The 114310-nt window shown below is 59.4% G+C and carries 105 protein-coding genes, 2 tRNA genes and 2 pseudogenes (2 of these 109 cut by a window edge); 47 read left to right on the top strand and 62 right to left on the bottom strand.

Going from position 1 to position 114310, the window contains the following annotated elements; all coding sequences use genetic code 11:
* The 5 genes from trpD to RBH10_RS14405 all read left to right on the top strand — a co-directional run.
* On the top strand, nucleotides 1-216 hold the 3' end of the coding sequence (gene trpD, locus RBH10_RS14425) for an anthranilate phosphoribosyltransferase (protein ID WP_281036749.1). 819 nt of this gene lie to the left of the window's left edge; 216 of the gene's 1035 nt are visible here — the last part of the coding sequence; its start codon lies off the left edge, out of view; it ends in the stop codon at nucleotides 214-216.
* Between the two features lie 19 nt (nucleotides 217-235).
* A complete protein-coding gene (gene trpC / locus RBH10_RS14420) occupies nucleotides 236-1051 on the top strand; it encodes an indole-3-glycerol phosphate synthase TrpC (RefSeq protein WP_045023924.1) in 816 nt (271 codons plus the stop codon).
* Between the two features lie 7 nt (nucleotides 1052-1058).
* On the top strand, nucleotides 1059-1550 hold the full coding sequence (gene moaC, locus RBH10_RS14415; protein WP_281036750.1) for a cyclic pyranopterin monophosphate synthase MoaC: 492 nt from the start codon (nucleotides 1059-1061) through the stop codon (nucleotides 1548-1550).
* Nucleotides 1551-2768: a gephyrin-like molybdotransferase Glp gene (gene glp / locus RBH10_RS14410; protein ID WP_281036751.1), complete on the top strand. Its 1218-nt coding sequence runs from the start codon at nucleotides 1551-1553 to the stop codon at nucleotides 2766-2768.
* Between the two features lie 501 nt (nucleotides 2769-3269).
* Entirely contained in the window at nucleotides 3270-4340 is a 1071-nt protein-coding gene (locus RBH10_RS14405; protein ID WP_045023921.1) for a GGDEF domain-containing protein, read from the top strand.
* A 224-nt stretch (nucleotides 4341-4564) separates the two neighbouring features.
* Here RBH10_RS14405 and RBH10_RS14400 read toward each other — a convergent pair.
* From RBH10_RS14400 to RBH10_RS14390, 3 genes and pseudogenes are all read right to left on the bottom strand, one after another.
* A pseudogene (locus RBH10_RS14400) lies at nucleotides 4565-5174 on the bottom strand (pyridoxamine 5'-phosphate oxidase family protein).
* Between the two features lie 52 nt (nucleotides 5175-5226).
* Nucleotides 5227-7038, bottom strand: coding sequence for a monovalent cation:proton antiporter-2 (CPA2) family protein (locus RBH10_RS14395; protein WP_045023919.1), 1812 nt, complete (start codon nucleotides 7036-7038; stop codon nucleotides 5227-5229).
* A gap of 210 nt (nucleotides 7039-7248) precedes the next feature.
* Nucleotides 7249-7617, bottom strand: coding sequence for a DUF971 domain-containing protein (locus tag RBH10_RS14390; protein WP_281036753.1), 369 nt, complete (start codon nucleotides 7615-7617; stop codon nucleotides 7249-7251).
* A 131-nt stretch (nucleotides 7618-7748) separates the two neighbouring features.
* Here RBH10_RS14390 and moaA point away from each other — a divergent pair, with 131 nt between their 5' ends.
* The 5 genes from moaA (at nucleotide 7749) to mobB (ending at nucleotide 12255) form a co-directional block, all read left to right on the top strand.
* Nucleotides 7749-8798 carry a GTP 3',8-cyclase MoaA gene (moaA, locus tag RBH10_RS14385; protein ID WP_281036754.1) on the top strand — a complete coding sequence of 350 codons (1050 nt, stop codon included), beginning with the start codon at nucleotides 7749-7751 and terminating at the stop codon, nucleotides 8796-8798.
* 152 nt (nucleotides 8799-8950) lie between these two features.
* The gene (locus RBH10_RS14380; RefSeq protein ID WP_281036755.1) at nucleotides 8951-9919 is read left to right on the top strand and encodes a DMT family transporter; all 969 of its coding nucleotides are present in this window, start codon (nucleotides 8951-8953) and stop codon (nucleotides 9917-9919) included.
* A 1-nt stretch (nucleotide 9920) separates the two neighbouring features.
* Nucleotides 9921-11120, top strand: a complete 1200-nt coding sequence (locus RBH10_RS14375) for a multidrug effflux MFS transporter (protein ID WP_281036756.1) — start codon at nucleotides 9921-9923, stop codon at nucleotides 11118-11120.
* Nucleotides 11117-11743, top strand: a complete 627-nt coding sequence (mobA, locus tag RBH10_RS14370) for a molybdenum cofactor guanylyltransferase MobA (RefSeq protein ID WP_281036757.1) — start codon at nucleotides 11117-11119, stop codon at nucleotides 11741-11743. Before RBH10_RS14375 ends, mobA begins: the two co-directional genes overlap by 4 nt.
* A complete protein-coding gene (mobB, locus tag RBH10_RS14365) occupies nucleotides 11740-12255 on the top strand; it encodes a molybdopterin-guanine dinucleotide biosynthesis protein B (RefSeq protein ID WP_281036758.1) in 516 nt (171 codons plus the stop codon). Before mobA ends, mobB begins: the two co-directional genes overlap by 4 nt.
* Before the next feature lie 189 nt (nucleotides 12256-12444).
* On the opposite strand, the gene RBH10_RS14360 is transcribed toward mobB, so the two are convergent.
* The 13 genes from RBH10_RS14360 to RBH10_RS14300 form a co-directional block, all read right to left on the bottom strand.
* Nucleotides 12445-14010: a LysM peptidoglycan-binding domain-containing M23 family metallopeptidase gene (locus RBH10_RS14360; protein WP_281036759.1), complete on the bottom strand. Its 1566-nt coding sequence runs from the start codon at nucleotides 14008-14010 to the stop codon at nucleotides 12445-12447.
* 344 nt (nucleotides 14011-14354) lie between these two features.
* The gene (locus RBH10_RS14355) at nucleotides 14355-14996 is read right to left on the bottom strand and encodes a protein-L-isoaspartate(D-aspartate) O-methyltransferase (RefSeq protein ID WP_082066043.1); all 642 of its coding nucleotides are present in this window, start codon (nucleotides 14994-14996) and stop codon (nucleotides 14355-14357) included.
* Nucleotides 14989-15774 (bottom strand): 5'/3'-nucleotidase SurE, encoded by a 786-nt coding sequence (surE, locus tag RBH10_RS14350; protein ID WP_306180670.1) that lies wholly within the window; start codon nucleotides 15772-15774, stop codon nucleotides 14989-14991. Before surE ends, RBH10_RS14355 begins: the two co-directional genes overlap by 8 nt.
* Before the next feature lie 213 nt (nucleotides 15775-15987).
* On the bottom strand, nucleotides 15988-17271 hold the full coding sequence (gene serS / locus RBH10_RS14345; RefSeq protein WP_281036760.1) for a serine--tRNA ligase: 1284 nt from the start codon (nucleotides 17269-17271) through the stop codon (nucleotides 15988-15990).
* 104 nt (nucleotides 17272-17375) lie between these two features.
* Nucleotides 17376-18179: a twin-arginine translocase subunit TatC gene (gene tatC, locus RBH10_RS14340; protein WP_045023898.1), complete on the bottom strand. Its 804-nt coding sequence runs from the start codon at nucleotides 18177-18179 to the stop codon at nucleotides 17376-17378.
* Nucleotides 18176-18976, bottom strand: a complete 801-nt coding sequence (gene tatB / locus RBH10_RS14335; RefSeq protein WP_281036761.1) for a Sec-independent protein translocase protein TatB — start codon at nucleotides 18974-18976, stop codon at nucleotides 18176-18178. The genes tatC and tatB overlap by 4 nt, the downstream gene beginning before the upstream one ends.
* Nucleotides 18977-19030: 54 nt before the next feature.
* Nucleotides 19031-19240, bottom strand: a complete 210-nt coding sequence (locus tag RBH10_RS14330) for a twin-arginine translocase TatA/TatE family subunit (RefSeq protein WP_045023893.1) — start codon at nucleotides 19238-19240, stop codon at nucleotides 19031-19033.
* 130 nt (nucleotides 19241-19370) lie between these two features.
* Nucleotides 19371-20117: an SMC-Scp complex subunit ScpB gene (gene scpB / locus RBH10_RS14325; protein ID WP_045023928.1), complete on the bottom strand. Its 747-nt coding sequence runs from the start codon at nucleotides 20115-20117 to the stop codon at nucleotides 19371-19373.
* Complete coding sequence (locus RBH10_RS14320; protein ID WP_281036762.1) at nucleotides 20107-20955, bottom strand: ScpA family protein; 849 nt, start codon at nucleotides 20953-20955, stop codon at nucleotides 20107-20109. The genes scpB and RBH10_RS14320 overlap by 11 nt, the downstream gene beginning before the upstream one ends.
* A 58-nt stretch (nucleotides 20956-21013) precedes the next feature.
* Nucleotides 21014-22030 carry a beta-N-acetylhexosaminidase gene (nagZ, locus tag RBH10_RS14315; protein ID WP_306180667.1) on the bottom strand — a complete coding sequence of 339 codons (1017 nt, stop codon included), beginning with the start codon at nucleotides 22028-22030 and terminating at the stop codon, nucleotides 21014-21016.
* A gap of 237 nt (nucleotides 22031-22267) precedes the next feature.
* The gene (locus RBH10_RS14310) at nucleotides 22268-25270 is read right to left on the bottom strand and encodes an SPOR domain-containing protein (RefSeq protein WP_281036764.1); all 3003 of its coding nucleotides are present in this window, start codon (nucleotides 25268-25270) and stop codon (nucleotides 22268-22270) included.
* Nucleotides 25271-25336: 66 nt separating this feature from the next.
* Complete coding sequence (argS, locus tag RBH10_RS14305; protein ID WP_281036765.1) at nucleotides 25337-27094, bottom strand: arginine--tRNA ligase; 1758 nt, start codon at nucleotides 27092-27094, stop codon at nucleotides 25337-25339.
* Between the two features lie 76 nt (nucleotides 27095-27170).
* On the bottom strand, nucleotides 27171-28388 hold the full coding sequence (locus RBH10_RS14300; protein ID WP_281036766.1) for a deoxyguanosinetriphosphate triphosphohydrolase: 1218 nt from the start codon (nucleotides 28386-28388) through the stop codon (nucleotides 27171-27173).
* A 210-nt stretch (nucleotides 28389-28598) separates the two neighbouring features.
* Between RBH10_RS14300 and erpA the strand changes: the two genes are divergently transcribed.
* Nucleotides 28599-28931, top strand: a complete 333-nt coding sequence (erpA, locus tag RBH10_RS14295; protein ID WP_281036767.1) for an iron-sulfur cluster insertion protein ErpA — start codon at nucleotides 28599-28601, stop codon at nucleotides 28929-28931.
* 97 nt (nucleotides 28932-29028) lie between these two features.
* A complete protein-coding gene (xth, locus tag RBH10_RS14290; protein ID WP_306180666.1) occupies nucleotides 29029-29829 on the top strand; it encodes an exodeoxyribonuclease III in 801 nt (266 codons plus the stop codon).
* Between the two features lie 155 nt (nucleotides 29830-29984).
* Here the strand turns inward: xth and exoR are convergent, their stop codons facing one another.
* The 8 genes and pseudogenes from exoR to RBH10_RS14250 form a co-directional block, all read right to left on the bottom strand.
* Nucleotides 29985-30779: an exopolysaccharide production regulator ExoR gene (exoR, locus tag RBH10_RS14285; protein WP_045023877.1), complete on the bottom strand. Its 795-nt coding sequence runs from the start codon at nucleotides 30777-30779 to the stop codon at nucleotides 29985-29987.
* A 565-nt stretch (nucleotides 30780-31344) separates the two neighbouring features.
* The gene (locus RBH10_RS14280; RefSeq protein WP_045023875.1) at nucleotides 31345-32628 is read right to left on the bottom strand and encodes an outer membrane protein transport protein; all 1284 of its coding nucleotides are present in this window, start codon (nucleotides 32626-32628) and stop codon (nucleotides 31345-31347) included.
* A 452-nt stretch (nucleotides 32629-33080) separates the two neighbouring features.
* Nucleotides 33081-35923: pseudogene (locus tag RBH10_RS14275) on the bottom strand (valine--tRNA ligase).
* A 195-nt stretch (nucleotides 35924-36118) separates the two neighbouring features.
* On the bottom strand, nucleotides 36119-37087 hold the full coding sequence (popZ, locus tag RBH10_RS14270; RefSeq protein ID WP_281036770.1) for a cell division protein PopZ: 969 nt from the start codon (nucleotides 37085-37087) through the stop codon (nucleotides 36119-36121).
* Nucleotides 37088-37501: 414 nt separating this feature from the next.
* Nucleotides 37502-38173, bottom strand: coding sequence for a protein-L-isoaspartate O-methyltransferase (locus RBH10_RS14265; RefSeq protein WP_281036771.1), 672 nt, complete (start codon nucleotides 38171-38173; stop codon nucleotides 37502-37504).
* 328 nt (nucleotides 38174-38501) lie between these two features.
* Nucleotides 38502-38642: a hypothetical protein gene (locus tag RBH10_RS14260; RefSeq protein ID WP_281036772.1), complete on the bottom strand. Its 141-nt coding sequence runs from the start codon at nucleotides 38640-38642 to the stop codon at nucleotides 38502-38504.
* Between the two features lie 466 nt (nucleotides 38643-39108).
* Nucleotides 39109-39182, bottom strand: a tRNA-Cys gene (locus tag RBH10_RS14255).
* A gap of 240 nt (nucleotides 39183-39422) precedes the next feature.
* A complete protein-coding gene (locus RBH10_RS14250) occupies nucleotides 39423-39575 on the bottom strand; it encodes a DUF3309 family protein (protein WP_071242736.1) in 153 nt (50 codons plus the stop codon).
* Nucleotides 39576-40330: 755 nt separating this feature from the next.
* On the opposite strand from RBH10_RS14250, the gene RBH10_RS14245 reads away from it, so the two are divergent.
* Together RBH10_RS14245 and RBH10_RS14240 are read left to right on the top strand one after the other, a co-directional pair.
* On the top strand, nucleotides 40331-40624 hold the full coding sequence (locus RBH10_RS14245; protein ID WP_281036773.1) for a hypothetical protein: 294 nt from the start codon (nucleotides 40331-40333) through the stop codon (nucleotides 40622-40624).
* Between the two features lie 83 nt (nucleotides 40625-40707).
* Nucleotides 40708-40953 carry a DUF982 domain-containing protein gene (locus tag RBH10_RS14240; protein ID WP_003515635.1) on the top strand — a complete coding sequence of 82 codons (246 nt, stop codon included), beginning with the start codon at nucleotides 40708-40710 and terminating at the stop codon, nucleotides 40951-40953.
* Between the two features lie 506 nt (nucleotides 40954-41459).
* Here RBH10_RS14240 and wrbA read toward each other — a convergent pair.
* Nucleotides 41460-42059 (bottom strand): NAD(P)H:quinone oxidoreductase type IV, encoded by a 600-nt coding sequence (wrbA, locus tag RBH10_RS14235; protein ID WP_045017442.1) that lies wholly within the window; start codon nucleotides 42057-42059, stop codon nucleotides 41460-41462.
* 277 nt (nucleotides 42060-42336) lie between these two features.
* Here wrbA and RBH10_RS14230 point away from each other — a divergent pair, with 277 nt between their 5' ends.
* The 5 genes from RBH10_RS14230 (at nucleotide 42337) to RBH10_RS14210 (ending at nucleotide 50674) form a co-directional block, all read left to right on the top strand.
* Entirely contained in the window at nucleotides 42337-43128 is a 792-nt protein-coding gene (locus RBH10_RS14230; RefSeq protein WP_281036774.1) for a competence/damage-inducible protein A, read from the top strand.
* An 89-nt stretch (nucleotides 43129-43217) separates the two neighbouring features.
* Complete coding sequence (locus RBH10_RS14225) at nucleotides 43218-44063, top strand: universal stress protein (RefSeq protein ID WP_045017350.1); 846 nt, start codon at nucleotides 43218-43220, stop codon at nucleotides 44061-44063.
* Between the two features lie 113 nt (nucleotides 44064-44176).
* Nucleotides 44177-44674, top strand: a complete 498-nt coding sequence (gene gpt, locus RBH10_RS14220) for a xanthine phosphoribosyltransferase (RefSeq protein ID WP_045017440.1) — start codon at nucleotides 44177-44179, stop codon at nucleotides 44672-44674.
* 678 nt (nucleotides 44675-45352) lie between these two features.
* Nucleotides 45353-49171: a vitamin B12-dependent ribonucleotide reductase gene (locus tag RBH10_RS14215; RefSeq protein WP_281036775.1), complete on the top strand. Its 3819-nt coding sequence runs from the start codon at nucleotides 45353-45355 to the stop codon at nucleotides 49169-49171.
* Nucleotides 49172-49423: 252 nt separating this feature from the next.
* Entirely contained in the window at nucleotides 49424-50674 is a 1251-nt protein-coding gene (locus RBH10_RS14210; RefSeq protein WP_281036776.1) for a nucleotidyltransferase, read from the top strand.
* A 334-nt stretch (nucleotides 50675-51008) separates the two neighbouring features.
* On the opposite strand, the gene RBH10_RS14205 is transcribed toward RBH10_RS14210, so the two are convergent.
* Complete coding sequence (locus RBH10_RS14205; protein ID WP_281036777.1) at nucleotides 51009-52334, bottom strand: Nramp family divalent metal transporter; 1326 nt, start codon at nucleotides 52332-52334, stop codon at nucleotides 51009-51011.
* A gap of 397 nt (nucleotides 52335-52731) precedes the next feature.
* On the opposite strand from RBH10_RS14205, the gene RBH10_RS14200 reads away from it, so the two are divergent.
* Nucleotides 52732-52959, top strand: coding sequence for a hypothetical protein (locus tag RBH10_RS14200; protein WP_281036778.1), 228 nt, complete (start codon nucleotides 52732-52734; stop codon nucleotides 52957-52959).
* A gap of 26 nt (nucleotides 52960-52985) precedes the next feature.
* Here the strand turns inward: RBH10_RS14200 and RBH10_RS14195 are convergent, their stop codons facing one another.
* The gene (locus tag RBH10_RS14195) at nucleotides 52986-54719 is read right to left on the bottom strand and encodes an ABC transporter ATP-binding protein (RefSeq protein ID WP_281036779.1); all 1734 of its coding nucleotides are present in this window, start codon (nucleotides 54717-54719) and stop codon (nucleotides 52986-52988) included.
* Nucleotides 54720-54948: 229 nt separating this feature from the next.
* Between RBH10_RS14195 and RBH10_RS14190 the strand changes: the two genes are divergently transcribed.
* Nucleotides 54949-56181: an AI-2E family transporter gene (locus RBH10_RS14190; protein WP_281036780.1), complete on the top strand. Its 1233-nt coding sequence runs from the start codon at nucleotides 54949-54951 to the stop codon at nucleotides 56179-56181.
* A gap of 199 nt (nucleotides 56182-56380) precedes the next feature.
* On the opposite strand, the gene RBH10_RS14185 is transcribed toward RBH10_RS14190, so the two are convergent.
* Complete coding sequence (locus RBH10_RS14185) at nucleotides 56381-56836, bottom strand: GNAT family N-acetyltransferase (protein WP_281036781.1); 456 nt, start codon at nucleotides 56834-56836, stop codon at nucleotides 56381-56383.
* A gap of 104 nt (nucleotides 56837-56940) precedes the next feature.
* Between RBH10_RS14185 and RBH10_RS14180 the strand changes: the two genes are divergently transcribed.
* A complete protein-coding gene (locus tag RBH10_RS14180; RefSeq protein WP_281036782.1) occupies nucleotides 56941-57372 on the top strand; it encodes a hypothetical protein in 432 nt (143 codons plus the stop codon).
* A gap of 3 nt (nucleotides 57373-57375) precedes the next feature.
* On the opposite strand, the gene RBH10_RS14175 is transcribed toward RBH10_RS14180, so the two are convergent.
* The 3 genes from RBH10_RS14175 to RBH10_RS14165 all read right to left on the bottom strand — a co-directional run bounded on the left by RBH10_RS14175 (nucleotide 57376) and on the right by RBH10_RS14165 (nucleotide 59847).
* A complete protein-coding gene (locus RBH10_RS14175) occupies nucleotides 57376-58530 on the bottom strand; it encodes a DUF2336 domain-containing protein (RefSeq protein ID WP_281036783.1) in 1155 nt (384 codons plus the stop codon).
* Between the two features lie 112 nt (nucleotides 58531-58642).
* Complete coding sequence (locus tag RBH10_RS14170) at nucleotides 58643-59254, bottom strand: flavin reductase family protein (protein ID WP_281036784.1); 612 nt, start codon at nucleotides 59252-59254, stop codon at nucleotides 58643-58645.
* Nucleotides 59254-59847 (bottom strand): nitroreductase, encoded by a 594-nt coding sequence (locus tag RBH10_RS14165; RefSeq protein ID WP_281036785.1) that lies wholly within the window; start codon nucleotides 59845-59847, stop codon nucleotides 59254-59256. Before RBH10_RS14165 ends, RBH10_RS14170 begins: the two co-directional genes overlap by 1 nt.
* Before the next feature lie 110 nt (nucleotides 59848-59957).
* Between RBH10_RS14165 and RBH10_RS14160 the strand changes: the two genes are divergently transcribed.
* Nucleotides 59958-60938, top strand: a complete 981-nt coding sequence (locus tag RBH10_RS14160) for a hypothetical protein (protein ID WP_281036786.1) — start codon at nucleotides 59958-59960, stop codon at nucleotides 60936-60938.
* Between the two features lie 207 nt (nucleotides 60939-61145).
* Here the strand turns inward: RBH10_RS14160 and thrS are convergent, their stop codons facing one another.
* The 4 genes from thrS to RBH10_RS14140 form a co-directional block, all read right to left on the bottom strand.
* On the bottom strand, nucleotides 61146-63149 hold the full coding sequence (thrS, locus tag RBH10_RS14155; RefSeq protein WP_281036787.1) for a threonine--tRNA ligase: 2004 nt from the start codon (nucleotides 63147-63149) through the stop codon (nucleotides 61146-61148).
* A 131-nt stretch (nucleotides 63150-63280) separates the two neighbouring features.
* Nucleotides 63281-63802: a DUF1697 domain-containing protein gene (locus RBH10_RS14150; protein WP_281036788.1), complete on the bottom strand. Its 522-nt coding sequence runs from the start codon at nucleotides 63800-63802 to the stop codon at nucleotides 63281-63283.
* Complete coding sequence (gene yidD, locus RBH10_RS14145) at nucleotides 63799-64158, bottom strand: membrane protein insertion efficiency factor YidD (RefSeq protein ID WP_281036789.1); 360 nt, start codon at nucleotides 64156-64158, stop codon at nucleotides 63799-63801. Before yidD ends, RBH10_RS14150 begins: the two co-directional genes overlap by 4 nt.
* Nucleotides 64159-64161: 3 nt before the next feature.
* Entirely contained in the window at nucleotides 64162-64611 is a 450-nt protein-coding gene (locus RBH10_RS14140; protein ID WP_045017438.1) for an iron-sulfur cluster assembly scaffold protein, read from the bottom strand.
* Between the two features lie 285 nt (nucleotides 64612-64896).
* Here RBH10_RS14140 and folE point away from each other — a divergent pair, with 285 nt between their 5' ends.
* The 4 genes from folE to RBH10_RS14120 all read left to right on the top strand — a co-directional run bounded on the left by folE (nucleotide 64897) and on the right by RBH10_RS14120 (nucleotide 67433).
* A complete protein-coding gene (folE, locus tag RBH10_RS14135; protein WP_045017325.1) occupies nucleotides 64897-65523 on the top strand; it encodes a GTP cyclohydrolase I FolE in 627 nt (208 codons plus the stop codon).
* 28 nt (nucleotides 65524-65551) lie between these two features.
* Entirely contained in the window at nucleotides 65552-66004 is a 453-nt protein-coding gene (gene hisI / locus RBH10_RS14130) for a phosphoribosyl-AMP cyclohydrolase (protein WP_281036790.1), read from the top strand.
* A 97-nt stretch (nucleotides 66005-66101) separates the two neighbouring features.
* A complete protein-coding gene (locus RBH10_RS14125; RefSeq protein WP_045017322.1) occupies nucleotides 66102-67028 on the top strand; it encodes a patatin-like phospholipase family protein in 927 nt (308 codons plus the stop codon).
* A 75-nt stretch (nucleotides 67029-67103) separates the two neighbouring features.
* Nucleotides 67104-67433, top strand: a complete 330-nt coding sequence (locus RBH10_RS14120) for a hypothetical protein (RefSeq protein ID WP_281036791.1) — start codon at nucleotides 67104-67106, stop codon at nucleotides 67431-67433.
* A gap of 51 nt (nucleotides 67434-67484) precedes the next feature.
* On the opposite strand, the gene RBH10_RS14115 is transcribed toward RBH10_RS14120, so the two are convergent.
* Together RBH10_RS14115 and RBH10_RS14110 are read right to left on the bottom strand one after the other, a co-directional pair.
* Nucleotides 67485-67919 carry a CBS domain-containing protein gene (locus tag RBH10_RS14115; protein ID WP_045017319.1) on the bottom strand — a complete coding sequence of 145 codons (435 nt, stop codon included), beginning with the start codon at nucleotides 67917-67919 and terminating at the stop codon, nucleotides 67485-67487.
* 154 nt (nucleotides 67920-68073) lie between these two features.
* The gene (locus tag RBH10_RS14110) at nucleotides 68074-68847 is read right to left on the bottom strand and encodes a rhomboid family intramembrane serine protease (RefSeq protein WP_045017318.1); all 774 of its coding nucleotides are present in this window, start codon (nucleotides 68845-68847) and stop codon (nucleotides 68074-68076) included.
* Nucleotides 68848-69205: 358 nt separating this feature from the next.
* Here RBH10_RS14110 and RBH10_RS14105 point away from each other — a divergent pair, with 358 nt between their 5' ends.
* The 3 genes from RBH10_RS14105 to RBH10_RS14095 all read left to right on the top strand — a co-directional run bounded on the left by RBH10_RS14105 (nucleotide 69206) and on the right by RBH10_RS14095 (nucleotide 71893).
* On the top strand, nucleotides 69206-69763 hold the full coding sequence (locus tag RBH10_RS14105; protein ID WP_281036792.1) for a PAS domain-containing protein: 558 nt from the start codon (nucleotides 69206-69208) through the stop codon (nucleotides 69761-69763).
* A gap of 183 nt (nucleotides 69764-69946) precedes the next feature.
* Entirely contained in the window at nucleotides 69947-70564 is a 618-nt protein-coding gene (locus tag RBH10_RS14100; RefSeq protein ID WP_045017314.1) for a PilZ domain-containing protein, read from the top strand.
* Nucleotides 70565-71284: 720 nt separating this feature from the next.
* Complete coding sequence (locus tag RBH10_RS14095; RefSeq protein WP_045017312.1) at nucleotides 71285-71893, top strand: transglutaminase-like cysteine peptidase; 609 nt, start codon at nucleotides 71285-71287, stop codon at nucleotides 71891-71893.
* Nucleotides 71894-71987: 94 nt separating this feature from the next.
* Here the strand turns inward: RBH10_RS14095 and RBH10_RS14090 are convergent, their stop codons facing one another.
* Together RBH10_RS14090 and RBH10_RS14085 are read right to left on the bottom strand one after the other, a co-directional pair.
* A complete protein-coding gene (locus tag RBH10_RS14090; RefSeq protein ID WP_281036793.1) occupies nucleotides 71988-72425 on the bottom strand; it encodes a DUF1489 family protein in 438 nt (145 codons plus the stop codon).
* A 65-nt stretch (nucleotides 72426-72490) separates the two neighbouring features.
* Nucleotides 72491-73894: an L-serine ammonia-lyase gene (locus RBH10_RS14085; protein ID WP_281036794.1), complete on the bottom strand. Its 1404-nt coding sequence runs from the start codon at nucleotides 73892-73894 to the stop codon at nucleotides 72491-72493.
* Nucleotides 73895-74549: 655 nt separating this feature from the next.
* Between RBH10_RS14085 and RBH10_RS14080 the strand changes: the two genes are divergently transcribed.
* Nucleotides 74550-74900 carry a hypothetical protein gene (locus RBH10_RS14080; RefSeq protein ID WP_281036795.1) on the top strand — a complete coding sequence of 117 codons (351 nt, stop codon included), beginning with the start codon at nucleotides 74550-74552 and terminating at the stop codon, nucleotides 74898-74900.
* 1 nt (nucleotide 74901) lies between these two features.
* Here the strand turns inward: RBH10_RS14080 and RBH10_RS14075 are convergent, their stop codons facing one another.
* Entirely contained in the window at nucleotides 74902-75669 is a 768-nt protein-coding gene (locus RBH10_RS14075; protein ID WP_372339787.1) for a phosphodiester glycosidase family protein, read from the bottom strand.
* A 120-nt stretch (nucleotides 75670-75789) separates the two neighbouring features.
* Nucleotides 75790-75951 (bottom strand): entericidin A/B family lipoprotein, encoded by a 162-nt coding sequence (locus RBH10_RS14070; RefSeq protein WP_045017305.1) that lies wholly within the window; start codon nucleotides 75949-75951, stop codon nucleotides 75790-75792.
* A gap of 192 nt (nucleotides 75952-76143) precedes the next feature.
* Here RBH10_RS14070 and RBH10_RS14065 point away from each other — a divergent pair, with 192 nt between their 5' ends.
* Both RBH10_RS14065 and RBH10_RS14060 read left to right on the top strand, forming a co-directional pair.
* Complete coding sequence (locus RBH10_RS14065) at nucleotides 76144-76920, top strand: formyl transferase (protein ID WP_281037378.1); 777 nt, start codon at nucleotides 76144-76146, stop codon at nucleotides 76918-76920.
* A gap of 101 nt (nucleotides 76921-77021) precedes the next feature.
* The gene (locus RBH10_RS14060) at nucleotides 77022-77942 is read left to right on the top strand and encodes a methylenetetrahydrofolate reductase (RefSeq protein ID WP_281036796.1); all 921 of its coding nucleotides are present in this window, start codon (nucleotides 77022-77024) and stop codon (nucleotides 77940-77942) included.
* Between the two features lie 66 nt (nucleotides 77943-78008).
* Here the strand turns inward: RBH10_RS14060 and RBH10_RS14055 are convergent, their stop codons facing one another.
* Entirely contained in the window at nucleotides 78009-78947 is a 939-nt protein-coding gene (locus tag RBH10_RS14055) for a LysR family transcriptional regulator (protein WP_281036797.1), read from the bottom strand.
* Between the two features lie 239 nt (nucleotides 78948-79186).
* Between RBH10_RS14055 and RBH10_RS14050 the strand changes: the two genes are divergently transcribed.
* Together RBH10_RS14050 and RBH10_RS24890 are read left to right on the top strand one after the other, a co-directional pair.
* Nucleotides 79187-79405, top strand: coding sequence for a hypothetical protein (locus RBH10_RS14050; RefSeq protein WP_281036798.1), 219 nt, complete (start codon nucleotides 79187-79189; stop codon nucleotides 79403-79405).
* 271 nt (nucleotides 79406-79676) lie between these two features.
* On the top strand, nucleotides 79677-80714 hold the full coding sequence (locus tag RBH10_RS24890; protein WP_045017299.1) for a GlxA family transcriptional regulator: 1038 nt from the start codon (nucleotides 79677-79679) through the stop codon (nucleotides 80712-80714).
* Between the two features lie 190 nt (nucleotides 80715-80904).
* On the opposite strand, the gene RBH10_RS14035 is transcribed toward RBH10_RS24890, so the two are convergent.
* Entirely contained in the window at nucleotides 80905-82380 is a 1476-nt protein-coding gene (locus RBH10_RS14035; protein ID WP_281036799.1) for an NAD(P)H-hydrate dehydratase, read from the bottom strand.
* Nucleotides 82377-82649: a hypothetical protein gene (locus tag RBH10_RS14030; protein ID WP_281036800.1), complete on the bottom strand. Its 273-nt coding sequence runs from the start codon at nucleotides 82647-82649 to the stop codon at nucleotides 82377-82379. The genes RBH10_RS14035 and RBH10_RS14030 overlap by 4 nt, the downstream gene beginning before the upstream one ends.
* A gap of 89 nt (nucleotides 82650-82738) precedes the next feature.
* Here RBH10_RS14030 and RBH10_RS14025 point away from each other — a divergent pair, with 89 nt between their 5' ends.
* The 4 genes from RBH10_RS14025 (at nucleotide 82739) to hspQ (ending at nucleotide 86001) form a co-directional block, all read left to right on the top strand.
* Nucleotides 82739-83077 (top strand): P-II family nitrogen regulator, encoded by a 339-nt coding sequence (locus RBH10_RS14025; RefSeq protein ID WP_003508042.1) that lies wholly within the window; start codon nucleotides 82739-82741, stop codon nucleotides 83075-83077.
* Nucleotides 83078-83151: 74 nt separating this feature from the next.
* Nucleotides 83152-84561, top strand: coding sequence for a type I glutamate--ammonia ligase (glnA, locus tag RBH10_RS14020; RefSeq protein ID WP_003495537.1), 1410 nt, complete (start codon nucleotides 83152-83154; stop codon nucleotides 84559-84561).
* Nucleotides 84562-84660: 99 nt separating this feature from the next.
* On the top strand, nucleotides 84661-85581 hold the full coding sequence (locus tag RBH10_RS14015; protein WP_281036801.1) for a DMT family transporter: 921 nt from the start codon (nucleotides 84661-84663) through the stop codon (nucleotides 85579-85581).
* A 90-nt stretch (nucleotides 85582-85671) separates the two neighbouring features.
* Nucleotides 85672-86001: a heat shock protein HspQ gene (gene hspQ / locus RBH10_RS14010; RefSeq protein WP_045017293.1), complete on the top strand. Its 330-nt coding sequence runs from the start codon at nucleotides 85672-85674 to the stop codon at nucleotides 85999-86001.
* Between the two features lie 95 nt (nucleotides 86002-86096).
* Here hspQ and RBH10_RS14005 read toward each other — a convergent pair whose 3' ends face one another.
* Nucleotides 86097-86750, bottom strand: coding sequence for an invasion associated locus B family protein (locus RBH10_RS14005; RefSeq protein ID WP_045017292.1), 654 nt, complete (start codon nucleotides 86748-86750; stop codon nucleotides 86097-86099).
* 307 nt (nucleotides 86751-87057) lie between these two features.
* Here RBH10_RS14005 and RBH10_RS14000 point away from each other — a divergent pair, with 307 nt between their 5' ends.
* Genes RBH10_RS14000 through RBH10_RS13990 form a run of 3 tightly spaced genes read left to right on the top strand, consistent with a single transcriptional unit; the run spans nucleotide 87058 to nucleotide 90606 of the window.
* Complete coding sequence (locus RBH10_RS14000) at nucleotides 87058-88905, top strand: extracellular solute-binding protein (RefSeq protein WP_281036802.1); 1848 nt, start codon at nucleotides 87058-87060, stop codon at nucleotides 88903-88905.
* A 39-nt stretch (nucleotides 88906-88944) separates the two neighbouring features.
* On the top strand, nucleotides 88945-89613 hold the full coding sequence (locus tag RBH10_RS13995) for a DsbA family oxidoreductase (RefSeq protein ID WP_281036803.1): 669 nt from the start codon (nucleotides 88945-88947) through the stop codon (nucleotides 89611-89613).
* Between the two features lie 51 nt (nucleotides 89614-89664).
* Nucleotides 89665-90606 (top strand): DMT family transporter, encoded by a 942-nt coding sequence (locus RBH10_RS13990; RefSeq protein ID WP_281036804.1) that lies wholly within the window; start codon nucleotides 89665-89667, stop codon nucleotides 90604-90606.
* A gap of 47 nt (nucleotides 90607-90653) precedes the next feature.
* Here the strand turns inward: RBH10_RS13990 and RBH10_RS13985 are convergent, their stop codons facing one another.
* The 3 genes from RBH10_RS13985 to RBH10_RS13975 all read right to left on the bottom strand — a co-directional run bounded on the left by RBH10_RS13985 (nucleotide 90654) and on the right by RBH10_RS13975 (nucleotide 95259).
* A complete protein-coding gene (locus tag RBH10_RS13985; RefSeq protein WP_281036805.1) occupies nucleotides 90654-90992 on the bottom strand; it encodes a hypothetical protein in 339 nt (112 codons plus the stop codon).
* A 454-nt stretch (nucleotides 90993-91446) separates the two neighbouring features.
* Nucleotides 91447-94944, bottom strand: coding sequence for a transcription-repair coupling factor (gene mfd, locus RBH10_RS13980; protein ID WP_306180658.1), 3498 nt, complete (start codon nucleotides 94942-94944; stop codon nucleotides 91447-91449).
* Between the two features lie 3 nt (nucleotides 94945-94947).
* On the bottom strand, nucleotides 94948-95259 hold the full coding sequence (locus tag RBH10_RS13975) for a succinate dehydrogenase assembly factor 2 (RefSeq protein ID WP_045017280.1): 312 nt from the start codon (nucleotides 95257-95259) through the stop codon (nucleotides 94948-94950).
* A 189-nt stretch (nucleotides 95260-95448) separates the two neighbouring features.
* Here RBH10_RS13975 and recG point away from each other — a divergent pair, with 189 nt between their 5' ends.
* Genes recG through RBH10_RS13960 form a run of 3 tightly spaced genes read left to right on the top strand, consistent with a single transcriptional unit; the run spans nucleotide 95449 to nucleotide 98056 of the window.
* Entirely contained in the window at nucleotides 95449-97554 is a 2106-nt protein-coding gene (recG, locus tag RBH10_RS13970) for an ATP-dependent DNA helicase RecG (RefSeq protein WP_281036807.1), read from the top strand.
* Between the two features lie 14 nt (nucleotides 97555-97568).
* Nucleotides 97569-97841 carry a hypothetical protein gene (locus tag RBH10_RS13965; RefSeq protein ID WP_281036808.1) on the top strand — a complete coding sequence of 91 codons (273 nt, stop codon included), beginning with the start codon at nucleotides 97569-97571 and terminating at the stop codon, nucleotides 97839-97841.
* 44 nt (nucleotides 97842-97885) lie between these two features.
* Complete coding sequence (locus tag RBH10_RS13960) at nucleotides 97886-98056, top strand: hypothetical protein (protein ID WP_281036809.1); 171 nt, start codon at nucleotides 97886-97888, stop codon at nucleotides 98054-98056.
* A gap of 158 nt (nucleotides 98057-98214) precedes the next feature.
* Here RBH10_RS13960 and RBH10_RS13955 read toward each other — a convergent pair whose 3' ends face one another.
* The 10 genes from RBH10_RS13955 to pcsA form a co-directional block, all read right to left on the bottom strand.
* Entirely contained in the window at nucleotides 98215-98883 is a 669-nt protein-coding gene (locus RBH10_RS13955) for a DUF502 domain-containing protein (RefSeq protein WP_281036810.1), read from the bottom strand.
* 13 nt (nucleotides 98884-98896) lie between these two features.
* Nucleotides 98897-99400 (bottom strand): GNAT family N-acetyltransferase, encoded by a 504-nt coding sequence (locus RBH10_RS13950; RefSeq protein WP_281036811.1) that lies wholly within the window; start codon nucleotides 99398-99400, stop codon nucleotides 98897-98899.
* Nucleotides 99397-101223 (bottom strand): glutamine--fructose-6-phosphate transaminase (isomerizing), encoded by a 1827-nt coding sequence (gene glmS, locus RBH10_RS13945; protein ID WP_306180657.1) that lies wholly within the window; start codon nucleotides 101221-101223, stop codon nucleotides 99397-99399. The genes RBH10_RS13950 and glmS overlap by 4 nt, the downstream gene beginning before the upstream one ends.
* A 204-nt stretch (nucleotides 101224-101427) precedes the next feature.
* Nucleotides 101428-102789, bottom strand: a complete 1362-nt coding sequence (gene glmU / locus RBH10_RS13940) for a bifunctional UDP-N-acetylglucosamine diphosphorylase/glucosamine-1-phosphate N-acetyltransferase GlmU (protein WP_281036813.1) — start codon at nucleotides 102787-102789, stop codon at nucleotides 101428-101430.
* 183 nt (nucleotides 102790-102972) lie between these two features.
* Complete coding sequence (locus RBH10_RS13935) at nucleotides 102973-103710, bottom strand: FadR/GntR family transcriptional regulator (protein ID WP_045017265.1); 738 nt, start codon at nucleotides 103708-103710, stop codon at nucleotides 102973-102975.
* A 233-nt stretch (nucleotides 103711-103943) separates the two neighbouring features.
* On the bottom strand, nucleotides 103944-105017 hold the full coding sequence (locus RBH10_RS13930) for a BMP family ABC transporter substrate-binding protein (RefSeq protein ID WP_281036814.1): 1074 nt from the start codon (nucleotides 105015-105017) through the stop codon (nucleotides 103944-103946).
* A gap of 36 nt (nucleotides 105018-105053) precedes the next feature.
* Nucleotides 105054-105974 (bottom strand): ABC transporter permease, encoded by a 921-nt coding sequence (locus RBH10_RS13925; RefSeq protein WP_281036815.1) that lies wholly within the window; start codon nucleotides 105972-105974, stop codon nucleotides 105054-105056.
* Nucleotides 105974-107065 (bottom strand): ABC transporter permease, encoded by a 1092-nt coding sequence (locus tag RBH10_RS13920; protein WP_281036816.1) that lies wholly within the window; start codon nucleotides 107063-107065, stop codon nucleotides 105974-105976. Before RBH10_RS13920 ends, RBH10_RS13925 begins: the two co-directional genes overlap by 1 nt.
* A complete protein-coding gene (locus RBH10_RS13915; RefSeq protein WP_281037379.1) occupies nucleotides 107055-108611 on the bottom strand; it encodes an ABC transporter ATP-binding protein in 1557 nt (518 codons plus the stop codon). The genes RBH10_RS13920 and RBH10_RS13915 overlap by 11 nt, the downstream gene beginning before the upstream one ends.
* A gap of 212 nt (nucleotides 108612-108823) precedes the next feature.
* Nucleotides 108824-109549: a phosphatidylcholine synthase gene (gene pcsA / locus RBH10_RS13910; RefSeq protein ID WP_281036817.1), complete on the bottom strand. Its 726-nt coding sequence runs from the start codon at nucleotides 109547-109549 to the stop codon at nucleotides 108824-108826.
* Nucleotides 109550-109759: 210 nt separating this feature from the next.
* Between pcsA and RBH10_RS13905 the strand changes: the two genes are divergently transcribed.
* Nucleotides 109760-110968 carry a UbiH/UbiF family hydroxylase gene (locus RBH10_RS13905; RefSeq protein WP_281036818.1) on the top strand — a complete coding sequence of 403 codons (1209 nt, stop codon included), beginning with the start codon at nucleotides 109760-109762 and terminating at the stop codon, nucleotides 110966-110968.
* Here the strand turns inward: RBH10_RS13905 and RBH10_RS13900 are convergent.
* Together RBH10_RS13900 and RBH10_RS13895 are read right to left on the bottom strand one after the other, a co-directional pair.
* Nucleotides 110952-111890: an AEC family transporter gene (locus RBH10_RS13900; RefSeq protein WP_281036819.1), complete on the bottom strand. Its 939-nt coding sequence runs from the start codon at nucleotides 111888-111890 to the stop codon at nucleotides 110952-110954. The two genes, RBH10_RS13905 and RBH10_RS13900, sit on opposite strands and share 17 nt — an antisense overlap.
* Before the next feature lie 34 nt (nucleotides 111891-111924).
* The gene (locus RBH10_RS13895) at nucleotides 111925-112671 is read right to left on the bottom strand and encodes a cytochrome c biogenesis CcdA family protein (RefSeq protein WP_306180656.1); all 747 of its coding nucleotides are present in this window, start codon (nucleotides 112669-112671) and stop codon (nucleotides 111925-111927) included.
* A 284-nt stretch (nucleotides 112672-112955) separates the two neighbouring features.
* On the opposite strand from RBH10_RS13895, the gene RBH10_RS13890 reads away from it, so the two are divergent.
* Nucleotides 112956-113031: transfer RNA gene (locus tag RBH10_RS13890), tRNA-Lys, on the top strand.
* Between the two features lie 196 nt (nucleotides 113032-113227).
* On the opposite strand, the gene RBH10_RS13885 is transcribed toward RBH10_RS13890, so the two are convergent.
* Nucleotides 113228-113971: a glycosyltransferase family 25 protein gene (locus tag RBH10_RS13885; protein ID WP_281036820.1), complete on the bottom strand. Its 744-nt coding sequence runs from the start codon at nucleotides 113969-113971 to the stop codon at nucleotides 113228-113230.
* A gap of 142 nt (nucleotides 113972-114113) precedes the next feature.
* Nucleotides 114114-114310, bottom strand: the 3' end of a protein-coding gene (locus RBH10_RS13880; RefSeq protein ID WP_281036821.1) for a YcbK family protein. The gene runs 1048 nt beyond the window's last position; 197 of the gene's 1245 nt are visible here — the last part of the coding sequence; its start codon lies off the right edge, out of view — the gene reads right to left on this strand; the stop codon is at nucleotides 114114-114116.

Genomic DNA, 114310 nt, shown 5'->3' with positions numbered 1-114310 from the left:
GCACTTCGCGAGGTTCTGTCCGGCAAACGCAACGCCTATCGCGACGTATCGCTGTGCAATGCGGCAGCAGCGCTTGTCATTGCCGGCAAGACCGAAACGATTGGCGAAGCGATGACGATCGTCAGCGAAGCGCTCGACAGCGGCAGCGCCGCAGCAGCGCTTGACCGTCTGGTCGCCGTTTCCAACGAAGCAGACGCCGAACGGGCCGACCATTAAAAGGAATGAGAGCGAAACCATGAGCGACATTCTGAAAAAGATCGAGATCTACAAGCGTGAGGAAATCGCCGCCGCCAAGGCCAGGGTTTCGCTTGCCGATCTCAAGGCGATGGCCGCCGGCCAGACTGCCCCACGCGGTTTTTATAAAGCGCTGCGGACGAAACAGGCCGAAGGCAAGTTCGGGCTGATCGCCGAAATCAAGAAAGCCAGCCCCTCCAAGGGTCTGATCCGCCCGGATTTCGATCCGCCGGCACTGGCCGCCGCTTATGAAGCCGGCGGTGCCGCATGCCTTTCGGTGCTGACGGACACGCCGAGCTTTCAGGGTGCGCCGGAATTCCTGACCGCTGCCCGCAATGCCTGTGCGTTACCGGCGCTGCGCAAGGATTTCATGTTCGACACCTACCAGGTGCATGAAGCCCGCGCCTGGGGCGCGGACTGCATCCTCCTCATCATGGCATCCCTTTCCGACGACGAGGCGAAGCGCCTTGAGGACGAGGCTTTCGCACTCGGCATGGACGTACTGGTCGAGGTGCATGACGCCGAGGAAACCGAACGGGCGCTGAAGCTCGCCTCGCCGCTTCTCGGCATCAACAATCGTAACCTGCGCACCTTCGAAGTCAGCCTCGAAACCAGCGAGAAGCTGGCAGGCCTCGTGCCGGCCGACAGGCTGCTGGTCGGCGAAAGCGGCATCTTCACCTATGAGGATTGCCAGCGCCTCGAAAAGAGCGGCATCGGCACCTTCCTCGTCGGTGAAAGCCTGATGCGCAAGGACGACGTGACGGCGGCCACCAAGGCCCTGCTGACCGGCAAGACCGGCGTTCTGGCTGCGGAATAAGCGCCCGATGAGCGATGAAGCGAAGCTCACCCACATAGACGCTGCCGGTGAGGCACATATGGTCGATGTCGGCGACAAGGTCGAGACCGTCCGTGTCGCCGTTGCCGAAGGTTTCGTGAAGATGAAACCGGAAACCCTGGCGCTCATCCGTGATGGCAACGCCAAGAAGGGCGACGTCATCGGCACGGCACGGCTGGCGGGCATCATGGCGGCCAAGCAGACCGCCAGCCTCATTCCGCTCTGCCACCCGCTGATGCTGACCAAGGTTTCGGTGGACATTACCGAAGACCCCTCCCTGCCCGGCCTACGCGTCGAGGCCATGGTGAAACTGTCAGGCAAGACCGGCGTGGAGATGGAGGCTTTGACAGCCGTGTCCATCGCCTGCCTGACGATCTACGACATGGCCAAGGCCGCCGACAAGGCGATGGAAATCGTCAACATCCGCCTCCTCGAAAAGAGCGGCGGCAAATCCGGCGATTTCCGGCGACAGGAGACGTGAATGAAGCCGCTGCTGCCCGTGGATGAGGCCATAACGCGCCTTCTGGAGGCGGCGGTTCCGGTGGCCGACAGTGAGGCCCTGCCGCTTGCCGCCTGCGACGGCCGCGTTCTGGCGGCTGATCTCGCAGCGCGTCTGACCCAGCCGCCCTTCGATGCCTCGGCCATGGACGGCTATGCGCTGCGCAGCACCGATGCGCCGGAAATCGGTTCGGTCCTCACAGTCATCGGCCAGGCTGCCGCAGGCCATGCATTCCCCGGCACGGTGGGGCAAGGCGAGGCCGTGCGCATCTTCACCGGCGCGCCGGTGCCGGCAGGCGCGGATACCGTTCTCATTCAGGAAGATGCTGAAGTGCTGGAGGCCGGAAAAATCCGCACCGCCTTCGAAGTCACCGCAGGGCGACACATTCGTCCGCGCGGGCAGGATTTTGCCGAGGGTGAAATGGTTCTGAAGTCCGGGCGCGAACTCGGCTTTACCGACCTCACCGTCGCCGCAGCGATGAACCACGCCACGCTCACCGTTTACCGCAGGCCGCTCATTGCCATTCTCGCGACAGGCGATGAATTGCTGCCGCCGGGAAGCACGCCCCTGCCCGCCCAGATCATCGCGTCGAATACCTTCGGTATCGCCGCCCTTGCGCGTGAGGCCGGCGCCGACATTCTCGATCTCGGCATCATTCCAGACAATGACGTCTTGATCCGCGCTGCCATCGGCAAGGCCGTCGCAGCAAAGGCGGATGTGCTGGTGACGCTTGGCGGCGCGTCGGTCGGCGACCACGATCTCGTGCAGGCGGCATTGAAGGCCGAAGGCATGCAGCTAGATTTCTGGCGAATCGCCATGCGCCCGGGAAAACCGCTGATGGTCGGTGCCATCGATACCATGCAGGTTCTGGGTCTGCCGGGAAACCCGGTCGCAAGCCTCGTCTGCGGCCTGCTGTTCCTCGAGCCGCTGATCCATAGAATCGCACGCCGCACCCCGCTGCACCGCGCTGCCACCGCCCGGACCGCCACGCCGCTGAAGGCAAACGACCACCGGCAGGATTATCTTCGCGCCCGTTTCCGCACCGACGAAAACGGCGCTCTGGTGGCGGAGGCCTATGCCAAACAGGATTCATCCATGATGAATATACTGGCCCATTCCGACTGTCTGATCGTGCGGCCGCCGCATGCGCCGGCAATGGAGGCCGGGACGGAATGCCCGGTGATACGGCTCAGAGCCTGACGCGAGAAACGCCGCAACGGCCATAAAACAACGTATCGTTTCAAATACTTGCAACATATCCACCTCAGGTAGTCGCAAAATTGAGACAGACCGCATTCCACTGCGTTGAGCCGGCGTAATAAAAACTGTAACGTTACTGTATCTTGGCTTGCGCGAAGAATTTCGTCGCCAATAGGCGATGTCTTTGCAAATGGAAAACGCCCCTCCCTGCCAATTCCCCAACTATCACCATACGTTGTTGTGCCAAAATAAATCACCCGAATCTCTTTATCGGGATTGACAGAATAAATGTGATACTGGCACCAAGACGAACAGTAGAGATCAAAAAAATCCGGAACTCTTCAAAAATGAGAATTACTTATAATTATCAACTAAATAAGATAAAAATCACAGAAAATGAGATTTCCGGGAACAAAAATTAGTTTCCTATAAATTAAGCTTTCCAAAACGGGCCACATAATAATAATCATAGTCGATAAGCAGACTCACTGGAGTTTCTTGATGAACACGGCATCCACGCCCAAAACCACGGGACCCGACATTGCCGGGCAGATTGCCTACGCCATGCGGAGCATGGGTGTGTCGCCGATCCCGCGCAATTACAGCCTGTTCTATGAGGCCTATATCGGCTCGAACCCGGCATTGACGAAGGATCTCGCGGCGCTGGGAAACCGGGTCACGCAGGAGGATCTGGACGAACTGTCCGTGCGCCACGGCGAAGGTAGCCCCACCGCATCAATCGACGACGCGCACGAGAAGCTGCGCCGTGAACTGGAAGCGCTGCTCGGAACGCTGAGGCGCGAACAGTCTTCCATCGAGAACTACAACAGGATTCTCGGTGAAACGCGCCAGCGCATCGACGATAAGACCGCCTCGAGCACCAATATACTGAGAAATGCGGTCGCGTTGCTGGCCGAGGCCACCGGCTCGAAGATCATCGATGGCGAAAGGGCGTTCAACGACGTCAACCGCCATGCCGAAGAAATGCATCAGGTGCGTCTGGAGCTGGACGAATACAAGCGCATCGCCAATACCGATTCGCTGACCCGTCTTTCCAACCGGCGCGCTTTCGACGACAGGCTGGCTTCCGTCTATAACAGCTCCATCGGCCTGCAATATACGACGCTCGTGCTGCTCGATATCGACCATTTCAAGCGCATCAACGATACGTTTGGGCATCCGGTTGGCGACAAGATACTCGCCACCGTCGCCTCCGTCATCCGCGCCAATGTCCGCAAGGACGGCTTCGTCGCCAGAAGCGGCGGCGAGGAATTCGCCATCATTCTTGATGGTAACACGCCGGAAGAGGTGATGGTGACCTGCGAGCGCATCCGCCTGTCGCTGGAAAGCACGCCGTTCCGCAATTCACGATCGGGTGCCGATTACGGCACGGTGACGATCTCGATCGGCTTCGCCTCGGCCTCGCAGGCGAACAATCCGGGCGAACTTTACGGCCATGCCGATATGGCGCTCTACCACGCCAAGGAAACCGGCCGGAACCGCTCCGTCTTTTACGAGGACGGCATGCAGAAGAACTATATCGGTAAGAACTGGCTGATTTATCGGACGTGAGAAGGACGGAAAGTCCAAGAATTTCTTCGCCGTCATGCCGGACTTGATCCGGCATCCAGCCACGGCGCGTTTGCGCCGTAAGAAGTGCCTTAAGCGATCAAGGACTTGATCGCACTGGACCCCGGATCAAGTCCGGGGTGACGGTGTGCGGATGCTGCGCTTTCGCCAAACACAAAGGGCTGCAATGTTTTTCGACAGTCTTATGACCACCTAGCCGCCGCCCCTCACCACATCGTCTTCGCCGCCCGTCCCGCCCATTCCCGATCATAGGTTTCCTGATCGAACTCCGCCTTTGCGGCTTTCAGCAGGCTACCGGGTGTAGGCAGCGACGCGGGTTCGACGAAATTGTCGGGGTTCCACAGTTCCGAGCGCATCAGCGCCCTGGCGCACTGGAAATAGACCTCGTCAATCTCGACCACGATGACGGTGCGCGGATGTTTGCCGTCCATTTCGAAGCTCTGCAGCAGATCGGCGGCAACCGAAACAACTGCGCGGCCATTGACGCGCATCGTCGTATTCGAGCCAGGGATCAGGAACATCAGCGCCACACGCGGGTCGCGCACGATGTTCAGAAGCAGAATCGACGCGGTTGTTGCCGCGCCAGTCGGGCAGCAACAGGGTTTTGTCGTCGGCCACCCGCACCACGCCGCCCTTGTCGCCGCGTGGTGAACAATCCATGCCCTCCGGCCCGACCGTCGCCAGTGCCAGAAACGGCGAAGCCTCGATCATCAGCCTGTATTCAGCCGTCAGCGTGGCCGTCACCTTGGCCATAGACGCTTCGCTGGTGCCGTCATAGATGGCCTTCAATTCCTCAACCGTGCGAATGATCGTCATGTCAGCTCCTATCCCTTGAACTCACCGTGGCCGCGCCGAAAAATAGCGCGCCCTATTCCTCCACCGCTTCCGCCTTTTCCCGCTCGGCCCGCTCGCGCGCGGTTCGCGCGGCAACGAGGTCGGCCGGCTGGGCATTGCCGCGGATGAGCGAACGGCCCGCATAGATGCCGCCGACGACTTCCATGGCAAAACGTTCCTCGTCGCGGTCGCGGAATTCCTCCACCAGCCGGGCGGCGTCTTCCCGCTCCTCGCCCATGGCGCTTAGCACTTCCTCGCTGAAATTGAGGGCCGATTCCAGCGTCTCGCGAATCTGGTAATCCACGCCTGCCTTGAGAAGATCGATGGCATGGCCGCGATCGAAAGCACGGGCGAGAACCGGAACCAGCGGGAACTCATGCTTGACGATCTCCGCGATCCGCACGGCGGCCTGTTTGTCATCAACGCAGATCAGCACTGCGCGCGCCGTGCTGGCACCGGCGGCATGCAGGATTTCCGCCCGCGAACCGTCGCCATAATAGACCTTGAAGCCGAACTCTGCCGCATCGCGCACGAACTCCGCGTCCTTGTCGATGAGGGATAGCGTATAACCCCGCGCCAGAAGCGGCTGGCTGACGATCTGGCCGAAACGCCCGAAACCGATCAGCAGAATGCTGCCTTCGACATTCTCAGGCACGTCGAGATCATCGGTATTGGGAACCGCCGCCGGCACCAGCCGGTCGTGCAGGATGACCATCAGCGGCGTCAGCACCATGGAGATGATGATCGTCGCGGTCAGGATTGCATTGGCTTCGCGATCCAGAATGCCGGCGCTGACGGCGGCCGAATAAAGCACGAAGGCGAATTCGCCGCCTTGCGCCATCAGCACCGCCCGTTCCAGGCTCTCGCGCCGCGTGGTGCCGAGCGCCCGCGCCACTCCGTAGATCAGAAAGGCCTTGAGCAGCATGTAGCCCGCAACGCTGACGACCACGAGCTGCCAGTTGGAAGCGATGACGGCAAGGTCGATCGCCATGCCGACGCCAAGGAAGAACAGGCCGAGCAGAATGCCACGGAACGGCTCGATATCCGCTTCGAGCTGATGGCGGAAAGACGATTCGGACAGCAGCACACCGGCGAGAAACGCGCCCATGGCCATGGAAAGGCCGCTGACCTGCATCAGAAGCGCCGAACCGAGCACCACGAGCAGTGCCGCCGCCGTCATCACTTCGCGTGCGCCGGAAGCCGCCAGCAGGCGGAAGAACGGGTTCAAAAGATAACGCCCGGCAAGGATGAGCGCGCCGACGGCAGCAAGCGCGATACCGACGGAAACCCAGCGCTGCGAGGACGTTACGTGTTCACCGCCCGCACCAAGGAAGGCAACGAGCGCCAGAAGCGGCACGATGGCCAGATCCTCGAACAGCAGGATGGCGATGATGCGCTGGCCCTTCAGGCTGGACATGCTGTTGCGTTCCTGCAGCATCTGCATGACGATCGCCGTCGAGGTCAGCACGAAGCCGGTGCCGGCAACGAAGGACGGAATGAGCGGAAAGCCCATGCTCACGCCCACCATCGTCAGACCCGCCATACAGACCATCACCTGAAGCGCACCGAGCCCGAAAATATCCTGTCGCATCGACCACAGCCGCGACGGCTGCATCTCAAGGCCGATGATGAACAGGAACATCACCACGCCGAGTTCAGCGATATGGATGATGGCCTGCGGATCGGAGAAGAAACCGAAGCCATACGGCCCGATCACAAGGCCGGCGGCAAGATAACCCAGCACCGAACCGAGGCCGATGCGCTTGAAGATCGGCGCAGCCACCACGCCGGCCGCCAAAAGCACGACCACCTGGGCCAGATCATTTCCGTTCGCTTCGACAGCCACGCGCCACCCCGTTGAAATTGATTAGGACGAGGGTGTTCCCTCGCCAGATTGCCGGAAAACCCGCCCCCGCATACCACGTCATCCTCGGGCTTGACCCGAGGATCCACAGCCACAGATCGATGGATCCTCGGGTCAAGCCCGAGGATAACTGCGGAGAGGTTTCAACGCCCTTGTCGTCATTCTCATGAGGGTGTCTCCCTCCATGTTTTTCTAGCGGGATAGCGGCTCCCTGCTCAAGCCCTTTTCGGCGAGCTGCCGTTCATAATCGGCAAACAGTGCGTCGCCGGTCTCGCCCAGTTCCCGCAGATATTTCCAGGTGAAGATACCGCTGTCATGGCCGTCATCGAAGACGATGCGCACGGCATAATTGCCGGTCGTCACCATGGAGCGGATCGTGACGTTGCGCTTGCCGGGAACGGTGACCTTCTGGCCCGGCCCGTGGCCCTGCACTTCCGCCGAGGGCGAAAGCACGCGCAGCATCTCGGCTGCGAGCCGGAAAACACTTCCGTCATCGAAGGAAACGGTCAGTTGCCGCCGGTCTTTCGACACAAGCAGTTCAGTCGGCCAGGCATCACTCATTTTTCACTTCCGCAAGCTCGTCATATGCGTCAGAATTACGGACTTGCCTCACGATAGGCAAGCCACTACATCACCAGGAAAGCACATGCCCGGCATGTTTGCCCGGCGCATCGCGCAGTGAGGACGGAGACGTGAACAGTTTCCCCGGATCGCTCGAAAGAGCGCAGTCCCTGACGGAAAACAAAGCACCGATGGTGGACCCCTTCGGCCGGTCCATTACCTATCTGCGCGTTTCGGTGACAGACCGCTGCGATTTCCGCTGTACCTACTGCATGTCCGAACACATGACCTTCCTGCCGAAGAAGGACCTTCTGACGCTGGAAGAACTCGACCGGCTCTGTTCCGTCTTCATTCAAAGGGGCGTGCGCAAGCTGAGGCTGACCGGCGGCGAGCCGCTGGTACGCAAGAACATCATGATGCTGGTGAGGAACCTCGGCCGCCACATTGAAACCGGCGCGCTCACCGAGCTGACGCTGACCACCAACGGTTCTCAGCTTGCCAAATTCGCCGCCGAACTTGCCGATTGCGGCGTGCGACGCATCAACGTCTCGCTCGATACGCTGGGCCCGCAGAAATTCCGCGAGATCACCCGCTGGGGCGATCTCGACCGTGTCATGGAAGGGCTGGATGCCGCGCAGGCCGCCGGCATCAAGGTCAAGCTCAACGCCGTGGCGCTGAAGGATTTTAACGAGGCGGAAATCCCTGAGCTCATGCGTTTCGCCCATGGCCGCGGCATGGACCTGACGGTGATCGAAACCATGCCGATGGGCGAGATCGAGGAAGACCGGACGGATAGATACCTGCCGCTTTCCAAGCTGCGCGCCGATCTGGAACAAAACTTCACGCTCATCGACAGCGATTACCAGACCGGCGGCCCCGCCCGTTACGTGACGGTCAAGGAAACCGGCGGCAGGCTCGGTTTCATCACGCCGATGACCCATAATTTCTGCGAAAGCTGCAACCGGGTCCGCCTCACCTGCACCGGCACGCTGTATATGTGTCTTGGTCAGGACGATGCGGCCGATCTGCGCACGGCGCTGCGTGCCTCCGACAGCGACGCCTATCTCTCCGGCGCGATAGACGAGGCCATTCTGCGCAAGCCGAAAGGGCACGATTTCATCATCGACCGGACCCATAAACGCCCTGCCGTCGCCCGCCATATGAGCGTGACCGGTGGCTGAGCCTGTTTCTCGTCCACCCACCCATATAAACGGTTGAAATGCCGGCTTGGCCGTGTCAGGTCTCTTGGCATGGAGGAATGCGCGGTCCCGCCCGGCGGGCGGCCCCGGGAGGTAATCGGGGTTAGGCTGCGCATGGTCTGGGACAGTATGGAATGGCATTGACGGACAATACGCGCGGCGCCCTGTTGATGGCGCTCGCCATGGCAAGCTTTACGGCCAACGACGCCCTGACGAAATCCGTCACCCCCTACATCAATACCGGCCAGATCATGTTCGTGCGCGGCATCATGACGGTGGTGCTGATCTATATCGCCGCACGGCATTTCGGCGCGCTGAGGCCGCTGAAAACCCTCATGCGGCCAATCATCATCCTGCGCTGTCTCTGCGAAGTGACAGCCGCCGTTCTCTATCTGACGGCGCTCGGCCTCATCGAATTTTCCAACGCATCGGCCATATTGCAGTCCCTGCCGCTGATCGTGACGCTGGGGGCGGCACTCTTCCTGCGCGAGCCCGTCGGCTGGCGGCGCTGGGCGGCGATCATCACCGGCTTCATCGGTGTGCTCGTCATCATCAGGCCCGGCCCGGAAGGCTTCACGTCAGGCGCGCTTCTGGTCGTCGCTTCACTTGCGGTCACCGCCGCGCGCGATCTTCTGACCCGCAAGATGTATGCGGATGTTCCCTCGCTTGCCGTCACCGTCGTCACCGCCTCCGTCAACATGGCGGTGGGTGGCCTGCTGATCCAGCCTTTCGGCGGCTGGCAGCCGATGAACTTCATGATCCTGTCGCATCTGGCCGGTTCGGCCGTTCTGGTGCTGGTGGGTTATCAGGCGATCATTCTGGCGATGCGAACCGGCGAAATCTCCTTCGTCGCGCCGTTCCGCTACACCAGCCTGCTCTGGGGTTTCATGATCGGCGCGTTCTTCTTCAATGAAAAGATCGACAGCTTCACGATCATTGGCGCCATGATCGTCATCGGTTCGGGCCTCTACACCTTCTACCGCGAAAGCCTGCGCAGGCGCTCGCAGATGGCCCAACGCTCGGCCGCGACACCGACAGCCGCAACCACGGTGCGGCCGGCTTCCCTTACGAAAACTGCCGTTACGGAAGAAGCGGGAGAATGACATGAACAGCGCCCGTTTTCTCGACCGGACCACACCGCCCCACATCATCACGCTCGTCGTCATCGCCGGCGTCGCAGCGCTCTGCATGAACCTGTTCCTGCCCTCGCTTACGGCCATGGCGCTCTATTTCGAGACCGATTACGCCGTGATGCAATTTGCCGTTTCGGGTTATCTCGCCGCCACCGCCTGTCTGCAGCTGCTCATCGGTCCCCTATCCGATCTCTTCGGACGCCGGCCCGTCATGCTCGCCAGTATCGCGATCATGATCGTTGCCACCCTCGTCTGCATGCTTGCGCCCAACATCACCGTCTTCATGATCGGGCGCGTGGCACAGGCGGCGGTCGTTTCCGGCTTCGTGCTGGCGCGTGCCATCGTGCGTGACATGGTGCCGATGGAACAGGCCGCTTCGATGATCGGTTATGTCACCATGGGCATGTCGGTGGTGCCGATGGTTGGCCCGACGGTCGGTGGCCTGCTCAACGATGTCTCCGGCTGGCAGTCGAGCTTTGCGCTTCTCGCCCTGCTCGGCGTCGGCATTCTGGTGCTCGCCTGGTTCGATCTCGGCGAGACCAATCACAACAGATCGGCGAGCTTTTCGCAGCAGTTCCACGCCTGGCCGGAGCTTCTGCGCTCGCCGCTCTTCTGGGGATATGCGCTGACCTCGACCTTCTCGTCGGGCATGTTCTTTTCGTTTCTCGGCGGCGCGCCTTTCGTCGGCAGCGTGCTTTATGGCCTTGCCCCGGCCATGCTCGGCCTGCAATTCTTCTTCATGGCCAGCGGCTACATGCTCGGCAACTTCGTCTCCGGCCGTTATGCCAGCCAGATCGGCATCACCCGCATGATGTTGTCGGGCAATGTCATCGCCATTGCCGGCATCGTGATTGCCATCGCGCTGATCTCCATGGGAGCGGAAAGCCCCTACGCGTTTTTCGTGCCGCTTGCCCTCATCGGCGTTGGAAACGGTGTTACGCTGCCAAGCGCCAATGCCGGCATGGTCAGCGTCCAGCCGCATCTGGCAGGCTCCGCCTCCGGTCTCGGCGGCGCGATGACCATCGGCGGCGGCGCTGCACTTTCGGTGCTCGCCTCCTCGGTGCTGTCCAAGGAGGACGGAACCTGGCCGCTTCTCCTCGTGATGCTGGCGACCGGCCTTGTCGCCTTCCTCACCACCTATATCGTAAGGCTGCAGGAAAAGCGGCAATGACGGCCTCTTTTGAAATACCCGGTCTGGTCCTCGCAGGCGGTCTGTCACGGCGCATGGGCACCAACAAGGCGATGGTGATGCTGGGCGACGAGCCGCTGCTTTCCCATGTCGTCCGCCGCATCGCGCCGCAGGTATCGGATGTCAGCATAAACGCCGCTAACGGCTGGGCCGAAAGCTTCGGCCTGCCGCTACTGCCCGATACGTTGAACGGCCATGCCGGGCCGCTCGCAGGCGTTCTCGCCGGCATGCGGCATTTCCAGCATCGCAAGGCCATGGGCAGCCATTTCCTGACAGTGCCCGCCGACAGCCCGTTTTTCCCCGACAACCTCGTCGCCCGGCTTTGCGAACACATCTCCGACGATGCGATCGTCATCGCCGCCTCCAGCGGTCAGCTTCACCCGGTTTTCGCGCTATGGCCCGTGTCACTAGCCGACGACCTTGAGGATTGGCTGAAGAACGATGCGAACCGGCGCATCCGCGCCTATCTTGCCCGCCATGTCACGGTCGGCATCGCCTTCCCGCCATTGGACACGGCAAAGGGCAGCCTCGATCCGTTCTTCAACATCAACACACCGGACGAACTCGCGCTGGCCCGCAGCTATCTGGAGAGCATGGAACCATGACGGGGCAAAAGGTCTTCGGCATTGCCGGCTGGAAAAACTCGGGCAAAACAGGCCTTGCGGTCCGCATCGTCACCGAACTGACGGCGCGCGGCTACCGCGTCTCCACCATCAAGCATGCCCATCATGATTTCGATATCGACAAGGTCGGCGCCGACAGCTGGCGTCACCGGCAGGCTGGCGCACATGAGGTCACCATCGTCTCAGGCACGCGTTTTGCCATCATGCATGAATTGCGCGGTGAGCCGGAACCGTCCTTCGAGGAAATCCTCGCCCGCCTTGCCCCTTGCGATCTCGTGCTGATCGAGGGTTACAAATACGAGCCGGTTCCGAAGATCGAGGCACGGCGGCTGGAAGCAGCGAAAACCGAGCCCCTTGCCGGAAGCGACCCGCATATCATCGCGATTGCTGCTGACCACGAGGTAACGGACACCACCCTTCCCGTCTTCGATCTCGACGATACCGCCACCATTGCCGACTTCATCGAAAAGACGGTTGGACTGGTAAAGCCGTAACTTTTGTTTCGGCCATATCCCCGCCACCGTCATCCTCGGGCTTGACCCGAGGATCCACAACCCGACCGCACCATGGATCCTCGGGTCGAGCCCGAGGATGACGTCGAATGTGTGAGGACGTTTGGCCTACCCCAAAAATGAAAAAGCCGGGCGTTCGGCCCGGCTTCATCATTCCTTGAGACGCAATACCTATTCAAGGAAACCGGATGGGTTCACCGGCGTCGCATCCTTGCGAACTTCGAAGTGAACCTGAGGACGTTTGGCGCTGCCGGTCATGCCTGACGTGGCGATGGTCTGGCCGCGCTGAACCTTCTGGCCGCGCTGCACGTCAAGATTGGCGGCGTTGCCGTAAACGGTGACCTTGCCGTCGTCGTGGCGAACCAGCACCGTGTTGCCGAGCTGCTTCAGGCCGTTGCCTGCATAGATGACCACACCGTTTTCGGCGGCCTTGATCGGCGTGCCCTCGGGAACGGAGATGTTGATGCCATCGTTGCGGCTGCCTTCGACGTTGTCGCCGAAATTGTTGATGACCGCACCGCGAACCGGCCAGCGATATTTGCCGATGCCCGTGGATTCCGGAGCAAGGGAGGCCATATCGGACTTCTTCTCGATATCGCCGACGCTTGCCGTGGCGGCGGGAGCGGACGGTACCGTGGCAGCTGCCGATGGAGCCTTGTAGGGTTCCGGCTTGGCTGATGCGGTTTCCACTGCCTTCGCCGCTTCCTTGGCGGGAACGGAAGCCGTCTTGATGGCGTCGGTCGAAGCGCCCGGCATGGTGAGCGTCTGACCGACACGGATGCTGCCGTTGGAAATGCCGTTCGCGGCCTTCAGCGCAGCAACCGACACGCCGTTTTCGCGGGCGATCTTTGCAAGGCTGTCGCCCTGCTGAACCTTGTAACCACCGGTTGGCGGCAAAGGCTTGCCACCGGGCGGGGTGAGCTTGCCGGTCTCGGCCGAAACCTTGTCACGGGCAGCACCCTGCGAGGGCAGCACGGCCACCTTCTGGTCGGGACCGCGCAGCGGGTTCGGCTCGTCACCGTTGCGGTTGAGCGCAATGTCACCGGCCGCAGCCTTGGCGGCATTGCGGACCTGACCGAATTTCGGAATGAGGATCGACTGACCAGCCTGCGCGGAAGCCGCGGTCTTCAGACCGTTAACCCGCAGCAGTTCCTTTTCGGGAACGCCGTAGCGGTTGGAGATCGTCGCAAGGCTTTCACCCGGACGCAGCGTTACCGAAGAAGCGCCATCCGTATGCCAGCCGTTCTTGTCGGAGCGGACGGTTGCGGTGGTGAGATTGTCGGCAACGGGAGCGGCTGCCTGCTGCGCAGGTGCTGCGAGAGACGGAGCGGCCTGTCGTTGTGCGGACGGGAAAGGTTGAGCCATGGCTTCGTTGCGCGTCGCCGGGTCGCGGCTTGCCACCGCTGTCGGGGCCGACAGCTCGGAGCGCTGCACCGGAGAGGCCGAAGCCGAGCGGGCCGTGGAAGGCTGGACGCCGCCGCCATAACCGCCGGAAGACGGATAGGAATTGCCGGCCATGTTCTGGTTGGCGTAACCGCCCTGCGGTGCCGCAGAGGCATAACCACCGTTCATGTCGCCCTGCGGGACCGGGGCCTGCGCATAAGCACCGCCGCCCTGACGGGCTGGAATTGACGCCGTGGTCATTCGATCCGGTCCACTGGAAAAGAGGCCGCTGAACCGCGTTGCATCCGAGCTACAGCCCGTTGCGACGCTTGCCAGCAATGCCGCTGCGAACATTTTTGCGACTGATTTTCCGATTTTAGACGAATGTCTCATACGCATAACTCGATCTACACTGACGCCAACCCGCCGCATCGAGGTCGATCCGGCACAAATTTCATTTCTTGCAAGGCCCTTTTCCCGATCGGGAAAAACCATGCGTCGATGTTTATGATTAAAGCGCGTTAGTGTTACCACGCCGTTAAAACGTTAAGCCGCCCGGCGCTTTTTTGACACTTCGATAACCATGACGAAAACGGAATGCGTCATGATGGAACAATATTACGATGGAAAATCAGTTGGTTGTGATAATTTAGAATATTCTAAGACGAAAATTAATCGCCTTCGAAATTTTCATTTTGTCACAAATGACGCGCAATATGGCTGCCAAGCGGCAGATAGGGCGTCTCGAACAGCTCTTCCTTCTCGAAGCGGCTGCCGGTCTTGGAGAAGCGGGTCATCACGCAACGGCCATCCTCAAGGATGATCGGCGCGATCATCATGCCGCCGGAGACGATCTGCTCGGCAAAAAAACGGGGCATGGTGGTAAAGGCGGCGGTGGAAACGATGCGGTCGAAGGTGCCCTCGCCCACAAGCCCGTTGCTGCCATCCGCCTGGCGGATGACGACATTGCGGATGGAAAGATCGTCCAGACAGTTCTGCGCCTGCTGCACCAGCGTCTTGTATCGCTCCAGCGAAAAGACGCGCTCCACCCGGCGCGCGATGATCGCCGTCATGAAACCGCTGCCAGTACCGATTTCCAGCACGCGCTGGCCGGGTTTCAGTTGCAGGCGGGCAAGGATTTTCACCGCCATGTCAGCGCCTTCCATGAAGGCGCCGCAGTCGATCGGGATCGTGCGGCTGGAATAGGCGTCGGCGGCGAATTGCGGCGGCACGAATTTGGAGCGCGGCGTCTGTTCGACCGCCGTCAAAAGGTCGAGGTCGGAAATCCCCTCGCCCCGCAAGCGGAGAACGAGAGCGGCAAAACCTTCCTTTTCAACCATGGCGGATTTCAATCGGCGACTCCGAATCAAGTGCTTGCGCAACCCGATCCTTGACCGTGTAGTCCGTCAGGTCAAGCTTTAGCGGCGTGACCGAAATCTTGCCATGCTTCAAAGCGTGGATATCCGTGCCCTCGCGGAAGGTGCCGAGACGTTCGCCAAAGCGCAGCCAATAGTAGGGAAGACCGCGGCCATCCTGGCGTTCTTCCACCGTCAGGCCGAAATCGAGCTTGCCCTGTCCGGTGACAGATACGCCCTGCACATCCTTCGGCGCGCAATTGGGGAAATTGAGATTGAGGAAGGTGCCATCAGGCAGATCCACATTCATCAGCTTGCGCAGAAGATCCGGCGCATAGGTCTCTGCAACCTCCCACGGCACGACGCGGCCTTCGCCATGGCTGAACGCCTGGCTGAGCGCGAAGGAACGCACGCCTTGCAGCGTGCCTTCGATGGCACCGGCAATCGTGCCGGAATAGGTAACGTCGTCAGCCATATTGGCGCCGGCATTCACGCCTGACAGCACGAGATCCGGCTTTTCCGGCAGAACTTCGCGAATGCCCATGATGACGCAATCGGTCGGTGTGCCGCGCAGCGCGAAATGCTTGTCGGAAACCTTGCGCAGCCGCAGCGGTTCAGAGAGCGTCAGGGAATGGGCAAGCCCACTCTGGTCGGTCTCCGGCGCGACAATCCAGACATCATCGGACAGCGTGCGAGCGATACGCTCCAGCACCGCCAGCCCTTCGGCGTGGATACCGTCGTCATTGGTCAGCAAAATCCGCATGTTTCTCTCTCCGCTTTTCATATCTTCCGCGACGGAGCATCCTCCCCACCGGCAGTGAGGTGTGCAGTTCTCTCAACGTCATCCTCGGGCCTGTCCCGAGGATCTAATCACGTCTAAATCAATCGACAGGTTGCAGATCCTCGGGACAGGCCCGAGGATGACGTCGGCGCAATTGGAAGATTCTCCTTCCAATAGCACGACGCTGCCGCTCCCTCAGGCCGCCTTCTCGATCCGTGTCAGACCGCCCATATAGGGCAGCAGCACGTCTGGAATTGTGACCGAGCCGTCCTCGTTCAGATAATTTTCCATAACGGCGATCAGGCAGCGGCCGACAGCCGTGCCGGATCCGTTCAGCGTGTGCACGAACTTCGTGGCCTTGTCGTCCTTGCCGCGATAACGCGCATTCATGCGCCGCCCCTGGAAATCGCCGCAGACGGAGCAGGACGAGATTTCGCGATAGGTGTTCTGTCCCGGCAGCCACACTTCCAGATCGTAGGTCTTGCGCGCGCCAAAGCCCATATCGCCGGTGCACAGCGTCATGGTGCGAAAATGCAGGCCAAGACGCTTGAGCACTTCTTCGGCGCAGGCCGTCATGCGCTCGTGCTCGGCAACAGCACTTTCCGCATCGGTGATGGAGACAAGCTCGCATTTCCAGAACTGGTGCTGGCGCAGCATGCCGCGCGTATCGCGGCCGGCAGAGCCCGCTTCCGAACGGAAGGACGGGGTGAGTGCGGTGAAGCGCAGCGGCAGCTTTTCCTGCTCGAGAATTTCGCCAGACACGAGGTTGGTCAGCGTCACTTCCGCCGTCGGGATCAGCCAGCGGCCATCGGTGGTCTTGAACAGATCCTCGGAAAACTTCGGCAGCTGGCCGGTACCGAACATCGCCTCGTCGCGCACCATCAACGGCGAGGATACTTCCGTATAGCCATGCTCGCTGGTGTGCAGGTCGATCATGAACTGGCCGAGCGCCCGCTCCAGCCGTGCCAGCTGGCTGGTCAGCACGGTAAAGCGCGAGCCCGAAAGCTTGGCCGCCCGCTCGAAATCCATGTAACCGAGCGCTTCGCCAATCTCGAAGTGCTCCTTGGCCTCATGGTTCCAGCCGGGCTTCTGGCCAACCACGCGGGCCACCACATTGTCGTGTTCGTCCTTGCCATCGGGCACATCGTCGAAGGGCATGTTCGGCAGGCGCGACAGGGCGTCGTTCAGCTCGGCGGTGACCTGACGGTCCTCCTCCTCGGCGCGCGGCATGTTTTCCTTGATGTCGGCGACTTCGGCCTTGAGCTTTTCCGCAAGCTCCATGTTCTTCTGCGCCATGGCGGCGCCGATTTCCTTGGAAGCGGCATTGCGGCGCGACTGCATGTCCTGCAGGGACTGGATGACGGAACGGCGCTTTTCATCGAGAGCGATCAGGCCGCCAGCGGTAGGCTCAACGCCGCGTCTTGCAAGAGCCGCATCAAAGGCTTCGGGGTTTTCGCGTATCCATTTAATGTCGTGCATCGTCGTTCCAGACTGTTGTTGGTCGCTGGCGTTTTATCAGCAAAACGCCGGGCGAAAGGCCCGGCGCGAGGAGATTTTATGAGCGGGAAGACCGTGGCGAACCGTCAGGTCTCTTCCAGCTCCGTGCTTTTGGATTCCGCCGCACGTTTCCTCTCCACGAGTCGAGCCATGTAGATGGAAATCTCGTAGAGAATGATCGCAGGCAGCGCAAGACCGATCTGGGACATGGGGTCTGGCGGCGTCAGCACGGCCGCGACCACGAAGGCCATGACGATGGCGAACTTGCGCTTTTCACGCAGCCAGTCGCTGGTCAGAATCCCGACGCGCGCCAGAAGCGTGGTGACGACAGGCAACTGAAATACCAGGCCGAAGGACAGAACCAGCGTCATGATGAGGCTGAGATATTCCGACACCTTCGGCATCAGGGAAATTGCCACTTCGCCGTCTACCGGCAATTGCTGCATGGCGAGGAAGAACCACATGACCATGGGCGTGAAGAAGAAATAGACGAGTGCCGCACCGATGAGGAAAAGGATCGGCGAAGCGATCAGGAACGGCAGGAAGGCTGCGCGCTCGTTCTTGTAGAGGCCGGGCGCCACGAATTTATAGAGCTGCGAGGCGATCACCGGGAAGGAGATCACCATGGCGCCGAACATCGCAACCTTGATCTGCGTGAAGAAGAATTCCTGCGGCGCCGTGTAGATCAGCGACGATTTCGCGACATCCAGACCGGCCCAGATCACCGCCCACTTATAGGGGATCACGAGCAGGTTGAAGAGATGCTTGGCAACGGCGAAACAGGCGATGAAGGCGACGAAGAACGCGCCGAGCGACCACATCAGCCGCGTGCGCAACTCCATGAGGTGCTCGATAAGCGGCTGCGGCTTATCCTCGATATCCCCGCTCATGCTTCATCCTTTTTAGGCTTCACAGCCTTTGTTTTTGCCGTTTTGGCCGGCTTGGCATCCGCCACCGCGACAGCCTTGTCCGCTACCGTTTTCTTCACGGCGGGCTTTCTGGCGGCAGCCTTTACGGGCGGCTGCGAAACGGCGGGTACGCTGATTTCGGGAGAGGCCGCGGCTTCCGGCGTCGCGGTCGCCTTGGCGCGGCTGGCGCGTTTCGGCTTGGCGGCAACCGCTTCGGCCTCAACCACGGAAGCATCGGGGGACGCAACGGATTTAGCCGGGGCTTTTGCCGTTGATTTTGCAGGAGCCTCTACAGATGCCTGATCCCCGGCCACCTTTTTAGCCCGCACGCGCTTCGGCTTTTCAACAGCCGCAACGGTAGAGGCGACGGCAGGCGCCGTATCCGGAAGCTTCATCTCCGGCTCCGGCACGCTGACCAGCGGCGCAACAGGCTCGCTTGTCGCGGGTGCGGCGGTAGACGACATCGCATCGGGAGCGGCTGTCGCCTTCTGCAGGTCGGACTTGATCTCGTTGCCGAGCTGGCGAAGCGGGTTCATCGCATCGCGCAGCGAATTGGTCGGGTTGAGATTGCGGACATCGGAGATCGTCTGCCGCACATCGTCCATGTCGGCCTCTTTCAAGGCCTCATCGAACTGGGTGCGGAAGTCCCCCGCCATCTTGCGAAGGCCGGCCATCGTTTTACCGAAGGCGCGGATCATGGGCGGCAAGTCCTTTGGCCCAACGACCACGATCAACACGACCGCGATCACCAGAAGCTCGCTCCAACCGATATCAAACATCAAAACGCTCCCGAGACCCTAGCGCCAGTCTCAAAACAGGCAGGCTCAAGCCGCTTACTTGATCTCGTCAGCCTTGTGGTCGACAGTCTTCGCGTTGACATCGGCCGGCGGCGGCGTTGTCTGGTCTTCGTCAGACATGCCCTTCTTGAAGCTCTTGATGCCCTTGGCGACATCGCCCATCAGTTCCGGGATCTTTCCGCGTCCAAAGAGAACGAGAACGATCACCAGCACGATCAGCCAATGCCACACACTAAAAGAACCCATAACTGAAACTCCTGAATTTCGCTTTCAGACGATGTAAGACGTTTGAAAGGCTTTTTCAAACAACAAATTGCCGGTTCGACAGGGTGTACGCATAAAGTTTTCGTGCCTTGTCGCCCGCGTGATGGCGATATCAATCGTCGCCATCGCCGCCGCCCGGCGCAAGCAGGCCCAGCTCTTCCAGATCAAGCTGCGTGATCGGGTCTTCGTCCTCGCGCAACTCGTCGCTCATCATCGGCAAAGGCACGCCGAAATTGGACGGAATACGGCCCGAAAGCAGGCCTGCACCCTTCAGTTCCTCAAGGCCCGGCAAATCCCGCAGCTCCTCAAGGCCGAAATGATCGAGAAATTCTACCGTGGTGCCGATCGTCACCGGCCTGCCGGGCGTACGCCTGCGGCCCCTGAAACGCACCCAGCCCGCTTCCATCAGCACATCGAGTGTACCGCGCGAGGTTTGCACGCCACGGATTTCCTCGATTTCGGCGCGTGTCACCGGTTGATGATAGGCTATAATCGCCAGAACTTCCAGCGCCGCGCGCGAAAGCTTCTTCGGCTCTTTTTCCTCCGAGCGGATGACAAAGGAAAGATCGCCCGCCGTGCGGAACGCCCATTGCCCGCCCACCTGCACCAGATTGACGCCACGCTCGCCATAGGCGGCCTTCAGCCTCATAAGGATGGCAACGACATCCATGCCGCGTGGTAGGCGCTCGGCAATGAAACCCACGGAAACCGGTTCGGCGGAGGCAAACACCAGCGCCTCGGCAATCCGCTCGGCTTCCTTCAGCTGGCGCTCGGAAAATACCGTGGGTTCGGCCCCCACCACATCCGCTGCCCCATCTGCCACAAGGGTCGCCTCGCCGGTCTCGTCGTCATGCGTCATCATTGGTCCTTTCGGCGTCCGGCGTGCGGTCGTCTCTCTCGCTCCTGCGCATATAGATGGGCTGGAAGGCACCCTCCTGGCGGATTTGCAGCGATCCGTCACGCACCAGCTCCAGCGAAGCGGCAAAGGCACTGGCAATCGCCGTCACCCGCATGGCGGGATCGGGCACATATTGCAGCAGGTAATGGTCGAGAACCGTCCATTCGCCGACATCGCCGAGCAGACTGATCAGAAGTTCCCGCGCCTCCACCAGCGACCAGACCTGCCGTTTTTCAATCGTGACCTGGGTGATGGCCTGCCTTTGTCGCAGATTGGCATAGGCGCTCAGGAGATCATAGAGGTTCGCTTCATAGGCGGAGCGGTTGATATGCGGAATATGCTCCGGCGCACCGCGGGCAAAAACATCACGGCCGAGCTGGGCGCGGTTGACGAGCCTTTCGGCCGCCTCGCGCATCGCTTCCAGTCGCTTCAGCCGGAAGGCCAGCGTCGCAGCCATTTCCTCGCCGGACGGGCCGTCATCCTTCGCCTGCTGCGGAATAAGCAGCTTGGATTTGAGGAAGGCAAGCCAGGCCGCCATGACAAGATAATCGGCCGCAAGCTCGATGCGCACGCGTCGCGCGCTTTCCACGAATTGGAGATATTGCTCGGCCAGCGCCAGCACCGAAATACGCGATAGATCGACCTTCTGGGTACGGGCAAGGTGCAGGAGAAGATCGAGCGGGCCTTCGAAACCCGCGACATCGATGACCAGCCCGGCCTCGCCCGTCAGCCGCTCCGGCGTCACATCCTGCCAGAGCTTGTCCATCGGTGTTGAATTGCGGGGCTTGTCTGCGGCCATTGTTCCATCCGCCGGGCGTCCGGCCTGTCGTCCCGAGTACCGGGCCGCCGCCCGATTGTCAGGAAACGGCCCACATGGCGTTGAATTCGGCTCTCAATTCCGCCTCGTCGGAGGCATCGGCCACGGGGAAACCCGCTTCCACGGCCCGCACCCGCTCCAGCGAACGGCCGGAAAGAACGGGAACCTCTTTCACGACCTCACGCATTTCACCCATCACGCCGTTGCAATGCAAGACTATATCGCAGCCACCAGCAACAATATTCGCCGCACGCTCGCCAAGCGTGCCCTTCAGCGCATTCATGGAACTGTCGTCGGACATCAGCAAGCCATCAAAGCCGATCCGGCCGCGAATGATCTCCTCGATCACCTTCGGTGAGGTGGTTGCCGGCCGTTCCCGGTCGACGGCGTTGAAGACCAGATGCGCGCTCATCGCCATCAATTCGCGATTGAGCGCACGGAACGGCACGAAATCATGGGCGTCGAGTTCGTCGAGCGGTACGTCGACCACCGGCAATTCATGGTGCAGATCCACCATGCCGCGACCGTGGCCGGGCATGTGTTTCATGACAGGCAACATGCCGCCCGCCTTCAGGCCATCGGCCGCCGCCTGCCCCATCTCGGCCACCATCGTCGGCGTGTAGCCATAGGCACGGTTGCCGATAACGTTGCTTGCGCCTTCCACCGGCACGTCGAGCACCGGCAGACAATCGACGTTGATACCGAGTTTCATAAGATCAAAGGCATGCAGGCGCGACATCAGCCAGGCGGCGCGCAGACCGGCACCGCGATCGCGCTCGTAGATTTCGCCGAGAATGCGGGCATTCGGATAGGCTTGCAGGATCGGCGGCTTGATGCGCTGTACGCGCCCGCCTTCCTGATCGATCAGAACCGGGGCTTCGGGCCGCCCGATGGCGTCGCGCATGGAGGCGACGAGATCGGTAATCTGCTGCGCATCGCCGATATTGCGCCCGAACAGGATGAAACCCCAGGGGCGCTCGTCGCGGTAAAGGGCAATCTCGTCAGCGGAAAGCGTCAAGCCACCGCATCCGAGGATCATAGCTTTGCAATCGGTCATGATGTCACGCTCACAGGGAAAATAAGGGGAAAGGGTAAGGAGACTGCGCCATCGGGACTGCGAAAATTGTCCGATAACCTCTCCGCGTCGTCCACGGGCCTGACCCGAGGATCCATCGCTCCGGGTTGTGGATCCTCGGGTCAAGCCCGAGGATGACGGCGGAGTGTGATGGAAGGTCCGAATACTTCAAGGGCTGCCTTCGCGGCAGCCCCGTTTTCTATGCCAATCCGGCCGCTATTAGCGCGCCACCAGGCAGCTGCCGCCCGCTGCGCGGAACTTTTCGCACAGCGCCACGGCTTCGTTCTTGTCGCCTGCCGGGATGCGAACGCGGTAGAACGTGCCCTTGCCGGCGATTTCGGCGGCCTTGATGTCGACGCCCCGACCAGAAATGACCGAACCGAACTTGGCAGTCATGCTCTGATAGGACTTTTGGGCCTCCGCCTGGCTCGGCAGGGACGCGATCTGGATGTAATAACCACCCGACGAAGGCGTGCTCGTTGCAGCCGGTGTGGCGGCAGCCGTCTGCTGCTGTGCCGCCTGTGGCTGGGCCGGAGTTGTTGCGGCAGGACGGACATTGCCCTGATTGGTCACCGTCGCCACGACATTGGAAGGCTGCGAGGACGGACGCGCCGAAGGAAGCGGTGCCGCCGTCTGCGAGGCTGGCTTGGACGCGGCAGCAGGCGTGTTGGCCTGCGGCTGCGCGGCCTGTTCCGGCGCGACCGGAACACGCGAAGCGGCGATGACGGCGGGAGCGCCCTCACCCGGCTTGGCGGTCTGGGGTGCTGCAAGCTCCGCAACCTTGCCGGCCTTCGGTGGCTGGGCAGCCGGTGCGTCAACTTCCTGCGCAACCAGCGTACCGTCAGGCTTGACGATCATGGTGCGGACCTTGCGCGGCGAAACGCCAGTTGCACCGGCACCTTCGTTCTGCGCGGCCTTTTCTTCCGGCGAAAGCAGGCGCGGATCTTCGGTCTCACCGACAGGCGTGCCGGTGGCTTCCATATCCGCGTCGTTTTCACCTTCCAGCGGCAGCTGTTCGGGGATCAGCGTGCGCTGAACCACATCAACCGGCTTTTCGTTGCTGGAGATCAGCGCCGGCTGCTTCGGATCGGCAGCACTGCCACCGGCCACGCGGTCATAAACCGCCTTGTCCTGATTAGGCACGACGCGGCCGCCCGGATTTTCCGGAACGACCTTCATCGGATCGTTATCGGCAGATATGATGACCGGCGCACCGTTGGAACCCGTGCCGGACGAACCGCCCGAGATCAGCGCGTAAACGCCACTACCAACAAGCACCAGACCGATTGCGGCGGCAACCGGCATGATCCAGCGGCGACCACCGCGTTCATCCTCGTCGCGATAGGCGGCCTGATGATCGACATAGGTATTCTCGGCATCGCGCGGCGCATTGCCACGCGAAGCTGCAGCCTCCTGCATGGAGCGGCGGAAATCCTCTTCCAGCGCCCGCTCGAACTCGTCGGCTTCCTCCGGCCCCTGGGCTTGAGGACGCGGCTGCGGGGCAGTTGCCCGGTTTTCCGCGTGTTTGTGACGATCCAGACCACCGGCAACCGCAGGCGCAAACAGCGTCGCTAGTTCGGTGTCGATATCGAGATCTTCTTCGTGACGGCGGGCAACAGGCTTGGGTTCGAAAACGCCAACCGGCAATTCCGGCACGTCCATCTCGATGATGGTTTCGGGATGTTCTTCCGTCTCGCCGATCTGCGAGGGATCGAAAGGCAGGCTTTCCAGCGTTTGCGGCACGACCGGCTGCGGCGCGGCAACCGCCGGGCGCGGCTGAACCGGAGCGGCAGCAACAGAAACGGTCGCCGGGCGCGGTTGAGGCGCAGGCTGCTCCCGCACCGGCTGGGGTGCGACGGCGGCAACGACTGCCGGGGCAACCGGCTGCTGGCGAACAGGCTGCGGCGCAGGTGCCGGTGTTACCTCGGCTGCGGCGATTTCGGAGAGGTCCAGATCAAGATCGAGATCGTCAAGCGCAAGCTCGAAATCATCGTCGTTGAAGCCCGCGAAATCGCCAAAGTCCGGCTCCTGGGCGGGCGGTGCCGTTACTACCGGCGCGGCCTTCACAGGGGCGACAACCGGCGCAGCAGCAACCAGAGGCGGCTCCACTCTTGCGGCCTGTACGGCAGGTGCATCCTGAACAACCGGCTCTTCGCCGCGTACGGGAATGGAATATTTCGCAACGCCGTAGATCAGCTCGTCCATCGGCGAGAGATTTGTTGCAGCCGGCGTTTCAGCGACCGAAGGCGTGAAAGTCTCGGCGACGGAAGGCGCAAAGGTCGGCGCGGTCTCTTCCGCCTGAACGAAGACAGGTTCAGGAGCAGGTTCGATCTGCGGCTCGATACGGGCTGCGGGCAGCGCTTCGGACCGTGGTTCGATCCGCTTCGGATCACCCGCTGCAACATCGCGGCGCGCCCCGAAATTGGCAAGCGGCAGACGCAGGCTGGAAAACTCCAGCGAAGAGCGGCCACCCTGCGAAGGCGGACGCACGGAAACCGGTGCTGGCGCTTCCTCGGCAACCGCAATCTCTACCTCATCGGCGAGATCAAAAGTCTGCGGTTCTGTCGCATAGCTGTGATCTGAATGCGCAACATTGCTCGAAACATCGGCCGGAAGCTCGGGCATGGCGTGCCATTCGGGCTGGACCGGCTCTGCGGCCTGCGGTGCTTCCCATGCGGCCTGCTGGTAAACCACCGGCTCGGCAGGGCGCGACTGGCGCGAATGCACGTCGAAAACCTCGGCCACCGCACCGGCATCGTCGCGGAAATCCGCGCGAATGTCCTGCGTCGACGTCTCGACGTAATTGTGGATATAGGCGTGATCAACCTCAGGAAGCGGCTCTTCCCTCACCTCTGGTGCTGGTGTTGGCGCGGGTTCGGCCGCAGGCGCAAGCTCAGGCTCGCGGCGGGCGAAAACCGATTCGACGCGCTGCATGAAATCGCTGGGGTGGATGCCCGCACGGACATCGTTTGCCGGGTCAAGAACGACCGGATCGGCGTGCGGCGCATCGTAAACCTCGAACTCCCGAAGCAACTCGTCTTCGAGGTTGAATTCGGGTTCGCGGCGGGTTGCCGGAGAGGCAGCGCGTGGCGCAGCTTCGGAACCCGCATGCGAAGGACGATCTTCGAAACCGACGATACGCGCCAGTTCTGCCAGAGGATCGTTGTCAGCGAACTCTTCAGACCGGGCACCCCGGTTATACGCGACATTTTTTTCGACCATTACGTGTTCCACCATCTACGCATTGCAGCTCTTGCCAGCGTATTGTGAGCAAATAATGGTGATATGTTATCGCATCTCGTCAGGCGCGTCCGCTCCTAAAAGCGTAAGGCCGGACTTCAAAACATTCGCGACAGCATTCACCAGCCCGAGTCTGGCAATGCTCAATTCTCGGTTTTTATCGTTAATAAAACGTAATTCCGGTTGGTCTTTACCTTTGTTCCAGTGTCCATGGAAGGAACTGGCGAGATCGTAGAGGTAAAAAGCAAGCCGGTGCGGCTCGTGCGAAAGAGCTGCGGATTCGATCAGACGTGGGTATTCGGCGAGCTTTGCAACCAGCTGCAACTCGTTGATATCGCTAATCAAAGCAACGGAGGACGACATATCGTCCTGCGAGAGTGCAAGACCCGGAAACGCTTCCTGCGCCTGCCGGAAGATCGACATGCAACGGGCATGCGCATATTGCACGTAAAAGACCGGATTATCTTTCGATTGTTCGGTCACTTTGGCAAAATCGAAGTCCAGCGGCTCGGAATTCTTGCGATAGAGCATCATGAATCGCACGGGATCGCGACCCACTTCGTCCACGACATCGCGCAGCGTGACGAAGTCGCCGGAACGTTTCGACATCTTCACCGGCTCGCCATCGCGGTAAAGCTTGACCAGCTGGCACAGAAGTACCGTCAGCTTCGACTTGCCTTCCGAGACGGCACGCGCAACCGCTTCCAGCCGCTTCACGTAACCGCCGTGGTCAGCACCGAGCACGTAGATCATCTCGGAGAAACCGCGATCATACTTGTTCTTGAAATAAGCGACGTCGGCGGCGAAATAGGTGTAGGAACCGTCCGATTTCATCAGCGCACGGTCCATGTCATCGCCGACTTCGGTCGAACGGAACAGCGTCTGTTCGCGATCTTCCCAGTCTTCCGGCAACTCGCCCTTCGGCGGCGGCAGGGTGCCCTTGTAAACGTGGCCCTTGAAGGTGAGATCGTTGATGGCCGAGAGAATCGGGCCGCCATTGCCCTCATGCAGCGTGCGCTCCGAGAAGAACACGTCATGCTTGACGTTCAGCGTCTCCAGATCCTCACGGATCATCACCATCATCGCGGCAATCGCCTTGTCCTTGACGATAGGCAGCCACTTTTCCTCGGGCATGGCGCGCAGCTTGATGCCGTATTCATCCGCCAGCGCCTGGCCGACGGGAACGAGATAATCGCCGGGGTAGAAGCCCGACGGAATTGCGCCGATGTCTTCGCCAAGCGCTTCGCGGTAACGCAGGAAAACAGAACGCGCCAACACGTCGATCTGCGAGCCGGCATCGTTGATGTAATATTCCTTGGTCACGCCATAACCGGCAAAGGCGAGCAGGTTCGCCAGCGTGTCACCCACGACCGCACCACGGCAATGGCCGACATGCATCGGGCCGGTGGGGTTGGCAGAGACATATTCGACGTTGATCTTCTGGCCCGTACCGATCTTCGAGCGACCGAAATCGATGCCCTGCCCGATCATGTCAGCAAGAAGACGCTGCCAGTAACCGACCGAGACCTTGAGATTGATGAAGCCGGGACCGGCGACATTAACGCTATCGACATCGCCATCCGCCTGAAGGGCTGGCACGATGAGTTCGGCCAGCGCCCGGGGATTGGTGCCAAGCGGCTTGGCCAGCACCATCGCCGCATTGGTTGCGACATCGCCATGGCTCAGATCGCGCGGGGATTCGACCGTAATTCGACTGAAATCGACCTTTTCGCGGTTCTCTTTCACGAGATCGAGGGTCTCGAGCGCGTTTTTGATCCTGGTATCGAAATCAGCAAAAATGTTCATCGTTCCAACCTGCGCGAAGGGCTTCTGTTCATGTCCGGCCATCATAACCGGGTCGGCTTCGCGATTGCCCGCTGCCCTATCGCAAATCGGGGGTGTGGTCAAACAGCCGCTGGTGGGCGCGCAGTGCATAACTATCGGTCATACCCGCCAGATAATCGCCCACATGCCGGGCTTTTGCGGCCTCGCTCATGCCGGAAATGCTGTCCACCCAGTAGTGGCTCTGCATCTCAGCCGGCGTCTCCATATAACGGTGGAAAAGGTCGGTAACGATCTGCGTGGCACCTGCGCGGATGCGCATGATTTCCGGGTGGCGGTAGATATGACCGAACAGGAGCTTCTTGATCTGCCGGTCGGTTTCGGCCATTTCCGGCGAGAAAGTCGCTACGGTAAAATCAGCGCCGCGAATATCGGCGGCACTTTTCGGCTTCAGCCGGGCAAGATTGTGCTGAGCGACACCGATTACATCTTCGACCATGTGGGTGATCTGGCGGCGCATGATTTCATTGGCGAAGCGCTCCTTGTCGAGCACGGGATATTTCGCCCGTACCTCTGCCATCAGCTTGCTGAGGAACGGCACCTCCTCCAGCATGTCGAAGGTAAGATAACCGGCGCGCAACCCGTCATCGATATCGTGAGTATTATAGGCGATGTCGTCGGCAATCGCCGCCATCTGCGCCTCGAGGCTGGCATAGCTGCCGATTTCCAGATCCTGCAACTCGCAATATTCGATGATGGGTAGCGGAACCGGCCCCTTGATCCCCTCGCCCTTGGCATTGACCAGCGGGCCATTGTGCTTGACCAGCCCCTCCAGCGTCTCCCATGTCAGGTTGATGCCGTCATATTCGGCATAGCGGCGCTCCAGCTTGGTGACGATACGCAATGACTGGGCATTATGATCGAAGCCGCCATAGGGCAGCAGCACCGCATCCAGCGCGTCCTCGCCGGTATGGCCGAACGGCGTGTGGCCGAAATCATGCACCAGCGCCACGCCCTCGGCCAGATCCTCGTCGAGCTTCAGCGCCCGCGCGAGCGCGCGGGCAATCTGCGCCACTTCGATCGTGTGGGTAAGGCGGGTACGGTAATGGTCTCCGTCAGGGCTGATGAAAACCTGCGTCTTGTGTTTAAGCCGGCGAAACGCCGTGGTGTGGACGATGCGGTCCCGGTCGCGCTGGAACTCCGAACGGGTCAGGCTTCCCTCTTCGGCAAAAAGACGCCCGCGCGTGGTCCATGGATCCGAGGCGAAAACCGCCCTCTCGCCGCTTCCGAAACCCAATGCGCGCTGGTCTATAATCATGCATCCACCTGTACTGTTGGCCGGGACTTCCTTTAGCCTTGGCCATTGACCTTTTCATCCACCCTTCATACCTATCGCAAAGGTCGGCGCAAAGCATCATCGCGGCAAAGGCCGTTGCGGACATCGCTATAGACCGTTTATTTGACTGGTTTATAATGGCGTCGACAAATCTATTGCTCTCCGGTTCTTGACCCCGGCACGAGGAACGACATGGAAAACAGCGACATTACACTTTCAGAAGCCGCAGCGAAGCGAATCGCCCAGATCGTCGCAGCGGATGCAGGCAAGCAGGCGCTACGCGTTTCGGTAGAAGGCGGCGGCTGCTCGGGCTTCTCCTACAAGTTCGATCTGGCGGACGACGCTGCCGATGACGACATCGTGATTGCACGCGGCGACGCCAAGGTGCTGATCGACAGCATGTCGGTCATCTACATGGCAGGCTCCGAAATCGACTTTGTCGATAACCTGCTCGGCCAGTCCTTCCAGATCAAGAACCCGAATGCGGTGGCAAGCTGCGGCTGCGGCACCAGCTTTTCGGTCTGACATCATTCTTTCCACCACATCCTCACCAGCCGTTTCCAAAAACGGTGGCAATCGCTTTTTCATCGGGTAAAAGTACCCTCACAAAAGGGAAACTCCGATGAAGATTGCCACCTGGAACATCAACGGCGTCAAGGCGCGTATCGAAAACCTCTGCCAGTGGCTGAAGGATTCGTCGCCTGACATCGTCTGCCTTCAGGAAATCAAATCGGTCGACGAGGGTTTTCCCCGCCTTGAGCTGGAAGCGCTCGGTTATCATGTCGAGACTCACGGCCAGAAGGGCTTCAACGGCGTTGCCCTGCTGTCGAAGATGAAGCCTGACGAAATCAATCGTGGCCTGCCGGGTGACGACACCGACGAACAGGCGCGTTTCATCGAGGGCGTATTTTCCGTCGATGGCGGCGCGATCCGGGTCTGCTCGCTTTATCTGCCGAACGGCAATCCGCCTGACGATCCGGTCAAATACCCCTACAAGCTCGCCTGGATGGAACGGCTGCGCCGCTTTGCCGAGGATCGACTCGCGCTTGAGGAGCCGCTTATTCTGGCGGGTGACTACAACGTCATCCCCGAACCCTTCGATTGCCACGACCCACGCGTGTGGGAAGGTGACGCTTTGTTCCTGCCAAAGACGCGCTCGGCGTTCCGCAAGCTGGAGAGGGATCTCGGCTTTACCGATGCCGCACGCGCGACGACGGATGAAGCCGGACTTTATTCCTTCTGGGATTATCAGGCCGGCGCTTGGCCAAAGAACAACGGCATCCGCATCGATCACCTGATGCTGTCGGCGGAAGCGGCCGACCGGCTGAAATCGGTCAGCATCGAAAAACATGTGCGGGCATGGGAAAAACCGTCCGACCACGTACCGGTCTGCGGTTATTTCGATTTCACGCCGGTTGGCTGACCGGCTCTCGCCGGGCGACTTAGAGCATTTCCAGTAACAGTGCCTAGCGGTTTTACGTCCGGAAAATGCTTGGAAATAAAGAATTAGAGCACGTCAAACGATTCCGTTTAAACGGGACGTGCTCCAAGTCGCCTCGACCACAACAGACATTATTGTCAGTTCGGATCGTCGATCTGCATGTTCTGCGCCATCGCGATGGCCGCGCGGCGGTCGTTTTCGCCCGAGAGCGAAAAAGCCTGTTCCTGAAGGGTCTGGATCCAGGTGCAATCCACCGCCGTGCATTTGTCGAGCGCAGCCGTCATGAAGGCGAGCCCCTGCGTCGTCTGGCCTTCCTGGAAAAGCAGATTGCCGAAAATCGACATGGCGCCGGCATGGCCGTGCTTGCGCGCCTGATTGAGCCACTTCTTGGCCTGCTGCACATCCGCGCGGCCTCCCTCACCCGCAAGGATCATTTCCGCCAGCCGGAACTGCGCTTCAGCCACGCCAAAAGTGGAAGCCACCTGAAAATAAAGCTGCCGGGCCTGCGAGAGGTCCATCTTCACCGGGCTGCCCGGAATGCCGTGACGGTAATAATCGGCGAGCGAAAGAAGCGCGTTGACGAAGAAGCCTGTATCCTCGGAACCCGGCTCGACACCCTGGCTGGCGATTTCGCTGTAAATCTTGAAGGCTTCGAAGTCGTTCTTGGCAACACCGTCGCCGAAGGCATACATGTTGGCAAGCGCCCAGCGCGAGCCGGTGTGGCCCTTTTCGGCCGCATAACGATAGGCCTCGACGGCTTCGCCCTTATTGCCGTTCTTGTAGGCCTTGAAGCCGAACTTGAACAGATCGAAGGGGCCGGATTCCTTGGTAACGCCTGCGTTAATGTCAAAAGCCAGCACTGGCATTGCGAGTGACGCAAGCAACAGGCTCATGAAGAGCGGCTTTAGGACATGGGCTTCACATTTCAGCATTTAGGCGAACTTCTCTCACTCTTCCCGGCATATAGCCAATACTTGCGGAATACTGCAAAGCTGAACCCCGCCGGGTCGCGATTTTTCGAACACACTGCGTCTTTCCGGCAGCACTTTCCAGCGCACTGCCGGTGGTCTCTTGCGGTCATTGCCCAAGTTTTTCGGTGAAACAGATATAGGCATAATTTCCGGCAATATAACGGCGTTTCACCGCCTGCCGGTCAGCGTCAAACAAGAAAGTCGGGTCAAATTCCCGTATTACTTGCTTAAACCCTGAATCCAAACCCGTTTTCACTTTTCACAACCCCGCAGGCCCACATCAAACGCCTGCATGTTCTTCCATCCCCGCGTCCATAAACATCAGCCAAGCACCTTGTTTGTGGCGGGAAATGGACAGATCTGCCTACATTCCAACGCGACCTCACGCTTGCAGAAAAGTGTTGCCAAATCGTCACAAAACTCTCGGCCTAGAAAATTTTATCGAGCAGGAATCATAGTCGCGAATAAAAAAAGGCCCGGTTGGTAAACCGGACCTTTCTTGACTTAGCTAATATTGAGAATGGCCTCAGAACTTGACCTTGACGCCCGTCGAGATCGCAGCCACGAGATCGTTGCCGAAACGGTAGCCCGCCTCGTCGCCGCAGGTTGCCGTGCCAACGGAGCTGCAACGGCCGCCGTTGATCGAAGATTCACCCGAGGTGAGCAAGCCGAGCGCGCCGGCAATCTTGAACTCGATATTTTGATTGGGCGAATAGACGATCTGGGTGCCAAGCATCCAGGTATCGGTCTGCGTGCCGATAACCGTCGATGTGCCACGATCCCATGTCAGGCTGACAGCGCCGCTCCACTGATCGTTGAACTTGTGGCCGACACCGCCGGAAATCGTCCAGCCGTCACGATAATAAAGATCGAGTGTCGTGAGCGAAGTTACACCCGCAATACAGGTGGGAACACCGACCTGGCAGAAAGGCACAACCTGAATCTGGCTCCAGTCCGTCCATTTCACGGAACCGAAGGCAAGCCAGTTCGGAGCGATACCGGACTGCACTTTAAGTTCCACGCTGTCCGGCATGGAAACCGAACCGTAAACGGGCGTGACTTTACCGCCGTAAGCGACGAGAGCCGGGCTGCCGGCGGCAGGAAGGCTTCTGAGATCGACCGTGCCGTTCAGATCGTGATCGACGGCACTGTTATAAACGAGGCTCGTGCGGAAAGCGATTTCCGGGATCTCGTAAGCGACACCCGCACGCCAGCCCCAGCCGTCGCCTTCCATTTCCAGCCTGCCAACACCGGAATAAAGGGAAGGATAAGCGGGACCAAGTGCTGTCGGGGAAACGACCTGACGGTTTTTGTAACCGCTAAGCTCCTGATAGAAACCGCCGCCGATGATCGAGAAATCGCCCTTGCCGAGATCGAACTTCACCCGGCAGGTGGTCGCATAGTTGTGCGACTTGACCTTGGTTTCGATATTGTAGCTCGATCCCTGCCAGATGCCGGGATTAAGATCCGCACCCCATGGCTGCGAATAATCGAACATGCAGTCGCCGAAATCGCCGATGGCCGCTTTGGCGCCAACGCGTGTCGACCAATAGCTTTCCGAGTCGTCAGCGGTGGTTGACCAGGACGCCGGCAACGGGCCACCGCTTTTTATCGGATTGTCCCGCGCATTATCAACCTTGCGCTGCGGCGCAACGAATGTAGCGGAACTATCGAGAACATAGTCAGATGGATCGAACAGCAGGTCGATGTTGTAACCGCCGCGCTCAAGGCCGCCCGCCAGTGAAGGCGTGACCGCCGCAATGCTGGCTACGAAACATACCGCGCCGCGAAAAAATGCAGTTTTTGCCATCTCTCTCCCCAATCAAGGCAATTTGATCATTGATAGAGTGAAATGCTTTGCGGCAAATGACAATCTGTCGCAGCACGACGCGCTTGCCACCAGATGGCCATTTTTTTACGTAAGTTTTTTGTGTTTGCCTTCTTACATAATCATTTTAGGCTATTATTCTAATCCAAACGGAAAAACCGATAAAAAACGAAACAAACTCCCAACTCGAACCGGAAATGTCGCCAAATAACCACAGCTGGACGTTTCCGAAGAAAACCGCTTATCAGGCCGTTTTTATTGGTTTTTTTTCGTCTCCCTCGGCGGATCTGTCCGGTTCATCACTGAAATAATCCCGCTGTCATGCAGCGCATGATTCGCCGTTGCAACGCAGCAATAAACAGCGACAGACCTGACAAAGCGCAAAACGCCCCGTTTCTCACGGGGCGTTCTGATCTCACATGGAACCGGGAAACTTATCCCGCTTCGCTGACCCGCTGCAGGGCGGTTCGAAGGCTTGCCAGCTGAACCTCCAGTTCCGCCTTGCGCTCGCGCTCGGCCGCCACAACCTCAGGATCGGCATTGGCCACGAATTTTTCGTTCGACAGCTTCTTGTCGATGCGCTCCATTTCCGCATCCACCTTGCCGATCGCCTTTTCGAGGCGGGCATTTTCGGCCGAAAGATCGATGAGCTTGCCGAGCGGCAGGCACACGGTCGCCTCACCGACGATGATCTGTGCGGAGCCCTTCGGCGCTACATCGGCGGCGCGGATTTCGTCGGCGCGCGCCAGACGCTGGATGGCAGCGGCATGGCGGTCGAGCCGCGCTTCGGTGGAGGTGTTGGCACCAACGACCACCAGCGAGGCGATGGCACCCGGCGGCACGTTCATCTCGGCGCGCGTCGAGCGGATGCCCGTGACGAGATCGATCAGCCAGTTGATTTCCGCAGCCGACGCATCGTCGCGGAATTCCGGCGTCGGCCAGTCGGTGTGGCACAGCAGATCGTCACGCTCCACGCCCTCACCGACCGTATGCGCCCACAGCTCTTCCGTCATGAACGGCATGAACGGATGCAGCAGCTTGTAGATCTCGTCCAGAACATAGGCCGCGCAGGCCTGCGATTCCGCCTTCGCCGCCTCATCCTCGCCGCTGAAGACGGGCTTGAGCAGCTCCAGATACCAGTCGCAGAACTGGTTCCAGACGAAGCGGTAGAGCGTGCCCGCCGCATCGTTGAAACGGAAGTTCTCGATAGCCGCCGTCGCATCCCGCGTCGTGTTGGCAAGTTCGGTCAGGATCCAGCGGTTGATCGTCAGCGACGCGGTTTCCGGCAGGAAATGCGGATCGCGCTTCACACCGTTCATTTCGGCAAAACGCGTGGCGTTCCAGAGCTTCGTACCGAAGTTGCGATAACCGGCGATACGCGCCGGATCGAGCTTCACGTCACGGCCCTGCGCCGCCATGATGGCAAGCGTGAAGCGCAGCGCATCCGCACCGTATTCGTCGATCAGTTCCAGCGGGTCGATGACGTTGCCCTTGGACTTCGACATCTTCTGGCCGTTCTTGTCGCGAACCAGCGCATGGATGTAGACGGTGCTGAACGGCTCGACCGGATTGCCGGCGTCGTCCTTCATGAAATGCAGACCCATCTGCATCATGCGGACAACCCAGAACGGGATGATATCGAAACCGGTGACGAGGACGTTGGTCGGATAATACCGCGCCAGTTCCGGCGTCTTTTCCGGCCAGCCGAGCGTCGAGAACGGCCAGAGCGCCGACGAGAACCAGGTATCGAGAACGTCTTCGTCGCGCGTCAGGATTTCGCCCGGCTTGAAATTCTCCAGCTTCTCCTCGACCCAGGCCTTCCACGGACCTTCATGGGCAATGTAATGCTGGATAGCGGCCTGAAGCGCCTCTTCCTCGGTCTTTTCGACAAAGACCTGCCCATCCGGGCCATACCATGCCGGAATCTGGTGTCCCCACCACAATTGCCGCGAGATACACCAGGGCTGGATGTTTTCCATCCACTGGAAGTAAGTGTTTTCCCAGTTCTTCGGCACGAAATTGGTGCGGCCTTCGCGAACCGAGGCAATTGCCGGCTGGGCCAGCGTCTTGTTGTCCACCCACCACTGATCGGTGAGCCGCGGCTCGATCGGCACGCCGCCACGGTCTCCATGCGGCACTACGTGCTTGTGCGGCTCGATCTTGTCGAGCAGGCCGGCTTCCTCGAAGATTTCGACGATGACCTTGCGGGCGAAGAAGCGATCCTGCCCTTCCAGACGATCCCATGCGCCGTGCAGCGCTGCCGGGTGATTGAGACCCTCGAGGAAATCCTCATTCTCCTTGATGGAGATCGTGCCATCGATATTCATGACGTTGATGGCACGCAGGCCGCAACGCTTGCCGACTTCGAAATCGTTGAAGTCATGCGCGGGCGTGATCTTGACCGCACCCGTTCCGGCCGTCGGATCGGCGTAGTCGTCGGCAACGATCGGGATCTTGCGGCCAACGATCGGCAGGATGACGTGCTTGCCGATGATACCCTTGTAGCGCTCGTCTTCCGGGTTCACCGCAACGCCGGTATCACCGAGCATGGTTTCAGGCCGTGTCGTGGCGACGACGATATAATCGCGCGTTTCAAATTCGGTGGGCGTACCGTCGACATCGAAGGCGACGGGATACTCATAGGTCACACCCTTTTCCAGCGGATAACGGAAGTGCCAGAGGTTGCCCTTTACTTCCAGCTGTTCGACTTCCATGTCGGAAATCGCAGTCTGCAGCTTCGGGTCCCAGTTGACGAGGCGCTTGGCCTTGTAGATCAGGTTCTGCTTGTAAAGGGTAACGAAGACCTCGAGAACGGCCTCGGACAGCCCTTCATCCATGGTGAAGCGCTCACGCGACCAGTCACAGGACGCGCCAAGACGTTTCAGCTGGTTGAAGATCAGACCGCCGGATTCGGCTTTCCATTCCCAGACCTTCTCCACGAAAGCCTCACGGCCCATCTCGCGACGACCCGGAAGCTGCTGTTCCATCAGCTTGCGCTCCACGACCATCTGCGTGGCGATGCCCGCATGGTCCATGCCCGGCTGCCACAGCACGTCCTTGCCGCGCATGCGCTCAAAGCGGACCAATATGTCTTGAAGCGTGTTGTTGAGCGCATGGCCCATATGCAGGGAGCCCGTCACATTCGGCGGCGGGATGACGATGGTGAAGCTTTCCGCGCCCGGCTTGGCGTTGGCGCCGGCACGAAAAGCGTTCGCCTCGTCCCAGGCTTTGGCGATCTTCGGTTCGACGGATGCGGATCGTAGGTCTTTTCGAGCATTTCCTGACCTGAATTTTAGAGTTCTTGTGTGGATTTTTTTAAATAAGGATGGATGGTCGAGAGTCAACAGAAACCGACCCTTCAGCGACTATGACCCCATAGCGCCTTCATCTTCAACAAAAAAGCCGCCCCGGTGCCGGAGCGGCCTCTGTTTCATCGCATCCTGCACAACGCAGGATGCAGCCGGACCAAGACCTAGCGGCGCGAGCCGCGCGCCACGCGTTCGATTTCCTCACGCACGAGACGTTCCACCAGGGTCGGCAAATTGTCTTCCAGCCAGTCCTGCAGCATCGGACGCAGCATTTCGGCGGCCATATCCTCGACAGAGCGCCGCTCGACGCCATCGAAGATTTCCGCAAGCTCGCTGAAGGAACGGGCGATCTGCGCACCGGCGGCAGCGGAAATAAGATTGAGCGACAAACCGCCCTCCTCTTCCGCCTTCGGTTCAGTCAGATCGAATTTGGGTGCCTCGAAGACAGGTTCCTGCACTGCGACTTCGTAGCGTTCCTCGGCGACCGGCGTTTCGATGGCGCCGCGCAGCGTAAGCTGATCGAAGCGGCTGTCGGCAAAGGCCGCGCTTTCAACGGCAGCAGCAGCGGCGCGGTCCTCGGCAACGAAGGGCGCCGGCTGTTCGACGACACTTGCGGCGGCAGCAGCCAGCAGCGGCCGCACATCCGTCGGGCGCTGCGGCGCGGCGCGTTCAACCTGCTGTGCGGCCGAAGGCTGCGCTACACTTGGGGAATGAGCGGCGGGGGCTGCTTGCGCGGACTCACGCTGAGCCTGCGCGGCAAATGCCTGCGGCCCCATGGCGGCGTTGCGGTCGGCAGCGGCGCGGACGCGCGCGGCGACATCGGCCAGCGACATGCTCTTCTCGGCAGAGATTTCCTGCTGTTCAGGCGTCAGCTTTTCGGAAGCGGCGGAAAAATCCTGCGCCGGCCGTGCGCCAAACGCCTGATTTGCTGCGGGGGGAACGCGTGCCGGCGGGCTGGTGGCCTCCGTCACGAAGGACGCTTCGCCTGCGCCATCGTCTTCATCGTCATAGACCGGCGGCAACTGCCCGGAAAACGCGCCAGTAGGCCCGGTCTCGTTGCTTTCGATGATCCGGCGTATGGACGCCAGAATTTCTTCCATGGACGGTTCACGCGCTACGCTTGGCTGAGCCATATCAATCCCCGGTTTCCACTCTCGAGCGCCCGGCCGCATCACCTCGGATGCCGGAAAGAGCGCTTTGCACCTGTTCAATTCCTACATCGCGTTTGCGACAACCGCACCCGATCGCCGCCCCGATGCTCTGAAACATGTCAGGTCAAAACCGCCGAGCGTCTTTGCCATCCCTGTCGCAGGCTCATGCGGGGCAGAAATACGCACACCCCGAATCACCCTTAGTCTAGGGCAGCATAGTCCGGAACTAAATCACTGATTCGACAAGTTTCGCGGTGATGCACAGCTTTGTGAAAACGGCCTCTTCTGGGCAACGCGACGGATGGCGCAGGGCCCTCGACGGGCCATCCGCAAAAAACAAACGCCGGAGCGGAAAATCCGCCCCGGCGTCAAAAACACGGTGATCGTTTTAAGGGATCAGAAAACGAATTCGACCGCCTTGGCAAAACCAGGCAAAGGCTTGATCGAAGCGTTGAAAGAGGTCACAGCCGATGTGCTGTTACCATCGCGGCGATAGACGGTGGCCTTTGCGGCATTACCGTAACCAACGACGACAACCAGACGTCCGCCGTCGCGCAGCTGATCGGTCAGTGCCGCCGGCACTTCCTCGGCCGAACCGTTGACGAAAACGAGGTCATAGGGCGCTTCGCCCGCATAACCCTTTTCGAGATCGCCGGTGACGACAGCGACGTTGTCATATCCGAGCGAGACCAGCGTCTCGGTTGCCTCGGCCGCCAGCGTCTCGTCACATTCGAGCGAAACCACCGAACCGGCGAGCTGCGAGAGGATGGCAGCCGCATAACCGGCACCGCCGCCCACTTCCAGCACCACGTCTTCCTTGGTCACCGCCGCAAGCTGCAAAAGCTTCGCCAGCGGCGAGGCCTTCATGACATAACGGGCCGGACGGCCGTCGCGGGCGGGACAGATCTGCAAATCCTCGTCCACATAGGCAATCTGCCGCACGCCTGCCGGCACGAAAGCTTCGCGCGGCACGCTCAAAAACGCCTTCAGCACCGAATGCGACGTCACGTCGGTCGTGCGCAACTGGCTGTCGACCATATTGGCGCGTGCGGTTTCGAAATCCATCATATCGTTATCGCCTCAATTTCGCGGATGCCGGTCGGGAAGCCTCGGCTCCAAAAGCCCAAAACGGCACGGGTCTCCCCTTACCTTTAAACAATCTCATAATTGCCCAAGCCTGCGCTTTCAAGCGTGGTGAACGGCAAGTGCTGGAAAAAGCGAAATGGCAGGGATTTTTTAGAACAACAAGAACGTGAATGACCGCAATAAGGCGCGCCATGGTCAAGACGACAGGTTCTGTTGGTGAGATTTTTGGAGGCTTCGCCCGGAAGCTCGAAAAATCGGCTTTTATATCGGCCGACAAATCTGACGCGACAAGGGTGTGTTCAGCGGGCGCTTATGGTCCGCTGGTTTCCTTGTCCTTCTTCGCTTGATCGTGATGCCACTTGATGGCGAAGAACATGCCCGTGCCCAACACGAGAACCTTGAGCGGAAAGACCACTATAGGGAACCAATCGACCCAATCCCAATCCATCATTTTGAATATTTCCAGGCTGTTACTTGACACTATCGATCGTAACGAGCGCTACCCCAAAACTGCTGCTTCAACAACTTCAATCGATGCCCTCACGCAGGGTCTTTTTGACGCAGCCCCAACCGGCCGCCGGCGTTCATTCCGGTATTCTCGCCAATCGAAAAGCTTGCTCTCTCCGGCGAAAACCGTATCTGCATCTCGCTCGAAATGGTATGATGTTGTCTGCTCGAAACCCTGATCCGACAAGGACAACCGCCAATTCGCGGGCATGCCTTTGAACAGGCGCGATGTCGCAAATCTTGAAGTTCTCGAGGGATCGGAAGAAGGATGTTGCGTTTGCCGCAAACGAGCGCCTGAATGGGCTGCGCCACTCCGGCCGGAAATCTTGCGGAACGGTTCAGGCCCAGATTGCCACACTCATATAATAATGAAGGTATTTCAAATACTTGCTCCCGGTGAAGAAGCTTATTGGAGGCCTCGCCCGGAATTGAACCGGGGTACAAGGATTTGCAGTCCTCTGCGTCACCACTCCGCCACGAGGCCTCACACGCTCATCAATTCGAGCGATGGCGGGCATTTAGAACGAATCCATTATGGGCGCAAGAGGGTTCGTTCCGAATGTGCTGTTTTTTCCGGCTGGTTGGACGCGGCGCAATTGCCCATCCTCTAAGCCATTCGGATTCCGTCATTTTTTGTATCTCACTCATATTTCAGAAGAAACAATGCCCGCATTCGGCGCTTTTGCGCCGGTGCGGGCATCACGGCAGCTCAAATACCGATCGGTCAGATGCGACCAAGCAGGAACAGGACGAGGACGATGACCAGAACCAGGCCGAGACCGCCCGAGGGGCCATAGCCGTAATTGTGGTAACCCCAGCTTGGCAGCGCGCCGATCAGGAACAGAATGAGCAGGATAACGAGGATAGTGCCGAGCATGTTGAGCCCTCCGGTAATAATATGCGTCCCGCCTGTTTTAATGACGGAACGCGCAGAAGGTTCCCGTTTCCTCTGCACGCGGTGGCATGGGGAGGAAAAGCCATCTCCTTCTGATTCAACGGGTTAAACATCGTTTGCGGACAGGAGGCGGGTCGCACTCGCCTCTGGTGGCAAAAAAACGACGCTTTATTTGCCGGATAATTATATTGCCGCGTCGGACCGATGGCGGCGTCCGGGTGCGACCCACTCTGAGGACTTCCCCCATGGTCGACCATAGTAGCGATTTATTCGAGGTGATTTCTCGGTCTATGTATATAGGCGGTCGTTCGTCATACTAAATCAAGTCACCCGTTCCCTGAAACTGGCGGGGGACTGGGAGACCTGGTATCACTGGCAGTGCGCCAGGTCTCACCTGTTGCCTTCTCCCCCGGCAATTTCTCCGTGGCAGGCGCACCGTTCCTCACACAGGCACACGGACATTTTACCCGCGACGCTGCAAGCCGCGCTTGCCTTGCCTCTTTCTCTTCGGTTAGACCCCGAACCGGGAGGGAGAAACGAGAATCATATGTCTGGTTTTGCGAACCTCATCCCGCTTTTCATCTTCGGCCTCGTCGTCTACGCTTTCTTTCGCTGGGTCGCGCGCGACACTCAAAATCCGAGGCGCAAATAATCGGGGCGAATACTTCTGTCCTCTTTGCCTGCCGGGAACCGTTGCGCCTCCATATCGTTTTCGTAGACGCACTTCGGAGGACAGGATGAAAACGCTCGTATCATCGGCCACTATCACGCTCACCCTTATGCTTGCCGGATGCACGGCCGTCGCCGTCGGCCCGGCTCCTTATGTCGAACCAATCCCCGGCAGCATCATCTATAATGGCCAACCGCGTACCAAGCTGACGAAATCGCCGATCGGCAGCACCTTTACGCATGACTTCCGCATCGACGGCAGCACACGGGCGGTGGAAACCTACCGCATCGCGCCCGACCGCTCGCTGCAACTCATCGACCGGCGCATCATTCGCGAGTGGCTGTTCGGGCGCGACGACTGACCGCACCGCAACCGGAGCTAACGGGATTGCGCATCCTGCCAGCTTGGTTTAGAGCCGGGCACGACAACCAATACGGATAAGCGATGAACACGCGCTGGCAAAAACCCGTCCTGATCGCGTTCGAAACGCCGGGCGACTATACGAGCATCGAGACCACGCAGGCGGCGTCCTGGGCCATGATCGAGGATTGGCCGATAGAGGATGGCGATGCGCTGGACGCGGCGCTGCTGGTCTGTGCCGCCGTCGATGCCGGCAGGAAAAAGCCGGAAGATGCGCGCAAGGCCTTCATCGCCGCCGCAATCGAGGCTGGCCTCGACATCAAGGCCTGATGACATAAGGCCATCGGCCGGAAAATGCGCCCTGTCGCGCGAAAACGTCAAGACAACGGGTTCGAAGGGTTAAAACAGATGGAAGCTTCCGCAAACATGAAAAAAGCCCTGTTCATTTTCCTGCTCTCCTGCCTCGCCATCGGCCTACTCGGCCACCTCGTGGTCGCCTTCGTCGTCACCGGCTGAAACGCCAACATCCCCTCCGTCATAAGGCGGAGAGGTGCGCATTAAAATTTCCTAAATTTTACTATTCTGTTATGGAACCGCGATAAGCTCTGTCCGTTCTCTTTTCGCCCAACATGAGGAGGATTGGAATGCGTGACGGATTGAACGGTTTTCTCGAAATTTCGATGCTCGGCTTCGTGATCGCAAGCTGCTTTTTCATGGTCAACCCGCCGATCTGACCAGCCTTAAAAATCCTCTCCACACCGGTCCGGCACCTCAAAATGCCGGCGTAAAGAAAATGCGGCCTTTTGGGCCGCATTTCTTTTTCAATCAACCTTGGCTCAAGCGGAAAGCTTGGCGGCCAGCTTGGCGACATGCGCGCCCTGATAGCGTGCAGCTTCCAGTTCGATAGCGGAAGGCTGGCGCGATCCGTCACCATCGGTGATGGTGGAGGCGCCATAGGGCGAGCCGCCCTTGATTTCATCAACACCCATCTGGCCCTGGAAGGCATAGGGCAGACCGACAACGGCCATGCCGTGGTGCAGGAAGGTGGGAATGAAACCGAGGATGGTCGATTCCTGACCGCCATGCTGCGTGGCCGACGAGGTGAAAGCCGAGCCGACCTTGCCGACCAGCTTGCCGCCGAACCACAGACCGCCGGTCTGGTCCCAGAAATTGCGCATCTGCGAGGCGACCGTGCCGAAACGCGTGCCGGCGCCGACGATGATGGCGTCGTAGTCAGCCAGTTCGTCAACGGTTGCGATCGGCGCTGCCTGATCCATCTTGAAATGCGAGGACTTGGCGACTTCTTCCGGCACCAGTTCCGGAACGCGCTTGACGACGACTTCCGCGCCCGTCGACTTCACGCCTTCCGCGACGGCGTAAGCCATCGTCTCGATGTGACCGTAAGAAGAATAATAGAGTACCAAAACTTTCGTCATTCTCTTTGTTTCCTTTGTTGGAACTGTTTCCGGCGTGCCGGCTAGAAGCTTCTTCAAAAACTCGATGATCATCGGCGTTGACCCGTCAAATGTGTGTGATGGGAAGGTAACCGAGAGGCCGGCCCCACGCCAGCGGCCTATCCGCATACGCACTGTTCGCAATCAGTGAACGAAAAGCTGGAACGTCAACCATTTACAAAAAGACATTTTTCCAAAACCGCTTTGCATTCACCGGGCGGGGGACTAACGTCGGTCAAAACAGCTGACGAGTACCTCCATGTCCAATCCCTCCCCCACCGCCTCCATCGTTACCGCCGCCATGCTCGCCATCGGCGACGAATTGCTGTCGGGGCGCACCAAGGACAAGAATATCGGGCATCTCGCCGATGTGCTCACCATGTCCGGAATAGACCTGAAGGAAGTGCGCATCGTTGCCGATGAGGAGGATGCGATCGTCGAGGCGCTGAACGCGCTGCGCGCCCGTTATGATTATGTGTTCACTTCCGGCGGCATCGGCCCCACCCATGACGATATTACCGCGGATGCGGTCTCGGCGGCATTCGGCCTGCCCTGCGAGCACGATGCCGAGGCGTTGCGCATTCTGGGCGACATGTATCGTGTGCGTGAGATGGAATTCACCGAAGCCCGCAAGCGCATGGCCCGCATGCCAAGAGGCGCCACGCACATCGTCAATCCCGTTTCCGTTGCCCCCGGCTTCGTCATCGGCAATGTCTATGTCATGGCCGGCGTTCCGCAGGTGTTTCAGGCGATGCTCGACAATGTCATGCCGACGCTGCGCACCGGCGCGAAGGTCATGTCGCAGGCGGTGCGCTCGCCCTATGGCGAAGGCGACATCGGCACGCCGCTGACCGCCATCCAGAGGGCGCATCCCGAAACCAGCATCGGTTCCTACCCAAAATATGACGGGCAGCGTTTTTCAACTGAGATCGTCGTGCGTGCCCGTGACGCCACCGTCCTGAAAGCGGCCGCGGATGCGGTGGCGACGATGATCGAAACCATCGGCCAGGAAAAAAGACTGGCGGCCAGCAAAGGCGATGCAACCGCCTGAGGTGGAAACGGGTTGACCAAGATCAAGGTGGCCCCCGGCAAAGGGAGCCACCCTCCCCACAGAAACGACGTGTCACTGAGGAGCGAAAAATGGGTTACAAAACGATACTGGCAGTGATCGACAATGTGGCGAACACGCAAAAGCTCGGCGATTTCGTGGTAAGCCTTGCCGACCAGTTTTCCTCGCATGTCATTGGCCTGCATATGGAAACGCTGGCCGCCGTTCCGCTGGTCGCCCCGATGGAAATTCCCGACCCCGCCACCGTCCAGGTGCTTCAGGACGTGGCGCACAAGGAAACCACTGATGTTGGAAACCTTTTCGAACACACGCTGTCTGCCAACGGCATCTCGCATGAGTGGCGCAGCTTCGTAACCTCGGTGGGTTACGCCTCGTCATCGGCGATCGACAGCGCGCGCTGCACCGATCTCATCGTCGCCCGCCAGAGCAATTCCTCCGCACTTTCCGACAGCCGCTCGGATATCGACGGTTTTCTCTATGAAAGCGGCCGCCCCGTTCTCCTCGTCCCGCACGTGCTGACGGTTGCCAAACCGATCAAACGTGTGCTGATCGCCTGGAACGGCTCTCGCGAGGCGACGCGCGCCACCTTTGACGCCCTGCCTTTCCTGATTGCGGCCGACAGCGTCGAAATCTTCTCCTTCGATCAGGCAGAGAGCGAAACGCAATCCTCCGGCCTTGCCGGCGCAGAACTCGCCGCAACGCTTGCCCGCCATGGCGTCAACGTAACGGTCACATCGCAGGAAAAGATCGCCGGCGTTTCGCCGCAGGCGGCAATCGAAAACCGGCTGTCCGACCACAGCATCGACCTTCTTGTCATGGGTGCCTATGGCCATTCCCGCTGGTGGGAACTGTTGTTCGGCGGCGTGACGCGTACCCTGCTCGATTCCATGACGGCAATGACGCTGCTGTCGCGCTAAAGACCTGCAAAGGTGGATGAAACCGCAAGATCCTGCGCGGAAAGCTTGCCTTTTTGCAGGTCTTGCGGCTATTAGCCAAAGCCATCGACAATTTTGACCAGATGGTAGACGACATGTCCCTTCCCGATAAAGCCTTTCCCGTATCCTGGGATCAGTTTCACCGCGATGCCCGCGCGCTTGCATGGCGTCTTGCCGGTCTCGACAAAGAGTTCCGGGCGATCGTCTGTATCACCCGCGGCGGCCTCGTTCCGGCGGCGATCATTTCCCGCGAACTGAACATCCGCATGATCGATACGGTCTGCATCGCCACCCGCCACGATTACGTCAACCAGGGCGACACCGTTCTCCTGAAGGGCGTGGCGCCGGAGCTGATGGCTGATAGCGGCGAAGGCGTGCTCGTCGTCGACGATCTGACCGACACCGGCAAGACGGCGCTGGAAGTGCGCGAAATGTTGCCGAAGGCGCATTTCGCCTGCGTTTACGCCAAGCCGAAGGGCGTTCCGACCATCGACACCTTCGTCACCGAGGTCAGCCAGGACACCTGGATCTATTTTCCGTGGGACATGGGCTTCACCTATCAGGAGCCGATCGCCAAGGGATCGCGCGGCTGATTGCTCGCCGCCGCCAAAAAACAAGCCTGAAAAGCCGTCCCTTAGGGGCGGCTTTTTTGTGTGGAATCGCTTTTTTGACAACGGCAAAAAAACACGGAAAAACCGCAGTGTCGCCTTTATGCCTCACCCCGGAAATGCTGGGTTTTTGCTTTCCGTTGCGGAAACCAGCCTCGCACAAGCTTCAAAGTTCCGCGCCAAGTCACTGATTTTTTTGAACGCTTTTGCTATCCCCGTTTTCCACAGGCACTGCACACAATATCTTGTGGTTAAAAAACGGTTTCAATCTATGTCTTGACGAATCTATGCCGCGGGAGGAAAGTGACAGTTATGTTGCGGCGGCAACGGACCGGAAAGTAACGAGGCCGGTTCCTTTCAATCTCAGTTCGCAAGTCCAGAAGGGGCGTCCCGACCATCAGGGGGCGGTTCGCCGTTGGATTTTGCGTGCCTTGCGGATACCGCCAAAAACATGACGCGGGGACTGGCGGCAGGAAGCTGTTGATACTATATTTAGTATTCCACACTATGCTTGCAGCCGAATAAGCCACGAGATACAGGGATCACATCCAAGGATGAACATCCCTTACAGAACGGCAACAACCGGCTGCGCGCAAAGTTCGCACGGCTGGACCGGATTTTTGCGCCCTTCACCGGGCGCCCAATGGACGAGGACAGGAAACCATGCGCATTGAACGCCGCTTCACGAAGCCCGGCCAATCGCCTTATGCGGAAATCGACTTCCGCAAGGCCGTCAGTGAAATCAAGAACCCGGATGGTTCCATCGTGTTCCGTCTGGCGGATATCGACGTTCCCGCGCAGTTCAGCCAGGTTGCGACCGACGTTCTGGCGCAGAAATATTTCCGCAAGGCCGGCGTGCCGAAGGTGCTTAAGAAGGTTGAGGAAAACGACGTTCCTTCCTTCCTGTGGCGTTCGGTTGCCGATGAGAAGGCCCTGAAAGAGCTGCCGGAAGCCGAGCGTTACGGCTCTGAAACTGATGCGCGTCAGGTTTTCGACCGTCTGGCCGGCACCTGGGCCTACTGGGGCTGGAAGGGCAAATATTTCTCCACCGAGGAAGATGCCCTCGCCTTCCGCGACGAGCTTGCCTACATGCTCGCCACCCAGCGCGTTGCCCCCAACAGCCCGCAATGGTTCAACACCGGCCTGCACTGGGCATACGGCATTGACGGCCCCGGTCAGGGCCACTTCTATGTCGACCCCTTCACCGGCAAGCTGACCAAGTCCAAATCCGCTTACGAACATCCGCAGCCGCATGCCTGCTTCATCCAGTCCGTCGAAGACGATCTGGTCAATGAAGGCGGCATCATGGACCTGTGGGTGCGTGAAGCACGCCTGTTCAAATACGGCTCCGGCACCGGCTCCAACTTCTCCTACCTGCGCGGCGAAGGCGAAAAGCTTTCCGGCGGCGGCAAGTCCTCCGGCCTGATGAGCTTCCTCAAGATCGGTGACCGCGCAGCCGGCGCCATCAAGTCCGGCGGCACGACTCGTCGGGCAGCGAAGATGGTCGTCGTTGACGCCGACCACCCAGATATCGAAGCCTATATCGACTGGAAGGTGAACGAGGAGCAGAAGGTTGCCGCGCTCGTCACCGGCTCCAAGATCGTTGCCAAGCACCTCAAGGCGATCATGAAGGCCTGCGTCAATTGCGAGGCCGATAACGGCGATTGCTTCGACCCGGCCAAGAACCCTGCCTTGAAGCGCGAAATCCGCGCTGCCAAGAAGGACATGGTGCCGGAAAACTACGTCAAGCGCGTCATCCAGTTCGCCGAGCAGGGTTACAAGGACATCCAGTTCAAGACCTACGACACGGATTGGGATTCCGAAGCCTATCTTACGGTATCGGGCCAGAACTCCAACAACTCCGTCTCGCTGAAGGATGATTTCCTGCGCGCCGTCGAGAACGACGGCGACTGGAACCTGACCGCCCGCAAGGACGGCAAGGTCATGAAGACGCTGAAGGCCCGCGACCTCTGGGAAAAGATTTCCCACGCCGCCTGGGCATCGGCCGATCCGGGCCTGCACTTCAACACCACCATGAACGACTGGCACACCTCGCCGGCCGAAGGCCCGATCCGCGCTTCGAACCCGTGCTCGGAATACATGTTCCTCGACGACACGGCCTGCAACCTTGCCTCGCTGAACCTGCTGCAGTTCAAGGATCAGGCAACGAAGCGCATCGACATCGCCGATTACGAACATGCCGTGCGCCTATGGACCGTCGTTCTCGAAGTGTCCGTCATGATGGCGCAGTTCCCCTCGCGCCAGATTGCCGAACGCTCCTACGAATACCGCACGCTCGGCCTCGGCTACGCCAATATCGGCGGCCTCTTGATGTCGTCGGGCATTCCCTATGACAGCGACGAAGGCCGCGCCATTGCCGGTGCGCTGACCGCCATCATGACCGGCGTTTCCTACGCCACCTCGGCTGAAATGGCTGGCGAGCTTGGCCCCTTCCCGGGCTTTGCGCCGAACCGCGACAACATGCTGCGCGTCATCCGCAACCATCGCCGTGCCGCCCATGGCCTTTCCTATGGTTATGAAGGCCTGTCGGTGAACCCGGTTGCCCTCATCCATTCCGATTGCACGGATCAGGACCTTATCGCCCACGCCACCGCCGCCTGGGACAAGGCGCTGGAGCTTGGCGAAAAGCACGGCTACCGCAACGCCCAGACCACCGTTATCGCGCCGACAGGCACGATCGGCCTCGTGATGGATTGCGACACGACCGGCATTGAACCCGACTTCGCACTGGTGAAGTTCAAGAAGCTCGCCGGCGGCGGTTACTTCAAGATCATCAACCGCGCCGTCCCGGATGCGCTGCGTTCACTCGGTTACTCCGAAAGCCAGATCGCCGAGATCGAAGCCTATGCGGTCGGCCACGGCAATCTCAATCAGGCGCCTGCCATCAACCCCTCCTCGCTGAAGGCCAAGGGCTTCACCGATGAGAAGATCGAGGCTGTCAACGCCGCGCTGAAAAGCGCCTTCGACATCAAGTTCGTCTTCAACCAGTGGACGCTCGGCGCTGATTTCCTCAAGGGCACCCTGAAGGTTTCCGACGAGCAGCTTTCCGACATCAGCTTCAACCTTCTCGACCATCTCGGTTTTGCGAAGAAGGACATCGAAGCGGCAAACGTGCATGTCTGCGGTGCGATGACGCTGGAAGGCGCTCCGTTCCTCAAGAACGAACACCTGCCGGTATTCGATTGCGCCAATCCCTGCGGCAAGATCGGCAAGCGTTATCTCTCGGTCGAATCCCACATCCGCATGATGGCGGCGGCACAGCCGTTCATCTCGGGCGCGATCTCCAAGACGATCAACATGCCGAACGATGCGACGGTTGAAGATTGCGGCGCAGCCTACATGCTGTCCTGGAAGCTGGCGCTAAAGGCCAACGCCCTTTACCGCGATGGTTCCAAGCTTTCCCAGCCGCTCAACGCTTCGCTGGTGGAAGACGAGGATGAAGAAGATCTGGTCGAAGAACTGATCCAGCAGCCGCTCGCCCAACAGGCCGTGACGATCACCGAAAAGATCGTCGAACGCGTCATCGAGCGGGTCTCGCGCGAGCGTGAAAAGCTGCCGAACCGCCGTCAGGGTTACACCCAGAAGGCAACGGTCGGCGGCCACAAGGTCTATCTGCGCACCGGTGAATTCGGCGATGGCCGCATCGGCGAAATCTTCATCGACATGCACAAGGAAGGTGCCGCCTTCCGTGCGATGATGAACAACTTCGCCATCGCCATTTCGCTCGGCCTGCAATATGGCGTGCCGCTGGAAGAATATGTGGAGGCCTTCACCTTCACCAAGTTCGAACCGGCCGGCATGGTGCAGGGCAACGACGCGATCAAGAACGCCACGTCGATCCTCGACTACGTGTTCCGTGAACTCGCCGTCTCCTATCTCGGCCGTCACGACCTCGCCCATGTCGATACGTCGGATTTCTCCAATACGGCACTCGGCAAGGGTATCCAGGAAGGCAAGACCAATCTGCTCTCCACCGGCTGGACACGCGGTTACAAGCCGACGCTGGTTTCCAGCAACGAAGGCGAACGCGCCGGTTCCGAGCCGAAGGGTTCGGCAACCGCAGCCCCCGCCCGCGCCTCGGCCAACGTCACCTCGTTTGCAGGCTCCGCCGCCCGCAAGCTGGAACCGACAGTCGCGATTTCCACCTCGGAAATCGTCTCCTTCAAGCGCGATTATGAAGAGCGCGCCAAGGAACTGGCGGAAGAGATTGCCGAAGAGGTAATCGACGACGTGGTTCAGGAAGCCAAGCAGACGGCCACCGCCCTCTTCTCCGACAAGGCCGCCGCCGACGCGGCATCGGCCAAGGCGGAAGCCAAGAAGAAGGAAAACGAACGCCGCATGCGCTCGATCGCACAGGGCTATACCGGCAACATGTGCTCGGAATGCCAGAACTTCACGATGGTGCGCAACGGCACCTGCGAGAAGTGCGATACTTGCGGTGCGACGAGTGGTTGCTCTTGAGAGCGCCATCCGAAGAGGAGTGGATGACCCCCACTGAAAAGTCATAAAGTGGGGGTCTGGAGTCAGAAAAGTACCAACTGCTGAGTCATAAAACGACAGCAGAATTTCAGATTTCACTCCACAACATTCAAAACAATAGGTTTTCCAGACACTTAGTTGTCTGGAAAATACACTACAGAACAAACAGTGAAACAAACGCTAGAGTTGGAACCAGGCTACCAAATTCACGCGTAACCATGAGGTCTCCCAGTCATGAACATGCATGTGAATTCCATTGAAGCATTCCTCGAAGCACTCCGGCAGGAACTCGAGGTTCCGGATCACCGCTACGAGCAGGCTGAGCGGAGTTACACCTCGCTTGGCGATTGGCTGCATCGGGCGTCGAGTACGGTTCGACAGTATGACCCCCAGGTCTATTGCCAAGGCTCTTTCCGTCTCGGGACCGCGATCCGCCCCCACACTGAAGCGGAAGAGTACGATGTAGACTCCGTTGTTGAACTGCGCTTGCTGACAAAACGCGATAAGACGCAGCACGAACTCAAGGTCATGCTCGGAGCCGAGATAAAGGCGTACCACGATGCCATGGGCATGCTGAAACCAGTTCGCGAGGGTAATCGCTGCTGGATCCTTGATTATGCCGAAGGTGCCCAGTTCCACATGGACATCGTTCCCGCGGTTCCGAATCCGAACGAGCAAATAAGCCTTCTGAATTCGATGTATCTCGATAGCCGGTGGGCATCTACGGCGATCTCGATCACGGACAGACGGGAGCCGAACTACAGGATTCTGACCGATGGCTGGCCGCGATCGAACCCGAAAGGCTATGCCAACTGGTTCGCGTCGAGGCAGGCTGAAGTATTCGAGCGCCGTCAGCGTGTAGCTCTCGACTCCCTCAGGAAGCAGGGGCTCGTAACAGCGAGCGTAGAGCGCCTTCCCGCGTTCAAGGTGAAAACTCCCCTGCAGTCGGCAATCATGATCCTTAAGAGACATCGCGACAATATGTTCGCGCGCGAACTAGATATGCGTCCGATCTCCGTGATCATCACCACGCTTGCGGCGCACGCCTACAACAACCAGGACACCATTACCGGAGCACTCTTCGCCGCTCTGAACGACATGGACAAGTTCATCGTTCAGCAACGCGGCATGTGGATCGTAGCCAACCCCACCGACGCCTTGGAGAACTTTGCCGACAAATGGAACCGCGATCCGAAGAAGAAGGCTGCGTTCGATGCTTGGTTACGCCAGGCAAGAACCGATTTCTACGCCGCAGCACAAGCTGGCACGTTCAAGGACATGGCCGACGCGCTCAACCCTCGCATGGGTTACGCGCTGTCGATGCGGGCAATGGATAGGCTTACCGGCGGTTCTCGTCTGTTGCGGGCCGCCACCGGAGCATCGGCGGCGGCTGCAGGCACGGTTGCGGCACTTCGCCATAATTTACACTCCAGAGTCGAAAAACTCGAAAACGCATCTTGTACTTATGAACATACCGTATGCTAAATCATAAAAAATAAACCATTACAACTAGTTAGCGTACAATGATAAGAGCTCGGAAATAGAATATTTTATGATTATATTTATTCGATACTAAATATTTAAAACCACAAATTGTGTTACCGGTCAACTCTTTGAATGTTCTCCGATTTCACCACCAAGGAAAACAAATATAATTTTAGAATTTCTGCGAATTGAATTCGGAATAAATCTCTGGCTGGCTGCATAGTGTGAATAATTGTTCTATTTTTGTTCCGAATACAACGCATCAGAGGCGCCGGACGCTTATGATCATGTACAGCGACCGTGCTTTAAAGAAGCGCGACCGCTCTTCTTTTCCTCACCCCACAAAGTCAAACAGCAATTTCACGTTCAGCGCGGCGATGACGATGGCGATAAACCATGCGAAGGCCGAGAGCCATCGCGGGGCGCACAGTTCGCCCATCTTGGCGCGGTCGGCGGTGAACATGACAAGCGGGAAGACGGCGAAGGACAGTTGCAGGCTTAAGACCACCTGCGTCAGGATCAGCAGTTGAGCCGTACCGCTGTCGCCGAAGGCGATGGTGACGCCCGCCGCCGGGATGATGGCGATGCCGCGGGTGATGAGGCGGCGCAGCCAGGGAGCAAGCCGCATCTTCAGGAAACCCTCCATCACGATCTGCCCCGCAAGCGTTGCCGTGACGGTGGAGTTGATGCCGCAGCACAAAAGCGCTACCCCGAACAGCGTCGGCGCAATGGCGAGACCGAGCAGCGGCGCGAGCAGGCTATGCGCTTCGCCCAGTTCGGCAACATTCGTCTGGCCCGTCCGGTTGAAGGTCGCCGCTGCGAGGATGAGGATCGCGGCGTTGATGACCAGAGCAAACGTCAGGGCGATGGTTGAATCGAGCGTCGCAAATTTGAGCGCCTCGCGTTTTTCGGCCAGCGTCTCGCCGATGGCGCGCGTCTGCACGATGCCGGAATGCAGATAGAGATTATGCGGCATCACCGTCGCACCCAGAATGCCGAGCGCCAGATAGAGCATTTCAGGATTGGTGACGATCTCCGTCGTCGGTGCAAAACCACGGATCACCTGGTTCCAATCAGGGTCTGCCAGCGCCAGCTGAATGGCAAAACAAACGGCGATCACGCCAAGAAGCGTGATAACCAGCGCTTCCACCCAGCGGAAGCCGAGCCTTTGCAGATAAAGGATCAGGAACACGTCCAGCGCGGTGATGAGGACGCCGAGTTCGAGCGGAATGCCGAAAATAAGGTTGAGGCCGATCGCCGTGCCGATAACCTCGGCGATATCTGTCGCGATGATTGCAATTTCGGCCAGCAGCCACAGCGCCATCGCCACGGGCTTCGGATAGGCATCACGGCAGGCCTGCGCCAGATCGCGGCCGGAAGCAATCGCCAGACGGGCACAGAGCGCCTGTAGAACAACAGCCATGATGTTCGATATCAGCGCGACCGTCAGCAGCGTGTACCCAAACTTGGAGCCGCCGGCGAGCGACGTCGCCCAGTTGCCCGGATCCATATAACCGACCGCGACGAGATATCCGGGTCCGAAAAACGCCATCGCCCGGCGAAACGTGCCGGCATTCGGGCTTATCTTGATCGAGCTGTGAACGTCGGACAGCGAGAGATCGTCGCCATTCCGCCGCCATCCAAAGACAGGCTTGTCCATTCTCTAAACTTTCAGCATGGGAGGTCGAGTTGATGCAATTGCAAATCATTCGCATAAAGGATGCGGACTGGCAAGCGGAGTCTCATGGCTGGATGGCGGCACCAGATGCCGCAGGAGAGCGTTCGGTTTGAATGCAACCCCGGCACAACACGTCATGATTTGGTGGCGTGAGACCCTCCCTCGTCATTCCGGCTCAAGGCCGGAATGACGGAAGCTGAAGGAGGCGGACAGCGGACAAGGCAGAGACTGCCGCACCCGGACCTGTAGGCAACGGGATCCCGCAGCCAATCAACCGCCCCCTCACGGCCTTGTCATCGCCCCTGCCCCATCATTGCGGAACAGCCCTGCGCATGCCTGCGTTTATCTTTCACGAAGCAACGATATTCCGGGGAAGCTCATGCGACACGGCAATAAATTCAGCCTGGCGAACCAGCCGAGCCGATGGCCGAAATATATCATGGCGCAGCGAAGGCCACGCGACTGGTTGATGACGATCAGCGGCATCGTTCTGCTATTCATCGTCGCCGCTGCGGTCGCCATGGGTTATCTCGTCACCAGCCATCCCGGCAAACCCGAGCCGAACAGCGGCATCATAGAGGAAAAAGCAGCGGAGAACTGGCTTTAAAGCGACGGCGCAAAACGCGCTGTCGTTTAACTCAGGCCCGGAAGATGCCCACTGAACTGCGCCTCGTGCAGGCGGCTGTAATGGCCCTTGGCGGCCAGAAGCTCAGCATGGGCGCCGGTTTCGGCAATGCCGGTCTGGTCCACCACCACGATACGCGAGGCATCACGGATCGTCGCCAGCCGGTGGGCGATGACGAGCGTGGTGCGGCCCCTGGCAAGCTCGGTCAGCGATTGCTGAATGGCCCTTTCGGTTTCCGTGTCCAGCGCCGAGGTCGCCTCATCGAGAATGAGGATCGGCGGGTTCTTGAGGAACATGCGGGCAATGGCAAGCCGCTGCTTTTGGCCGCCGGAAAGCTTCACGCCGCGCTCGCCGATCACGGTGTCTAGCCCCAGAGGCATCGCCTCGATGACGCCATCCAGCCGCGCACGCCGCGCCGCATCCATGATCTCCGTATCTGACGCGCCAAGCCGGCCATATTCGATATTCTCACGGATCGTGCCGCCGAACAGGAACACATCCTGCTGCACGATGCCGATCTGGTTACGCAGCGAAGCGAGCTTCATCTTGCGGATATCGATGCCGTCAATGGTGATGCAGCCACTGGTAACGTCGTAAAAACGCGGCAGCAGCGAGCAGAGCGTCGTCTTGCCCGCCCCCGAAGGTCCGACAAAGGCCACCGTCTCGCCAGCGCTGATCTTCAGGTCGATATTCTCGAGAACCCGTTTGCCCTCGGCATAACCGAAACCAACATGGCGATATTCGATATCGCCGCGAAGCAATGGCGCTTCCACCGCATCCGGCGCGTCGATGATATCGGGCGCGGTGTCCAAAAGCTCAGTGAAGCGGCGGAAACCGGCAATGCCCTTCGGATAGGTCTCGATGACCGAATTGATCTTTTCCACCGGGCGGAAAAACACGCCGACCAGAAGCAGGAAGCCGACAAAACCGCCCTCCGTCAGGCCGCCATGCAGCACAAACCAGGCGCCGCAGATCATCACGATCATCTGTGTCAGCCGCATGCTCATGTAGCTGAGCGAAGTGCTGGCCGCCATGATCTTGTAGGCATCCAGCTTCGTGCGGCGGTATTTCTGGTTGTCCTTCTCGAACAGCGCGCGCTCATGGTCCTCGTTGGCGAAAGCCTGCACTACCCGCATGCCGCCGACATTTTCCTCGATACGGGCGTTGAAATCACCGACACGACCGTAGAGTGCGCGAAAGTTCTGCGTCATGCGACCGCCGTAACGGCTCGTCACCCAGGCGGTGACAGGCACAACGGCGGCGGTGACGAGCGCCAGCGGCACATTGACCGAAAGCATCAAAAGGAATGCGCCGATGAAGGTCATGATGGCGATGAACAGGTCCTCGGGGCCGTGATGGGCCACCTCGCCGATCTCTTCCAGATCCTTCGTCAGCCGCCCGACCAGATGGCCGGTCTTCTGGTTGTCGAAATAACGGAAGGAAAGCTTCTGCAGATGGTCAAAGGCCAGACGCCGCATGTCGGTCTCGATATTGATGCCGAGCATATGTCCCCAGTAGGTGACGGTCGCCATCAACCCGGTATTCAGCACATAGATAACGAGTAGGCCGACGGACGCGGCAAGGATGATGCCCCACTCACCGCCCGGCAACAGCACGTCGACAAAGGCCTTCACCGCCATCGGGAAGCCGAGTTCGAGCACGCCCGACAGAACCGCGCAGGAAAAATCGAGAATGAACAGACCGCGATAGGGGCGGTAATAGGCGAAGAAACGGCGCAGCATGGCATGACCTGGAGATCGGACGCGGCAACCTTACGCCGCAATAAAAACGGAGTTCAATTGTCATATTTCAATGCGCGCGCCAAGACCGATGTTCTATTTTTACCAAAATCGTTCAATAGGCTAAGCAATAAACACACAACGGTAATGTGATCCGGTTATATTGCACTTATATGTATCGGTGTGACAGAGTGAATGCACCCTTCGGGGAGAATGCGAGAAAGAGCCTGCCGTGAGTAATATTGACAGCCGTAAGCCCAATGGCGAACCGAGATGGCTCGGTCCCGCCAGCCCGACGCGGATCGCCCTGATCCCGCCCATATCGGCTGCGCGCTGGCTGCTCGTTCTCGTTGCACTGGCAGGTATCTATTTTTTCCACGGCTTTCTGGTTCCGGTTCTCGCGGCCCTCGTCATCGGTTTCGCCAGCTGGCCGGTCTATACGCGGCTGCTGCGGCAGGTGGGCGGCAACACCACGCTTGGCGCCACCATCGCCATCATCCTCATCATCGCCTTCCTCGTCGTACCGATCTTCATTGCCGCCTCCTATACGGCGAGCGAAATCCGCGAATGGTTCGGCTGGGCCGTGCATGTCAACAAAACCGGCGCGCCCGTACCGGACTGGATCGCGGCGCTGCCCGGCGTCGGTGCCTGGCTTGGCGAACAATGGGTGAAATATATCGGCACACCGGGTGCCATCGGCGAAGTGATCCAGCTCGTCAGCGGCGCCAATATCGGCAATATCTACCGGGCGATCCTCGCCGCCGGCAACGGCGCGTTCCACCTGGTGCTGACCCTGCTGTTCATGCTGATCGCGCTGTTCTTCGTCTATCGCAACGGTGCCGCCTTCACTCACCAGGTCGATCTTGTGGGCGAACGCATCCTGCCGACGCGCTGGGAGCGCATCTCCCGCGTTGTGCCCGCCACCATCAGCTCCACCGTGACAGGCATGACGCTGATCGCCATCGGCGAAGGCATCATCCTCGGCATCGCCTACTGGATTGCCGGCGTCCCCTCGCCCGTCACGCTGGGTGTGCTCACCGGCGTCATGGCGCTCATTCCCGGCGGCGCGCCGCTCTCCTTTACCCTCGTGTCGATCTATCTGGTCGCCAGCGGCTCTCCGGCGTACGGGCTGGCGCTGTTCATCTGGGGCTCGGTCGAACTTTTCATCGTCGACAAGACCATCCGCCCGAAACTCGTCGGCGGCCCGATCAAGCTGCCCTTCCTGCCGACCTTTTTCGGCCTCGTCGGCGGCGTCAAGACCATGGGCTTCCTCGGCCTGTTCATCGGCCCGGTGCTGATGGCGCTTCTGGTCGCAATCTGGCGCGAATGGGTGCGCGAAGTGGAAATCTCCACGGGCGCCAGCGTCGATGTTCCGCCCTCGCCTTCCAAAGACCTGCTCGTTGATGTCGTCGCGGACGACGACGATGACAACGAAACGACCGCGTTTCGAAAAGCGGCGTTTTGATTATTGAAGCCTGCGGGTCAGGCTCGCTTTAATGCGGCTTGGGTTGGCGATACGGTCTGAAACCTCGCCTTCGTCATGCTCGGGCCTGTCCCTGGTATCTGCAACCGATTGATTTTGGGATACGTGGCTGGATCCTCGGCACAAGGCCGAGGATGACGTGCAGTGTGCGGCAAGGCTTGCCAGCAAACTCCCGCCTGCCCTAAAGCGCCTTCTCCATGAACAGGCTGAGCGGATCGGGCCTGTAGGGCGCGAAAGCCTCGATCTCGACAAAACCCGCCTTGCGATAAAGGCCGATCGCTTCCGGCTGGCTGATGCCGGTTTCAAGCCGGATAGCATTAAGCCCAAGCTCGACGCCGCGCGCGACAAGCGTATCCATGATCAGCTTGCCGATCCGCAACCCCCTCGCCTCGGGATCAACAAACATGCGCTTGATTTCCGCCGTGCCGTCACCTGCCTCCACCAGCGCGCCGCAGCCGACAACGCGACCGTCATGTCGTGCTACGAAGAAGGAGACATTGTCCTTCTCCAGCTGGCTGATATCAACCAGATGATTGCTCTCGGCGGGATAAAGCGATGCCATATAGGCGTTCGACAGATCGATGAGACGCAGAACCGCTTCCTGCCGGGGTGTTTCAAGCTTGATTTCGGGAGCCAATGCGATGCCTGCTTTCTTTCAAAAAATGCGTATTTCGTCGTAATGTCACTGCAATCCAGATAGATGAATTTCTAGAGCATAATTCCCGACAGAGGCAACACACCATGAAAACAGCCCTCGTTCTCATGACCTTTCTAGGCTGTGACGACACCGCCACCGATTGCCATTACCTCGCCACATCGCAGCAGCGCTGGACGAGCATCGAGCTGTGCGATGCCGTGTCGGAAAAAGAGCTGGAACGGTATGCCAATGCCTCCTACCCGGTCGTGGTGGCTGTGTGCCAAACGCCGGGTGAGCCGACACCACAAACGGCAGGCAATATGCCCGCTACGCCACCCTCCGCCGCACCGACTGACACGACGCCGCAGGCAAGCGAACAGGTGTCACAAAAGGAAGAAGAGAGCCTGACCCGACAGGCGATCAGCCGCGTCAGCCGTATCCTGCCTTCCACCGAGGGCGTGAAGCACCTGCTCGGAACGCCGGTCAGAATGGTCGAAAACAGCTATTCCTGGATTGCCAAACGCTTCGAGAAATAAATCTCAGGCGGCCTCGACCGTCAGCGCCTGCGCATAATGCCGCGCCTTCTGCCGTTCCTCGGCAATGGTCAGCTTGCGCACGGCGTGCAGCAGCTCGAACAGCGTTTCAGAACCGTCGACGTTGCGGAAATGCGCCAGCAGTTCGGCCGAGACGGAGGCTGAGGCCTGCGACAGATGCGAGCGGGCGGCGCGGCGCCACATCAGCGTCGCCTCCATGAAGACGTCAACGACATCACCCAGAAGACCGACGGACTGGAACAGCGCTTTCAGCGCATGCGGTCGTCCGGTCGCCAGAATGGCGCGCACCTTGCGGTCGTCCAGCCCTGAGAGATTGACCATCGCCGCCGTGAAAAACTCCAGCCGGCCCGAACAGACGGCATGAATGAGGAGCGCCGGCGTCAGTTCCAGCCTTTGCCGCAGATGCTCCACCAGCGCCGGCAATTCGGGCGCAGAAACGTTGGCGGCGATGAGGATGGTGGCGGAATCTTCCGCTTCACGAAAAATACTGTCGGCGCGGTTTCGCGCAATCAGCGCGTGAACCAGCGCCGAACCCGCCAGGGCCTCGCTGACACGCGCCATCAGGAGATGACGGGCATCGGCAGGCAGCACCTCGCGGCAAAGCAAGAGATCGCGGATATCGGCGTCCGAGCCATGGCGTTCGGCAATGCGCCGCAAGGAAAACGGCGTGATGAAGGCCTCGTCGTTCTCAAGGAGGATGATCGTTTCCGGCAAATCGCCAACTTCAGCAAGTGCTGCGCAGACACCGCGCGGCAGGCCCGGCCTTGCGGCGATGAGGGCACGGGTGAGGCTTTCGCCGCGCCCGGCAAGATCAACCAGATCGGCTTCGCAGAGAACCGGCGAACGGGCGATCACGGTGCAGGCGATTTCCGGCTGGTCTTCGGCAAGCGAAACGAGAATGGCGCGCGGGGCTTCAGCGGCATCCGCCAGCGCCTCGGCAAGCGCCAGCCGCACACGCGGCGAAGGATCGTCAAGAAGATAGGTCATCGCCATATAGGCGGCATCGCGGTTTTCCCGCGCCATGTCGGAATGCAGATAGGCACGGCCGAGAGCATTGGCAGCCTTCGCCCGCTCGGTCGATCCAGCCTTTTCAGACCAGCGAAGAAATGCCTGTACGATCACCTGAGCCTCGAAACACATTCGCAACAATGGATGACGGCATCATTGCCGCCACCATGTATAAAACTCTAGGCGCAAATGGTTTACGTTTGGTTCACCATAAAATTTAACCGTTGCCGGCGAAGAACTATATTTACGGCGCAGTAGAAGGACGCTGCAACTGGAAGACATCGCTACCGCCGTCGCAGTAGTCCATATAACCCATGCGCGCCACCGGACGTGCAAGCCCCATGTCGATGCGCCCATCACGAATGATCGCTTCGTCAATATGGATCGCCATGACCTGCCCGATCACCATCCATGAATCCGCCGGCTTGCCGTCGATATCCATGAGTTGCTGTATCTGGGTCACGCGGCATTCCAGAACGGCCAGTGCCTCGCCCACGTAAGGCGCATCCACCACGCGCCCGTCAACGGGGGTAAGACCGGCAAGCCGGAATTCGTCGACATCATAGTCAACCGCAGCGGAAGACGCATTCATCCGGTCGATCAGGTGGCGGCTGACGAGGTTGGCGGTAAAGACGCCGGTCTCCTCGACATTGCGCAGGCTGTCTTTACGTCCGCTGGAGGAAAACATCACCAACTTCGGCCGGTCCGAAATCGCGTTGAAGAACGAATAGGGCGACAGGTTGAGAGAACCGTCCCTGCCCTTCGAGCCGATCCACCCGATCGGCCGCGGCGCGACGATGGCCTTGAACGGATCATGCGGCAGGCCGTGCTGGTTGGTGTCGGTGGTGTAGAACATCAGTTTTCCCCGACCCCATTGCCCACCCAGGTCACCACATCGGCAAGCTCCGGCCGCGGCCGCTCGACCAGCGGGAATGTCGTGGAACCGATATGGATAAATCCGGCAACCTTCTCTTCCGCGGCAACACCCAGTTCCGACAGGAAGGTGGTATCGAAAGCAAGCCATTCCGTCAGCCAGTTTGCCGCAAAACCATTGGCATTGGCGGCGAAGATGAGATTGAGGCAGACGGCGCCGGCGGACATGACCTGTTCCCATTCCGGGATTTTGAAATGCGGCTTGGCGGTGCTGATAACGGCAATGACAACAGGCGCGCGGGTGAAGCGGGTGCGCTCCACATCCTGCTGCTGCAGGTCCAGTTCCGGGTTTTTCTCGAGCGCGATCCGAAGCGCCGTCTCACTGAGACGCACGCGATCTTCGCCGCGATAAACGACGAAACGCCAGGGCGCCAGCTTGCCATGGTCAGGCACGCGCACGGCAAGGCGCAGGATTTCCTCGATTTCCGCTTTCGAAGGACCCGGCTCACCAAGTTGCAAAGCGGGGGTGGAACGGCGAACATTGAGATAGTCGAGGAGCTTGATGTCACTTGTCATGATCAAAAATCTTCCATTGTGCTGTCATCGCGAAATTATGGGCCTTGAAATAGCCACGGCATTGGTTTTGAAGTGGTCCGGGAAAATCAAGAAGTCAATCGGTATCGAAAATGTCGGCAATCAAATTCGCGGCACGTCTGGCCATAGCGTTCGCCGCGATCGGCGTTTTATCACAAGCGGCTTTTTCGCAGGACGCTTTCAAGGACTTCAAGCAGCTGGGCGGCACGCCGAAAATGCCGAAACTCAACGCTTTTACTGCCCCTTCCGCCCCCAACGCCCCGACGAGCACCGCCCGTGATATCGCCATGGAAGCGAAGCTTACCAGCGAAGGTGAAGCGGTGAAGGAAGGTCTTTCCTGGCGCGTCTTCAGCCCTATTCCCGGCGCTGACGGCAAATTGCCGATGCTGGCAAGCTCCGAGGGCGGCTCGGCACATTTCAATCTGGTACCCGGCGAATATTTCGTCAACGTCGCCTTCGGCCGCGCGGGCGTTACCAAGAAACTCAATGTTCCAAGTTCCGGCAATGTCCAGAAACAGGTTCTGATTCTCGATGCCGGCGGTTTCGTGCTGAATGCGATTGCGGGGTCCGACAAACAAATCTCCGGCAACCAGCTCAAATTTTCCGTCTATTCGTCCGACGCCCGACCGGATGGCGAGCGTGGCCTTGTCATGGCCGACATCAAACCGAACACCGTCGTCCGCCTCAACGCCGGCACCTATCATGTGGTTTCGGAATACGGCAACGTCAATGCGGTGGTGCGCGCCGACATTCAGGTGGAAGCCGGCAAGCTGACCGAAGCGACCCTTCAGCATCAGGCGGCGCAGATCACCCTGAAGCTCGTCTCCGAACAGGGCGGTGAAGCCATTGCCGATACGGCCTGGTCGGTGCTGAACGGCGGCGGCGACGTGGTGAACGAAAGCGTCAGCGCGTTTTCGACCATGGTTCTGGCGGAAGGCGAATATACCGCCATCGCCCGCAACAAGGACAAGGTCTACCAGCGCAACTTCAAGGTCACGTCCGGTAGGGACTCCGATGTGGAAGTGTTGATGAAGGATCAGGCGCCGGAAGATATGACTGGCGATTTCGAGTAGGCGGGGCCGCACATTCATCGCGTGTTCGGAGGCGAGGTTGTGCAGAAGGCCATCGCACTCCACGTCATCCTCGGGCTTGACCCGAGGATCCATTCCCGCCGCCGCCAGACCGTGGATCCTCGGGTCAAGCCCGAGGATGACTGCGGAGTGGTTGACGACTTCCTCAACCCATAACAAAACGGCCCCCGAAGGGGCCGTCGTCTCTAATCATGCAACCTGCTTCTTCGCCGCAAGCTTGCGCTTCACGTCCGGCGGCGTCGCCTCGTCCACGAGGCTTGTAATCGCGTCTTCGAGCGACATCGGCGTCTGGTTCTGGGAACCGAGACGGCGGATGTTGACGGTGCGCTCTTCCGCTTCCTTGCGGCCGCAGACAATGATGACCGGAACCTTGGTCACCGAATGCTCGCGGACCTTGTAGTTGATCTTCTCGTTGCGGAAGTCGGTCTCGACCGCCATGCCTGCCTCGCGCAGCGCTTCGGCAACCTCGCGGCCGTAATCGTCCGCATCCGAGGTAATCGTGGCAACGACGACCTGAAGCGGCGCAAACCACAGCGGCATGTGACCGGCGAAGTTCTCGATCAGGATACCGAGGAAGCGCTCCATCGAGCCGCAGATGGCGCGATGGATCATCACCGGCTGCGTCTTTTCGGAGTTCTGGTCGATATAGAAGGCGCCGAAACGTTCCGGCAGGTTGAAGTCCACCTGCGTCGTGCCACACTGCCATTCACGGCCAATGGCGTCCTTTAGCGTATATTCGAACTTCGGCCCGTAGAAAGCGCCCTCGCCCGGCATAATGCCGGTCTTGATGCGGCCGCCGGACTGTTCCTCGATGGTCTTCAGAACCTCCAGCATCACGCTTTCGGCGCGGTCCCATAGATCGTCGGAACCGACGCGCTTGTCCGGGCGTGTCGAAAGCTTGACGACGATCTCGCTGAAGCCAAAATCCTCATAGACGGAGAGGATCAGGTCGTTGATGCGCAGGCATTCCGCCGCCATCTGCTCTTCCGTGCAGAAGACATGCGCATCATCCTGCGTGAAGCCGCGAACGCGCATCAGGCCATGCAGAGCACCGGAGGCTTCATAGCGATGGACATTGCCGAATTCCGCAAGGCGCACGGGCATTTCTCGGTAAGACTTCAAGCCATGCTTGAAGATCTGGACGTGACCCGGGCAGTTCATCGGCTTCAGGGCAAAGACGCGCTGGTCGGCATCCTCGTCATCGGGATGGGTGAAAGCATGGGCGGATTTCACCGCGAACATGTTTTCCTGATACCAGCCCCAGTGACCGGAGGTTTCCCACAGCGACTTATCCAGCACCTGCGGCGCGTTGACTTCCTGATAGGTATTGGCGAGACGCCGGCGCATATAGGCCGTCAGCGTCTGGAACATGCGCCAGCCCTTGCCGTGCCAGAATACGACGCCCGGACCCTCTTCCTGGAAGTGGAACAGGTCCATTTCCCGGCCAAGACGACGGTGGTCGCGCTTTTCGGCTTCGGCCAGAACGTGCAGATAATTGTCCAGCTCTTCCTGCGTCGCCCAGGCGGTGCCGTAGATGCGTGACAGCATCGCATTGTTGCTGTCGCCACGCCAATAGGCGCCGGCCACCTTCATCAGCTTGAAAGCGGTACCGATCTGCCCCGTAGACGCCATATGCGGACCACGGCAAAGATCGAACCAGTCACCCTGATAATAGATCTTCAGGTCCTGACCTTCGGGAATGGCATCAACCAGCTCGACCTTGTAGTTCTCGCCCTTGGCGGCAAAAACTTCCTTGGCCTTTTCGCGCGACCAGACCTCGCGAGTAAACGGCTTGTTGCGCTGAATGATTTCCTTCATGCGCTTTTCGATCTTCGGCAGATCTTCCGGCGTAAAAGGTTCGTTCTTGGCAAAATCGTAATAGAAGCCGTTCTCGATAATCGGGCCGATCGTCACCTGCGTGCCGGGCCACAGTTCCTGCACGGCCTCTGCCATGACGTGGGCGGCGTCGTGGCGGATGAGTTCCAGCGCACGGCTGTCCTCACGCGTGACGATCTCTATCTTGCCATCGGTGATTGCCTCGGACAAATCGCGCAGAGTGCCATCAAGCCCAATGGCGACAGCCTTCTTCGCAAGCGATTTGGAGATGGATTCGGCGACCTCGCGGCCGGTCGTGCCGGCGGGATAGCTGCGTACGGAACCATCGGGGAATGTTAGGGAAACGGTTTGTGACATCGTCAACTTCTCCTGATCCAGTCCCGCCAACGAATGCGGGTGGTGTTGGAATAAAATGAACGCCCTCTTTGCAAGATGGGCAGGCAGGCTGATAAAGAATTTTCCCGTTCCAGTCAAAGGTGAACGGCAGCTCAGCGCAGCATTTCGGCAATTCCGTTGACGGTATTGGCGTTGCGGGTCGTGCCGATACCGAGCCTTTTCGTGGTCAGCACGGAGAGAAGCCGGCTTTCGCTCGGCTTGCCGCAAAAGTCGATCCACAAGTCACCACCGACGATGGCGATCTTTTCCTTTTGTCGATACTTCTCCAGAAATCCGAGGCCGTCATTGCCGAGCGGCTCGCGCATTACCCGGATGCAGACATCCGGTGGATTACCGTTCGGAAACGGGTTGGTGGCGGTCAGGGCCAACCAATCGGGGGCCGAACGAACGAGAATATCGACATGTTTGTTGAACCGTTTCTCAAAGGCGCGCTCCAGCATGTCCTCGATTTCGCTGACCGCAGCGCTCTCCGCACGAAAGACCAGATTTCCGGTTGCGACCAGCGTCCGGCATTCGCCGAAACCCAGTTCCTGCGCCATTTCGCGCAGATCGGCCATGATGAGCCGCCTGCCTGGGCCAAGCACGATACTGTGCAGCAGAGCTACATGGATCATCGGTGCAGCGTCCAGTAACGCCAGGGCGTCCACCAGTGCCTGTTGGCGGCCAGCGTTTCCGGCACAGGGTCAAGCCCGCTGGTGCCACCCGGCCCGCAGCGCGCAACACGAAACAGCGTCATCCAGCCACCCGGCCAAAGCCCGTGGCGCGCGATCGCCTCATAGCCATATTCGGAACAGGTGGGGATATGGCGGCAGGAATTCCCGACAAAGCCCGACAGGGTCAGCTGATAGAGCCGGATGAAGCCGACGCCGAAAAGACGGCCTGGCGTCTTGGCAAAGGTACCACCCCAGTTGCGGGATCGCCTGACCTTTTCCGCCGTCGCCTGATGTCCGCAATCCGGTTCGCCGCACATCGCCTAACCCGCAGCGTTCAGAGCCGGCGACCGGTCTTCGATCTGGTCGAGCGCGTCGACGACCGCTTCGAAAGTCAGCATGGTCGAGGCGTGGCGGGCCTTGAAATCCCGCACGGGCGAAAGCACCCGCATATCCTCAAAACGGCCCGTAGGCCCCTCACCGCCCTGTTTGAGCATGGCGAGCATGTCTTCCCGCGCCTGTCGGATTTCACCGCTGGAGGCGCCAATGATATGATGCGCCATGATGGAGGCCGACGCCTGCCCCAGCGCGCAGGCGCGCACCTCGTGTGAAAAAGCCGTGACGATACCGCCTTCGACTTTCAGATAGACCTTGAGTTTGGAGCCGCACAGCCGCGAGTGTTTTTCAGCGCTGGCATCGGCATCATCAAGCACGCCGGTCAGCGGAATGTTTCCGGCAAATTCCAGAATTCGGTTGTTGTAGATATCGTCCATCGTCAGGTATCCGGCGCGTTTAAGAATGCCCAAAAACGGGACAGGTCAATTTTTTCAAACACAGTGTTTGTCGCAGTCAAGCTTTCCTGCCCTTCATTCTCATTATATGCTAACGAGCTTTCTGGACATCAAGCCGGTATGAAATTAACGGCTCCGATACCGAAATATCAGCACTGGCCTTGCCAAAATGCTGTAAAACAACCAGATAGCAGCAACGGCGGGCAAAGTCCCCGCTACGAAAAACAAAGTTCAGGTGCGGCCTTGACCCGCATCGGGAGAGACGGAATGGATGCGATCGTGAAGAATTTCCCCGGCGCTGGCGCAAAACCCGAAGTGGCCGAGGCTCGCCCAAGCCAGGCGGAAGCGGAAGAAGCGGTACGCGTTCTTCTGCGCTGGGCAGGAGAAAATCCCGCCCGCGAAGGACTTCTGGATACGCCCAAGCGCGTCGCCAAGGCCTATCGCGAGCTGTTCGCCGGTTATGAGCTGAACGTTCAGGACGTGCTCGGCACAACCTTCGAGGAAGTCGGCGGTTATGACGATGTGGTGCTGGTGCGCGACATCCCCTTCTTCTCCCATTGCGAACACCACATGGTGCCAATCGTCGGCAAGGCGCATGTCGCTTATCTTCCGGCTGGCCGCGTGCTCGGCCTGTCGAAGATTGCCCGCGTTGTCGAAATCTTCGGCCGCCGCCTGCAGACGCAGGAAAACATGACCGCGCAGATCGCAAGATCGATCGAGGAAACGCTGAAGCCGCGCGGTGTGGCCGTCATGATCGACGCCGAACATATGTGCATGTCCATGCGCGGCGTAAACAAGCAGGGGTCCACGACCCTCACCACCAGCTTCACCGGTACGTTCAAGAACGATCCGGCCGAGCAGGTGCGCTTCATGACCATGGTGCGGAACCGCTAACGGTTCCGCTTTTCCTCCGGGGTTAGCAATGTCCACATCGTTTCCGTCCGCGCCTGCGGACAAGGAAGTGCTCGAAAACGCAGGTCTATTCTCGCCGAAATTTGATGCCCACGGCCTTGTCACCGCCGTGGTCACCGATGCGCGCGACGGCGAATTGCTGATGGTTGCCCATATGAATGCGGAAGCCCTGTCGCTGACGCTGGAAACCGGCATTGCGCACTATTACAGCCGTTCGCGCGACAAGATCTGGAAGAAGGGCGAAACCTCCGGCAACCTGCAGACGGTGAAGGAATTCCGCACCGATTGCGATCAGGACGCCGTGTGGCTGAAGGTGTCCGTCGCCGGCCATGATGCGACCTGCCATACCGGCCGCCGCTCCTGCTTCTATCGCACGGTTGAACTGGCCGATGGCAATGCCGTGACCAAGATCACCGACGATACCCGCCATTTCGATCCGGCGAGCACCTATTCGGGCACCTGAACGGCGACCTTCCATAGACTGCACCAATTTGCTACCAATAGGTCTGGATTCGGGGAGGACAGGCCGGATCTGAGGAACTGGCAGGGAGTGTACGGTCATGTTGGGCTGGGGAAGCAATCGTCACAATCCTCTTGCGGCTGGAAACCCCGAAAACATCGTCAACGAAATCGTTGATACGCGCCGGATCGCGCTGGCGCTCGGCGGCGGAGCTGCGCGCGGCTGGGCCCATATCGGTGTCCTGAGGGCGCTCGACGAGGCCGGGGTGAAGATCGGCATGATCGCCGGAACCTCGATCGGCGCACTGGTCGGCGGTTGTTATCTGGCCGGCAAGCTCGATGAGCTGGAGGAATTCGCCCGTTCGCTGACAATGCGTCGCATTGCCGGCCTGCTCGATCTGACGATCGGCGGCGGCGGTCTCTTCGGCGGCATGCGGCTGACCAAGCGCATGCAGGAACATCTGGAAGGCTTGCGCGTCGAAAACCTCGAACATCCTTTCATCGCCGTCGCCACGGAATTGCGCACCGGCCATGAGGTCTGGATCCATCAGGGCGACCTCGTTACCGCGCTGCGCTCATCCTATGCGCTGCCGGGTATTTTCGAACCCGTGCAATGCAACGGCCGCACCCTGATCGACGGCGCGCTCGTCAACCCCGTGCCGGTTTCGGTCTGCCGGGCCTATGAGCAGGCGCTCGTTGTCGCCGTCAATCTCAATTACGATCTGTTCGGCCGCTCCGCCGTGGTCAAACACGCCTCTTCGCCGCCCAATGGCGCCGCGCCATCGCTGGAAAGCCCGCCACGCCCCGGCCTGCCGGGCGTCATGGTGCAGGCCTTCAACATCATTCAGGACAGGATTTCGCGCTCGCGCCTGGCGGGCGATCCGCCGGACCTCATGCTGCACCCTCGCATCAACGATATCGGCCTGTCGGAATTCCATCGCGCCAGCGAAGCCATCGACAGGGGATACGAGGAAACGCGCGCCCGCATTCCCGAACTGGAACGCATGCAACAGGCATTCCGGCGCTAACGCGCCGCTCCAGAAACGTCTCCAAAGCCCCGAAACGGATCAATGAAACGCCCAGCTTTGGTGAGAGGTGAGATCATGTATTGGTATATCTCAATCCTGCCTCCAACCGCCGAAAATACGCTGTACGACACAAATCGATTGATCGGGTTTCTGGAAGAACAGCCTGAACTCAAACGGACAGGCCCCGTCACTTTTGGGTCGACGGACCGTCAGCCTTGGATCGACATCACCATTGTGAAAGGTGCCGCCGATGGCAACTGGTCAAGCGACGGCACATTCATTTCACAGTTCAACCGGGTGGAAATTGTCTGCTCTGATTATGAGCGGCAAGACTTTTACGTAGAAATATCCGCTAAAATAGCCGATTTTCTTCAATGGCAACCTGTGACGCAGAGCGATGCGTGAGGCCCGGCTGAGACTGAGCCTTTTCCAGCTATCTAACGCCGGGACACAAGATCATCCAGCAATATAGGCCTTGATATGCTCGGCCTCTGCCTCGATCTCGCCGATCCGCGCCTTCACCACGTCACCGATGGAGATGATGCCGGCAAGGCGGCCGTTTTCCTCGACCGGGATATGGCGGAAACGTCCGCCCGTCATGATTTCCATCAACTCGTCGGTAGTGGAGTTCTGATGACAGCGGATGACGTTCTTGGTCATGGCCACCGAGACGGATTGCTGGAGGGAAGCAGCACCCTGACCCGCAATGACCTTCACCAGATCGCGTTCCGTGAAAATGCCGAGAACAACGCCATCGGCATCGGTCACGACGATGGAACCGATCTTGTGCGCGTGCAGCGTGCCCGCCGCCTCGCCAATGCTTACGCCCGGACCCACAGTCACGACATCCCGGCCCTTTCGGTCGAGAATATCCTTTACGAATGTTGCCATGCTTTCCTCCTCCTGTCAGCAATCCGCAGCGCGACGAAGCCTCCTCGCGGTTGCAAATCATGCAACATGGTGCGCTGAGGCCTGCTTGAATGCAATCCCGGATGGGACGCACGCAAGCAAATTTGCGCCACGGCCGACAAGGAACGTGATCGCTCTAGAGCGGGTGTTCCGCACTACCATCGGAAAGGCTCTCGCGGATCGGGCGGTCGAACAGGCCGAAGAAAAGGAAGCCGAGCACAAAGCCGAAAACATGCGCATCCCAGGCGATTTCACCGCCGACATCGCCGAACAGCGGCACGCCGACTGCAATCAACACATTGCCGAACAGCCACATCAGCGTGAAGATCAGCACGGTCCTGTTTGAAAGCGCCGCCAGAATGCTCTGCCTCGGCATCAGGTGACCGAAAGAGGCGCTGTAACCGCCACGTGAGGGAAAAGCGAAACGGCACGCGGCCCCCATCAGCGCCGAAACGACGCCGGATGCCCCGATCAGAACCGTGGCATCGCCCCAGTTCAGCGCCGCGTGGCCAAAGGCCGAAACGGCGGCGGATATGCACCATAACAGCACGAAGCGAAGCGTTCCGATCCGGCGCAGAACCGGTGCGCCGAAGGCCATCAGCCACAATCCGTTAAAAAGAATATGCTCGATGCCGCCGTGCAGAAAAGAATATGTCACCGGCGTCCAGAGCCATTCCAGCCCCTGCTGGGAAAAAGGCACCGCATAACGCAGCGGAATGAAGCCGAAGGTGAAGATGAACCAGCCGTTGCCATCCCCCGACAGAAGGTAGGCGGGAACCACAAAGGCAATGAGCAGCGCCGCCAATATGCCGACCAGAAGTGGCGGCAGGTTGAAGACGGGATTGTGTGCGTCCTCTTTCAGTTCCGAAGTTTCCGAAACCGGCGGCTGTTCGCCGTCCCCATTGGACATGATTCCATCCCTGTCTTTGTGGAAATTTGCGTCCCCCGAGCAATATAGGAAGCCCGGACGAAAAAAAAGCCGTCCTGCCTTTTGGGCGGCTGACGCGAAAACCGCAACCGGTTCCAGCGCCGGCACCCAGGGGCAGTCCGGCTTGCGCTCCCGCCGTGAAATCACGGGGGAAAGCATCAATTGTGCTGACGGGAGCCTGTCCCAGACATTGCCGCACCGATGCCATGACCTTGGTCGCAGCGCAATCTCAACCATTTGTTAACCTTAACAAAATCGGTTGGCACGAAATTCGCTACACCACAAGGAACAGACGTTCGGATGGACATGATGTCCCGAAAACGAACATGGAGAAGATGCTATGAAGAGCATGGCCGGACTGGACATATATGCCTATTGGGACGCGTTGCGCGGCAAGAAGCCCGCGCCCCGCCGCGAAGACATCGATCCCGCAAAGCTGAAACACCATCTCGGCGACCTGTTCATCCTCGTCGACAAGGGAGAGAGAACGCCGTTCTTCCGCCTTGCCGGCACGCGCCTCTGCGACCTGTTCGGCCGGGAACTGCGGGACCATCCGTTTTCGGATCTGTGGCCGGCGGCAAACGCCACCTTCCCCTGCCGCGTCGCCCGCGGCATCCTGCAACATCAATTGCCCGTGGTGTTCGATCTCGAAGCAGAGGATGATCATGGCGCCACACCGCTGGCATTCGAAATGCTACTGCTGCCGCTAAGTTCGGATAGTGACACCGCCCCGAGGCTGCTCGGAGCGCTGTTGCCGGAACGGCCACGTCACGAATTCGCAGCACCCGTCAATTACCTCCTGATGAAGAGCAGCCGCCTGCTGCGCATGGACATCACACCGACGGATTATTCGGCAAATGCCGGAGCCGCTGTCATGCCGCACGCGGTCACTCGCTGACAGGCCACCCAGTCCAGCAAAATGACGATGGATGGCGCGCAGCCATCCCGGAATTTCGCACGAAATACGTCAAAGCTGTAACGATTTTGTCGATCCAAAAAATTGTAAGGGTTAAACAATACAGTCTGTTAACCCGGGTGGCGTAGAGATTTCCCATCATCATCCGTTACAATTGCGCTGTTCATGTTTTCATCTCGTTCGGTCAACACTGCCCAAATCATGCGTCCAGTTGAAGAGGTCCACTTCGACGATCCCGTCCGTGTGTCCTTCACCGGCCGCCTGATGTTGCCCGACCATCAGGAATATGATTGCACCGCGACCGAGATGACCGCCGAAAAAGCGCTATTCACCTGCTCGGGCATTGCGCGCAACGGCGATCGCGTCATTGCCTATCTCCAGCATATCGGCCGCATCGAAGGCGCTGTGACAGCGCTTACCGCATCGGGCTTCGTCATTGCCATCAATGCACCGGAGCGCAAGCGGGAAAAGCTTGCAGCCCAGCTCGCATGGATTGCCAAGCGCCAGCTGCTCGGCCTGCCGGAAGACCGCCGCCACGACCGCCTGACGCCGCGCAACACGCGGGCACATCTGGTGTTGGAAGACGGCGTGCTTCTCGCCTGCCGGCTGATCGACCTTTCCTTGTCGGGTGCAGCCATCGAGATCGAAAACCGGCCTCCACTCGGAACCAGGGTCCAGCTCGGCAAGAACATGAGCGGCAAGATCGTGCGCCACTTCATGGAAGGCGTCGCCGTCGAATTCGACCGGGTCCAGTCGCCCGATGCCCTGATCGAATTTCTCTAGATCATTCCAATAATATAGCGAGCGGTGCGGCGTTTTCGGCGTTCGCCAGCGCTTGTCACGGCTATTGTTTCCGTCATTCCGGCGTTGAGCCGGAATCCAGCCAGCCCGTGCCATTGGGTTGAAAAGACTTTTGCCGCCACCGCCGCACACGCCAACGAGATTCCTGCTCAAGGCCGGAGTGACGGCAGGAAAGAGCTTTCTCCAATCCCATCACCGACAATCTTGAGTTCTGCGCCGCATGCATTCGGTTAAAACCGAATGCCGTGCCACCCGGTCGAGGCGGCCGGATTGCTCCATTTCGTGTTACTTCCGCGCAAAACCGCACGGGAAAAGCCGGTTCCAGACATTTTTTCCAAGAAAAATGCAGTTTTTTTGAAGTTTTTTCCGCCGCGTTTTTATGGTGTTCCGACTTGAAACACCCATCCCAAAACGGGAAATCCTCGTGGCCACCCTGCTTCGCCAGAGGATTGTAGGCGGCGGCAGCAACCTGCCCACGCAGAAAATCACTTTCAATACAGCGGCATAGATGACTACCGAAAACCTAACGGCAAGATAGGTAAAATTGTAATCAAATTCGATTCAAACAATCATAAAAACCAGTTCAAATACAGTTCAAAATTGCCGCTAATTTGCTGAAATATAAGCTTAAATTGACACGTGCATCTTTCCGCGGGGTCAAAATATACCTGCGAATGTCTCCTCAACACGGGGAGACAAGCAATGAACAAAAACAACCGTTTCGGTTTCTTTCTGATCGCATTCATCGTCAGCGCCATCGCCCATCAGGCCAGCGCGTCGCCATCCGCAGCCATGCGTGTGATCGGCAAGGCCAACCCGCCGATTGGCCACTATGAGTTCTGCCAGACCTATCAGAGCGAATGCCAACCGACTTCGCTGGATAACGGCCCGATGAAGCTGACCGAAGAGCGCTGGAAGACGATGCTGGACGTCAACTACACCGTCAACACGACGATCACGCCGATGACCGACATGGAAATCTACGGCGTTGAAGAACGCTGGGCCTATCCCACCACGGTTGGCGATTGTGAAGACTTCGTGCTGTTGAAGCGCAAGATGCTGATGAACAAGGGCTTCTCCGCCACCAACCTCCTGATCACGGTTGTTTTGCAGCCGAACGGCGAAGGCCATGCGGTTCTGACCGTTCGCACCGATCGCGGCGATTTCGTCCTCGACAACATGCGCAACAAGGTCATGAACTGGTCGGAGACCGAATATACCTACCTGAAGCGCCAGGACACCACCAATCCCGGCCGCTGGGTGAAAATTCAGGATGGCCGCGCCACCACTGCGGTCGGCGGCATCAACTGAAGCCAGCCAACCAAGCGAAATACCGTCTCCCCAAATGAAAAAGCCGGCTCCGCAGGGAAGCCGGCTTTTTCATTTTCATCAAATCCGTTGACGGTCAGAGCAGACCAAGCTCGGCCAGTTCCCGCTTGAGGTCAGAAGGCATCTCCTCGCCGCCGAAATCGCCGCCACCGAGATCGCGCGGAGCTTCGTTGTCCTTGAGGTAACGCCAGCCCTGAAACGGCCGTTTCGGCGCAGGCGAGGTCTCGATCACCTCAGGGCCGAGAATGAGATCGCAGCGGGAAATACCGTCTTCTCCCTTGAAGGAGCGGACATCGAGAAGTTTCTGCCGCGCCTGCACCTGCCCCTTGATGACCCAATAGAGCGAACCGCCTTCCAGCAATTCTTCAACTCGTTTGGGAAGCATCCGGGTGGTGTGCACGCTGTGCGGCTCAAGGCCGGCGGCCATTGCGGTCAGCGAGCGCTGGGCGACCCAGTCTCTCAAATCCTGGAGTGAATCTGCACCGACGCAAAGTTTTATAAGATGTAGAGGCATATGCTTATCAATGCCTTTTTGCGGCGGGCGTCAAGCATGTGGACCATGCCTGCCGCCCTGCCCGCTCAGCATTCCACAACGTTGACGGCAAGACCGCCGGTGGAGGTTTCCTTGTATTTCTCGCTCATGTCGTTGCCGGTCTGGCGCATGGTTTCGATACAGGCGTCGAGCGGCACGAAATGCTGGCCGTCGCCCTTCAGCGCCAGCGAGGCCGCCGTCACCGCTTTCACGGCACCCAGCGCATTGCGTTCGATGCAGGGCACCTGCACCAGACCGGCGATCGGATCGCAGGTCATGCCAAGATGATGCTCGAGCGCGATTTCGGCGGCGTTTTCAATCTGCTCGGGCGATCCGCCCATGACGGCGGCAAGGCCTGCTGCCGCCATCGCAGCAGCGGACCCAACCTCGCCCTGACAGCCGACCTCAGCACCCGAAATGGAGGCATTGTGCTTGATGATGCCGCCGATGGCAGCAGCCGTCAGCAGGAAATCACGCACGTCGTCAACGGTCGCCTCCTCGTGGAAATGCCGGAAATACCTGACCGTTGCCGGAACGACGCCTGCCGCACCATTGGTCGGCGCGGTAACGACGCGCCCACCGGCGGCGTTTTCCTCGTTCACGGCCATGGCGTAGACGCTGAGCCAGTCATTCGCCATGACAGGGTTCAGCCGGTTGCTGCGCCACTCCTCATTCAGCTTCTCATAGATGGAACGGGCACGGCGGCGCACCTTCAGGCCACCCGGCATGATGCCGTCCACCTTTAACCCCCGCTCGATGCAGCCGTTCATCGCTTCCCAGATCTGGTCGAGCCGCTCGTTCAGTTCGTCGCGGGAGATCACCGTTTCTTCGTTGGCGCGTTTCATCTGGGCAATGGTGCGGCCGGAGCGGCCCGCCATCTCAAGCATTTCCCGCGCCGTGGCGAAAGGATAAGGCACGCGCGGACCGTTATCGATGGTCTTGCCGCGCTGCTTGATCGCCTCCAGTTCCGTATCGGTGACAACGAAACCGCCGCCGACGGAATAATAGATGCGCTTGAGGAGCAGCCTGCCCTGATTGTCGAAGGCGGAGAAGGTCATGCCGTTGGCATGGCCCGGCAACGGGTTCTTCTTGTCGAAGACCAGATCTTCGGCCGGACGGAACTCATAGGAAGGATGGCCGGGCGGCGACACGGTGCCAGCCTTTTCAACCTTTTCAATGATGGGGTCCATGGCATCGGGATCGACAAGGTCCGGCCGCTCGCCCGTCAGGCCGAGAATAACCGCACGCCCGGTGCCATGGCCGATGCCGGTGAAAGCGAGAGACCCGTGCAGGCTGACCTTCAGGCGCGACACGGAAGCACCCGCCGGACGCGGCCATTCATCGGAGAGGATCAGCGCGAGAAAGCGGTTCGCCGCCGTCATCGGCCCCATCGTATGGGAGCTCGAAGGACCGATACCGATCTTGAAGACGTCGAAAACCGAAAGAAACATGAGGTTTACCCTGAATAATGATGGATTCCGTCGCCATCATATCCAAAGCCGGGACGGATCGCCACAAAAGAGCGTCAGCGGTTTGCGCAGCTGCGACATATGGGTCGCAGAAACGAAAACAGCACGGTTTCCAAAGGAAAACCGCGCCGTTTCAAAACCCGTCAATTCAGGAGAAGTGCTTATGGGCTGCCAAAAATGTACGTCAATGCGAGAAATGCGGCAAAGCCTGCAAGTGCGCGTATGGTGACGCCCCAGCAGGATTTCTGAGCGGTTTCTTCCATGATTACTCCAGCTATTCACTCTCCGGGCGATCTTCAAGACCCGGCCCGTGGAGGAAGCATTTATTAAAATCCGGGAGAGAACGCAAATGCAAAAAGCGGCTAAATGAAGGCGTTTTTGACGGGCTGCCATTCGCCAAATGCATAGGTGCGTGAAAAAACAAGGCGTTAGAACGGGGCTTCCCGATTGCCGTTTTTGCCGCTCGCCGCAATTTGAACTAAAGTGTAACCGGTTTATGAAGGTTTCGCACAAACGCCTGTTGAAAACCGCCCTGCCCAGCACGTCAGGGTCGAATTTCCGCGCCCGGACTGTTGCGCCTTGAAAGCCTGTCGCCTCTGCCTTATCGACAGAGAACGGCAACGGGGTTCGTCATTACATGCAGCAGGCATCATCCTTTCCCGATCGCGAGACGGTCGCATCGAAACTGGCTTCGCTTACAAGCGAGGACAAGGCATGGGTGCTGCTTTTGATGGAAAACGTGTCGCAGGATGAAAACCTGCTGGCCGGCCTCAATCTCTATCTCGACCAGCAGGCCAATGCCCCTTTCCTCAACAGCCTGAAACTGGAAGCGGCCGGCGAATGGCTCGGCAGCAACGCCCCTGCCCGCCTGCAGATCCGCATCACTGAAACGGCCAAGGCCAGCCAGCATCCCGCCTATCTTGCCTTCCGCAAGGGGCTGACGGCGTCGGCAGGTCTCGAAAAAGCCTACCCCAGGGCGCCGATCTGACCTAGTCCGGCACCCTGTCGACAACGGCGATGATCGGCCCCATGGGAAACAGCGAGTCCCGCCTGTTCATCGCGGGAATGTCGACGCTGGAAATCGTGCCGTCGAGATAAAGCGCATTGGGCGCATCCAGCACATCCCTGAACAGCGTAGCGAAATCGTAGAAGCGCACGGTGTTTTCCGAAATGGCAAAATGCACCACGCCGTCGCGGGAAACGCCGACGCCGTTGCGGCGCTTCAGGCTGTCGCTGTCGGGCAAAAATCGCGGATGCAGCTTTCCGTCGATCACCAGCATCGGCCCGGACTGGGTGGCGAAATCCGGTTTCAACCCGGCAGAGAGATAGGCCTGCGTTTCCAACACGCCGGCCGTTGCCCCCGTCAGATAAAACACGCCATTCGGCAGCAGATGAAAATTGCCCCAGCCGCCACCCGTGCTGATCTGCGAACGTTCGACGCCGTTTTCAATAAACAGGCCAACGGGCGAATAGTCGGAATGGTACATGCCGCCATTCATGGCGAAGACGCTGAACATGTGCTGCCGCCACAGCGCGGAAGACAAATCGGAAAAGGAGCGATATCCCTGACCAGAGACATGATCGCGGTCGTAAATCCGGATCGTGCTTTTTGCCGGATCGAAACTGCAGACGGTATAACGCCCGCCCGCATGCTCCATGGTTTTGCAGAAATCCGCCTGTCCACCCGCCTCAGCCGAAAACGGCAACAGCAATGGCAGCAGCAATCTCACCAGTCTTTTCATCGACAGCCCGTTCATGCCTTCTCGCTCGCATAGATGGTGCGATTCTTACAACATGAACTTTGACGGTGAAATCAGGTCAAAGAAAAGGCATCACCCCTTCATTCAGGGTGACGCCAGACCTTGGAGGGGAGATATTTAGCGACGCGCAGCGCGGTCTACGCTGCGACCTGCGTCTTGCGTTGCGTTGACTGCATTTGCCGTATCCCGGCCAACACCGCGAATGGTGTTGCCGCAGGAACTCAAGGTCACGACGGTCAGCAAGGCCACGAAAACGGTCGAAAGAATGCGTGTGATCATTTGAAACAACTCCCCTATGACTTGCCGTCCAAAGGCAAGCGCCGATGTGATATGCGTCACAATAACGTGAGCCTAAAAAATCGGTTCCATCGGCGTTTCAAAAAATCCCGTCGGTGAAAATTAACATGGTTTTGAAGTTCGCAAGGGAAACTCGGGCGCAGGGATCATGATTGGGAAAATCGTGTGGGTGACATGACTGAGATAAACAATCGGCTACTGGTAATGACGGCGGGCGGCCTGAACCCGAATGTCATGATCAATGCGCTGGCCGCCCGGTTTCCGGATATCCATGTCTTTGTCGAGCAACCGGAAAGCAAATCGGCGGTCCTGAAGCGACGGGCGCGGCGGCTCGGCTGGATTGCGGCCGCAGGCCAGATGGCAACGATGGTCGCCTCGCGGCTCGGCAAACGCTTCACGGTTCGCAGAACCAATGAGATCATCGCCGAACATGGCCTCTCTCCCGATCTGGATCACGCCGTTCCCATCACGCAGGTTGCCTCGTTGAACGATGAGGAATGCCATGCGGCGGCAAACCGGCTGCAGCCGGCGGCGATCTTCACCATTTCCTGCCGCCTGCTGACACCGGCGACACTTCAGGCCCTGCAATGCCCGGTCATCAATTTCCACGCCGGCATCAATCCCGCCTATCGCGGCCAGATGGGCGGTTATTGGGCGCTGGTGGAAAAGGATCGCGGCAATTTCGGCGCAACCGTGCATCTGGTCGACAGGGGCGTGGATACCGGCGCCACCCTTTACGAAAAGCGGCTGAAACCCTCGCCTTCCGATACGATTGCCACCTACCCGCTGCTTTTAACCGCAGCCTCGGTCGATATTGCGGTCAGCGCCATCGAGGACGCCCTTTCCGGCAGCCTAGCGCCGCAACCGCCTTTGCCCGGAAAATCCGTGCTGCGGTTTCCGCCGGCGATCTGGACATGGTTGTGGAACGGCCTGACCAAACGCGTCTGGTGAGAGGAAAGCGGTAATCCCGCGCCGAATATGAAGCCAAGCTTCGTCGCAGATGCAGGGCTGTCTTGCCGCAACAGGCAAAGACTTGGGCAAAAAACCGGTGCATGATAAGAAAAAGGACCAAATACAAATTGCCCGATATCTCTACCTCTCCCGCCATTGCCGCCTCCATTGAAGCCTCGCCCGCGCAGGTGCTCGGTCCGGCAAGCCTCGCCGGTCTCTTCCCGCAGGGTGTGCGTGTCTATCTGACCGATACGGGACAGGCCTCGCAGGAGAGGCTCGTTGATGCCGCCAAACACCTTCGCGATCTCGGCTACACGCCGGTGCCGCATCTTGCGGCGCGGCGCATATCCTCCCGCACGGAATTTGAGGAACAGGTAAAGCGGTTGGCAGGCGAAGCGGACGTATCGGATGTGCTGGTGGTTGGCGGCGGCGTTGCCAAGCCGGCCGGTCCCTTCGCATCCAGCATGGATATGCTGTCGACCGGCATTTTCGATCGCTGCGGTATAAATCACATCGCAATCGCCGGCCACCCCGAAGGTAGCCCCGATTTCAGCGAGGAGACGGCAATCGCCGCCTTGAAGCTGAAACGCGATTTTGCGCAAAGAAGCGATGCGGCAATGCGCGTCGTCACCCAGTTCGGCTTCGACCCCGCCCGCTTCATCACCTGGGCGGAAGGGCTTGCAGCCTCCGGTATCGATCTGCCGGTGCATATCGGCGTTTCCGGCCCGGCCAGGATCACGACGCTGCTGAAATATGCAGCACTCTGCGGCGTCGGCAACTCCATCGCCTATCTGAAGAAGAATGCACTCTCCCTGACGACGCTGGCCAAGGGCCATTCACCGGAAAGCGTTGTCAGACCGATCGAACGGCACTGGCAGGTAAATCCGGCAGGGCCGATCCGGCAGATCCACGTTTTCCCCTTTGGCGGATTGCAGAACTCGGCCGACTGGCTGGTTGGTCGTGGAAGCTGGCAGACAAACGAGACCGACTGTTCGGCAACGCTGGGCACGGTAGCGGTCTAAGACCCACCTTTGCCTGTGGCGCGACGGACGCTCGCCGTCGCGCATTCCCGTTATTGACGCGTTATCTCAGGCCGCCTTGGCGACTTCGACAAAGGCATTGCGGATGCTTTCGGCGACCGCAAGGATCGGGCGCGAGGGTCTTTCAGCCGTGATCAACCGAATATCGAAGGCGCCGAGTTCCGGCAGGCCTTCCTTGTCGCCGAGAATAACCATGTCGTTCTGCACATAGGAGCGTGGCAGGGGTGCGATGGCAAGGTCGGCAGCAATCGCCGCGCGCTGCGCCATGGTATGACCGCTGAGATAGGCCACCCGGAAATTGCGCCCGCGCTTTTCAAGCGAGTTGATCGCTTCCGAACGCCAGATGCAGCCCTCTTCCCAGATCGATATGGGCAGCGGATCGCGCAGATAGGCTGTGCCGCATTTCGCACCCGCCCAGACGAGACGTTCGCGCATCAGCACCTCGCCCGTATCCCTCAGCGGATGCGACGCACAGTTGACCAGCGCCAGATCAAGCCGCCGTTCGTCCATGCGCTTGTAGAGATTGGAACTGGAATCGATCGTGACATCGATCATGATGCCGGGGAAAACCTCGGCAAAACGCTTGAGAATACCCGGCAGCAAACCACGCTCGCCAATATCCTCCGGCGCACCGAGGCGAACGACGCCGGAAAGTTCGGGCATGACGAAACGCGATACGGCCTCGTTTGAAAGCGCGATCATCCGGCGCGCATAGGTCAGAAGCGTTTCACCATGCGCCGTCAACGTCACCGAGCGGGCATCGCGCAGGAACAGGGTCGTCTTCAACTGTTCCTCGAGTTTCTTGATCTGCATGGAAACGGCTGACGGCGTTCTGAACACCACCTCAGCTGCGGTAGAGAAATTTCCCGTTTCCGCAATCGCGACGAAGGTTCTCAATATGTCGTTATCCAGCAACGGCAAAGGTTGGCGGAAAGTCACGGTCATGGCACGCACCTTCAAATATTTTGATTTATAGATGGATATCATTTCGTTTGATTGATTGTCAACAAGCGCGCACCATCCGGGACATCGAATGACAGGGCGATCAGGGCCTCGTCGGAGTGAAGCGCCGGCCCCTCGTGGGCAAGCAGGAAGCCCGGCAGGCAGCGAAAGTAAGTCATTCCTAAAATTGATGAATGATATGAAATTCATTCTCTTGTTTGATGCGATATGTAAGCGCATACCGAAGTCGCAAACAGGATCGTGGTTCAGGAAAGGATCAAGACATGACCATGATACATTATCTTCCGACAGCGAACCGCTCGTCGCTCCGTCCCTCCTCCGGCAGCTGGCTCAACCGCCTGTCCGGCCAGATTTCCGCTCTCCACACCTCATGGCAGCGCGCAAGGATGCTCCGCGCGCTGGAAGCATTGCCACCTGAAACATTGAAGGACATCGGATGGCCGACGACAGACAGCAACCGTACGCGCTTCATCCACAAATGATGCCCGGCCCATGGCTCGCAACCGTTTCAAGACTTGCGAGCCATCCCCGCCGATCCACAAACGCCCCGGCATAGGCGTAAAATGACCTGCCTGTTTTACATGCGACAAAACGCCTTTTTAAAAGGCTTGTCGCAAATTTTGCATATTTCAAAAGCTATTTTTTGACAGCCCCGATTCCACGGCGTATTTTTCGTTAAAGATGTCGCAAGCAGGACATCCAGAAGACCGATTCCAAGGGAGGAATTGCGTATTCGCAACGGAGCACGGGCAAATGAGCAAAAACTCCCAGAAGAAACGCTCAATCGTCTTTTTTCTCATTCCGCAATTTACCATGCTGCCATTCGCCGCAGCTGTAGAAACGCTTCGCATCGCCAACCGCATGCTGGGCTATCAGGCTTACGAATGGCGCATCTCCTCGCTCGATGGCCAGAAGGTCATGTCATCAAGCGGCATCTGTCTTGAGGTCGACACCTGTCTTGCCGATGAGCGCCGATATGTCAGCGGTGAAAACCGTGCTGAAATGGCGATCATCTGTTCGGGCATCGATGTCGACCAGCACATCAACAAGTCAGTCAATGCCTGGCTGCGCGAGGCCTATAATCGCGGCATCGCCATCGGCAGCCTCTGTACCGCCGCACATATCCTTGCGCAGGCCGGTCTGCTTAACGGCAAACGTTGCGCAATCCACTGGGAGAACCTGCCGGGTTTTTCCGAAGCCTTTCCGCAGGTGGAAGTTTATGCCGATCTCTTCGAGGTCGACAGCAACATCTACACCTGCGCCGGCGGCACCGCCTCGCTCGACATGATGCTGAGCCTGATCGGTCAGGATTTCGGTGAAAACCTTGTCAACCGCGTCTGCGAGCAGCAACTGACGGACCGGGTCCGCAGCCCTAATGACCGCCAGCGCCTGCCGCTGCGCGCCCGCCTCGGCGTCCAGAACAGCAAGGTCCTGTCGATCATCGAATTGATGGAAGGTAACCTCGCCGAGCCGTTGTCGCTGCTCGACATTGCCGATGCTGCCGATCTGTCGCGCCGGCAGGTGGAGCGCCTGTTCAGGCAGGAAATGGGCCGCTCACCCGCCCGCTATTATCTTGAAATCCGCCTCGACCGCGCCCGCCACCTGCTCGTGCAATCGGCCATGCCGGTGGTCGAGGTCGCCGTCGCCTGCGGTTTCGTCTCCGCCTCGCATTTCTCCAAGTGTTATCGGGAAATCTACAATCGCACCCCGCAACAGGAACGCGCGGAACGCAAACTTCTGATCAGCGCGTCGCGAATGGCGATGGCGAGCCAGGGCAAAGCCGCGCACTGAAAACGCGGCTTTGAAACGTCTCAGGCGCTTTAGAGGCCGCAACACCTCCTCCGTCATGCCGGACTTGATCCGGCATCCAGCCACGACGGGTCTGCGCCGTGAGACGAGTCTTACGCGATCAAAGACTTGATCGCACTGGACCCCGGATCAAGTCCGGGGTGACGGCGTGCGGATACACACCACCCCAAATTCACGAAAACGGCCGCACCGCATGGGCAAGATCCTCCGCCGTCATGCCCGCACCTGCCCTGCTGCCGGCCTCGCCATGCAGCCAGACGCCGGCGGCGGCCGCCTCGAAGGCGGGTGCGCCCTGGGCAAGCAGCGCGCCGATGATACCGGCCAGCACATCACCCGATCCAGCAGTCGCAAGGCTCGCAGGCGCGTTGCTGTTGACCAGCGCCCGGCCGTCCGGCGCGGCGATCACCGTGTCCGCGCCCTTGTAGACCAGCACTGCGCCGCTGCGCACTGAAGCAACCTGCGCCTTCTCGATCTTGCTCAGCGCCGCATCAGCGGCGAGATCGGGAAACAGTCGCGCAAACTCGCCCTCATGTGGCGTCAGCACGAATTTCCCCGTGCCTGACGTCAGCCGGTCGAACAGGGTGTCCGGGCGATCCTTAAAAGCGGTAATGGCATCGGCATCCAGCACAACGGCCCTGTCGCCGAGCAAGGACACAAATTGCCGCGCCTTTTCGAGATCGCCAAAACCGGGGCCGAGAACGAAAGTGCCGTGGCGCCTGTCGTCCAGCCAGCGCTGCAGGTCGTCGGCATTATCAAGAGCCGTACTCATCACCGCCGTCAGCGTCACCGAAAGCACGTCGAGCGCTTCTTTCGGGGCAGCGACGGTGACGATGCCCGCGCCCGCCTTCAGCGCCGAAAGCGCCGTCATGCGGCTTGCCCCTGTCGCATGCGGCGGGCCGGAAAAGACGGTCAGGTGCCCGCGTCGGAATTTATGCGTTTCCATGTCCGAACGCGGCAAGGCATCACGCCAGACGAGCGGGTCGTTTTCCGCAACCGACCCCGCATGAGCGGCTAGAATGCGGGAGGGAATGCCGATATCGAAAACCTCAAGCGCCCCGCACAGTTCCCGCCCCGGTATCAGCAGATGGCCGGGTTTGCGTGCCATGAACGTCACCGTCCGCTCCGCCTTGAACGACGCGCCGAGAGGCACGCCCCTTCGGCCGCAGAGACCGGACGGCAGATCAACGGCGAGCACCGGCACATCAGCCTGCTTCACCGCATCGATCACCCGGTGAAGCTCCGCAGGAATATCGCGGGATAATCCGGCCCCGAAAACCGCGTCTATCACCACATCGCCGGCCATGGCCGTGTAATCGCCAAGCGGCAGGGGCGTCACTCCGCTTCGCTCGAAAGCCGTCCGTGCATCGCCCTTGAGCGCCGTGACATCGCCAAGATGGTGAACCTTAACAGCCGCCCCGCTTTGCAACAGCACACGCGCCGCCACGTAACCATCACCGCCATTATTGCCACCGCCGCAGAGCACGACGAAACGCAGCGCTTCCGGATAGTGGCGGAGGACCGAGGCGGCGACCGCCTGCCCCGCCCGCTCCATCAGATCATAAAGGGGAATGCCGGATTGGCCGGCTGCCGCATCGATGCGGGCCATCGCAACAGGGTCGATCAGAAGGAGATGCAATAGGGATTTCATGGCGCGATCATCCCTTCAAAACGCCGGAAAGGCAATCGATACAAAAATAAGCAAATAGCGACGGCGAAATAATAATCAAATGCATAAAATATAAACAAACCAACAAAGCGGCGCCCGCGCATTCTCAAACATTCAAAACAACTAAAATAAGGAAAACCGACAGAATTGATGACGGATTTTTTGGATTTTGGCGAGAAATTGGCTGGAAATCCACAAAAAGCGAACGCATTTTGTGTCGGAAAGCCGGGCAAGCGAAGTTTTTTCTTCAAGCCCGCTTCCGATCTGGCACAATACGTGCATTCTTGTGGCAGAGCGGGAATTACCTGCTTTAACGGGAGAAGCGGAGAGATATTTTCTCATGAAAAAGATCGAAGCGATCATTAAGCCTTTCAAGCTCGACGAAGTGAAGGAAGCCCTTCAGGAAGTCGGACTTCAGGGAATCACGGTCACGGAAGCAAAAGGCTTTGGTCGTCAGAAGGGCCACACGGAACTCTACCGCGGAGCAGAGTACGTCGTGGACTTTTTGCCGAAAGTGAAAGTCGAAGTCGTACTGGCGGACGAAAATGCGGAAGCCGTCATCGAGGCAATCCGCAATGCGGCGCAGACCGGACGTATCGGCGACGGAAAGATTTTCGTTTCCAATATCGAGGAAGTCATCCGCATCCGTACCGGTGAAACAGGCGTGGACGCCATATAATCGGAACCAGGTCCTGAGCCGGGGAGGCTCAGGTTTTTCACCTCGTCACCACCACACTCAAGGAAAACGTTTAAATGACGACCGCAAACGATATCTTGAAGCAGATCAAAGATAACGACATCAAGTTCGTGGACCTGCGCTTTACCGATCCCAAGGGCAAGCTGCAGCATGTCACCATGGATGTTGTCTGCGTTGACGAAGACATGTTCGCCGATGGCGTCATGTTCGACGGCTCCTCGATCGCCGGCTGGAAGGCCATCAACGAGTCCGACATGGTGCTGATGCCCGATCCGGCAACTGCCCATACCGATCCGTTCTTCGCCCAGTCCACCCTCGTCATCCTCTGCGACATTCTCGACCCGGTTTCCGGCGAAGCCTATAACCGCGACCCGCGCGGCACCGCCAAGAAGGCCGAAGCCTACCTCAAGGCCTCCGGTATCGGCGACACGGTTTTCGTCGGCCCCGAGCCTGAATTCTTCGTCTTCGACGACGTGAAGTACAAGGCAGACCCCTACAACACCGGCTTCAAGCTGGACTCGTCGGAACTGCCGTCCAACGACGACACGGATTATGAAACCGGCAACCTCGGCCACCGTCCGCGCGTCAAGGGTGGTTACTTCCCGGTTCCCCCGATCGACAGCCTGCAGGACATGCGCTCCGAAATGCTGACGGTCCTGTCCGAAATGGGCGTCGTCGTCGAAAAGCACCACCACGAAGTGGCTGCCGCACAGCACGAACTGGGCGTGAAGTTCGACACGCTGGTTTCCAGCGCCGACAAGATGCAGATCTACAAGTACGTTGTGCACCAGGTCGCCAACGCCTATGGCAAGACGGCAACCTTCATGCCGAAGCCGATCTTCGGCGACAACGGCTCGGGCATGCACGTTCACCAGTCGATCTGGAAGGGCGGCAAGCCGACCTTTGCTGGCGACGAATATGCGGGCCTCTCCGAGAACTGCCTGTATTACATCGGCGGCATCATCAAGCACGCCAAGGCCATCAACGCCTTCACCAACCCTACCACCAACTCCTACAAGCGTCTGGTGCCGGGTTATGAAGCGCCGGTTCTGCTGGCCTATTCGGCCCGCAACCGTTCCGCATCGTGCCGCATTCCCTTCGGCTCCAACCCGAAGGCAAAGCGCGTCGAAGTCCGCTTCCCGGACCCGACCCAGAACCCCTATCTCGGTTTTGCAGCGATGCTGATGGCCGGCCTCGACGGCATCAAGAACAAGATCCACCCCGGCAAGCCGATGGACAAGGACCTTTACGACCTTCCTGCAAAGGAACTGAAGAAGATCCCGACCGTCTGCGGCTCGCTGCGCGAAGCGCTGGAAAGCCTCGACAAGGATCGCAAGTTCCTGACCGCCGGCGGCGTGTTCGACGACGACCAGATCGACTCGTTCATCGAGCTGAAGATGCAGGAAGTCATGCGTTTCGAAATGACCCCGCATCCCGTCGAATTCGACATGTACTACTCGGCCTGATCGGCATTCGGGACGCCTTTCGAGGCGTCCCTTCCCGCCCGGCGGTTTTCCCCAGGAAAGCCGCCGTTTTCTTTTGATGCCCAGCCATAATCACGGACAATGTCGATCAAGCCAGCCTCTCAGCAAACGCGCCTCACGGACTGGCTCATCTTTCTGGCGGTACCGTTCTTTTTCTCCAGCAACGTCATTTTCGGCCGCGGCGTCGTCGGCGAAGTCTCGCCCTTCATCGCCGCCTTCATCCGCTGGATGGGATCGACCCTCATCATCATCCCCTTCATGATCGCGGATTGGCGCAACTGCCTTGCTTTCGTGCGCCGGAAAACGCTGCTCTGGCTCGTTCTCGGCATTCTCGGCATGGGCATCTGCGGCGGTGTGGTCTATTGGGGCCTCACCATGACGACGGCCGCCAACGGCACGCTGATCTACACGACGTCGTCACTGTTCATCATCCTGTTCCAGCGCATCTTTCAGGGCCGCCCCATCCGAAAGCTCGAAGTGCTGGGCATGGTCATCGCTTTTGCGGGCGTGGCGGCGATTGTGCTCAAGGGCGACATTTCCGCTCTCTGGCAGCTGAAATTCAACATCGGCGATTTCGCCATTCTGACGGCGGCGATCGCCTTTGCGATCTATTCGGTGCTGCTACGCGATCCGACAGCGCGGCAGATGGCCTCCCTCAGCCTTTTCGGCCTGATCGCCTTCTCCGGCGCGCTGGTGCTGTTGCCGCCAGCCGCGCTGGAACTGGCACATGGCGGCCTGCTGCCTGCCACCCCGATGGCCTGGGCGAAGATCGGCGGCATCATCCTGTTCGCCTCGCTGCTCGCCTTTTATTGCTTCACCCATACGGTGCGCGTTTTCGGCCCCGCCACGGCCGGCATCACGCTTTACATGATGCCGCCGGTCTCGATCGTCATGGCCACGCTTTTCCTCGGTGAGACCTTTGAAACCTATCACGCCATCGGCATCGTGCTGGTTACGGGCGGTGTCGTCATCGCCACGGCGCCGATCGGCCGCAAGGCCTAGAGCGCCAAACGGCAGAATGGGCCAGATACCGCTAGCCCTTGATATTTCCCGTTCCGCACCCAACTATTAGTGGGAAAGGAAGTTCATGCCATGAAACAAAGAGACGCAAAATTCACGCTTGGCGAGATCGTCCGCCACAAGGTGTTTCCGTTCCGCGGTGTGGTCATCGACGTGGACCCGGAATATGCCAATACCGAGGAGTGGTGGAACGCCATCCCTGCGGAAATCAGGCCGGATCGCGACCAGCCCTTCTATCATCTTCTGGCCGAAAACGAGGAGACGGAATACGTCGCCTATGTTTCCGAACAGAACCTCGTTCACGATGAAAGCGAGACGCCGCTCCGAAACCCGAATATCGGCCGCCTGTTCGACAAGGCACCGAACGGGGACTGGCGTCCGAAGATATCGATGGCCCACTAAACAGCGGTCACGAGGATTACCCTCGCCTATCCCGAGACATAAAAAAAACCGGTCTGTTGCCAGACCGGTTTTTTGTTTTTGATGTAATGCGGCGATCAGGGCTTCGGCGCGCTCTTGGCGGCGTCCTGAGCGGCTTCCAGCTTCTTGCGAGCTTCTTCCGCCTTCTTCTGCATGCCTTCCTGCAGGCTGCGCTGGCTTTCGGCGAGCTGCGACTGGGAGATAGCCGCACCGTCATAAGCACCCGTGAAACCGGAGAGCGCGATCTTGATGGGGTTCGGCGCGCGACGGAAGTTGATCGAGGTGAAGACGATCTCGTTGCCCTTCTTCAGCGACGCAATCATGGCGTCCGTCAGCGGAACTTCGGCCGTGCACTTGTCGGGAAGGCAAACGGCGTAATCGAGCTTCTGGCCCTTGCCGCCGTCGATCTGCATCATCACACCCGGAGGGATGAGACGTGCGGTCGGAACGGAAACCTGGAGCAGCTTGCGGTTGACCTTGCCTTCGACGGTGATGAGGCCAACGGCAGTGATCATCTGGCCATTCTGGGCAAGAACCACGTTCTGCACGACGCAGACATCGTTGTCTTCCTGCTTGGAGCAGGTCTTGAACCAGCCGAGCGGCGGAGCGCCAGCGCCCTGATTGGCGGGAGCATCCTGTGCCTGCGAGATGGCCGGAGCGGAAACCGCGCCCAGGGAAAGAACGAGAGCGGACAGAGCTGTCCGGGTGAATGTGTTTGCCTTTTGCATCATAAGAGTTCCGTCTCCTGAATGTCTGCCAGAACAGAACCGCGGGTCCTGCTCGCCGATGGCGGTATCCTTCTGCCCGTTCAACTGTCGTTTAAATGAGGCAAATGCGTGACCCGTCTCTTCCGGCCACCCTGTTACATGCCGTTCGCGGCGATATCCAGCACTTCTTTAACTTTTTCTTGAGCGAACCCAAGATTTCCCGCCCTCGCATGGGTCCCGCCATGGGCTTGTGCTACATATTTGCCAGAATCACGACGGAAAAGCCGTTCACGACGATAAATTGGACGGGCAGTTGAGACAGGATAGTGACATGCGTAACCTTGCGGCCCTCATACCCGCATTGTTTCTTTGGGGATCGGCCCTGCTTTCCCCGGAAATCGCCGTGGCGCAGCCGCTTCACGCCATTTCCATGCACGGCACGCCGGCGCTTCCGGCCGACTTCCGGCATTTTCCCTATGTCAATCCGGACGTGAAGAAAGGCGGTCGCATCTCCTACGGCGTCGTCGGCACCTTTGATAGCCTCAACCCCTTCGTTCTCAAGGGAATGCGCACCACCGCGCGCGGCGTCTGGGACCCGGAATTCGGCAATCTTCTCTACGAACCGCTGATGCAGCGTTCGAGCGACGAGCCTTTCAGCCTTTACGGCCTGCTTGCCGAAACGGTGGAGTGGGATGAGGAACGCACCTTCACCCAGTTCAACATCAATCCAAAGGCCAAATGGTCGGACGGCGAACCGGTGACGCCCGACGACGTGATCTTCACCTTCAATCTCCTGAAAGAAAAAGGCCGCCCGCCCTTCAACAGCCGTCTCGATGGCGTGGCGAAGATGGAAAAAATCGGCGATCACGGCGTCCGTTTCACCTTCAACGACAGGGCGAACCGCGAAACGCCGCTCATTCTCGCCTCCTCCACCCCGATTTTGCCGAAACACGCGATCGATCCGGAAAAATTCGAGCAGGCGGGCCTCGGCGCGGTCGTTGGCTCGGGTCCATACCGAATCAAGACGTTGCGTCCGGGCGAGCGAATCATCTGGGAGCGGAACCCGGATTATTGGGGCAAGGATATCCCGAGCAAGGTCGGCTTCGAGAATTACGACGAGATCAGCGTCACCTATTTCCTCCAGGTCACCACCATGTTCGAGGCCTTCAAGAAGGGCGATATCGACATCTACCCCGAAGGCGACGCCATCAACGGCACCTCCGATACCTCCCATTGGGGACAGGCCTACAACTTCCCCGCCGTCCATCGCGGCGATATCGTCAAGGACGTTTTCCAGCCGCGCCTGCCATCGGGCATGTTCGGGCTGGTGTTCAACACCCGCCGCGCGGTCTTTGCCGACGAAAAGGTGCGCGAAGGCTTGTCCTATGCACTCGATTTCGAGTGGATGAACAAGAACATTCTCGGCGGCGCCTTCAAGCGCACGCAGAGCTACTGGCAGAATTCCGCGCTCGGCGCCTATGGTAATGCCGCAGATGAGCGCGAACTCGCTCTGCTTGGCGATGCTGCCAAGACCATGCCGCCGGAACTATTGGCGGGAACCTATGCCCTGCCGACCACCGACGGCACCGGCGCGGACCGCAAGGTTCTGAAACTGGCCGTCGATAAGCTGAAAGAGGCCGGGTACAGCATCAAGAATGGCAAAATGTCCGATGCCAACGGCCGCCAGCTCGCATTCGAGATCATGACGCAGAACCCAGCGCAGGAACGCATAGCGCTTGCCTATCAGCGGTCGCTGAACCTGATCGGCGTCGCCATGGGCATCCGCTCGGTTGACGACGGCCAATATCAGGCCCGCTCCAACAGCTTCGATTACGACATGATCATCCGCTCGCTGCCTTCCTCGCTCTCGCCGGGGGCCGAGCAGCTTAATCGCTGGAGTTCGCTGTCGCGGGATGCGCAGGGCAGCTTCAACTATGCGGGTGCTGCCAGCCCCGACATAGACCGCATGATCGAGGCCCTGTTGCAGGCCCGCTCGACGGAAGATTTTCAGGCGGCTGTGCGCGGTTATGACCGCCTGCTGGTTGCCGGGCACTATGTCATTCCGCTCTACTACATCGGCGCGCAATGGATAGCGCGCTGGAAATATATCGACCGCCCGGATATGACCCCGATATCAGGCAATCAGAAACAGACCTGGTGGGATGCGCGGGCGCAATAACCCGCCCCTGCCCGGTCCAAGACAACGGAAGATAAAGCCATGGAACGCATCGTTATCGACGTCGTATCGGATATGGTCTGCCCCTGGTGCTATCTGGGCAAAGCAAGGCTCGATCTTGCCATTGCCGAGGTGCAGGACGAAATCAGCGTTGACGTGAACTGGCGGCCTTACCGCCTCAATCCGGACTACCCGCCGGAAGGTGTCGACCAGAAGGCTGCTCTCGAAGAAAAGCTCGGCAAGGAGCGCCTCGAACAGGCGCACGCCACTTTGGTGCAGCTCGGCAAGGAAGTCGGCATCCACTACGATTTTGATGCGATCAAGATCGGTCCGAACACGCTCGACGCGCACCGCCTGTCGCTCTGGGCGCATTCCGAAGGCCGCGACGTTCAGGAAAAGATCGTCACCGGCCTGTTCAAGGCGAATTTCGAGGAAGGCCGCAATATCGGCGATCATGCCGTGCTGATCGATATTGCCGAAAAGGCTGGCATGGACGCCAAGGTGGTGGCACGGCTTCTGGCATCGGATGCGGACAAGGACACGGTCATCGCCGAAATTGATGCAGCGCAGCAAATGGGCGTTTCCGGTGTGCCGTTTTTCATCGTCGACCAGAAATACGCCATCAGCGGTGCGCAAACGCCTGACGTATTAATTGCTGCACTGCGGGATATTGCAAAAATGAAGGCGGACGAGCATAAGTCGATGAACTGACGGTCGAACCACCGACAGCTGCCCTAACCGAAAAACTGTTGGTGTTTTCCCGTGTCCGACCAGACCCTGAAAGGCATTCTGCTTGCCTTCGCCGCCTTCGCTGCCTACGCATGGAGCGACGCAAGCGTTAAACTCATAGAAGGCCAGATTTCGCCGATCGAATCGGCCTTCTTCGGCGCCATGTTCGGGCTTGTCGCCCTGCCCCTCATCCGCAAGCGCAACGACCGCTGGATGGACATCGTCAAGACGACGAACCGCCCGCTCTGGCTCATCCGCTTTTTTGCCTCCGGCATCGGGGCGGTCGGCAGCGTCACCGCCTTCACCCATCTTTCCATGGCAGAGGCCTTCGCGCTGATCTTCCTGCTGCCTTCCTTCGTCACCATCATGTCGGTGGTGTTCTTGAAGGAACAGGTCGGCATCAAACGCTGGTCGGCGGTCATCATCGGCTTTGTCGGCGTGCTGATCATCCTGCGGCCCGGCTTCCGTGAACTGGGCATCGGCCACCTCGGCGCTATCCTCGGTGGTTTAAGCGGCGCACTGTCCATCGTGATCTTCCGCGCCATGGGGCCGTCGGAAAAAAACGTCTCGCTTTATGGCGCGGGCGTGCTGGGCTGTCTGGCGATCAGCGGCCTTGCGATGATCCCCACCTTCGCGATGCCAAGCGGCGAACAATGGCTGCTTCTCGCCGGTTACGGCCTTCTCGGCGCAGTTGGCAACGTGCTGGTCATGTATGCCGCCCGCTATGCCCCGGCCGCCATGATCGGACCGACGCAATATAGCCAGATGCTCTGGGCCATCCTGTTCGGTTACCTGATCTTCGGCGATAGCATCGATAGCTGGATGCTGGTCGGCATAGCCCTCATCGTCGGCTCCGGCCTTCTGACGCTCATCCGTGAAAAGCAGCGAAAAGTGCCGATGCCGGCCTCCATCGCCGCCACCGACCAGAATGTCGCCGTCGGCATCACGCCGGAAGACGCGCCGCGAACCATTTAAAACCAGGGCGCATTCTTCCGTCGCTATTTTGGTTTGTCCGCGAAGGATCAGTAGCAGACACGCGCGCGGTACATATCGCCCCAGCTATTCTGCCGCCAGACGACATGGCAGCTTGGATATGCCGGCTGATAGATCACCGGAGGGCCGTAAACCGGCGGACCGTAAAAAGGCTCGCCATAATAAGGGCCGCCATAGGAATGCCGCGCCCCGGCGATGATGGCGCCGCCGATAATCGCTCCGGCGATACCTGCGGCAATACCGGCGCCGCCATGCCCATGTCCGAAATGACCGCGTGCTTCCGCCTGGCTGGTGGTGGCAATTGTGGTGCCCGCAATTGTCAAAGCAACCAGACCTGCGGAGACGAACCTGTTCATCCTGGTCCACATTGTCTTGCTCCTTCGTCTTCCGGCTGCGCGTGATAGTTAAGCGCAGCACAGGACAGGAAAACAAGACTACGCCCGCCGACGCTACCGGCGCATGTCCATTTCATTACATCCCTGTAATGTTTGCAGGGGCCGGTAGGTCCGGTAAAGCAAGACGGATGTTGGACCCTTCCATTTTCGTTTGTCTGGGCGTGCTTTAGGTGTTGGCTTTCCGAAGTGTGTCCATTGCCGGCCGACCGAGGCGTGTGGGCTTACCCCCTCTGCCCTGCCGGGCATCTCCCCCACAAGGGGGGAGATCGATATGCGGCAAGGTCTCGCCCATCTCGAAGCTTGCGCGTGAAGCGGTGGTAGCGCCTCTTGCCGATCTCCCTCCTTGTGGGGGAGATGCCCGGCAGGGCAGAGGGGGTAAGCCCCACGCACCTGCGGTCCGCTGTGGATCGACAACCTCCCGAAAGCTTCAGGAACGCGCCAGTTCCGCCAGCTGTGTCATTACCATAGCAGCACCCGTCAGCCGTTTTTCCGGCGTTGGCAGATCGCGGGTCAGGAACAGGCTGTGATCGGGGCGGATCTTCGCCATCGATCCCTGCTTGCCGATATAGGCGACGAGGGCCGCCGGGTTCGGGAATTCCTTGTTGCGGAACTGCACGACCACGCCCTTCGGCCCGGCATCCACCTTCTCGACATTGGCGGTCCGGCAGAGCGACTTGATGTAGACGATCTTGAGGAGATGCTGGACTTCCTTCGGCAACGGGCCGAAACGGTCGATCATTTCCGCGCCGAAACCGTCGATCTCGCCGATATCGGCAAGCTCGCCGAGACGGCGGTAGAGACCCATGCGCAGATGCAGATCCGGAACATAATCTTCCGGGATCATGACAGAGGTACCGACCGAGATCTGCGGCGACCAGCCGCTGTCCTGCACCTGCTCGTCACCCTTCACCTCGGCCACGGCCTCTTCCAGCATCTGCTGGTAAAGCTCGAAACCGACTTCCTTGATGTGGCCGGACTGCTCCTCGCCCAAGAGATTGCCCGCGCCGCGAATATCGAGATCGTGGCTGGCAAGCTGGAAACCGGCGCCAAGCGTATCGAGCGATTGCAGCACTTTCAGCCGCCGCTCCGCCATCGTCGTCAGGACCTTGTTGACCGGCAGGGTGAACAGCGCAAAGGCGCGCACCTTGGAACGACCGACACGGCCGCGCAGCTGGTAAAGCTGGGCGAGACCGAACATATCGGCACGATGCACGATCAGCGTATTGGCGGTCGGAACGTCGAGACCGGATCTGACGATGGTGGTCGAAAGCAGCACATCGTATTTGCCGTCATAGAAGGCGTTCATGATGTCTTCGAGTTCGCCCGCCGCCATCTGGCCATGCGCCACCGCCACCTTCAGCTCCGGCACATCCGATTGCAGGAAAGCGTGGATATCGGCTAGATCGGCAAGGCGCGGGCAGACATAGAAACTCTGGCCGCCGCGATAATGCTCGCGCATCAACGTTTCGCGGATCACCAGCGCATCGAAAGGCGAAATGAAGGTGCGAACCGCCATGCGGTCCACCGGCGGCGTGGTGATGAGCGACAATTCGCGCACGCCGGTCATGGCCAGCTGCAGGGTACGCGGAATGGGCGTCGCCGAAAGCGTCAGCACATGCACGTCGCTTTTCAGCTCCTTCAGCCGTTCCTTGTGCTTCACGCCGAAATGCTGCTCTTCATCGATGATGAGCAGGCCAAGATTGGCGAAGTTGATGCCCGCGCCAAGCAGCGCATGGGTGCCGACGACGATATCCGTCTTGCCGTCTGCCACTTCCTTCTTGGTGAGCGCAAGCTCCTTGGAACCAACAAGGCGCGAAGCCTGCTGTACCCGGATGGGCAGCCCGCGAAAACGCTCCGAAAAGGTGCGGAAATGCTGGCGGGACAGCAGCGTGGTGGGCACCACGACCGCCACCTGCACGCCGTTCATGGCAGCAAGGAAGGCAGCGCGCAACGCCACTTCGGTCTTGCCGAAACCGACGTCGCCGCAGATGAGGCGGTCCATCGGCCGCCCGGCGCCGAGATCGTCGCGAACCGCTTCGATGGCGTTCAGCTGATCCTCGGTCTCGTCATAGGGGAAGCGGGCTGCAAATTCGTCGTAAAGCCCATCCGGCGCAATCAATGCCGGCGCGTGGCGCACAAGGCGGGCTGCTGCAATGCGGATAAGCTCATCGGCCATGTCGAGCAGGCGTTTCTTGAGCTTGGCCTTGCGCATCTGCCAGGCGCCGCCGCCCAGCTTGTCGAGCGTGGCTTCCGCAGCGTCAGAACCATAACGCGACAGGAGATCGATGTTTTCGACCGGCAGGAACAGTTTGGCGTCGTCGGCATAATGCAGTTCCAGACAGGCGCGCGGCGCACCCGCCGCCTCGATGGTCTGCAAGCCCACGAACCGGCCGATACCGTGTTCGGCGTGAACGACGAGTGACCCAACGTCCAGCCCCGCCACTTCCGAGATGAAGTCCGCGCCACGCTTGCGGCGCTTGGAACGGCGCACCATACGGTCGCCGAGAATATCCTGCTCGCCGATGACCGCGAGCGTTCCCGTCTCAAACCCGGCTTCGAGGCTCATAACCGCCGAGGCGGCCTCGCCCTTGCCGAGCTTCTCCACCTCTTTCAGCGATGTCACCGGCTTGATCTTCTCAAGCCCGTGTTCGTTAAGCACTTGCAACAGACGGTCGAGCGAACCTTCCGACCAACCTGTTATCAGCACCTTCCAGCCCTTGGCGCGTCGTTCGGCAATGTGCTTCACCGCCAGATCGAAAACATTGATCCGTTCTTCGCTGTTGCCTTCGGTCAGCGGGCGTGCCCAGCGCGGCCCGACATGGGCGTCGAGCGTCGCAACGGGACGACCTTCGGTATCGTGTTCGTTGAAGGGCGTCAGCCGCACCGCATTGACGCTGGCAAGCGCCGCCTCAAAGCTCTTGCCGTCGAGATAGATTTGCCCCGGCGATACCGGCTTGTAGGGCGCGCCCTGCGTCGAGCCCTTGGTCTCGCCGGAAGCCCGTCGCGCCTCGTAATAATCGAGGACCAGCTTGGAGCGTTCCTTCGCCGCCTCGCGCGCCGTATGATCGGTGACGATACGGAAACCTTTGAGATAATCGAAAGCGGTTTCCAGCTGTTCGTAAAACAGCGGCAGCCAATGCTCCATGCCGGCGTAACGGCGACCTTCGGAAACGGCCTGATAAAGCGAATCGTCGCGCGTCGCCGCACCGAACATCGACAGGTAATTCTTGCGGAAACGGCCGATCGTATCCGGCGTCAGCGTCACTTCGCTCATCGGGTTGAGATCGAGCGAGCGAGCCTGACTGATGGTGCGCTGACTGGCCGGATCGAAGGTGCGGATGCTTTCCAGCGTATCGCCGAAGAAATCGAGCCGCACCGGCTCTTCCGTGCCGGGAACGAAAACATCGAGAATGCCGCCGCGCACGGCGAATTCACCGACTTCGCGCACCGTTGCCACCCGGTCGAAACCGTTGCGCTCCAGTCGCGCGGCGATGTCTTCCATACGGATCTGGTTGCCGGGCTTGGCCGAAAAACCAAGGCTCTCGATAATGTCGCGCGGCGCCATCTTCTGCAGCATGGCGTTGACGGTGACGAGCACGATGGCCGGATGCGGTTTCTTGGCGTGATTGATGAGGCCCGCAAGTGCCGCGAGCCTGCGCGCCGAGGTGTCTGCGCTCGGTGACACGCGGTCATAGGGCAGGCAATCCCAGGCAGGCAGCGTCAGCACCGAAATGTCAGGCGCGACGAAACCGAGAACCTGTTCGAGATCGGCGACCCGCTGGCCATCCGACATCACATAGGCAACTGATGTTCCTGCCCGCGCCATTTCGGCCAAAAGCAGGGCTTCCATGCCGGAGGGCACATTTCCGATGGTCAGCGGCGTATCGGCTGACGTCACCAGCTTTGCATCGAATCCGGCTATCATGTTTCAGGCCTTCAAGGTTTCGGATGTAACGAGATCGAAATCCGGGCGGTAGGAGGCGATCTTTTCAAACAGCGGGGTCTGGAATTTTTCCGGTACGGCCAGAGCGCCCGTCACCATCTGGACCAGGTCCTGGTCCTCTTCCGCCATGATGATCTCCAGCTCGTCGAGCTGATCGTCGGAAAGCCCGGCAATATGGTCTTCCGCAAATTGCCCGAGCACGAGATCCATCTCGCGAATGCCCCGGTGCCAGCAGCGGTAAAGTATCCGCCTGCGTCTCGGATCGAGGTCGGCACTCGTGCGCACCAGTCCAGTCATCGCATTCACCTTTCGGTTGGCTATTCAACAATTTGTTGACTGCGACCTCCTATAGAACAGGAGGCGAACGCTTGGGAACCGGTTTTTATCGAAATAATGCCGGACAAAACAAAAACTGCCGGTGATAAACCGCGTTTGTCGAGACGCACGTCTTGCATAACGCGTCCCCTTCCCCGATTTTGCTGACCCATGCGCCCGGCCATTCTCGATCCGCTATTTGCTTCCGTTTCCACCCTTGCCGGTGTGGGGCCGAAGCTTGCCGACCTTCTGGCCAAACTCCTGAGCCGGGAAAACGCCGAAGACACCCGCGTGATCGACCTTCTGTTTCACGCACCATCGAACGTCATCGACCGGCGCAACCGCCCCGGCATTGCGCTCGCAGCCCCTGGTGCCATTGTCACCATTCAGGGACGCGTCGACCGCCATCAGCCGCCGCCATCAGGCAATCGCTCCGCACCCTACCGGGTGTTCCTGCATGACGAGACCGGCGAACTGGCGCTGACCTTCTTCCGCGCCAAGGGCGACTGGCTTTCCAAGGCCCTGCCCGTCGACGAAGAAGTCCTCGTCAGCGGCAAGGTGGACTGGTTCAACGGCCGCGCCTCCATGGTGCATCCCGATTTCATGGTGAAGCTTTCCGAGGCCGAGAACCTGCCCTTGGTTGAGGCCGTTTACCCCATGACCGCCGGGCTATCTCCCAAGGTGTTGCGGCGGGCGATCGAAGGCGGGCTTTCGAAACTGCCCGTCTTTCCGGAGTGGATCGACGAAACCCTGAAGACCCGGCAGGGCTTCGGCGATGTTGCGTCAAGCTTCCGCGAATTGCACGACCCGCGCGACAGCGCCGATATCGAGCCGCAGGCCCCGGCGCGCAGACGTCTCGCCTATGACGAATTCCTCGCCGGCCAGCTTTCGCTGGCACTGGTGCGTCAACGGCTTCGCAAGGTGGCGGGTCAACCGATCCGCGCCAAAGGCGACGTCGCCGCGAAAATCCTGTCACTATTGCCCTTCTCGCTGACATCAAGCCAGAGTGCTGCGGTGAAGGATATCCTGACCGATATGGCGGGCGAGGATCGCATGCTTCGCCTGCTGCAGGGCGATGTCGGCGCGGGCAAGACACTGGTGGCGCTGATGGCGATGGCGACAGCGGTGGAGGCCGGCGGACAGGCGGTGCTGATGGCCCCGACCGAAATCCTCGCCCGGCAACATTTCGCCACCATCTCGAAACTCGCCAATGCCGCAGGCATCACCGTTGAAGTTCTGACCGGCCGCACCAAGGGCAAGGAGCGCCGCGAGATCGAGGAGCGCGTGGCATCCGGTGAAGCACAGATCGTCATCGGCACCCATGCGCTGTTTCAGGATAGCGTCGCTTACAAGAACCTCGTGCTTGCCGTGGTGGATGAACAGCACCGTTTCGGCGTGCACCAACGCCTGCGCCTCACCGCCAAGGGCATCACCCCGCATATGCTTGTTATGACCGCCACCCCCATTCCCCGCACGCTGGTGCTGGCCGCCTTCGGCGACATGGATGTATCAAAACTCACCGAAAAACCGGCCGGCCGCAAACCCATCCAGACGGTCACGATCCCCACCGAACGTATCGGCGACATTGTCGAGCGGCTGCGCTCCGCACTGAAGGATGGCAAAAAGGCCTACTGGATCTGCCCGCTGGTCGAAGAGACGGAAGAGTCCGACCTGATGTCGGCGGAAGAGCGGCATGCCGTTCTCTCGCAGATGCTCGGAGCCAATATCGGCCTCATCCACGGGCGCATGAGCGGCCCGGAAAAGGACGCCGCCATGCTCGCCTTCAAGAGCGGCGAAACCCGGCTGCTGGTAGCGACGACGGTGGTGGAAGTGGGCGTTGATGTGCCGGATGCCACGATCATGGTCATCGAACATGCCGAACGTTTCGGCCTCGCCCAGCTTCACCAGCTGCGCGGCCGCGTTGGACGCGGCGACGAGGCCTCCACCTGCATCCTGCTCTATAAGGGGCCGCTCAGCGAAAACGGCCGCGCCCGGCTTTCCATCCTGCGCGACAGCGAGGACGGCTTCCTGATCGCGGAAGAGGACCTGAAACTGCGTGGCGAAGGCGAATTGCTCGGCACCCGCCAATCCGGCACGCCGGGCTTCCGCATCGCCAGCTTGGAGGCCCATGCCGACCTTCTGGAAATCGCCCGCAAGGACGCGGCTTACGTCATTGAGCGTGATCCGGAACTGACAGGCCCGCGCGGCGAAAGCCTGCGCACCCTGCTCTACCTGCACCGCCGCGACGAAGCGATCCGCTTCCTGCACGCCGGCTGAAAGTTGTGACCGCCATGAACATGATCGACCCGCGCCGCCCACCGCCCGCCTTCAGGAAAGGCTATGCTCTCTGCTCGCCGCAAAACATCCTGCAACCGGATACATTCGCCAAAAGCCAGAAAAAGGCGATCGGCAAAGCCTTCAAAAAACCCGGACGCAAGAAGGCGTGGTCAGAGGCCATGGAGCAAGGCTGGAGCGTGCGGCTGGTCTATATGCGGCTTTTCGTTCCCGTGTTCCACGCCACGACCACGGCGACGGAAATGGACGATCTGGATGACGAGGATTGATCGCAAGGTGTCTAGGTGACAGCTATAGCTTGGGAAAAAAACCGGTGACTGATTCAAAATCCCGTAAAGCCATGCTTGAAAAAGTCCGCACTGCTGTCGCAGCTAAAGCCGATGATGGCCCGAACGCCGTGAATAGTCAGGATTTTCTCTATGACGAGCACGGTCTTCCTGCAAAACCTCAAGAGAAACTGCGACAGCCTGAAAGCGGGCAGTAGTTCACGGCGCTTCCTACTTCCGTCATTCCGGCCTTGAGCCGGAATCCAGCTCGATCAAGTCATTGATCGATACAAACTCATTTCTCACGATGCAGACGCACCGTGGACTGAATGCCGGATCAAGCCCGGCATGTCGAAACCGTATACGCTACCAACCCTCAAACCGGCGCAATTACTTTCGGTGGCGTGAAATCCGGGGCCACGAGACCGCCGGAAATCAGCAGTTTCGCTGCGTCCTCGGGCGTCATGTCCAGCATCACGATCTTGTCCTTGGGCACGAACAGCAGGAAACCCGCCGTCGGAACAGGCGTCGGCGGTAGGAAGACGGTGACCATCTCCTGTCCCATTTCGTTGAAACGATAGGCAAGCTCGCCCTTCGCGTCAGAGGCGACGAACACCATCGCCCACATGCCGGGTGAAGGAAACTCGATCAGGCCAACCTTCTTGAAAGAGTTCGAATGCTCTTTCAGAACGGATTCGAACATCTGTTTGATACTCTTGTAGATCGGCCGCACCAGCGGCATGCGGTTGAGGATGGATTCGCCGAAACCGACGATCCATTTACCGATGAGGTTGTTGCCGAGAAAGCCGATGAGCGTGATGCCGATGACGGCGATCAGAAGGCCGAAGCCGGGAATAGCCACATCGAAATATTGCTCGGGATCGTAACGGGCGGGAATATAGGGCTTAACCCAGCTATCCGCCCATTGCAGGAAACTCCACACCAGCCACATGGTGATGGTGACGGGCGCAAGGATGAGCACGCCCGTGAGGAAGCTGTTGCGCAGGCGGGCTGCGAATGAAATTTTGACTGGAATATCGGTCATTTACCGTACGGAATTAAGCGTTGTCGCTATCGAAACCCGGATGAAAACCGACAATGCCGGATGGAGTTCCACCATGCAAGCGAAGAACTGTGAAATATTCGTCAGGAATCCCTTCGCCGCTCAGGCCTTCAACGTGGCGAAAACCGAAGCGGCCGTAATATTCCGGATCACCCGCGACAACTGCGCCAGAGGCATTAAGCCGCTCCAGCGCGGCAAGCCCTTCCCGCACCAGCCCGGAACCGACACCCTGCTTTTGCCGATCCGGCGCCACGGATAACGGCGCGAGGCAGAACCAGCCCGCATCGCCGCTGGATATCGTTACCGGCGAAAACCCGACATGGCCGATGATGCCTTCGCTGTCCTCGGCAACCAGGGAAAGCGTGAGCGCGCCGGCCTTGCGCAGCCGGTCGACAATCAGATGTTCGGTCTGACTGCTGTAATCGATGTTACGGAAGGCATCTTCCGTAACGCGAGCAATTGCCTCTTCATCGCCCTGTCGCTCCGGCCGGATTATCATTCCACCGTCACCGATTTTGCCAGATTACGCGGCTGGTCCACATCCGTGCCCATGAACACGGCGGTGTGGTAAGCCAGCAGCTGGATCGGCAGCGAGAAGACCATCGGCGCGATCAGTTCGTCGACATTGGGCAGGGTGATCGTCGCCATGGTGTCGAGCTTGGAAGCGGCAGCCCCCTTCTCGTCGGTAATGAAGATGATGCGGCCGCCGCGCGCGGCCACTTCCTGCATGTTCGAAACGGTCTTTTCGAAGAAGCGGTCATGCGGCGCAATGACGATAACCGGCATGTTCTCATCGATCAGGGCGATCGGCCCATGCTTCAGTTCGCCAGCGGCATAACCTTCAGCGTGGATATAGGAGATTTCCTTGAGCTTCAGCGCGCCTTCCAGCGCCAGCGGGAAGCTGGTGCCGCGGCCGAGATAAAGCACGTCCTTGAAACGCGACAGATCGCGCGACAACGCCTCGATCTGCGGCTGGATGCTGTTGAGAACCTTGCTCATGATGCGCGGCATCTCGGTCAGTTGCTGCACCAGTTCCTTTTCCTCGCCCGGCTTCAACGTGCCGCGCGCCTTGCCTGCGGCAACCGCGAGCGAAGCGAGCACGGCAAGCTGGCAGGTGAAGGCCTTGGTGGAGGCCACGCCGATTTCCGGGCCGGCGAGGATCGGAAAGATCGCATCCGATCCGCGCGCCATGGTCGATTCACGGGTATTGACCACCGCGCCGATCTTCAGTCCCTCCTGCTGGCAATAACGCAGGGCCGCCAGCGTATCGGCGGTTTCGCCCGATTGCGAAATGAACAGTGCTGCCTGCGTGGGAACGAGCGGGATCTCACGGTAACGGAATTCCGATGCGACATCGATTTCCACCGGCAGGCGCGCGTAACGTTCGAACCAGTATTTGCCGATCAGGCCGGACAGATAGGCCGTACCACAGGCGGAAATGGCAAGGCCGGAAAGCTTGGCGAAGTCGATTGCCGTGTCGGCCTGCTTCACGGTCTTGGAGGCAAAATCCACGTAATGGCTGAGCGCGTGGGAAATGACTTCCGGCTGCTCGTAGATTTCCTTTTCCATGAAGTGGCGGTGGTTGCCCTTGTCGACCACGAAGGCGGTCGCCTGCGAGATCTGACGCTCGCGTTTCACCGGCTTTCCGGAGAAATCGATGATCTCCGCACCCTGATGGGTGACGATGGCGCAATCGCCGTCGACCAGATAGGTGATTTCGTTGGTGAAGGGCGAAAGCGCAATGGCATCGGACCCTAAGAACATTTCGCCCCTGCCGTAACCGACGGCAAGCGGCGGACCGGAGCGCGCCGAAAGCAGCGTGCCGGGATCGTCCTTGAACATCACCACCAGCGCATAGGCGCCCGTCACGCGGTTCAGCATCTTCAGCATCGCCTCGCGATGGCCGAGACCTTCGCGGGTGTACTTCGCCAGAAGCTGCGCCACCACTTCGGTGTCGGTCTGCGTGGTGAAGGTTGCACCCTCGGCGCTCAGTTCATCGCGCAGCTCGGAGAAGTTTTCGATGATGCCGTTATGGACGACGGCAACGCCTTCGACGAAATGCGGGTGGGCATTGGTTTCGTTCGGCACGCCATGGGTTGCCCAGCGGGTGTGGGCAATGCCGACGACGCCCGGCAGTGGCTTTTCCGAGATTAGCTTCTCCAGATTGAAGAGCTTTCCTTCCGCACGGCGGCGGTCCATCGCGCCATTGTCGATGGTGGCGACACCAGCCGAATCGTAACCGCGATATTCGAGGCGCTTCAGCGCATCGACAAGCCGTTCAGCAACGGGCTGGGTTCCGACAATTCCGACAATTCCGCACATATATTTCTCCAGACGGCGATCTCTTCGCCGAAACTTCCAGAGTATTTTCGCCTTTCCCTGAAATGCGAAAATACTCCACCTTTTTGTTCTCACGCATTTCCGGACGTAAAACCGCTGCGCACTTTTACTGGAAATGCTTTAACCGTTTCCTTGAAATCGGCAATTATGCCGCCGGTCACTTTCGGTATCGCTTGGTAACGTCATCTAAGAGGATTTTTTCTTCGCTTCCTTCAGCGCTTTCGCCCGCTCGCGCACGGCAACAGCCCGGCCCGGCTTGACCTCCTGGCGCGCGCGCCCGAAAGCCAGCGCATCGGCAGGCACATCATCGGTAATCACGCTACCGGAGGCGATATAGGCACCCTCTCCAATGGTGACGGGAGCGACCAGCGACGAGTTCGAGCCTATGAAGCTATTGGCCCCGATCCGCGTTTCGAACTTGTTGTAACCATCGTAATTGCAGGTGATGGCGCCAGCACCAATATTGCTGCCCGCACCGACGAAGGCATCGCCGATATAGGTCAGATGGTTGACCTTGGCGCCCACACCGATCTCGGCCTTCTTGACCTCGCAGAAATTGCCGACCTTGGAATTGGCGTGAAGATTGGCGCCCGGACGCAGGCGCGCATAGGGACCGACCTCGGCACCTTGCGCAATATAAGCCCCATCCAGATGCGTAAACGAATGGATGACGGCGCCCGGCTCGATCGTCACGCCCGGACCGATGAAAACGTTGGGCTCGATCAGCACATCCTGACCGATCTTCGTGTCGAAGGAGAGAAACACGGTTTCGGGCGCAATCATCGAAACGCCGTCCAACATCAATTCGTGACGGCGACGCTCCTGCCAGAGCTTCTCGATAAAGGCCAGCTCGGCGCGGTTGTTGCAGCCGATCAGCTCCGTTTCCGGTGCATCGATGGCAACGGCACGGTGGCCGAGAGAACGGGCGATCTCGACGATGTCGGTCAGATAATATTCGCCCTTCACATTGCTGTTGCCGATCCGGTCGAGCAGGTCCAGCGCATTGCGGCCGTTGATGGCCATCAACCCGCTATTGCACCAGGTTACCTTGCGCTCCTCGTCAGTGGCATCCTTTTCCTCGCGGATTGCCACCAGCTCGCCATTCTCGACCAGCAGCCGCCCATAACCTGTGGGCCGTTCAGTGTGGAAGCCAATGACGGCGACATCGGCACCGGCGGCAATCGCTTCACGCGCCCTGTCGAGCGTCGCGGAGGTGATGAGCGGAACATCGCCATAAGCGACGATAACGTCATCGAAACCACGCTCGATCGCCGGGCGTGCGGCAAGAACCGCATGGCCGGTGCCCTTGCGTTCCTTCTGCAGGAAAGCTTCGACCTCAACGCCCTTCAGGCTTGCGGCAGCGGCGACATTGTCTGCATCGCGCCCGACCACCAGCGCCACCGCGCCGACACCCGCTCCAGCCACCGCCTGCACCACATGCGCGATCATCGGACGCCCGGCGACCGGATGCAGCACCTTGGATTTCGACGACTTCATGCGCGTGCTATCGCCCGCTGCGAGAATAACGGCTAGAGAGCTACGCTCCATAAGACCTCCAACACCCTGTCACGGGCCGCAAGACGACCGGCAGGCATATGTTTGACTTTACGCCAGCCGGCGGAGCGGATGGGCGTATCGGTGATTTCATTCCGGAATTGCTATAACGGCGCCCCACTTAAGAAACCATGCAAATCTGCACCAAATTTCGGCGTCCGTTTTCATCAAACGTGATCAGCGATTGGGATTGCGGGCCGTGAATTCCAATATCTGCTGACGACCGTTTTCAATCAGCCTTTCCATCTCGCGCCGGGCGGCGGCCTCGTCACGCAGGCGAAACGCCTCCACGAGCCTCAGGTGAGAGGCCGAGACGTCGGAAATCTCGTTGGGGTCGGCTTCCGGATTACTCATCCGGAAAATGCCCGCAAGCGCCGCCTTTATCAGCGAACCGACGGTGCGCATGAACGGATTGCCGGACATTTCGGTGATGAGGACATGGAAATTCATGTCCGCAAGTGCCCGCTTTTCCTTGGTATAGGCCGTGTTACCCATCTCGTTGGCGTAAGCGACGAGCCTTGCGATATCGGCGTCCTTTGCCCTGATAGCGGCAAGGCCCGCGCCATAGGGTTCGAAAGCCTGGCGGATATCGTAGAGATGCAGCAGGAATTCCTCGCTGACACCAGCCTCGAAGTGCCACAGCAGCACCTCGCTGTCGAACATGTTCCAGCTTTCGCGCTCCGTCACGCGGGTGCCGATGCGCGCCTTGGGGGAGATCATGCCCTTGGCGGTGAGTGTCTTCATCGCCTCGCGAAGCACCGTTCGGGAAACTTTCAGCCGCTCCATCAGCTCGGCGTCACCCGGCAGGATGTCACCCGTCTTGAAGAAGCCGGACACAATATCGAGGCCGAGCTTGTGAACGACCTGTGCATGATTTGTCCGCAACTTTCGAAAACCGATCGCCGCATCGAGCATTCCACGCTGCAAATCCCATGTCCTTCTGTTCGGCTGGCGATGTAAAAATCACGCCTGACTTGTGCAATCCAAGAAAGAGGCCCGATTTTCAACGCTGAATACAGTGAAAAACATCAACGCGCGTGAAAAGCAAAGCCAAACTTCGTTCGAATAATAAAACACATCAAAATAACAAAGACCGCGCATGAATTTGCATGCGCGGTCCCGTTAGCAGTTAGTACCTGCACATCACATTATTGCGGCAGCTTGTCGTCCACGCCGGCAACGTAGAAGTTGAGGCCGAGTAGAACCTTGTCTTCGGCCTTTTCACCCGCCTTCAGCCATTCCGAACCGTCCTGCTTCTTCACCGGACCGGTGAAGGGGTGCAGTTCGCCCGACTTGATCTTGGCTTCGGTTTCCTCGGCCATCTTCTTCACGTCATCAGGCATGTTGGTGTAGGGCGCCATGGTCAGGATGCCGTCTTTCAGGCCGTCCCAGATGGATTCGGACTTCCATGTGCCGTCAAGCAAAGCCTGCGTGCGCTTGATGTAATAAGCGCCCCAGGTGTCCTTGATGGCTGTCAGCTGGGTCTCCGGACCGGCCTTGATCATGTCGGAAGCCTGACCGAAGGCCTTGATGCCGCGTTCTGCTGCAACCTGCATCGGCGCTGTCGTGTCGGTGTGCTGCGTCAGGATATCGACGCCCTGGTCGATCAGCGCCTTGGCGGCATCGGCTTCCTTGCCGGGGTCGAACCAGGTGTTGGCCCAGACGACCTTGACCTTGAATTCAGGATTGACGGACTGCGCGCCGAGAACGAAGGCATCGATGCCCATCACCACTTCAGGGATCGGGAAGGAGGCGATGTAACCGGCGACACCCTTCTTCGACATCTTCGCGGCAATCTGGCCCTGAATGTAACGGCCTTCATAGAAACGCGAATTGTAGGTCGCGACGTTTTCAGCGGTCTTGAAGCCGGTGGCGTGCTCGAACTTCACCTTGGGGAACTTCTGGGCAACCTTCACGGTGGCATCCATGAAACCGAAGGAGGTGGTGTAAACCAGCTCGCAGCCCGAGCGGGCCATACGCTCGATGGCGCGTTCGGCATCCGGGCCTTCCGGAACGCTTTCGAGGAACGGCGTCTCAATCTTGTCGCCGAAATGCTTCTGCAGCTCTTCGCGGCCGATTTCATGCGCCTGCGTCCAGCCGCCATCGGTGCGGCTGCCGACATAGATGAAGCAGACCTTCTTTGCGTCGGCGGCTTCAGCGGAGGAAACAACGCCTCCAAGCGCCGCGATGGAAGCGGCAAGTGCGATGACCAGTTTTTTCATTTTTACCCCTGTTTGGTTTGGAGAGTCGGTATGTCTTCAACGATCCGGTACGAAGGATTTGCCTAGGGATGCCGGTGTATTGATCAAGGTCGTGCGGCGATTATGCGAGATGATGACCAGCACGACAATAGTTGCGAGATAGGGCAACGCCGAAAGCAGTTGCGACGGCACCCCGATGCCGAATGCCTGCGCATGCAATTGCCCGATGGAGACGGCACCGAACAGATAACCGCCCGCCAATACCCGCCATGGACGCCAGGAGGCGAAAACGACGAGCGCCAGCGCAATCCAGCCGCGCCCGGCCGACATGTTCTCCACCCATTGCGGCGTATAGACGAGCGACAGCTGCGCACCGGCAAGACCGGCGCAGGCACCACCAAACATCACAGCCAGATAACGCGTACGGATGACGTTGATGCCAAGCGCATGGGCGGAAGCGTGACTGTCACCGATGGCGCGGATTTTCAGGCCCGCGCGGCTTTTGAACAGAAACCAGCCAGTGCCGAAAACCAGCGCGATGGACATGTAGAAGATCAGATCCTGCCGGAACAGCAAGGGGCCGATGAAGGGTATCTCCGACAGCACCGGAAAGACGATGGGCTGCAGCTTGACGCCCGGCAGGCCGACGAAGCTTTCGCCCAGCATGCCGGAAACGCCAAGACCCAGAATGGTGAGTGCCAAGCCCGTCGCCACCTGGTTGGTGACGAGCGTCAGCGTCAGGAAGCCGAACAGCAGCGAAAAAACCGCGCCGGAGGCGATACCTGCCAGAATGCCGAGATAGGGAGACCCCGTCATATGGGCGGTCGCAAAAGCGCAGACCGCACCCATGATCATCATGCCCTCGACACCGAGATTGAGGACGCCGGAGCGCTCCGTCACCAGCTCGCCGGAGGCGGCAAGGACGAGCGGTGTCGCAGCGGTAATGACGGTGAGAAGAATGGCCTGAAGCATATCCATCATGCCGCTCCCTGGCTGTTATGCGCCTTGCCGGTGAAGACGACCCTGATGCGATAGAAGATCAGCGTATCGCAGGACAGCACGAAGAACAGCATCAGCCCCTGAAACACACGCGTCACCTTGTCCGACACACCGATGGAAAGCTGCGCCGCCTCGCCGCCGAGATAGGTCAGCGCCAGCACCAGCCCGGAGAGGATGATGCCGAGCGGATTGAGACGGCCGAGAAAGGCGACGATGATGGCGGTGAAGCCGTAACCCGGTGAAATGCTGGGCTGCAGATGGCCGATGGAGCCGGAGGCCTCCGAGATGCCCGCAAGCCCCGCCAGCGCGCCCGACAGCAGCATCGAAAACCAGACCATGCGGCTCGACGAGAAACCGGCGAACCGCCCTGCCCGCGCCGACTGCCCGAGCACGGTGACTTCGAAGCCCTTCAGCATGTAACGCATCATGAACCACAGCGCGATGGCCGCCACGATGGCAAACACGAACCCCCAATGCGCCCGGCCAGATGCCAGCATTTCCGGCAGCACTGCGCTCTCGTTGAAAGGCTTCGTCTGAGGGAAGTTATAACCACCCGGATCCCGCCAGATGCCGCGTGTCAGCCAGTCGAGAAACAGTTGCGCGACATAAACAAGCATCAGGCTGACGAGGATTTCGTTGGTGTTGAACTTCGTTTTCAACAGCGCCGGAATACCCGCGTAAAGCGCGCCGCCGATGGCGCCCATCACCAGCATCAGCGGCAGCAGCATCGGCGAATGCCAATCCGGATAAAGCACCGGCAGGATGGAACCGGTGATGGCGCCGATGGTGAATTGCCCTTCCGCGCCGATGTTCCAGTTGTTGGAGCGATAACAGATCGACAGTCCGACGCCGATCAGGATCAGCGGTGCAGCCTTGATTGCCAGTTCGTGCAGCGACCATACTTCCAGCAGCGGATCGATGAAAAAGGCATAAAGCGCATCGAGCGGATTTTTGCCGAGCATGGCGAACATGACAGCACCGACGAGCAGCGTCAGCACAAGTGCCAGAAGCGGCGAAAGAAGGGTGAAAAGCTTCGAGACCCCTGCCCGTTTTTCAAGCTCAATGCGCATGCTGGGAGGCTCCCGAATGTGTGTGGACGCCGCCCATCAGCAGGCCGATCTTTTCAAGTGTCATGTCTTCCACCGGATAGGCCTCGGAAAGCTTGCCGTCGGAAATGACCGCGATATTGGTGGCGACCTCGAAGATTTCATCGAGATCCTGACTGATGACGATAACGGCCGAACCCGCCTTTGCCAGATCGACGAGCGCCTGCCGGATACGGCTCGCCGCTCCCGCATCCACGCCCCAGGTCGGCTGGTTGACAACAAGCACGGCGGGCTGACGGTCCAGTTCGCGCCCGACGATGAATTTTTGCAGATTGCCGCCGGACAGCGACCCTGCCAACGGATCGGCCCCGCTTTTACGCACATCCATGATTTCCGAAATGCGCCGCGCCGCCGCCTTGATGGCAGAACCGCGCACGACGCGCAGGAAACCGCCGGTTAGAAACGCCTTGCGGTCGGAGCGCGCCCGCGCCAGCAGCAGATTTTCGGAAAGGCTCATACCGGGAACGGCGGCGTGGCCGTGGCGCTCCTCCGGCACGAAACCGGCGCCCATCAACCTGCGGCCATTGATGCCGAGGCGGCCAACCGGTTTGCCGCGCAGATGGATCGCGTCGTTATTATAAACCGGAAATTCGCCTGAGAGCGCGTCGAACAGCTCGCCCTGCCCGTTTCCGGCCACACCTGCAATCGCCAGCACTTCACCGGCACGCACATTCATGGAAACCGCTTTCAGCGCCACGGCAAAGGGCGTACGTGGCGCAACGGAAAGCCCCATGACCTCGATCTGCGGCTGGCCGAGCGCCTCGCCCGTCGGCCGCGAAACGCTTGCGACATCGCTTCCGACCATCATGCGCGCCAGAGATGCGGGCGTTTCCCTGCGCGGGTCGCAGGCACCCGTCACCTTGCCATGACGCAGAACGGTGGCGCGGTCGCAGATGCGCTGCACCTCCTCCAGCCGGTGGCTGATATAAAGTACGGAACGGCCTTCGGCCTTCAGCTTCGCCAACGTCTCGAACAGCTTGTCGGCCTCCTGCGGCGTCAGCACCGAGGTCGGCTCGTCGAGAATAATGAGGCGCGGGTTCTGCAGCAGGGCGCGGACGATCTCGATCCGCTGGCGCTCGCCGACCGAAAGATCGGCCACATGCGCATAAGGGTCGAGCGGCAGGCCATAGGCGCGCGAAAGCGTTTCGGCCTCTTTGGCGATTTCCTTCAGCGAAATTTTCGGATCAAGGGACAAGGCAATGTTTTCAGCGACCGTCAGCGCCTCGAACAGGGAAAAATGCTGGAATACCATGCCAATGCCTAGCTTCCGGGCCTCGCTTGGCGAGCCTACGGAAACCGGCTGGCCCTGCCAGACAATATCACCCTCGGTTGGCGAAAGGACGCCGAACAGCATCTTGACGAGCGTGGACTTGCCCGCGCCGTTTTCACCCAGAAGCGCATGGATTTCGCCCGGCGCTATATCAAGGTCGATGCCGTTGCATGCGGCGAAGTTGCCGAACAGCTTGGTCAGCTTGCGAACGGACAGGAGAGGCACGGCCTCCGGCGCCATAGTTCCAGTCACGAATTCCCTCTCTACACCGGCCACCCATGCTTTCTTCGAAGCATTTCAACAACCGTGATCATTGTTCCCAATCACATGGCAATACGTATGCAATGCTGCGCGATCATGATTTATTGATAACTGTTTTGCTGCTACGCACAACTGAAAAAGAAGCCGCCTAAATGCAATTTGCACAAGCAATAAACGGCTTTACGCTTTTCTTATTTCGCGCCGAGCGAGGGGAAAAACTGCAATATTCCGCCGATGCAATAGAGATAAAGCCCGCTCGCCACAAAACCGATCACGGCCCAGGTCGGGGTTTCGAAATGCGTCAGCAGCGCATAACCGCCAAGCGCGCACCAGACGAACACGATCGCCAGATTGAGCGGCCGCAATCGTTTCACCCGCACCGGATGCAGAAAATTGATCGGCAGGAACGTCAAGAACACCGAGACGGTAACGACGGCCATGGCCGTGGTGGCACTGGCATCCATGACGAACAGGGTGAACACCACCATGTTCCAGACCACAGGAAAGCCCGAAAAGAAATATTCATCCGTCTTCATGCCCATGTCGGCATAATAGATGGCGCTCGACACCACGATCATGCCGGCTGCCACGAAGGACAGCGGTTCGCCGATCATGCCGCTCTGGTAAAGCGCAAAGGCAGGCAAGAGCACATAGGTGACATAGTCGATGATATTGTCGAGCGTATCGCCAGACCAGTTGGGCAGAACTTCCTTCACCCGAACCTTGCGGGCGATGGGTCCGTCAATGCCATCCACCAGCAGCGCAAGCCCCAGCCACCAGAACATGTCGACAAAGCGGTGTTCGGAGGCAGCAACGACGCCAAGAAACGCCAGAAACGACCCGGACGCAGTCAAAATATGAACGGAAAAGGCGCGGATTTCCGCGTAGGGAACACGCTTATAGTTGAAAATTTTCATGGTCAGCGTCTGCGCCCCGCTTATCATCCGCCCTTGTTCATTCCGGTATGCGGCCATTCACCACGCTTTGCAACCGGCTGATCTGGCTTATCCTAAGACTAATATAGCGCTACAACCAACGAATGTTTACGCCGGGATGTTCCGGGCGCGAAGTGGATTTACCCGCGCAAAGCCTCTATGCTGTGCCGGAAATAACAACGGATCAGGACCATGAGACACTTCGATATCGCCATAACAGGTGCGGGACTTGCGGGCCAGATTGCGGCAATCGCGTTGGCAAGGGCGGGCCGCCATGTGGCGCTTGTCGCGCCTTCCAGCGAAAAGAAGGACCGGCGCACCACGGCGCTGATGGACCAGTCGATCCGCTTCATGGACCGTCTTGGCCTGTGGTCGCGTATCGCCCCTTCCGCCGCGCGCCTTTCCACCATGCAGATCATCGACGGCACCGACCGGCTGTTGCGCGCGCCGACCGTGCAGTTCCGCTCCTCCGAAATCGGGCTCGACGCCTTCGGCTGGAACATCCCCAACGAGGCGCTGCTTGGCGTTCTCAGCCAAGCGGTCGAGCAGGAGCACAATATTACCCGCCTCGACACCACAGCCGAGACGATCGACATCGGCAACGACCGTGTTTCGGTAACGCTTGGTGACGGCGAAACGCTCTCCGCCGATTTCCTGATCGGCGCGGATGGCAGGAAGTCAATGGTCCGGGACGCGGCCGGCATCGGCGTCAAATCCTGGTCCTATCCGCAGACGGCCATCGTATTGAACTTCAGCCATAGCCGGCCGCACGGCAATGTCTCGACGGAATTCCACACACCCACGGGGCCTTTCACCCAGGTTCCTCTGCCCGGTGACCGCTCCAGCCTCGTCTGGGTCGTCACACCGGCGCAAGCGGAGGAACTAACGGCATTGCCGCTTGAGGCGCTTGGCCTCAGGATCGAGGAGCGCATGCAATCCATGCTCGGCGCTGTTACCGTCGAGGACAGCGTACAGGCATGGCCGCTGTCTTCCATGACGGCGCACCGCTTCGGCAAGGGCCGCGTGGCCCTGATCGGCGAGGCCGCGCATGGTTTCCCGCCCATCGGCGCGCAGGGGCTGAACCTCAGCCTGCGTGACATCATCGCGCTGACCGAACTGCTCGGCGCCGTCTCCGACCGCCCGATTGCGGCGGACGCCGGCAGCAGCTTCGACCGCAAGCGGCGGGCGGATGTCTACACCCGCACCCTCAGCGTCGATCTCCTGAACCGGTCGCTGCTTTCCGATCTCCTGCCGGTGCAGATGGCGCGCGCGGCGGGCCTGCATGTGCTCTCCGGCATCGGCACGCTCAGAAGCATGGTCATGCGCGAAGGCATCGAGCCGGGACGCGGGCTGAAGGCCCTGCCCTCGCTTCTGTTCGGCAGCTTCAAAAAGGCTGGATGAAATAAACCACGCCCGTCAGCGTGAAGACCGAAAGCACCGTCGATATCAGGATCGTCGCCGACGCTCTCTCCTGCCAGACGTGATATTGCTGGCCGATGACGAACACATTCGTCGCGGTCGGCAAGGCTGCAAGCAGCACGGCGGAATAGATCCACACCGGCTCGAACCGCCCGAGCGACGACAGCAAGAAATAGGCCGCGAGCGGATGCAGGATCAGTTTCGCCGGAATGATATAGCTGATTTCGACCGGCACCCGTTTCATGGGTCGCAGCGCCAGTGTCACGCCCATGGCAAACAGCGCGCAGGGTGCTGCTGATTGCGCCAGATAATCCACCAGCCGCTGCACCGCCTCCGGCGGCTGCCATGACAGCGAGGCGGCGAGAAAACCGGCTATGACAGACACGATGAAGGGATGGGTGATGACCTTGCGCGCCACATCCAGCGCAAGCCGTGCCGGCGAGCGCTTGTCACCGCCCGCAACCCCCATCATTGCCGGCGCGACGATGAAATGGGCGGCGTTTTCGAGACAGACGATCAGCGCGACAGGCACCGCCGCCTTTTCACCGAGTGCCAGAAGCGCGATCCCCGGCCCCATATAGCCGATATTGCCGTAGCTCGCCGCGAAACTCTGGATCGTCGTTTCGGCAAGGTTATTCTTCCGCACGAACCGGCCGATCAGGAATACAGCCAAGAAAATGCCATAGGTGCAGGCAAGACTGGCAGCAACGAAATCCATGCGCGCCAGTTCTTCGACCGGGGTTTTCGAAACGAGCTTGAAAAAAAGCGCCGGCAGGGCGGCATAGATGATGAAGGTGTTCAGCCAGCCCATCGCCTCGACCGGCTGTCTGGTGATGCGCGCCGCGCCATAGCCGATGAAGATCAGGCCGAAAAACGGCAACAGCAATCCGACGATATCGGCCACGATCTTTCCCCTGCCTATAATGTCCGCGGCTGGCTTAGCCGATTTTCATCAGGATCGGAAAGGTCTCCTGGAACCAGATCGCCACATTGGTGATGAAACCGGACATGAAGGCAAGACCGGTGAGCACCAAAAGCACGCCCATGAGCTTTTCCACCAGACCGAGATGGCGGCGGAAACGGACGAGGAACCGCATGAAGGAACCGGAAAACGCAGCCGCGATCCAGAACGGCACGGCAAGGCCGAGCGAATAGACCGCAAGCAGCATGGCGCCATCGCCAACCGTATCGCGCGAGGCAGCAATACCGAGGATGGCGCCGAGAACCGGGCCGATGCAGGGCGTCCAGCCAAAGGCAAAGGCCAGACCCATGACATAGGCGCCGGAAAGCGTGGCCGGTTTACCGGCACCCTGAAACCGCGCCTCGCGCGAAAACAGCCCGATGCGGAAGACGCCAAGAAAATTCAGGCCCATCAGGATAATGATGAAACCGCCGATCTTGGCGAGAATATCGAGATTCTGACGCAAAAGCGTACCGATCGTCGAAGCGCCAGCGCCGAGCGCCACGAAGACCGTGGCGAAACCGAGCGTAAAGAAGAAAGCCGAAAACAGCACGGCCTTGCAGATCTCCGGCCGCGGCGCGGTCTCCTCCGTCCTGAACTGCTCGACCGAAACGCCCGCCATGTAACAGAGATAGGGCGGCACCAACGGCAGGACGCAAGGCGACAAAAACGACAGGGCACCGGCCAGAAGCGCGCTGAACAGGGAAATATCGGCAATCAGCAAGAAAGAACTCCAGAATCCGGCAAAGCACTCGCGATTCGTGAGATTCGCTGGCACTTCACGCTCTTGTTTTGGCGCATGTCATTGCTGCAACACGGTTTCACCCGTTTGACCGACATGTCTGAAGCCGCTTTTATCCCCAGTCAGCCCCTCTCTCCAATCACCTTTTCGGGGGTGCGACAAAAAAAACCGGATTGATTGTAGAAACCGCTTTTTTTGGGTTGACCGAACGGATCGCTCTACCTATGTTCCGCGCACTTCCGAAGGGCAACCAAGCCCCGACACGGGAGAGCGTAGCTCAGCCGGTAGAGCAACTGACTTTTAATCAGTAGGTCCAGGGTTCGAATCCCTGCGCTCTCACCACCTTTAATCTTGTTTTTCAATGACTTACGAATGATCCCCATCTTTGATGACGGGATCCTGCACCGAGTCGAGAAAGCTCCGTTCGCGACTTCACGGCGCAAAATTCCCGCACCCATCGCAAGATCGCGTTTGGAATTGAGGGTATCAATACCCGCAGCGAACCACGATCAGACGGCCCGCACCGCAATGATCGCCACTAAAGATAAGCGTACACATACCGCGCAATATTGTCATAGAAACTGGAGAGATAGGCCGGGACCCGCTGGAAGCGGGCGAACTTGCTGCCGCGATATTCGGCGCGGGTACCGACCAGCGTGTCCGGATCGCCGAATGGCAGGAAGTCCTTGTCGGTCACGTAGACATGCGTGCCGTAACCCCAGCCGCATTCCAGCGCCCGGTCAAAAGGCAGCGTCATCGCTCTTGCCGTTTTCAGAAACCGTTCCGCCCCGCCGCGTGAAATGACATAGCAGGCCGACGATCCTTGCGGACCATACACGCAGCGCCCGAGCGTGTCTCCGAGAGCGCTGGTCTTCCTGCCTCTGAAACCGCTGTGGCGGTGATTGGTCAGCTTCACGATGGAATTTTCCGGCATGACTGCGACCAGCGCTTTGACCCGATCGGAGAAGTCAGGCGTGAAGGCAACATCGTCTTCCACGATCACCGCAACGGGCGCATCGGTGGCGAGGAAAATCTCCAGTGCCTTTATGTGGCTGGCGTAACAGCCATATTCTCCGGGCAAGGCATGACGGCCGTTGCGCAGCTCGAAGCCGCGCCTGTTGAAGTCAGTCCATTCGGCAGCGGGAATGTCCTTGCCGTCGACACCTTCCACCGGACGCAGATCCAGCCCGAGACCGGAGGCTCCGTTCAGCATCTTTTCAAGACGCGCACGCGCCCTGGCGATGGAGATGATGTAGACGGGAAAAGCGGAGATCGACAGCATTCAGAAGACACCATGCGCATGGGAGCGGGAAACCGTCTCCTACAGCATGGCGCGCGCCTGTCTGCATATCGCTATTCAAGACCGCAGAATTTCAGGCGCACAACGCACAGGCTTTGATCGCCCGTAAAACCCGGGCGGGCGATTATTTGCGTGGGGCGGTGCGGCGGCAGCGCCAATTCCAGTCTCTGGCTTCACCGGTATCCATGTGAACCGATTCGGTGTGGCAATAGGTGCCGACACCGCCACGCTCAGGAAGCGACCGCAGATAGGACGCAAGCTCCCATTTGGAGACGCCCTTGATCTGGATGTCGGCGGCATCGCAGGTATAGTGCTTCGAAC

It is taken from the genome of Rhizobium sp. AN73 (assembly GCF_030757975.1).
Lineage (GTDB): Bacteria > Pseudomonadota > Alphaproteobacteria > Rhizobiales > Rhizobiaceae > Agrobacterium > Agrobacterium arsenijevicii.
This window is presented reverse-complemented; position numbering and strand designations above follow the sequence as displayed.

Bases quoted from the DNA above. Each gene is read 5' to 3' on its own strand.
- trpC (WP_045023924.1), top strand. From the start codon at position 236: ATGAGCGACATTCTGAAAAAGATCGAGATCTACAAGCGTGAGGAAATC.
- moaC (WP_281036750.1), top strand. From the start codon at position 1,059: ATGAGCGATGAAGCGAAGCTCACCCACATAGACGCTGCCGGTGAGGCA.
- glp (WP_281036751.1), top strand. From the start codon at position 1,551: ATGAAGCCGCTGCTGCCCGTGGATGAGGCCATAACGCGCCTTCTGGAG.
- RBH10_RS14405 (WP_045023921.1), top strand. From the start codon at position 3,270: ATGAACACGGCATCCACGCCCAAAACCACGGGACCCGACATTGCCGGG.
- RBH10_RS14390 (WP_281036753.1), bottom strand. From the start codon at position 7,617: ATGAGTGATGCCTGGCCGACTGAACTGCTTGTGTCGAAAGACCGGCGG.
- RBH10_RS14380 (WP_281036755.1), top strand. From the start codon at position 8,951: ATGGCATTGACGGACAATACGCGCGGCGCCCTGTTGATGGCGCTCGCC.
- RBH10_RS14375 (WP_281036756.1), top strand. From the start codon at position 9,921: ATGAACAGCGCCCGTTTTCTCGACCGGACCACACCGCCCCACATCATC.
- mobA (WP_281036757.1), top strand. From the start codon at position 11,117: ATGACGGCCTCTTTTGAAATACCCGGTCTGGTCCTCGCAGGCGGTCTG.
- mobB (WP_281036758.1), top strand. From the start codon at position 11,740: ATGACGGGGCAAAAGGTCTTCGGCATTGCCGGCTGGAAAAACTCGGGC.
- RBH10_RS14360 (WP_281036759.1), bottom strand. From the start codon at position 14,010: ATGTTCGCAGCGGCATTGCTGGCAAGCGTCGCAACGGGCTGTAGCTCG.
- RBH10_RS14355 (WP_082066043.1), bottom strand. From the start codon at position 14,996: ATGGTTGAAAAGGAAGGTTTTGCCGCTCTCGTTCTCCGCTTGCGGGGC.
- surE (WP_306180670.1), bottom strand. From the start codon at position 15,774: ATGCGGATTTTGCTGACCAATGACGACGGTATCCACGCCGAAGGGCTG.
- serS (WP_281036760.1), bottom strand. From the start codon at position 17,271: ATGCACGACATTAAATGGATACGCGAAAACCCCGAAGCCTTTGATGCG.
- tatC (WP_045023898.1), bottom strand. From the start codon at position 18,179: ATGAGCGGGGATATCGAGGATAAGCCGCAGCCGCTTATCGAGCACCTC.
- tatB (WP_281036761.1), bottom strand. From the start codon at position 18,976: ATGTTTGATATCGGTTGGAGCGAGCTTCTGGTGATCGCGGTCGTGTTG.
- RBH10_RS14330 (WP_045023893.1), bottom strand. From the start codon at position 19,240: ATGGGTTCTTTTAGTGTGTGGCATTGGCTGATCGTGCTGGTGATCGTT.
- scpB (WP_045023928.1), bottom strand. From the start codon at position 20,117: ATGACGCATGACGACGAGACCGGCGAGGCGACCCTTGTGGCAGATGGG.
- RBH10_RS14320 (WP_281036762.1), bottom strand. From the start codon at position 20,955: ATGGCCGCAGACAAGCCCCGCAATTCAACACCGATGGACAAGCTCTGG.
- nagZ (WP_306180667.1), bottom strand. From the start codon at position 22,030: ATGACCGATTGCAAAGCTATGATCCTCGGATGCGGTGGCTTGACGCTT.
- RBH10_RS14310 (WP_281036764.1), bottom strand. From the start codon at position 25,270: ATGGTCGAAAAAAATGTCGCGTATAACCGGGGTGCCCGGTCTGAAGAG.
- argS (WP_281036765.1), bottom strand. From the start codon at position 27,094: ATGAACATTTTTGCTGATTTCGATACCAGGATCAAAAACGCGCTCGAG.
- RBH10_RS14300 (WP_281036766.1), bottom strand. From the start codon at position 28,388: ATGATTATAGACCAGCGCGCATTGGGTTTCGGAAGCGGCGAGAGGGCG.
- erpA (WP_281036767.1), top strand. From the start codon at position 28,599: ATGGAAAACAGCGACATTACACTTTCAGAAGCCGCAGCGAAGCGAATC.
- xth (WP_306180666.1), top strand. From the start codon at position 29,029: ATGAAGATTGCCACCTGGAACATCAACGGCGTCAAGGCGCGTATCGAA.
- exoR (WP_045023877.1), bottom strand. From the start codon at position 30,779: ATGCTGAAATGTGAAGCCCATGTCCTAAAGCCGCTCTTCATGAGCCTG.
- RBH10_RS14280 (WP_045023875.1), bottom strand. From the start codon at position 32,628: ATGGCAAAAACTGCATTTTTTCGCGGCGCGGTATGTTTCGTAGCCAGC.
- popZ (WP_281036770.1), bottom strand. From the start codon at position 37,087: ATGGCTCAGCCAAGCGTAGCGCGTGAACCGTCCATGGAAGAAATTCTG.
- RBH10_RS14265 (WP_281036771.1), bottom strand. From the start codon at position 38,173: ATGATGGATTTCGAAACCGCACGCGCCAATATGGTCGACAGCCAGTTG.
- RBH10_RS14260 (WP_281036772.1), bottom strand. From the start codon at position 38,642: ATGATGGATTGGGATTGGGTCGATTGGTTCCCTATAGTGGTCTTTCCG.
- RBH10_RS14250 (WP_071242736.1), bottom strand. From the start codon at position 39,575: ATGCTCGGCACTATCCTCGTTATCCTGCTCATTCTGTTCCTGATCGGC.
- RBH10_RS14245 (WP_281036773.1), top strand. From the start codon at position 40,331: ATGAAAACGCTCGTATCATCGGCCACTATCACGCTCACCCTTATGCTT.
- RBH10_RS14240 (WP_003515635.1), top strand. From the start codon at position 40,708: ATGAACACGCGCTGGCAAAAACCCGTCCTGATCGCGTTCGAAACGCCG.
- wrbA (WP_045017442.1), bottom strand. From the start codon at position 42,059: ATGACGAAAGTTTTGGTACTCTATTATTCTTCTTACGGTCACATCGAG.
- RBH10_RS14230 (WP_281036774.1), top strand. From the start codon at position 42,337: ATGTCCAATCCCTCCCCCACCGCCTCCATCGTTACCGCCGCCATGCTC.
- RBH10_RS14225 (WP_045017350.1), top strand. From the start codon at position 43,218: ATGGGTTACAAAACGATACTGGCAGTGATCGACAATGTGGCGAACACG.
- gpt (WP_045017440.1), top strand. From the start codon at position 44,177: ATGTCCCTTCCCGATAAAGCCTTTCCCGTATCCTGGGATCAGTTTCAC.
- RBH10_RS14215 (WP_281036775.1), top strand. From the start codon at position 45,353: ATGCGCATTGAACGCCGCTTCACGAAGCCCGGCCAATCGCCTTATGCG.
- RBH10_RS14210 (WP_281036776.1), top strand. From the start codon at position 49,424: ATGAACATGCATGTGAATTCCATTGAAGCATTCCTCGAAGCACTCCGG.
- RBH10_RS14205 (WP_281036777.1), bottom strand. From the start codon at position 52,334: ATGGACAAGCCTGTCTTTGGATGGCGGCGGAATGGCGACGATCTCTCG.
- RBH10_RS14200 (WP_281036778.1), top strand. From the start codon at position 52,732: ATGCGACACGGCAATAAATTCAGCCTGGCGAACCAGCCGAGCCGATGG.
- RBH10_RS14195 (WP_281036779.1), bottom strand. From the start codon at position 54,719: ATGCTGCGCCGTTTCTTCGCCTATTACCGCCCCTATCGCGGTCTGTTC.
- RBH10_RS14180 (WP_281036782.1), top strand. From the start codon at position 56,941: ATGAAAACAGCCCTCGTTCTCATGACCTTTCTAGGCTGTGACGACACC.
- RBH10_RS14175 (WP_281036783.1), bottom strand. From the start codon at position 58,530: ATGTGTTTCGAGGCTCAGGTGATCGTACAGGCATTTCTTCGCTGGTCT.
- RBH10_RS14170 (WP_281036784.1), bottom strand. From the start codon at position 59,254: ATGTTCTACACCACCGACACCAACCAGCACGGCCTGCCGCATGATCCG.
- RBH10_RS14165 (WP_281036785.1), bottom strand. From the start codon at position 59,847: ATGACAAGTGACATCAAGCTCCTCGACTATCTCAATGTTCGCCGTTCC.
- RBH10_RS14160 (WP_281036786.1), top strand. From the start codon at position 59,958: ATGTCGGCAATCAAATTCGCGGCACGTCTGGCCATAGCGTTCGCCGCG.
- thrS (WP_281036787.1), bottom strand. From the start codon at position 63,149: ATGTCACAAACCGTTTCCCTAACATTCCCCGATGGTTCCGTACGCAGC.
- RBH10_RS14150 (WP_281036788.1), bottom strand. From the start codon at position 63,802: ATGATCCATGTAGCTCTGCTGCACAGTATCGTGCTTGGCCCAGGCAGG.
- yidD (WP_281036789.1), bottom strand. From the start codon at position 64,158: ATGTGCGGCGAACCGGATTGCGGACATCAGGCGACGGCGGAAAAGGTC.
- RBH10_RS14140 (WP_045017438.1), bottom strand. From the start codon at position 64,611: ATGGACGATATCTACAACAACCGAATTCTGGAATTTGCCGGAAACATT.
- folE (WP_045017325.1), top strand. From the start codon at position 64,897: ATGGATGCGATCGTGAAGAATTTCCCCGGCGCTGGCGCAAAACCCGAA.
- hisI (WP_281036790.1), top strand. From the start codon at position 65,552: ATGTCCACATCGTTTCCGTCCGCGCCTGCGGACAAGGAAGTGCTCGAA.
- RBH10_RS14125 (WP_045017322.1), top strand. From the start codon at position 66,102: ATGTTGGGCTGGGGAAGCAATCGTCACAATCCTCTTGCGGCTGGAAAC.
- RBH10_RS14120 (WP_281036791.1), top strand. From the start codon at position 67,104: ATGTATTGGTATATCTCAATCCTGCCTCCAACCGCCGAAAATACGCTG.
- RBH10_RS14115 (WP_045017319.1), bottom strand. From the start codon at position 67,919: ATGGCAACATTCGTAAAGGATATTCTCGACCGAAAGGGCCGGGATGTC.
- RBH10_RS14110 (WP_045017318.1), bottom strand. From the start codon at position 68,847: ATGTCCAATGGGGACGGCGAACAGCCGCCGGTTTCGGAAACTTCGGAA.
- RBH10_RS14105 (WP_281036792.1), top strand. From the start codon at position 69,206: ATGAAGAGCATGGCCGGACTGGACATATATGCCTATTGGGACGCGTTG.
- RBH10_RS14100 (WP_045017314.1), top strand. From the start codon at position 69,947: ATGTTTTCATCTCGTTCGGTCAACACTGCCCAAATCATGCGTCCAGTT.
- RBH10_RS14095 (WP_045017312.1), top strand. From the start codon at position 71,285: ATGAACAAAAACAACCGTTTCGGTTTCTTTCTGATCGCATTCATCGTC.
- RBH10_RS14090 (WP_281036793.1), bottom strand. From the start codon at position 72,425: ATGCCTCTACATCTTATAAAACTTTGCGTCGGTGCAGATTCACTCCAG.
- RBH10_RS14085 (WP_281036794.1), bottom strand. From the start codon at position 73,894: ATGTTTCTTTCGGTTTTCGACGTCTTCAAGATCGGTATCGGTCCTTCG.
- RBH10_RS14080 (WP_281036795.1), top strand. From the start codon at position 74,550: ATGCAGCAGGCATCATCCTTTCCCGATCGCGAGACGGTCGCATCGAAA.
- RBH10_RS14075 (WP_372339787.1), bottom strand. From the start codon at position 75,669: ATGAACGGGCTGTCGATGAAAAGACTGGTGAGATTGCTGCTGCCATTG.
- RBH10_RS14070 (WP_045017305.1), bottom strand. From the start codon at position 75,951: ATGATCACACGCATTCTTTCGACCGTTTTCGTGGCCTTGCTGACCGTC.
- RBH10_RS14065 (WP_281037378.1), top strand. From the start codon at position 76,144: ATGACTGAGATAAACAATCGGCTACTGGTAATGACGGCGGGCGGCCTG.
- RBH10_RS14060 (WP_281036796.1), top strand. From the start codon at position 77,022: ATGATAAGAAAAAGGACCAAATACAAATTGCCCGATATCTCTACCTCT.
- RBH10_RS14055 (WP_281036797.1), bottom strand. From the start codon at position 78,947: ATGATATCCATCTATAAATCAAAATATTTGAAGGTGCGTGCCATGACC.
- RBH10_RS14050 (WP_281036798.1), top strand. From the start codon at position 79,187: ATGACCATGATACATTATCTTCCGACAGCGAACCGCTCGTCGCTCCGT.
- RBH10_RS24890 (WP_045017299.1), top strand. From the start codon at position 79,677: ATGAGCAAAAACTCCCAGAAGAAACGCTCAATCGTCTTTTTTCTCATT.
- RBH10_RS14035 (WP_281036799.1), bottom strand. From the start codon at position 82,380: ATGAAATCCCTATTGCATCTCCTTCTGATCGACCCTGTTGCGATGGCC.
- RBH10_RS14025 (WP_003508042.1), top strand. From the start codon at position 82,739: ATGAAAAAGATCGAAGCGATCATTAAGCCTTTCAAGCTCGACGAAGTG.
- glnA (WP_003495537.1), top strand. From the start codon at position 83,152: ATGACGACCGCAAACGATATCTTGAAGCAGATCAAAGATAACGACATC.
- RBH10_RS14015 (WP_281036801.1), top strand. From the start codon at position 84,661: ATGTCGATCAAGCCAGCCTCTCAGCAAACGCGCCTCACGGACTGGCTC.
- hspQ (WP_045017293.1), top strand. From the start codon at position 85,672: ATGAAACAAAGAGACGCAAAATTCACGCTTGGCGAGATCGTCCGCCAC.
- RBH10_RS14005 (WP_045017292.1), bottom strand. From the start codon at position 86,750: ATGATGCAAAAGGCAAACACATTCACCCGGACAGCTCTGTCCGCTCTC.
- RBH10_RS14000 (WP_281036802.1), top strand. From the start codon at position 87,058: ATGCGTAACCTTGCGGCCCTCATACCCGCATTGTTTCTTTGGGGATCG.
- RBH10_RS13995 (WP_281036803.1), top strand. From the start codon at position 88,945: ATGGAACGCATCGTTATCGACGTCGTATCGGATATGGTCTGCCCCTGG.
- RBH10_RS13985 (WP_281036805.1), bottom strand. From the start codon at position 90,992: ATGTGGACCAGGATGAACAGGTTCGTCTCCGCAGGTCTGGTTGCTTTG.
- mfd (WP_306180658.1), bottom strand. From the start codon at position 94,944: ATGATAGCCGGATTCGATGCAAAGCTGGTGACGTCAGCCGATACGCCG.
- RBH10_RS13975 (WP_045017280.1), bottom strand. From the start codon at position 95,259: ATGACTGGACTGGTGCGCACGAGTGCCGACCTCGATCCGAGACGCAGG.
- recG (WP_281036807.1), top strand. From the start codon at position 95,449: ATGCGCCCGGCCATTCTCGATCCGCTATTTGCTTCCGTTTCCACCCTT.
- RBH10_RS13965 (WP_281036808.1), top strand. From the start codon at position 97,569: ATGAACATGATCGACCCGCGCCGCCCACCGCCCGCCTTCAGGAAAGGC.
- RBH10_RS13955 (WP_281036810.1), bottom strand. From the start codon at position 98,883: ATGACCGATATTCCAGTCAAAATTTCATTCGCAGCCCGCCTGCGCAAC.
- RBH10_RS13950 (WP_281036811.1), bottom strand. From the start codon at position 99,400: ATGATAATCCGGCCGGAGCGACAGGGCGATGAAGAGGCAATTGCTCGC.
- glmS (WP_306180657.1), bottom strand. From the start codon at position 101,223: ATGTGCGGAATTGTCGGAATTGTCGGAACCCAGCCCGTTGCTGAACGG.
- glmU (WP_281036813.1), bottom strand. From the start codon at position 102,789: ATGGAGCGTAGCTCTCTAGCCGTTATTCTCGCAGCGGGCGATAGCACG.
- RBH10_RS13935 (WP_045017265.1), bottom strand. From the start codon at position 103,710: ATGCTCGATGCGGCGATCGGTTTTCGAAAGTTGCGGACAAATCATGCA.
- RBH10_RS13930 (WP_281036814.1), bottom strand. From the start codon at position 105,017: ATGAAAAAACTGGTCATCGCACTTGCCGCTTCCATCGCGGCGCTTGGA.
- RBH10_RS13925 (WP_281036815.1), bottom strand. From the start codon at position 105,974: ATGGATATGCTTCAGGCCATTCTTCTCACCGTCATTACCGCTGCGACA.
- RBH10_RS13920 (WP_281036816.1), bottom strand. From the start codon at position 107,065: ATGCGCATTGAGCTTGAAAAACGGGCAGGGGTCTCGAAGCTTTTCACC.
- RBH10_RS13915 (WP_281037379.1), bottom strand. From the start codon at position 108,611: ATGGCGCCGGAGGCCGTGCCTCTCCTGTCCGTTCGCAAGCTGACCAAG.
- pcsA (WP_281036817.1), bottom strand. From the start codon at position 109,549: ATGAAAATTTTCAACTATAAGCGTGTTCCCTACGCGGAAATCCGCGCC.
- RBH10_RS13905 (WP_281036818.1), top strand. From the start codon at position 109,760: ATGAGACACTTCGATATCGCCATAACAGGTGCGGGACTTGCGGGCCAG.
- RBH10_RS13885 (WP_281036820.1), bottom strand. From the start codon at position 113,971: ATGCTGTCGATCTCCGCTTTTCCCGTCTACATCATCTCCATCGCCAGG.